The organism is Variovorax sp. GW821-FHT09B01, from assembly GCF_059418345.1.
This window is the reverse complement of the sequence record NZ_JBWKPQ010000002.1, coordinates 548,364-663,706: the sequence shown is the minus strand read 5'-3', so window position 1 is coordinate 663,706 and position 115,343 is coordinate 548,364. Positions and strand designations below refer to the sequence as shown.

The 115,343-nt window shown below is 71.7% G+C and carries 86 protein-coding genes (2 of these 86 cut by a window edge); 67 read left to right on the top strand and 19 right to left on the bottom strand.

Going from position 1 to position 115,343, the window contains the following annotated elements; all coding sequences use genetic code 11:
- A protein-coding gene (locus AC07RV_RS10090; RefSeq protein ID WP_296787911.1) for a DUF2726 domain-containing protein crosses the window boundary here: on the bottom strand, nt 1-118 show its 5' end (the start). 500 nt of this gene lie to the left of the window's left edge; the window shows 118 of its 618 coding nt (coding positions 1-118); it begins with the start codon at nt 116-118; its stop codon lies beyond the left edge, outside the window.
- A gap of 187 nt (nt 119-305) precedes the next feature.
- Here AC07RV_RS10090 and AC07RV_RS10085 point away from each other — a divergent pair, with 187 nt between their 5' ends.
- Nucleotides 306-788, top strand: coding sequence for a RidA family protein (locus AC07RV_RS10085; protein ID WP_093341840.1), 483 nt, complete (start codon nt 306-308; stop codon nt 786-788).
- Nucleotide 789: 1 nt separating this feature from the next.
- Here the strand turns inward: AC07RV_RS10085 and AC07RV_RS10080 are convergent, their stop codons facing one another.
- Nucleotides 790-1,851, bottom strand: a complete 1,062-nt coding sequence (locus AC07RV_RS10080) for a DUF72 domain-containing protein (RefSeq protein WP_296787914.1) — start codon at nt 1,849-1,851, stop codon at nt 790-792.
- Nucleotides 1,852-1,917: 66 nt separating this feature from the next.
- Between AC07RV_RS10080 and AC07RV_RS10075 the strand changes: the two genes are divergently transcribed.
- From AC07RV_RS10075 to AC07RV_RS10040, 8 genes are all read left to right on the top strand, one after another.
- Complete coding sequence (locus AC07RV_RS10075; RefSeq protein WP_296787916.1) at nt 1,918-3,405, top strand: sensor histidine kinase; 1,488 nt, start codon at nt 1,918-1,920, stop codon at nt 3,403-3,405.
- Entirely contained in the window at nt 3,402-4,031 is a 630-nt protein-coding gene (locus AC07RV_RS10070; RefSeq protein ID WP_296787918.1) for a response regulator transcription factor, read from the top strand. Before AC07RV_RS10075 ends, AC07RV_RS10070 begins: the two co-directional genes overlap by 4 nt.
- Nucleotides 4,032-4,139: 108 nt before the next feature.
- Entirely contained in the window at nt 4,140-4,658 is a 519-nt protein-coding gene (locus AC07RV_RS10065) for a GlcG/HbpS family heme-binding protein (RefSeq protein WP_296787920.1), read from the top strand.
- Entirely contained in the window at nt 4,655-5,359 is a 705-nt protein-coding gene (locus AC07RV_RS10060) for an ankyrin repeat domain-containing protein (RefSeq protein WP_296787922.1), read from the top strand. The genes AC07RV_RS10065 and AC07RV_RS10060 overlap by 4 nt, the downstream gene beginning before the upstream one ends.
- 70 nt (nt 5,360-5,429) lie before the next feature.
- Nucleotides 5,430-6,083, top strand: a complete 654-nt coding sequence (locus AC07RV_RS10055) for an FMN-binding negative transcriptional regulator (protein WP_296787924.1) — start codon at nt 5,430-5,432, stop codon at nt 6,081-6,083.
- Between the two features lies 1 nt (nt 6,084).
- Nucleotides 6,085-6,309 carry a hypothetical protein gene (locus AC07RV_RS10050; RefSeq protein ID WP_208509095.1) on the top strand — a complete coding sequence of 75 codons (225 nt, stop codon included), beginning with the start codon at nt 6,085-6,087 and terminating at the stop codon, nt 6,307-6,309.
- Nucleotides 6,299-7,405 carry a tRNA adenosine(34) deaminase TadA gene (gene tadA, locus AC07RV_RS10045; protein ID WP_296787926.1) on the top strand — a complete coding sequence of 369 codons (1,107 nt, stop codon included), beginning with the start codon at nt 6,299-6,301 and terminating at the stop codon, nt 7,403-7,405. The genes AC07RV_RS10050 and tadA overlap by 11 nt, the downstream gene beginning before the upstream one ends.
- Nucleotides 7,402-8,415, top strand: coding sequence for an LD-carboxypeptidase (locus tag AC07RV_RS10040; RefSeq protein ID WP_296787928.1), 1,014 nt, complete (start codon nt 7,402-7,404; stop codon nt 8,413-8,415). The genes tadA and AC07RV_RS10040 overlap by 4 nt, the downstream gene beginning before the upstream one ends.
- 87 nt (nt 8,416-8,502) lie before the next feature.
- Here the strand turns inward: AC07RV_RS10040 and AC07RV_RS10035 are convergent, their stop codons facing one another.
- A complete protein-coding gene (locus tag AC07RV_RS10035) occupies nt 8,503-8,838 on the bottom strand; it encodes a hypothetical protein (protein WP_093341860.1) in 336 nt (111 codons plus the stop codon).
- Between the two features lie 346 nt (nt 8,839-9,184).
- Between AC07RV_RS10035 and AC07RV_RS10030 the strand changes: the two genes are divergently transcribed.
- From AC07RV_RS10030 to AC07RV_RS09990, 9 genes are all read left to right on the top strand, one after another.
- Entirely contained in the window at nt 9,185-10,129 is a 945-nt protein-coding gene (locus tag AC07RV_RS10030) for an adenylate/guanylate cyclase domain-containing protein (RefSeq protein WP_296787931.1), read from the top strand.
- A gap of 134 nt (nt 10,130-10,263) precedes the next feature.
- Nucleotides 10,264-10,611 (top strand): hypothetical protein, encoded by a 348-nt coding sequence (locus AC07RV_RS10025; protein ID WP_296787933.1) that lies wholly within the window; start codon nt 10,264-10,266, stop codon nt 10,609-10,611.
- A gap of 210 nt (nt 10,612-10,821) precedes the next feature.
- Nucleotides 10,822-12,663: a DUF1800 domain-containing protein gene (locus AC07RV_RS10020; RefSeq protein WP_296787935.1), complete on the top strand. Its 1,842-nt coding sequence runs from the start codon at nt 10,822-10,824 to the stop codon at nt 12,661-12,663.
- Between the two features lie 43 nt (nt 12,664-12,706).
- Nucleotides 12,707-14,179, top strand: a complete 1,473-nt coding sequence (locus tag AC07RV_RS10015; RefSeq protein WP_296787937.1) for a DUF1501 domain-containing protein — start codon at nt 12,707-12,709, stop codon at nt 14,177-14,179.
- A 5-nt stretch (nt 14,180-14,184) separates the two neighbouring features.
- Nucleotides 14,185-14,553 (top strand): hypothetical protein, encoded by a 369-nt coding sequence (locus tag AC07RV_RS10010; protein ID WP_296787939.1) that lies wholly within the window; start codon nt 14,185-14,187, stop codon nt 14,551-14,553.
- A 170-nt stretch (nt 14,554-14,723) separates the two neighbouring features.
- A complete protein-coding gene (locus tag AC07RV_RS10005; RefSeq protein WP_296787941.1) occupies nt 14,724-15,434 on the top strand; it encodes an STN domain-containing protein in 711 nt (236 codons plus the stop codon).
- On the top strand, nt 15,431-15,934 hold the full coding sequence (locus AC07RV_RS10000) for an RNA polymerase sigma factor (RefSeq protein ID WP_143129107.1): 504 nt from the start codon (nt 15,431-15,433) through the stop codon (nt 15,932-15,934). The genes AC07RV_RS10005 and AC07RV_RS10000 overlap by 4 nt, the downstream gene beginning before the upstream one ends.
- Before the next feature lie 46 nt (nt 15,935-15,980).
- Nucleotides 15,981-17,000, top strand: coding sequence for a FecR family protein (locus AC07RV_RS09995; protein WP_296787944.1), 1,020 nt, complete (start codon nt 15,981-15,983; stop codon nt 16,998-17,000).
- Between the two features lie 113 nt (nt 17,001-17,113).
- Nucleotides 17,114-29,098, top strand: coding sequence for a putative filamentous hemagglutinin family protein (locus tag AC07RV_RS09990; protein ID WP_296787947.1), 11,985 nt, complete (start codon nt 17,114-17,116; stop codon nt 29,096-29,098).
- A gap of 33 nt (nt 29,099-29,131) precedes the next feature.
- Here AC07RV_RS09990 and AC07RV_RS09985 read toward each other — a convergent pair whose 3' ends face one another.
- A complete protein-coding gene (locus AC07RV_RS09985; RefSeq protein ID WP_296787950.1) occupies nt 29,132-29,485 on the bottom strand; it encodes a hypothetical protein in 354 nt (117 codons plus the stop codon).
- 212 nt (nt 29,486-29,697) lie between these two features.
- Here AC07RV_RS09985 and AC07RV_RS09980 point away from each other — a divergent pair, with 212 nt between their 5' ends.
- The 21 genes from AC07RV_RS09980 to AC07RV_RS09880 all read left to right on the top strand — a co-directional run bounded on the left by AC07RV_RS09980 (nt 29,698) and on the right by AC07RV_RS09880 (nt 73,541).
- A complete protein-coding gene (locus tag AC07RV_RS09980; RefSeq protein WP_296787953.1) occupies nt 29,698-30,423 on the top strand; it encodes a secretin and TonB N-terminal domain-containing protein in 726 nt (241 codons plus the stop codon).
- Nucleotides 30,424-30,433: 10 nt separating this feature from the next.
- Nucleotides 30,434-30,994, top strand: coding sequence for an RNA polymerase sigma factor (locus tag AC07RV_RS09975; RefSeq protein ID WP_093341874.1), 561 nt, complete (start codon nt 30,434-30,436; stop codon nt 30,992-30,994).
- A gap of 46 nt (nt 30,995-31,040) precedes the next feature.
- A complete protein-coding gene (locus tag AC07RV_RS09970; RefSeq protein WP_296787958.1) occupies nt 31,041-32,006 on the top strand; it encodes a FecR family protein in 966 nt (321 codons plus the stop codon).
- 146 nt (nt 32,007-32,152) lie between these two features.
- Nucleotides 32,153-45,736: a filamentous hemagglutinin family protein gene (locus tag AC07RV_RS09965; protein ID WP_296787961.1), complete on the top strand. Its 13,584-nt coding sequence runs from the start codon at nt 32,153-32,155 to the stop codon at nt 45,734-45,736.
- Between the two features lie 244 nt (nt 45,737-45,980).
- Entirely contained in the window at nt 45,981-47,672 is a 1,692-nt protein-coding gene (locus AC07RV_RS09960) for a ShlB/FhaC/HecB family hemolysin secretion/activation protein (RefSeq protein WP_093341877.1), read from the top strand.
- Between the two features lie 77 nt (nt 47,673-47,749).
- A complete protein-coding gene (locus AC07RV_RS09955; protein WP_296787966.1) occupies nt 47,750-49,633 on the top strand; it encodes a DUF2341 domain-containing protein in 1,884 nt (627 codons plus the stop codon).
- A 10-nt stretch (nt 49,634-49,643) separates the two neighbouring features.
- Nucleotides 49,644-50,054 (top strand): ExbD/TolR family protein, encoded by a 411-nt coding sequence (locus AC07RV_RS09950; RefSeq protein ID WP_057590202.1) that lies wholly within the window; start codon nt 49,644-49,646, stop codon nt 50,052-50,054.
- A 10-nt stretch (nt 50,055-50,064) separates the two neighbouring features.
- Nucleotides 50,065-50,811 carry an energy transducer TonB family protein gene (locus AC07RV_RS09945; RefSeq protein ID WP_256222422.1) on the top strand — a complete coding sequence of 249 codons (747 nt, stop codon included), beginning with the start codon at nt 50,065-50,067 and terminating at the stop codon, nt 50,809-50,811.
- A gap of 50 nt (nt 50,812-50,861) precedes the next feature.
- Nucleotides 50,862-52,661 (top strand): putative porin, encoded by a 1,800-nt coding sequence (locus AC07RV_RS09940; RefSeq protein WP_093342445.1) that lies wholly within the window; start codon nt 50,862-50,864, stop codon nt 52,659-52,661.
- Between the two features lie 10 nt (nt 52,662-52,671).
- On the top strand, nt 52,672-53,442 hold the full coding sequence (locus tag AC07RV_RS09935) for a hypothetical protein (RefSeq protein WP_296787973.1): 771 nt from the start codon (nt 52,672-52,674) through the stop codon (nt 53,440-53,442).
- A gap of 22 nt (nt 53,443-53,464) precedes the next feature.
- Nucleotides 53,465-54,406, top strand: coding sequence for a peptidylprolyl isomerase (locus AC07RV_RS09930; RefSeq protein WP_296787976.1), 942 nt, complete (start codon nt 53,465-53,467; stop codon nt 54,404-54,406).
- A gap of 46 nt (nt 54,407-54,452) precedes the next feature.
- A complete protein-coding gene (locus tag AC07RV_RS09925) occupies nt 54,453-54,995 on the top strand; it encodes a YbjN domain-containing protein (RefSeq protein WP_093341880.1) in 543 nt (180 codons plus the stop codon).
- Between the two features lie 26 nt (nt 54,996-55,021).
- On the top strand, nt 55,022-55,255 hold the full coding sequence (locus tag AC07RV_RS09920) for a hypothetical protein (protein ID WP_093341882.1): 234 nt from the start codon (nt 55,022-55,024) through the stop codon (nt 55,253-55,255).
- A 231-nt stretch (nt 55,256-55,486) separates the two neighbouring features.
- On the top strand, nt 55,487-56,083 hold the full coding sequence (locus tag AC07RV_RS09915; protein WP_296787981.1) for a secretin and TonB N-terminal domain-containing protein: 597 nt from the start codon (nt 55,487-55,489) through the stop codon (nt 56,081-56,083).
- Entirely contained in the window at nt 56,080-56,598 is a 519-nt protein-coding gene (locus tag AC07RV_RS09910) for an RNA polymerase sigma factor (RefSeq protein ID WP_218159363.1), read from the top strand. The genes AC07RV_RS09915 and AC07RV_RS09910 overlap by 4 nt, the downstream gene beginning before the upstream one ends.
- Nucleotides 56,599-56,710: 112 nt before the next feature.
- Nucleotides 56,711-57,721, top strand: coding sequence for a FecR family protein (locus tag AC07RV_RS09905; RefSeq protein ID WP_296787984.1), 1,011 nt, complete (start codon nt 56,711-56,713; stop codon nt 57,719-57,721).
- Nucleotides 57,722-57,843: 122 nt separating this feature from the next.
- Nucleotides 57,844-70,392 carry a filamentous hemagglutinin family protein gene (locus AC07RV_RS09900; RefSeq protein WP_492713617.1) on the top strand — a complete coding sequence of 4,183 codons (12,549 nt, stop codon included), beginning with the start codon at nt 57,844-57,846 and terminating at the stop codon, nt 70,390-70,392.
- Nucleotides 70,393-70,490: 98 nt separating this feature from the next.
- Entirely contained in the window at nt 70,491-71,225 is a 735-nt protein-coding gene (locus AC07RV_RS09895) for a S1 family peptidase (protein WP_093341888.1), read from the top strand.
- 38 nt (nt 71,226-71,263) lie between these two features.
- A complete protein-coding gene (locus tag AC07RV_RS09890; RefSeq protein ID WP_093341889.1) occupies nt 71,264-71,746 on the top strand; it encodes an energy transducer TonB in 483 nt (160 codons plus the stop codon).
- Between the two features lie 88 nt (nt 71,747-71,834).
- Nucleotides 71,835-73,190, top strand: a complete 1,356-nt coding sequence (locus tag AC07RV_RS09885; protein ID WP_296782538.1) for a SidA/IucD/PvdA family monooxygenase — start codon at nt 71,835-71,837, stop codon at nt 73,188-73,190.
- Nucleotides 73,191-73,286: 96 nt separating this feature from the next.
- Entirely contained in the window at nt 73,287-73,541 is a 255-nt protein-coding gene (locus AC07RV_RS09880; RefSeq protein ID WP_296782540.1) for a hypothetical protein, read from the top strand.
- Nucleotide 73,542: 1 nt separating this feature from the next.
- Here AC07RV_RS09880 and AC07RV_RS09875 read toward each other — a convergent pair whose 3' ends face one another.
- The 7 genes from AC07RV_RS09875 to AC07RV_RS09845 form a co-directional block, all read right to left on the bottom strand.
- The gene (locus AC07RV_RS09875; RefSeq protein ID WP_296782542.1) at nt 73,543-74,610 is read right to left on the bottom strand and encodes a S41 family peptidase; all 1,068 of its coding nucleotides are present in this window, start codon (nt 74,608-74,610) and stop codon (nt 73,543-73,545) included.
- 31 nt (nt 74,611-74,641) lie between these two features.
- Nucleotides 74,642-75,010: a response regulator gene (locus AC07RV_RS09870; protein ID WP_177239277.1), complete on the bottom strand. Its 369-nt coding sequence runs from the start codon at nt 75,008-75,010 to the stop codon at nt 74,642-74,644.
- A gap of 101 nt (nt 75,011-75,111) precedes the next feature.
- Nucleotides 75,112-76,335 carry a hybrid sensor histidine kinase/response regulator gene (locus AC07RV_RS09865; protein ID WP_296782544.1) on the bottom strand — a complete coding sequence of 408 codons (1,224 nt, stop codon included), beginning with the start codon at nt 76,333-76,335 and terminating at the stop codon, nt 75,112-75,114.
- Complete coding sequence (locus AC07RV_RS09860) at nt 76,325-76,930, bottom strand: chemotaxis protein CheB (protein ID WP_208511741.1); 606 nt, start codon at nt 76,928-76,930, stop codon at nt 76,325-76,327. The genes AC07RV_RS09865 and AC07RV_RS09860 overlap by 11 nt, the downstream gene beginning before the upstream one ends.
- Nucleotides 76,927-77,793: a CheR family methyltransferase gene (locus tag AC07RV_RS09855; RefSeq protein WP_281078289.1), complete on the bottom strand. Its 867-nt coding sequence runs from the start codon at nt 77,791-77,793 to the stop codon at nt 76,927-76,929. Before AC07RV_RS09855 ends, AC07RV_RS09860 begins: the two co-directional genes overlap by 4 nt.
- Nucleotides 77,794-77,846: 53 nt before the next feature.
- Nucleotides 77,847-81,350, bottom strand: a complete 3,504-nt coding sequence (locus AC07RV_RS09850) for a response regulator (protein ID WP_296782545.1) — start codon at nt 81,348-81,350, stop codon at nt 77,847-77,849.
- Nucleotides 81,351-81,492: 142 nt separating this feature from the next.
- Nucleotides 81,493-82,185: a DUF899 family protein gene (locus tag AC07RV_RS09845; protein ID WP_296782546.1), complete on the bottom strand. Its 693-nt coding sequence runs from the start codon at nt 82,183-82,185 to the stop codon at nt 81,493-81,495.
- Nucleotides 82,186-82,389: 204 nt separating this feature from the next.
- Here AC07RV_RS09845 and AC07RV_RS09840 point away from each other — a divergent pair, with 204 nt between their 5' ends.
- The 10 genes from AC07RV_RS09840 (at nt 82,390) to AC07RV_RS09795 (ending at nt 91,905) form a co-directional block, all read left to right on the top strand.
- The gene (locus tag AC07RV_RS09840) at nt 82,390-84,744 is read left to right on the top strand and encodes an ATP-dependent DNA helicase (RefSeq protein ID WP_296782547.1); all 2,355 of its coding nucleotides are present in this window, start codon (nt 82,390-82,392) and stop codon (nt 84,742-84,744) included.
- Nucleotides 84,731-85,387, top strand: coding sequence for an alpha-ketoglutarate-dependent dioxygenase AlkB (locus tag AC07RV_RS09835; RefSeq protein WP_296782549.1), 657 nt, complete (start codon nt 84,731-84,733; stop codon nt 85,385-85,387). Before AC07RV_RS09840 ends, AC07RV_RS09835 begins: the two co-directional genes overlap by 14 nt.
- Before the next feature lie 46 nt (nt 85,388-85,433).
- On the top strand, nt 85,434-86,786 hold the full coding sequence (locus AC07RV_RS09830) for an MATE family efflux transporter (protein ID WP_296782551.1): 1,353 nt from the start codon (nt 85,434-85,436) through the stop codon (nt 86,784-86,786).
- A 68-nt stretch (nt 86,787-86,854) separates the two neighbouring features.
- On the top strand, nt 86,855-87,724 hold the full coding sequence (locus tag AC07RV_RS09825) for an AraC family transcriptional regulator (protein WP_296782553.1): 870 nt from the start codon (nt 86,855-86,857) through the stop codon (nt 87,722-87,724).
- Between the two features lie 37 nt (nt 87,725-87,761).
- Nucleotides 87,762-88,376: a DUF938 domain-containing protein gene (locus AC07RV_RS09820; protein WP_296782555.1), complete on the top strand. Its 615-nt coding sequence runs from the start codon at nt 87,762-87,764 to the stop codon at nt 88,374-88,376.
- 284 nt (nt 88,377-88,660) lie between these two features.
- The gene (locus tag AC07RV_RS09815; protein ID WP_444813822.1) at nt 88,661-89,680 is read left to right on the top strand and encodes a patatin-like phospholipase family protein; all 1,020 of its coding nucleotides are present in this window, start codon (nt 88,661-88,663) and stop codon (nt 89,678-89,680) included.
- 37 nt (nt 89,681-89,717) lie between these two features.
- Nucleotides 89,718-90,245: an RICIN domain-containing protein gene (locus AC07RV_RS09810; protein WP_143129113.1), complete on the top strand. Its 528-nt coding sequence runs from the start codon at nt 89,718-89,720 to the stop codon at nt 90,243-90,245.
- A 126-nt stretch (nt 90,246-90,371) separates the two neighbouring features.
- Entirely contained in the window at nt 90,372-90,776 is a 405-nt protein-coding gene (locus tag AC07RV_RS09805; protein WP_296782558.1) for a nuclear transport factor 2 family protein, read from the top strand.
- Nucleotides 90,773-91,354: a TetR/AcrR family transcriptional regulator gene (locus AC07RV_RS09800; RefSeq protein ID WP_296782561.1), complete on the top strand. Its 582-nt coding sequence runs from the start codon at nt 90,773-90,775 to the stop codon at nt 91,352-91,354. The genes AC07RV_RS09805 and AC07RV_RS09800 overlap by 4 nt, the downstream gene beginning before the upstream one ends.
- 80 nt (nt 91,355-91,434) lie before the next feature.
- Nucleotides 91,435-91,905 (top strand): Rid family hydrolase, encoded by a 471-nt coding sequence (locus AC07RV_RS09795; protein WP_296782563.1) that lies wholly within the window; start codon nt 91,435-91,437, stop codon nt 91,903-91,905.
- Here the strand turns inward: AC07RV_RS09795 and AC07RV_RS09790 are convergent.
- Nucleotides 91,871-92,416 (bottom strand): hypothetical protein, encoded by a 546-nt coding sequence (locus AC07RV_RS09790; RefSeq protein ID WP_296782565.1) that lies wholly within the window; start codon nt 92,414-92,416, stop codon nt 91,871-91,873. The two genes, AC07RV_RS09795 and AC07RV_RS09790, sit on opposite strands and share 35 nt — an antisense overlap.
- A gap of 88 nt (nt 92,417-92,504) precedes the next feature.
- On the opposite strand from AC07RV_RS09790, the gene AC07RV_RS09785 reads away from it, so the two are divergent.
- From AC07RV_RS09785 to AC07RV_RS09755, 7 genes are all read left to right on the top strand, one after another.
- Complete coding sequence (locus AC07RV_RS09785; protein ID WP_296782567.1) at nt 92,505-93,098, top strand: DUF4304 domain-containing protein; 594 nt, start codon at nt 92,505-92,507, stop codon at nt 93,096-93,098.
- 139 nt (nt 93,099-93,237) lie between these two features.
- Nucleotides 93,238-94,251, top strand: a complete 1,014-nt coding sequence (locus AC07RV_RS09780; RefSeq protein ID WP_296782569.1) for an acyl-CoA dehydrogenase family protein — start codon at nt 93,238-93,240, stop codon at nt 94,249-94,251.
- On the top strand, nt 94,239-95,021 hold the full coding sequence (locus AC07RV_RS09775; protein ID WP_296782571.1) for a PIG-L deacetylase family protein: 783 nt from the start codon (nt 94,239-94,241) through the stop codon (nt 95,019-95,021). The genes AC07RV_RS09780 and AC07RV_RS09775 overlap by 13 nt, the downstream gene beginning before the upstream one ends.
- Nucleotides 95,018-95,638: a class I SAM-dependent methyltransferase gene (locus AC07RV_RS09770; RefSeq protein ID WP_296782572.1), complete on the top strand. Its 621-nt coding sequence runs from the start codon at nt 95,018-95,020 to the stop codon at nt 95,636-95,638. The genes AC07RV_RS09775 and AC07RV_RS09770 overlap by 4 nt, the downstream gene beginning before the upstream one ends.
- Before the next feature lie 183 nt (nt 95,639-95,821).
- The gene (locus AC07RV_RS09765; protein WP_296782573.1) at nt 95,822-96,130 is read left to right on the top strand and encodes a plasmid stabilization protein; all 309 of its coding nucleotides are present in this window, start codon (nt 95,822-95,824) and stop codon (nt 96,128-96,130) included.
- Between the two features lie 26 nt (nt 96,131-96,156).
- On the top strand, nt 96,157-97,020 hold the full coding sequence (locus AC07RV_RS09760) for an NmrA family NAD(P)-binding protein (RefSeq protein WP_296782574.1): 864 nt from the start codon (nt 96,157-96,159) through the stop codon (nt 97,018-97,020).
- A gap of 95 nt (nt 97,021-97,115) precedes the next feature.
- Nucleotides 97,116-98,339: an esterase-like activity of phytase family protein gene (locus tag AC07RV_RS09755; protein ID WP_296782575.1), complete on the top strand. Its 1,224-nt coding sequence runs from the start codon at nt 97,116-97,118 to the stop codon at nt 98,337-98,339.
- Nucleotides 98,340-98,373: 34 nt separating this feature from the next.
- Here AC07RV_RS09755 and AC07RV_RS09750 read toward each other — a convergent pair whose 3' ends face one another.
- Complete coding sequence (locus AC07RV_RS09750; RefSeq protein ID WP_296782576.1) at nt 98,374-99,435, bottom strand: aldo/keto reductase; 1,062 nt, start codon at nt 99,433-99,435, stop codon at nt 98,374-98,376.
- Between the two features lie 194 nt (nt 99,436-99,629).
- On the opposite strand from AC07RV_RS09750, the gene AC07RV_RS09745 reads away from it, so the two are divergent.
- The 5 genes from AC07RV_RS09745 (at nt 99,630) to AC07RV_RS09725 (ending at nt 104,317) form a co-directional block, all read left to right on the top strand.
- Nucleotides 99,630-100,622 (top strand): AraC family transcriptional regulator, encoded by a 993-nt coding sequence (locus tag AC07RV_RS09745; RefSeq protein WP_093341925.1) that lies wholly within the window; start codon nt 99,630-99,632, stop codon nt 100,620-100,622.
- Between the two features lie 116 nt (nt 100,623-100,738).
- Nucleotides 100,739-100,918 (top strand): DUF3606 domain-containing protein, encoded by a 180-nt coding sequence (locus AC07RV_RS09740; RefSeq protein WP_093341927.1) that lies wholly within the window; start codon nt 100,739-100,741, stop codon nt 100,916-100,918.
- Between the two features lie 29 nt (nt 100,919-100,947).
- Nucleotides 100,948-101,871: a cation diffusion facilitator family transporter gene (locus tag AC07RV_RS09735; RefSeq protein WP_296782579.1), complete on the top strand. Its 924-nt coding sequence runs from the start codon at nt 100,948-100,950 to the stop codon at nt 101,869-101,871.
- Nucleotides 101,872-102,101: 230 nt separating this feature from the next.
- Nucleotides 102,102-102,467, top strand: a complete 366-nt coding sequence (locus AC07RV_RS09730; RefSeq protein ID WP_296782581.1) for a hypothetical protein — start codon at nt 102,102-102,104, stop codon at nt 102,465-102,467.
- Nucleotides 102,468-103,081: 614 nt separating this feature from the next.
- Nucleotides 103,082-104,317, top strand: a complete 1,236-nt coding sequence (locus AC07RV_RS09725) for a class I SAM-dependent methyltransferase (protein WP_296782583.1) — start codon at nt 103,082-103,084, stop codon at nt 104,315-104,317.
- A gap of 10 nt (nt 104,318-104,327) precedes the next feature.
- Here AC07RV_RS09725 and AC07RV_RS09720 read toward each other — a convergent pair whose 3' ends face one another.
- Nucleotides 104,328-104,729 (bottom strand): VOC family protein, encoded by a 402-nt coding sequence (locus AC07RV_RS09720; protein ID WP_296782585.1) that lies wholly within the window; start codon nt 104,727-104,729, stop codon nt 104,328-104,330.
- 234 nt (nt 104,730-104,963) lie between these two features.
- Between AC07RV_RS09720 and AC07RV_RS09715 the strand changes: the two genes are divergently transcribed.
- Together AC07RV_RS09715 and AC07RV_RS09710 are read left to right on the top strand one after the other, a co-directional pair.
- Nucleotides 104,964-105,428 (top strand): (2Fe-2S)-binding protein, encoded by a 465-nt coding sequence (locus AC07RV_RS09715; protein ID WP_093342451.1) that lies wholly within the window; start codon nt 104,964-104,966, stop codon nt 105,426-105,428.
- 7 nt (nt 105,429-105,435) lie between these two features.
- The gene (locus tag AC07RV_RS09710; protein ID WP_444813826.1) at nt 105,436-107,619 is read left to right on the top strand and encodes a xanthine dehydrogenase family protein molybdopterin-binding subunit; all 2,184 of its coding nucleotides are present in this window, start codon (nt 105,436-105,438) and stop codon (nt 107,617-107,619) included.
- A gap of 9 nt (nt 107,620-107,628) precedes the next feature.
- On the opposite strand, the gene AC07RV_RS09705 is transcribed toward AC07RV_RS09710, so the two are convergent.
- Together AC07RV_RS09705 and AC07RV_RS09700 are read right to left on the bottom strand one after the other, a co-directional pair.
- A complete protein-coding gene (locus tag AC07RV_RS09705; RefSeq protein ID WP_296782590.1) occupies nt 107,629-108,444 on the bottom strand; it encodes a thioesterase family protein in 816 nt (271 codons plus the stop codon).
- Complete coding sequence (locus AC07RV_RS09700) at nt 108,437-109,432, bottom strand: Rieske 2Fe-2S domain-containing protein (RefSeq protein ID WP_296782592.1); 996 nt, start codon at nt 109,430-109,432, stop codon at nt 108,437-108,439. Before AC07RV_RS09700 ends, AC07RV_RS09705 begins: the two co-directional genes overlap by 8 nt.
- A gap of 172 nt (nt 109,433-109,604) precedes the next feature.
- On the opposite strand from AC07RV_RS09700, the gene AC07RV_RS09695 reads away from it, so the two are divergent.
- The 3 genes from AC07RV_RS09695 to mgrA all read left to right on the top strand — a co-directional run bounded on the left by AC07RV_RS09695 (nt 109,605) and on the right by mgrA (nt 113,055).
- Nucleotides 109,605-110,252 carry a TetR/AcrR family transcriptional regulator gene (locus AC07RV_RS09695; RefSeq protein WP_296782594.1) on the top strand — a complete coding sequence of 216 codons (648 nt, stop codon included), beginning with the start codon at nt 109,605-109,607 and terminating at the stop codon, nt 110,250-110,252.
- Nucleotides 110,249-111,904 carry an acyl-CoA dehydrogenase family protein gene (locus AC07RV_RS09690; protein ID WP_296782595.1) on the top strand — a complete coding sequence of 552 codons (1,656 nt, stop codon included), beginning with the start codon at nt 110,249-110,251 and terminating at the stop codon, nt 111,902-111,904. Before AC07RV_RS09695 ends, AC07RV_RS09690 begins: the two co-directional genes overlap by 4 nt.
- A gap of 110 nt (nt 111,905-112,014) precedes the next feature.
- Nucleotides 112,015-113,055: an L-glyceraldehyde 3-phosphate reductase gene (gene mgrA / locus AC07RV_RS09685; protein WP_296782596.1), complete on the top strand. Its 1,041-nt coding sequence runs from the start codon at nt 112,015-112,017 to the stop codon at nt 113,053-113,055.
- A gap of 18 nt (nt 113,056-113,073) precedes the next feature.
- On the opposite strand, the gene AC07RV_RS09680 is transcribed toward mgrA, so the two are convergent.
- A complete protein-coding gene (locus AC07RV_RS09680; protein WP_093341942.1) occupies nt 113,074-113,280 on the bottom strand; it encodes a dodecin in 207 nt (68 codons plus the stop codon).
- A gap of 171 nt (nt 113,281-113,451) precedes the next feature.
- On the opposite strand from AC07RV_RS09680, the gene AC07RV_RS09675 reads away from it, so the two are divergent.
- On the top strand, nt 113,452-113,652 hold the full coding sequence (locus tag AC07RV_RS09675; protein ID WP_296782597.1) for a hypothetical protein: 201 nt from the start codon (nt 113,452-113,454) through the stop codon (nt 113,650-113,652).
- 17 nt (nt 113,653-113,669) lie between these two features.
- Here AC07RV_RS09675 and AC07RV_RS09670 read toward each other — a convergent pair whose 3' ends face one another.
- Both AC07RV_RS09670 and AC07RV_RS09665 read right to left on the bottom strand, forming a co-directional pair.
- Complete coding sequence (locus AC07RV_RS09670) at nt 113,670-114,845, bottom strand: c-type cytochrome (protein WP_296782598.1); 1,176 nt, start codon at nt 114,843-114,845, stop codon at nt 113,670-113,672.
- 25 nt (nt 114,846-114,870) lie between these two features.
- Nucleotides 114,871-115,343, bottom strand: partial view of an ABC transporter ATP-binding protein gene (locus AC07RV_RS09665; protein WP_296782599.1) — the 3' portion only. The gene runs 334 nt beyond the window's last position; only the last 473 of its 807 coding nucleotides appear in the window; the start codon falls outside the window, past its right edge — the gene reads right to left on this strand; it ends in the stop codon at nt 114,871-114,873.

Sequence of the window (115,343 nt, the reverse complement as noted above, 5' to 3'; positions counted from 1 at the left end):
CGCGCGGACGCGGGCGTTCGACGAAACCGCCGCGGCTGTCGTTGCGCTTCTGGGCGATCAGCACGAACAGGAGCAGGGCGAGGGTCGCCAGAACGACCACGAATAGAAATGTATTCATCTGTAACTCTCCTTCAGCGGCGAGTCTCGCACGAGTGAAAGCGAGGGCCTTGGCAAGCCCCTCGAAGCCTCGGACCAGGGCTTGCGCGCGGCCTCTGTTGCGGCTGCATTTCGCGGGCGCTGTATCTGTTCGCGGCGCGCCGGTGCGGCGAAGATGGCGCCTTTTCTTTCAGCTGGAAATTCCGCCCATGACCGCCTCCGCCCATCGCCAACAGACCGCCGACCGCATCGCCGCCGCGCTCGGCCACAGCTTCGAGGGCGAGATCCGCGTCGGCGGCCACTATGCGTCGGCCGTGCGCGACGGCCAGACCGTCTACATCAGCGGCCAGGTGCCGCGCGTGGGCACCACGGTGATGGTCACGGGCCGCGCGGGCGATACCGTGTCGCTCGAGCAGGCACGCGAGGGCGCGCAGATCTGCGCGCTGCGCGCCCTCGCGATCCTGCGCCGCGAGCTCGGCTCGCTCGACGCGGTGCGCCAGGTGCTGCGCGTGGGCGTGTTCGTGCAATGCAGCGCCGACTTCACGCAGCACAGCGAGGTGGCCGACGCGGCCTCGGACCTGCTGCACGAGGTGTTCGGCGACGCGGGCGTGCATGTGCGCACGGCGGTCGGCGTCTATGCGCTGCCGAAGAACGCGACGGTCGAGGTCGAGATGACCGTCGCGGTCGACTGATTCAGCGCAGCAGCAGGTCCGCCACTTCCTGCGCCAGGGTCGCCACGGTGCGCGGCGCGCAGCCCTCGGCGTTGTTGCTCACGGTGACGAAGGCGTTCTGCCCGGCCTTCACGGTGCCCGCGATCACGCGCGCCAGCGCCTGGCGCGTCTCGGGATCGGGGTCGACGATCTTGTCGAACGGGCCGTAGAGCTTCTCGGCGTCCTCGTAGCCGTAGCGGCCGTGGCGCCGGTGCAGGTTCCAGCGGCACACCAGCGGGCGCGGCCACAGCGCGCGCAGCATCGGCAACTGGTCCTCGATCGGCGGCATCTTCGCGTGCAGGCCCAGGCACCAGGTGGCGCCCACGCTGCGCAGCATGGCGGCGAACTCGGGCGTCATGAGTTGCGGGTCGCGCACCTCGACCGCGACCACCGCGTCGGGCGCGGTCGGCGTCAGCGCCGGCAGCGCGGCGATCATCGCGGCGAGGCGCTCGAGCAGCAGCGGCACATCGGCCAGCACGGGCCGCGGCAGCGGGCTCAGCTGGAACACCAGCGCGCCGATGCGGTGGCCCAGGCCCTGCAGCGCGGGCTCGGCGAACTCGCGCACCGCGAGGTCGGCACTGAGGAAGGCCGGATTGATCTGCGTGCCGCGGCCGCTCTCGTCGCGCACCGTGGCATCGGTCACCACGCTCGGCGCCTTCACCACGAAGCGGAAGTCGTCGGGCACCATCGCCGCGTAGCGCGCGTACTGGCTCGCGGTGAGCGCGCGGTAGAAGTTGCGGTCCAGGCTCACGGTGCGGAACAGCGGATGCTGGCCATAGGCCGCGAGCCCGTTCTTCGACAGCACGGCCTCGGCGTACTCGCCGTCCCACACGAGGCCGGCCCAGCCCGGGTAGTTCCATGACGAGCCGCCGAAGCGCAACTGCGGCGGCAGCTGCAGCGCGAGGTCGACCAGCGCGGGATCGGCCGGCGCCGGCTGCACGGTGCCGCCGCGCGATTTCTTCGGGGCCGGGGCGTCGTCCGTGGGAGGGGCGGGCGTCGCCGAAGGGGGAGATCCGGGGAGGTCGGGGAAAAGATGGTCCTGCATTGCACTGATGCCTCGGGCGCGCATTCTCGCCCGGCCGGCGCCTGCCTGCCGGGCACAATCCGCGCCATGAAACAGTGGTTGCGCACCCGCGGCGGATGGTGGCTGGCCTGGCTGGCGCTGTCGGCCATCGGCGCGGTCTGGCTCGCGCGCGCGGAGATCGAGCGACTGCACCAGGCCTTCGACACCGACGCGCGCATCGCGCACCGCCTGATGAGCCAGCAGGTGGTGCAGTACGACGCGGTGCTGGCCACGCTCGCGTTGCTCGAGCCCGCGAGCGGCGGCGGCGCGGCCGACCGTCCCGAACAGCGGCTGCCCGCCGTGTACGCGTCGATCCTCGGCGTGCAGCGGCGCGCGCGCGACGAGGCCTGGCCGCCGGGTCCGCAGGCCGAGGCGCTGGCGCGGGCCGAGGCGCGCTCGCGTGAACTGCACCGCGCCGAATACGCGGCGCTCGACCTGCCGCACGGGCGCTACCTGCTGGCGATCGGCGCCGACCCGGTCAGCTACGCGCTGGCCATCGACCTCGCGGGCACCGTGCCCTGGCGCGACTGGCCGATGAACCCGCAGCAAAGCCCGGTGCGATTGAGCCTGCAGCGCGATGGCCAGCAGCTGGTGCTGCAGCCGGGCCGCATCGGCGAGGGCGGCTGGCGCTTCGACTTCACCAAGGTGCTGGCCTCGCCGAGCCAGCCCTTCGACCTCTTCGCGCAGCGCCAGGTGGGCTGGTCCGAACTGCCCTGGCGCGCGATCGCGCTGTGGACGCTGGCGATGGCGCTGCTGGTCGCGGGCCTGTGGACCGCGCAGCGCCAGCGCGTGGCGCGCCGCCGCGCGGAAGAGCTGCTGCGGCTCGGCCAGGTCGCGCGGCTCAACGCGCTCGGCGAGCTGTCGGCCGGCCTCGCGCACGAACTCAACCAGCCGCTGACGGCCGTGCTCGCGAATGCGCAGGCCGCGCGCCGGCTGCTCGACGAGGAGCCGCCCGACATCGCCACCGCGCGCGGTGCCATGGGCCAGGCGGTCGAACAGGCGCGGCGCGCGGCCGGCGTGGTGGGGCGGCTGCGGCGCGTGATCGAGCGGCCCGAGGCCGGTGGCGAGCTGCGCCCGCTGGCGCTGCATGAGGTGGTGCGCGATGCGATGCACCTGCTGGCGCCCGAGTTCGAGCAGCGCGGTGTCGCGGTGCGCTTCGATGCCGCGGCCCAGCCGCCGCTGCGCGTGCTCGGCGAGCCGGTGGCGCTCGAGCAGATCGTGCACAACCTGCTGATGAACGCGCTGCAGGCGCTCGAGGGCGTGCCCGCGGGCGAGCGGCGCATCGAGGTCGAGCTCGCGCGCCAGGGCCAGGAAGGCACGCTGGCCATCGTCGACAGCGGCCGCGGCATCGCGCCCGAGGCCCTGCCGCGGCTGTTCGAACCCTTCTTCAGCACGCGCGAAGGCGGCCTGGGACTGGGCCTGAGCCTCAGCGAGACGCTGGCCAGCGGCATGGGCGGCAGCCTCGAGGCCGCCCATGCGCTGCCGCGCGGCGCGCGCTTCACCCTGCGGCTGCGGCTGGAAGAAAGCGCCCGATGAACGTCCAGCCCCAATCCCCGCTGGTGCACCTGATCGACGACGACCAGGCCGTGCGCGACAGCCTCGCGCTGCTGATCGGCACCGTGGGCCTGCGCGTGCAGGCCTGGGCCGATCCGCAGGCCTTTCTCGCGGGCTTCGACCGCAGCGGCATCGGCGCCATCGTGCTCGACGTGCGCATGCCCGGCATCGGCGGGCTGACCGTGCTCGACCGGCTGGTGGCGCAGGGCGTGGACCAGCCCGTGATCATGCTGACCGGCCACGGCACGGTCGAGATGTGCCGCCGTGCCTTCAAGGCCGGCGCGGCCGAGTTCCTCGAGAAGCCAGTGGACGACGAGCAACTGCTCGAAGCGCTGCAGCAGGCGGTGCGCCAGCACGTGCGCTCGCGCGAGCGTTCGCAGGCCGACCAGGCGGCGCGCGAGCGGGTGGCGCAGCTGTCGGAGCGCGAGCGCGAGGTGCTGGCCTTCATCGTCGCCGGCCTCACCAACAAGGAGATCGCGCGCGAGCTCGCGCTGTCGCCGCGCACGGTGGAGACGCACCGCGCGAACCTGTTCGCCAAGCTCGAGAGCGATTCGCTGGCGCAGCTGATCCGGCGCTACGCGCTGCTGGTTGATAGCAGCGCTCCGTAGAACTACGGAGCGCGGCCCGCAGCCGTACGAATGGCCGCGCCGGCGCGCCTTTCCTACAGTGGCACAGCCGCCGGCAACGGGCCGGCGCCACTCACTGGAGACCCTTTCATGCATTCGTCGCTTCGCCTCGCCACCCTCGCTGCCGCCGTCGTCGGCCTGGCCGCTTCCACCCTGGCCCAGGCCCAGACCAGCGCGCCCGCCGCGGTGCGCACCGAGCGCAACATCTCGCTCGCACTGGCCAACCAGATCGCCGCCGAGGCCGTCGCCGCCTGCGCCGCCAACGGCTACAACGTGGCCGCCACCGTGGTCGACCGCGCCGGCACCGTGCGCGCCGTGCAGCGCGCCGACAACGCCGGCCCGCACACGCTGGCCTCGAGCGAGCGCAAGGCCTGGACCTCGGCCTCGGCCAAGAGCCCCACGCAGGCCATGATGGAGAACGCGCAGAAGAACCCCGGCGCCGCGAACCTGGTCTACCTGCCGGGCTTCCTGCTGCTGGGCGGCGGCGTGCCCGTGAAGTCGGGCAACGAGGTGATCGGCGCCGTGGGCGTGGGCGGCGCGCCCGGCGGCCATCTCGACGACCAGTGCGCGAACGCCGCGCTCGAGAAGGTCAAGGGCCTGCTGGGATGAAGACGCCGCGCGCGCTTCGGCTCGCCGCCGGCCTGGCGCTCGCGCTCGGCGCGGGCGTGCCGGGCGCAGCCATGGCCCAGGTCGCGCCCAGCGTGGCCGAGGCCAAGGCCTACGAGGGCCTGCACCGCGCGGCCTGGCAGGGCGACCTGCCGCGGCTGCGCGCGCTGGTCGCGGGCGGCGCGTCGCTCGATGCGCGCGACGCCCGTGGCCGCACGGCGCTGCAGGTGGCCACGCATGCGCGCCAGCGCGAGGCGATCCGCCTGCTGGCGCAGGCCGGCGCCTCGCTCGACCTGCTCGAGGACGACCGCTACGACGCCGTGACCATCGCTGCGGTGGCCGACGATCCGGCCACGCTGGCGCTGCTGCTGTCGCTGGGCGCGAGCGCGAAGCAGGTCACGAGCCGCTACGACGGCACCGCGCTGATCGCGGCCGCGCACCTGGGCCACGACGAGGTGGTGCGCCAGCTGATCGCAGCCGGCGCGCCGCTCGACCATGTCAACAACCTGCACTGGACCGCCACCATCGAGGCCGTGGTGCTGGGCGACGGCGGCGCGCGGCACCAGCGCACGCTGGCGGCCTTGATCGGCGCCGGCGCCAGGCTCTCGCTGGCCGACCGGCAAGGGCGCACGCCGCTGCAGCTCGCGGTGGCGCGCGGCTACACGGCGATGGCCGACCAGTTGCGGGCCGCCGGCGCGCCTTGAGCAGAACGCGGGGCGCGGGCGCCGGGCGGCTCGGGGACAATCGGGCCTCGCCGTCCCAAGGATTCGTCCCATGTACATGCCCCCGCAGTTCAACGCCAAGGATCCCGCCGTCGCGCTCGAGCTGATGCGCGCCCATCCGTTCGCGAGCCTGATCTCGACCGACGACGACGGCCTGCCGTACGTGACGCACCTGCCCCTGGTGGCCGAGCAGAGGACGGGCGAGGGCGGCGGGCTGGTGCTGTGGGGCCACTGCGCCAAGCCCAATCCGCACTGGCGCTACCTGCAGGCGCGGCCGCGCGCGGTCGCCACCTTTCTCGGGCCGCATGCCTACCTGTCGCCGCAGGTCTATCCCGACCTCGCGCGCGTGCCGACCTGGAACTACCTCGCGGTGCACTGCACGGTCGAGGCCCGGCTGGTCGAGGACGCACCGGCCAAGGACGCGCTGCTCAAGCGCCTGATCGGCGAGCACGAGCCGGCCTATGCGCAGCAGTGGCGCGACCTCGGCGAGGAATTCCAGCTCAAGATGCTGGCCGGCATCGTGGGCTTCGAGCTGCGCGTGACCGCGCTGCAATGCAAGATCAAGCTCAACCAGCACCGGCGCGAATCGCATGCGGCGATGCACGAGCGCTATGCGGCCGGGTCGGGCGACGAGCGCGCGCTGTCGGTGTGGATGGAGCGGCTCGGGCTGACCGGCGCCGAGGCGCCCGCGAAGGGCGCGGCCTGAGATGCGCGGACTCGGACTGATCGGCCTCGTGGTCGCGCTCGCGATCGTCGCGCTGGTGGCGAAGAAGCAGTTTGCGGGCGCGGCCGCGCCGGTGGTGTCGACCGGCGGCGATGCCACGACGCCCGCCACGGTGCGCGACCAGGCGCGCCAGGTGCAGGACCAGTACAAGCAGGCCCTCGACGCCGCGATGCAGCAGTCGCAGCGCAAGATGCCCGATGACGAGTGAGCCCTTGAACGACGACGGCTTCATGGCGCTCGCGCTGGCCGAGGCGCGGCGCGCGGCCGAGGCCGGCGAGGTGCCCGTGGGCGCGGTGCTGGTGAAGGACGGCCGCGTGATCGCCACCGGCCGCAACACGCCCGTGGGCGGCCACGATCCGAGCGGCCATGCCGAGATCAATGCGCTGCGCGCCGGTGCCGAGGCGCTGCGCAACTACCGGCTCGAGGGCTGCGAGCTGTTCGTCACGCTCGAGCCCTGCGCGATGTGCGCGGGCGCGATGCTGCATGCGCGGCTCGCGCGCGTGGTCTATGGCGCCGCCGATCCCAAGACCGGCGCGGCCGGTTCGGTGCTCGACCTGTTCGCGCTGCCCCAGCTCAATCACCAGACGCAGGTGCAAGGCGGCGTGCTGGCGTCCGACTGCGCGGCGCTGCTGCAGGACTTCTTCCAGCGCCGGCGCACGGCCGCGCGCGAGCAGGCGCAGCCGCTGCGCGACGATGCGCTGCGCACGCCGCCCGAGCGCTTCGAGGCGCTGGCGGACTACGCCTTCGCGCCGCACCACGTGCAGGACCTGCCGTCGCAGCGCGGCTGGCGCCTGCACTACGTCGAGGAAGGGCCGGCCGATGGCGGTGCCGTCGAGGCGACCTGCCTGTGCCTGCATGGCCCGGGCGAATGGGGCTATGCCTTCCGCCATCTCGTGGGCCTGCCCGGGCTGCGCGTGCGGGTGCCCGACCTGATCGGCTTCGGCAAGAGCGACAAGCCCAAGCGCGAGGCCGCGCACAGCCTCGAGTGGCATCGCGACCTGCTGCTCGAATGGCTGGCCCGGCTGCCGCCCGCGCCGATGGTGCTGCTGCACTCGCAGGCCGGCGCGGACCTGGCGGCCGCGCTCCACGCGGCCGCGCCCGCGGGCCGCTTCGCGGCGCTGCTGGCCGCACCCGAGGGCGGCGAGCGCGTGCGCGATGCCTGGCGCGCGCCGTTCCCCGACCGCGGCTTCGAGGCCGCGCTGCGCGCGCTCGGCCCGCTGGCCCGGTCCTCGGGGCCGGATCGCGCGCAGGCACTGGCACTGGCCGGGGCCGCGCGCGCCGCGATGGGATACTCGACGCCGTGAGCAACAAGCACATCTACATCTATTCCCCCTCCAGCGCGGTGCGCGACAAGGCCGCGTTCCGGCGCGGCGTGGCGCGGCTGAAGGCACTGGGCCACGAGGTCGAGGTCGACGAGGCCGCGCTGTCCTTCCACCAGCGCTTCGCCGGCGACGACGCGACCCGCCTCGCGGCCATCGGCCGCGCGGCCGCGAGCGGGGCCGACATCGCGTTGATCGCGCGCGGCGGCTACGGCCTCACGCGCATCCTCGACGGCGTGCCGTTCAAGAAGGTGGCCAAGGCCATCGAGCGCGGCACCGAGTTCGTCGGCCTCAGCGACTTCACCGCGCTGCAGAACGCGCTGCTCGCGAAGACCGGCGCCGTGACCTGGGCCGGCCCCGCGGTGGGCGAGGATTTCGGCGCCGAGGCCGGGCCCGACGACATCATGGAAGCCTGCTTCGACGATCTCGCGAGCGGGCAGGGCGAGGGCACCGGTTGGCGCATGCCGGTGCGCGATGCCGGCATCAAGCTCAAGCCCGTGCACGACGCCGTGCTGTGGGGCGGCAACCTCTGCGTGCTGACCAGCCTGCTCGGCACGCCGTACTTCCCGGCGGTCGACCAGGGCGTGCTGTTCATCGAGGACACCAATGAGCACCCGTACCGCATCGAGCGCATGCTCGAGCAGCTGCGCATGGCCGGCGTGCTCGGGCGCCAGCGCGCCATCGTCTTCGGCCAGTTCACCGGCATGCGCAAGGTGCCGGGCTACGACCGCGGCTTCGGCCTCGACACCGTGATCGACCGGCTGCGCGCGCAATTGCGCAAGGTGCAGGTGATCGCGGGCCTGCCGTTCGGCCACGTGCCGACCAAGGTGCTGCTGCCGGTGGGCGCGAAGGTCGAGCTCGCGGCCGACGGGCGCGACGTGTTCATGGTCTGGGGCCATCACCCGCACGGCAGCGCGAGGCCGCACGGGCATGCGCATGGCCACGATCACGGCCACGCGCACGGCGACCACGCCGACCACGGCCACGCGCACTGAGGCGCCAAGCGCGCCAAAAAAAAGGCGGCCCGGAGGCCGCCTCGAAGCGAACGACAGGCAGCTCGCGACCGCCTGCCGTCCGTTACATCAGTGGTGGGGAATGCGCTGGTGCGTGCGCGGTCCCATCGAGCCCGGCAACCCGCCTTCGAACATGCTGTTGATGCCCTTCATCTTGCGGCGCGCGGCGGTTTCGCCGTCGACCGCGCTCAGCGCGGTCATCACGTCCTGGCGCAGATACCAGAGGGTTTCGACATCGGCGGCAAAGCGCACGCGCTGACTCACGCGTTGCACCGAGTGGCCGCCGTGCGATGGCAGCAGCGACAGCATCGCGCTGCGGATGCGGCCGAGCTGCAGATCCTTGGTGCGCGCACTGGCACCACCCGAAAGGTGCAGCAGACGAAGCAGACGACGGATGATCGACATGGCGAGTTACGTAACACCAGGAGCAAAGGTGACGGTTACCTTAATCGGGCGATGATCAAGACACAAGTTGTGGAACATTGTTTCTTGTTTGAAAACAACACACTTTACGTAGCAGTTCGAGCAAAAAGTGAGGAGTGTTTTCTAAAGTATTAAGGCAAATGCAGGACTTTTCCTACATGGCCCACAGTATTTATCCGACAGCTCACTCTTCCTCTTCAGAATAGTGCGACTTGGTGAAGGATTTGACGGTACAAACCCGTCCAGGGATGACCGGATTTCGGCGTTCTCCGTGTCCGGTCGGAGATAAGAAAACTCAAAACAACGGCGGTGAGGCCGAATTCAGAACATGGTTGTCAACTCCACTGTGGTGTTTGCGGACCTGACCGGGAGCACCCGGGTCTTCGAGGCGATGGGCAATGCCCGGGCCACCGAGACGGTGACGCGCCTGACGCAATGGATCGGGGCGGTGTGCGAAAAGCATGGCGGCCGGGTGGTGAAGTCGCTGGGCGATGGCGTGTTCGCGCTCTTCGCCGAAGGCGCGGGCGCGATCCAGTCGGTGATCGAATTGCAGCGCCAGCACCAGAAGCGCCTGCTGGCCTGGCCCGCGCCGCTGCGCATGGAACTGCAGATCGGCGTGGCCAGCGGCGAGGTGCTCGAGGTCGACGGCGACTGCTTCGGCGACGCGGTCAACCTGGCCTCGCGGCTCAGCGATCTCGCGGGGCCGAGCCAGATCTGGGCCACCGAATCGGTGATCGCCCAACTGCCCGAGGGCTCGGTCCATCACCGTGACCTCGGCCCGATCAACATCCGCGGCCGCAGCGAGCTCTCGGTGGTGCATCGCATCGACTGGCAGGAGGACGTGACCGCCTCGCTGACGGTGCCGGCCGCGCTGATGGCGATCCGCCATGCCGATTCGAACTTCGGCCAGATCGAACTGAGCTGGCTCGACGTGCGCTCGATGTTCCGTACCGAGCAGTTGCCGATCCACCTGGGCCGCGTCGACGACGCCGAGTTCGTGGTCAACGATCCGCGCGTGTCGCGCCTGCATGCGCGCATCGAGTTGCGCCAGGGCAGTTGCGTGCTGACCGACATCAGCACCTACGGCACCTGGGTGCGCTTCCACGGCAATGCCGGGCCCAGCAGCGAGATCGCGCTGCGGCGCGAGGAATGCGTGCTGCACGGCAGCGGCGAGATCGGGCTCGGCGCGCCGCTCAGCGATTTCAGCGCGCCGACCATCGCCTTCAACACCATGGGCGGCGACGTGCTGCTGTCGCGCCGCTCGGTCGGCTGAAGGGCGGCCGCCTCGTCACGTTTGGCTACCAGAAGCGGTGGCCGGGCGTGCACGGGGCGCGGGGGCCGGGCGTTGCTCGTGCATCGGACCGCCGTTCGCGGTCGTTTCCAGCCAGCCTGGACCGGGAGCCCTCAGTGAACCTCAAGCCTTCTTCTTCCTCGTCCCGCGGCCTGCACCTGGCCGCGCTCGCCGCCGTGGCGCTCGCCTCGCTGTTCGCGGCCGGTGCCGCCAACGCGCGCGGCCACTGGTCGATCGAGATCGGCACGCCCGGCGTGGGCTATCCGCCCCCGTACTACGCGCCGCCACCCGTCTACTACGAGCCCGCGCCGATCTACTACGCGCCGCCCCCGCCGGTGTACTACCGCCCGCCGCCGCCCGTGTACTACCGGCCGGCACCGCTGATCGCGCCGCCGCCGGGCCGGCTCTACTACGGCCCCGGCTACCCGTACCGCGCGCCCAACGACGACGGGGACGACGACTGACCCGCCCAGTGTCCGCCTGAGCGCTTGCTGAAGACAATCCGCGACAGGAATTGTCAAATTGTGTTTCTTGAACGACGAAAAAGTCACACAAGTTCACATTCCTAAGCCGAAAGTCCGCCGGTTCCGGCCCCTCGATCCACGGAAACCGGTAGGGCATGACCCTTGCCTCCTGAGCCCCATCGGCGCGCGGGCGCCGCAGGAGCGAGGGTCATGTTCGACACGGAAGAAGCCGGCCAGCAGGCAGCGGCTCATGAGACGGGGGATGCGCCGCTGGCGCGGGACGGGGACGGCCACGGCACGCCCGCCCACGAGGGATCGGCCAAGGCGCTGAAGGGCCTGGCGCTGTTCGCCATGCCGGCGCTGATCGCGGGCTGTGGCGGCGGAGGAGGCGGCGGTGGCGCGGGCGGCGGCATCTTCCCGGGCGCGGGCGGCGGCGCCAACCCGCAGCCCGATCCGGCCACGCCGGCCGACACCGGCCCCTACCACTACCTGCAGGCCAAGAGCGACGCCGAAGCCGCGCGCTTCCTGCTGCAGGCGCAGTTCTCGGCCTCCGAGCCGGAGATCGCCGCGGTGCGCAGCCTCGGCTATCTGCCCTGGCTCGAACAGCAGTTCAGCGCGCCGCGTACCCAGACCGCCTGGGAATGGGTCGAGAGCCAGCCCTACAACGCCACCGACATCGACGCCACCGTCTGGCGCCAGCTCATGCTGTCGGGCGACGCGGTGCGCAAGCGCATGGCGCTCGCGCTCAGCGAGATCTTCGTGGTCTCGGCCAACGACATCGGCTCGAGCTGGCCGACGTACATGATGGCCCAGTACTGGGACATGCTGGCCGCCGGCAGCAGCGGCAACTTCCGCCAGCTGCTCGAGGCCGTGACGCTCAATCCCGCGATGGGCTTCTACCTCAACACGCGCGGCAACCAGAAGGAGAACAACCGCGGCCGCCAGCCCGACGAGAACTATGCGCGCGAGGTCATGCAGCTCATGAGCATCGGCCTGCAGCAGCTCGAGGCCGACGGCACGCCGAAGACCGGCGCCGACGGCCAGCCGCTCGACAGCTACACGCAGAACGACGTGACCCAGCTCGCGCGCGTCTTCACCGGCTACGACCTCGACATCAAGCCCGGCGAGGAGAACGGCTTCCGTCCGCCGGGTGCCAGCTACACCGTCGAGACGAAGGACTGGACCACGCGGCCGATGGTGCTCGTCGCGAGCCGCCACTCGATGCTCGAGGCCAAGTTCCTCGGCACCACCGTGCCCGCCAACACGCCCGGCGCCGCCGCGCTCAAGATCGCGCTCGACACGCTGTTCAACCACCCGAACGTCGGCCCCTTCATCGGCCGGCAGCTGATCCAGCGGCTGGTCACGAGCAACCCGAGCCCGGCCTACGTGAAGCGCGTGGCCGCGGCCTTCGCCGACAACGGCGCGGGCGTGCGCGGCGACATGAAGGCGGTGTTCGCCGCCGTGCTGATCGACGACGAGGCGCGCGCGCCGGCCGGCCTGGCCAGCCCCGACTTCGGCCGCCTGCGCGAGCCGATGCTGCGGCTGGCGCAGTGGGGCCGCAGCTTCGGCGCGAGCTCCACCAAGGGCACCTGGCGCATCGGCGACCAGAGCAATGCCAGCTACGGCCTGGGCCAGAGCCCGCTGCGTTCGCCCTCGGTCTTCAACTACTTCCGGCCCGGCTACGTGCCGCCGGCCACCGCCATCGCCGAGCGCAAGCTGGTGGCGCCCGAGTTCCAGATCGTCAACGAGTCCAGCGTGGGCGGCTACCTCAACTTCCTGCAGAACGCGCTGCCCTACGGCATCGACAACGGCGACGTGCGCGCCGCCTACACGGCCGAGAAGGCGCTGGCGCTCGACCCCGCGGCACTCGTGAAGCGGCTCAACCTGCTCTTGACCGGCAACCAGCTCTCGAGCGCCACGGTGAGCCTGATCGTCAACGCGCTCGCCACGCCCGCGCTCAACGCCAGCAGCAGCGAGGGCGCACGGCTCAACCGCGTCTACGCCGCCGTGATGCTGGTGATGGGCGCGCCCGAATACCTGGTGCAGAAATGAACCCCATGACCCCGACGAACACGGCCAGCCAGGAGCGGCGCCCATGCATCTGATCGATCCCGCGCGCCACACCCGGCGCGCCTTCCTGCGCCGCTCGGGCCAGCTCGCGATGGCCGGCACCGCGCTGCCGTTCGCGCTCAACCTCGCGACCATGGGCGAGGCCGCGGCCCAGGCCGCGCCCGGCGACGATTACAAGGCGCTGGTCTGCGTCTTCCTCTACGGCGGCAACGACTACGCCAACACGGTGGTCACCTACGACACCGACAGCTACGGCAAGTACAGCCAGATCCGCGGCGGCAACGGCGATGCCGGCGGCGGCATCGCGATCGCGCGCGCCCAGCTGCTGCCCACCTTGCTCGCGCCCACGCAGGCATTGCCGGGCGGCCGCCAGTACGCGCTGCATCCGTCGATGACCGCGCTGGCCGACCTGTTCCACAACGAGGGCAAGGTGGCGGTGCAGCTCAACGTCGGCCCGCTGATCGCGCCGATCACGCGCGCCCAGTACGACAGCGGCAACCGCAAGTCCTGGCCGGTGCCGCCCAAGCTGTTCTCGCACAACGACCAGCAGTCGGTCTGGCAGTCGTCCTCGCCCGAGGGCTCGACCGTGGGCTGGGGCGGCAACATCGGCGACCTCGTGCTGTCGGGCAACACCGGCGCGCTGTTCACCTGCATGTCGGTGTCGGGCAATGCCGTCTTCCTCTCGGGCGACCAGGCGCTGCAGTACCAGGTCGGCACCGGCGGCGCGGTGCGCATCTACAGCGTGGGCACCAACACCGGCAACCTGTTCGGTTCCGACACCGTCAAGGCCGCGATGCAGCAGCTCGCGCAGCAATCGCGCGGCCACACGCTCGAGGAGGAATACAGCAAGGTGGTCCGGCGCGCGGTCAAGGCCGAGGGCCAGGTCACGGCGGCGATCCAGAGCGACTTTCCCGCCGGCGCCTTCCCGGCCAACAACGGCCTCGCGAGCCAGCTCAAGATGGTCGCGCGCCTGATCCGCGGCCGCGCCTCGCTGGGCGTGAAGCGCCAGGTCTTCTTCGTCTCGATGGGCGGCTTCGACCTGCACGACAGCCTGATCGCCAACCAGCCCGGCCTGATGCAGCGACTGTCCGACGCGATGGCCGCGTTCCATCGCCAGATGGCGACGCTGGGACTCGCCGACCAGGTCACGGCCTTCACGGCCTCGGACTTCGGCCGCACGCTCTCGTACAACAGCGACGGCTCCGACCACGGCTGGGGCGGCCATCACTTCGTGGTCGGCGGCGCGGTGAAGGGCAGGGCGATCTACGGCACGCCGCCGCCGGTGAGCATCGGCAATACCGCGGCCGATGCCGACCAGTGGCACGTGGGTCAGGGCCGCCTGCTGCCCACCACCTCGGTCGACCAGTACGCCGCCACGCTCGCGCGCTGGTTCGGCGTGCCCGACAGCCAGCTCGACGGGATCCTGCCGAACCTGAAGAACTTCGGGCGCACGGCCAACGGCATCGCGTATCCGCGCGACATCGGGTTCATGGGATGAACATCATGGGCCACGTGACACTGATGGGCAGCCTCGACAGCGTCGAGGGCGGCATCAGCGTGGACTTCGGTCCGAAGCCGCGCCGCGAGGCACCGCCCGCGACGCCCGGCCTCGGCCTCGCGCGGCGCCGGCCCTTCGCCAGCGTCGCGGCCGCGATCGCGGCCATCGAGGCGCTGGACCGCGAGCTGCGCAAGTTCGAGCTCGCGGTCGACGACGTGCTGCAGGACTACCTCGGCGTGCAGATGGCGCAGATCACCGACTGCGCGCTGACGCGCGGCTGGGAGCCCGTGGGTTTCGTGCAGGACGAGGGCTTTCGCGTCTACCGCTACGAGCGCGTGCGCGGCCGCTCGAGGCAGGCCGGCGCGGGCCGCTGAGGCGCCGGGCGGCCAGCGCGGCGCCGCCTGTCATCGCACCGACACGAATCCGTCACGCAGCGCAGTCACCATCCGGCTCGCCCCGGCTGCGATGGTCCCGACGTCCACGGCCCGGCTCCTCCGAACACGCCGCGCATGCACCTTTCCTGCACCTCCTTCCTCGATCCGGCATGCCCGCAGCGGGTTCACAGCTCGCGGCGGGACTGATGGCGGTGGCGGTGCTCCTGGGCGGCATGCCGGCCGCGCGCGCCGACGCGCCACGGACCGCCGTGGCCGATCCCGCGGCGCCGATGCACTTCGACATTCCGCGCCTGCCGCTGGCCGCGGCACTGAGCCGCTTCCATGCGCAGACCGGCCAGTCGCTGCTCTACGACGACGCGATCGCCGACGGCCGCATGGCCGGCCCGCTGCAGGGCGAGCACACGCCCGAGGCCGCGCTGCGCGAGCTGCTCGCGGGCAGCGGCATCGTGGTGCGCTACACCTCGCAGGCGGCCTTCATGCTGATGCGGCCCGAGGCGCCCGCCGCCGGGACGTCGCCGGTTGCCGCGACGGCCGACACGCGAACCGCCATCGCGGCGAGCGCCGCGCGCCGCGCCTACTACGCGCAGCTGCAGGCCCGCGTGACCGCCGCGCTGTGCGGCGATCCCGTCACCATGCCCGGCAGCTACCGGCTGGCGCTCAACCTCTGGATCGATGCCGAGGCCCCGGTGGTCGAGCGCGTGGTGCTGCATGCCACCGGCAACGAACGGCGCGATGCGCGCATCGCCGCGCGGCTCACGGGCCTGGCGCTGGAATCGGCGCCGCCCGAGGGCCTGGCGCAGCCGATCGCGCTGCTGATCCTGCCGCGCCAGCCGGCGCAGACCGGCGACTGCCGCCCATGAGCGCCGGCCTGCTGAACTTCCTGGTCGAGCGCTACGACGTGCTGCGCCGCAAGCTCTCGCACCGGCTCGGCTCGGTCGAGCTGGCCGAGGACGTGCTGCACGACACCTACGTCAAGCTCTCGGTGCGCGCGCCGGCCGGCCCGGTGCACAGCCCGCAGAGCTTCCTCTTGCGCACCGCGGTCAACATCGCGATCGACCGCATCCGCGCCGACCGGCTCGAGCTCTCGGGCGAGGAGGTCGACGAGCTGCTGATGACCGACGAGAAGGCCATCGACCCGGCGGTCGCGGTCGAGGCGCGCATCGACCTCGAGGCGGTGGCACGCGCGATGGAGCTGCTGCCGCCGCTGCGCCGGCAACTGCTGTTCGCCTCGCGCGTCGAGGGCATCCCGCAGAAGGAGCTGGCGCAGCGCTACGCGATCTCGCTGCGCCGCGTCGAGCGCGAGATCCACCTGGCGCACGAGTTCTGCGTCGAACAGATGCGAGGGCCGCGCAAGGATTGAATTGGCGGTCGGCCCCGGCGCCGAACGTCCAGTCAGCAGCACACCGATGATCTCGAACATGGCCGACGACGATTCCGAAGTCCTTGCCTCCCGTCTCGACGAGGAGGCGCGCGCCTGGGTGCGCCGGCTGCGCTCGGGTGCGGCCACGCGCAAGGACGCGCGCCAGCTCGCGCAATGGCGCGCGCGCGGCCCCGGCCATGCGCAGGCCTTCGAGCGCGCCAAGCGCGAGTGGCAGGCGATCGGCGGCGTGGCGCAGGCACACCAGCGGCTCTTCCCCGAGGCCGCCGCCGCGCCGGGCCGCGCGGCCGTGCAGGCCGCGGTGGCGGTCGACACGCGCCGGCGCTGGCTGCTCGGCGCGGGCTTCGCGAGCGCGGGCGCCGCGGCCATCGCGGCGGTGGTGCATCCGCCGCTGGCGCTGTGGCCCTCGTGGTCCGAGCTGGTGGCCGACTACCGCACCGGCACCGGCCAGCAGGCCACGGTGACGCTGGCGGCCGACGTGGAGCTGATGCTCAACACCCAGACCAGCCTCGCCGTGCAGCCCGGCGCCGCGGCCGGCGGCGGCGAGCGCATCCGGCTGATCGCGGGCGAGGCCACGCTGCGGCGCGGCCCCGGCGCGCCCTTCGTCGAGCTGGTCGCGGGCGAGCTGCGCATCGTGCCCGGCGTGGGCAATGTCGCCGTGTGGCGCCAGGACGAGCGCTACCGCGTGAGCTGCATCGAGGGCCGCGTCGAGGTGATGCATCCCACGCGCACCGTCGCGCTGCGCGAGGGCGAGCAGATCTGGTGCGGCGCGACCGGCGTGTCGCCGGTGGCGCAGGTGGACATGGCGCAGACCCAGGCCTGGCGCCGTGGCGAGCTGGTGTTCCGCGCCACGCCCCTGAGCGAGGCGGTGGACGAGATCAACCGCTACCGCAACGGCCGGGTCGTGCTGGCGAGCGATTCGCTTGCGCGCCACCGGCTCAGCGGGCATTTCCGGATCAACGCGCTCGACGAGGCGATCGAGCAGATCGAGGTGCTGTTCGGCGCGCGCGCGACACGCTGGCCGGGCGGGATCGTGATGCTGGGCTGAGCGCGGCCGCGGGTCCGCAAAAAAAGTCGGATTTCCTTGGCGGGTCTTCGCTGCGCCAACGTCTAGGTCAGGACTTCAACGACCGACCCCGACGCCTACACGGACCCGCCACCATGTCTTCGACCCCGCGACGCGCCACCGACCGAACCCCGCCGCACCATCCACCCCGCGCCCAGGGCGCCATCCCGCGCCAGGCGCAGCCGCTGCATCCGGTCGCCTGGGCCATCGCCGGCCTCGCGATGGCGCTGGCCACAGGCGGCGCGCAGGCGCAGCGCGCCTTCAGCGCCGGCTGGATGGCGCAGAAGAACATGGCGCAGGCCACGGCCGCCGCCACCGGCCGGCTGCCCAACGGCCAGCCCGCCGCGCTGCTGACCCACCCGCAGGCGCAGCAGCAGCGCGCCAACGCCGAGCTGCAGCGCTCGCTCGACAACCTGCAGCTGGCCGCGCGCGGCATCGCGGCCCAGCAGGCGGCCCAGGCCGCGGCGCGGCTGGCCGCGCAGGGCGAGGCCTCGGTGCCCGACGGCCTGGCCGAGGGCGGCCTGCGCGTGGACGGCAACAGCCTCAGCGCCGGCTGGCTCAACGCGCAGGCACCGCAGCAGACGCAGGCCAACGGCCGCACCACGGTCGCGATCCGCCAGACCGGCGACCGCGCCATCCTCAACTGGGAGAGCTTCAACGTCGGGCACCACACCACGGTGGAGTTCCAGCAGCAGCCCGACTGGGCGGTGCTCAACCGCGTCAACGATCCGCAGGCGCGGCCCAGCCGCATCCAGGGCCAGATCAAGGCAGACGGCACGGTGCTGATCGCCAACCGCAACGGCGTGGTGTTCAGCGGCAGCAGCCAGGTCGACACGCGCAACCTGGTGGCGGCCGCGGCGCGCATCGGCGACGAGCAGTTCCGGAACAACGGCCTCTACAGCGCCCAGGTCAACGGCCAGCCGCAGCCGGTGTTCACCGACGCGCTGGGCAAGGTCGAGGTGCAGGCCGGCGCGCGCATCGCGACCCGGCAGCCCGTGTCGGTCACGCAGGGCGGCGGCTACGTGCTGCTGCTCGGGCACGAGGTCGAGAACGCCGGCAGCATCGCCACGCCGCGCGGCCAGGCGCAGCTCGCGGCCGGCGACAGCTTCGCGATCCGCAAGGGCGTGGGCACCGACGCCAACACCTTCTCGACCACGCGCGGCAACGAGATCGCGCCCCGGTTCGTGCCCGACAGCACGGCCGGGCTGGTGCGCAACAGCGGCCTGATCGTCGCGAGCGAGGGCGACATCACGCTGGCCGGCCGCACGGTGCGCCAGGACGGCGTGGCGCTCGCCACCACCACCGTCAACGCGCGCGGCACGGTGCACCTGCTGAACTCGGCGGCCGATGCCAAGGGGCGCGTGGCCACGGGCCGCGAGGCGGTCACGGCGGTGTTGATCGATGCGGACGACCGCTTCAGCGCGCTGGACAGCCAGCGCGACGTGCTGATGGCCGACTCGGCCCGCCTCGACCGGCTGCGCACCCAGGCCACGCCCGGCGTGTTCGACAACCTCTCGCGCCAGCAGGACCGCCGCGACCTGTCGCGCGTGGAGATCGTGTCGGGCGGCGACGTGCAGTTCGAGGGCGGCTCGCTGGTGCTGGCGACCGGCGGCCAGGTCGCGGCGAGCGCGGCGCGGCGCGTGCTGGTGGCGAACGAGGCACGGCTCGACGTGGCGGGCGCCGTCGGCGTGAGCGTGGCGATGGCATCGAACAACGTCCAGGTCAACATCCAGGGCAACGAGCAGCGCGACGCGCCGCTGAATCGCGACACCGGCAAGCTCAACAACGCCAACGTCTGGATCGATCGCCGGCGCCTGAGCTACGTGCCGGCCAAGCCGGGCGTGTACGACAGCGATCGCTACTACACCGCCGGCGGCCTGCTCGAGGTCGGCGGCTACCTGGGCAACCAGCCGCACGGCATCGGCGAATGGCTGGCGCAGGGCGGTACCGTCTCGCTGGGCGCGGCCGAGGTCGTGACGCAGCGCGGCGCCGCGATCAACCTGTCGGGCGGCTCGATCGACGTGCGCACCGGCTATCTCAACCAGAGCTGGCTCAAGGGCAGCGACGGGCGTCTGTACCGGCTCGACAAGGCGCCGGCCGACATGGTGTTCGAGGGCGTGTACCGCGGCTTCGAGGATGCGCATGCGCGCTGGGGCAGGAAGACCACCGGCTATTTCTACAACCCGCTGATCGGCCCGCAGCGCCTGCTCGAGAACGGCTACACGGTGGGGCGCGATGCCGGCCGGCTGGTGGTGAGCGCGCCCACGGCGGTGCTCGAGGGCGAGGTCGAGGCGACGGTGTTCCGCGGCCCGCGCCAGACGCAGGCGCGCAGCGCGGCGCAGGACGGCTATGCGCAGTCGCAGCTCGCGGTGGCGCGAGCCGGCACGCTGGCGCTGCGGCGCATGGGCGGCGTGGGCGTCGATGGCGCCTTCGACACCCGGGTGCGCATCGGCGAGGTCGCCGACGTGGCCGATGCGCTGGCGAGCGATCCGGCCGCCGCGCTGCCCGCCGAACGCATCGGCACCGCCTTCCTCGATGCCGCGCGGCTGTCCGGCTTCGGCCTGGGCGGGCTCGAGATCGTCGCCAACGGCGAGGTGCGCATCGAGCGCGCGCTGCGGCTGGCCGATGGCGGCCGGCTCGAGATCGTCGCGCCCACCGCGCGCATCGAGGCCGACGTGAGCGCGCGCGCCGGCAGCATCGTGGTCGGCAACATCGCGCCGGTGGCGACCACGAGCTCGCCGAGCCTCGGCACGCTGCTGGTGCGCGAGGACGGGTCGTCCAGCTTCGTGCTCGCGCAGGGCGCGCGGCTCGACCTGCGCGGCGCGTGGAGCAACCAGCAGCGCGAGGGCGGCGACGTCGACGGCGAGGCGAGCACCGCCTTCGTCGACGGCGGCAGCCTCTCGGTGCGCATGACGCACGGCAGCATCGCGCTCGAGCGCGGCAGCGTGGTGGACGTGTCCTCGGGCGCGACGCTGGCGCGCAACGGCCGGCTCGCGGGCGGGCGCGGCGGCAGCGCGAGCCTGCTGGCCGGCGCGGCCTTCGTCGAGACCAACCTCGAGGAGAACCCCGCCGGCGTGCAACTGCGGCTGGACGGCGAGCTGCGCGCCAGCGGCGTGCTGGGCGGCGGCACGCTGACGCTGCAGTCGCCTTCGAGCGTGGTGTTCGGCGAGCACGCCCTGCTCGAAAGCGGGCGACTCGCGGCCGGCACGGCGGTGCCGCTGGCGGTGGTGCTCGCGCGCGAGTTGCGCATCGGGCTCGGCGAGCGGCTGCCGATGCGCGCCTCGACCACGCTGAGCGTGACGGTGCAGGACGTCGCCCTGGCCGACTACGTCTCGGCCCAGATCACGACGCCGATCGTGACGGGCGCCGACTGGGTCGTGCCAGTGGGTGTCACGCTCGGCACCTCGCTCGGGTCCCTGGAGGCGGGCAGCCGGATGCCCGCCGGCACCCGCATCGACTACGTCCAGGGCCAGTTCGTGCCGGGCACCGTGCTGCCGTCGGCGGTCTTTCCCGCCGGCCTCCCGACCTTTCCCTACACCTTCACCCAGCAGGCCGGCGAGCGCGCCGCGATCCCGACGGTCTATGCGCCGGGACGGATCGTCGATGGCGGCACGCGCTTCGCGCAGGACGTCGACTTCGTGCCGGCGCAGCGGCTCGATCCGGCGCTGTTGCAAAGCGGCTTCTCGCGCTACCGCCTCACCAGCTTCGGCGGCGTCCTGGTGAACGAGGACCTCGCGCCGCGCGTGCCGATGCTGCGTGCCGCGGCCGATGCGCGCGAGCTGCCGAGCGGCACCGACACCGCGCGCGCGCTCGAGCGCTGGCTGCCGCCGCTGTACGCGGAGGATGCGCCGCGGCACCGCCTGACGGCGCGCACCGGCGCCGACCTGAGCCTGCACGGCGCCGAGCTGCTGCTGCCGGGCGGCGTGCAGATCGATGTCGATCCCGGCCGCCAGGCGCGGCTGGTGGCGCAGGGCCAGCTCACGGTCGAGGGCCGGGTGGTCGCGCCCGGCGGCGACATCGTGCTGACCAGCGCCGTCACGCGCGGCACGACCGCCCTGGGCCTCGCGCCGCTCGGTACGTCGATCTGGATCGGCGGCGACGCGGTGCTCGACGCCGCCGGCCGCGCGTACACCGCCTTCGACGGCGACGGCCTGCGCTACGGCATCGCGCCCGACGGCGGCTCGATCCGCATCGGCCTCGAGGACTACACCCGCGCCAGCCGCGATTTCCTCAAGACCACCGGCGCGCACGTGATCATCCGGCCCGGCGCGCGGCTCGACGCCTCGGGCGCCTACGCCGAGGTCGACGCGGCGCAGGACAACCTGCCGCCCGGCGGTGCGCGCCTCCAGCGGCTGGCCGGCGACGGCGGCCTGATCCGCATCGGCTCGTCGCGCGGCATCCTCAACGACGGCAGCCTGCGCGCCGCCGCGGGCGGCGAGGGCGCGGCCGGTGGCACGCTGAACCTGGCGCTCGAGAACCCGCCGGGCAACGCGCACCGCGTCCAGGTCATGACGCTGACGCAGGACCGCGTCGCCAGCGGCGCCGCCGCCGGCCTGCGGCCCGGCGTGGCCGACGGCTCGCTGGTCGATGCGCGTGCGCGCCTGAGCGCCGAAGAGGTGCGCGCGGGCGGCTTCGGCACGCTGGAACTGTGGAACCGCGACATCCTCGAGATCGAAGGCGACCTCGAGCTGCGGTTGCCCGAGAGCCTGATCCTGCGCCGCGGCGCCTTCGCCGCTTCCACGGCCGCGCCGCCCGCGCGGGTCGTGCTGGCCGCGCCGTACGTGCTGCTCGACGGCAAGGTCGCCATCGAGGTCCAGGCGCCGGAATTCCTGTCGGGCCTGGTGCCGCGGAGCACCTCCACCGCCAACAGCGGCCGCCTCGACATCCAGGCCGAGCTGATCGACGTGCGGGCCTCCAACCTGTTCGGCCCAACCGGCGTGAGCCAGGGCCTCGTGGCCACGCCCTTCGGCTGGCTGGTCGAGGCCCGGCCGCTGGACCTCCACGGTTTCGACGAGGTGGCGCTGACCAGCCGCGGCGACGTGCGCTTCACCAACGGCACGCTCGAGACCGGCGGCAACCTCACGGTGACCGCGGCCCAGCTCTATCCCACCACCGGCGCCACCGGCGAGCTGCGCGTGGCCCTGCGCTCCGTCATCGGCCAGACGGACAGCTACGATCCCGCGCGCCGGCTCACGATCCGCGGCACCGGCGCGCCGCCCGCGATGCCGGCCTCGGCCTTCGGCACGCTCACGCTGGCGGCGGCCACCATCGACCAGGGCGGCGTGGTGCGCGCGCCGCTGGGCTCGATCATCTTCGGCACCAAGCCCGCCTTCGGCATCGGCACGCCGCCGCTGCGCGAGCAGATGTTCGAGGTGCTGCTGCGCGACGGCAGCCTCACCTCGACCAGCGCCGCCGGCATGGTGATGCCCTACGGCGGCACCGTGGACAACATCCGCTACGCCTACAACGGCCAGACGGTCGAGTACCTGCCGCTGGGTTCGGTGGCCGGCCGGCCGGAGCTGTATGCCGAGCAGTTCGTGCGCCCCGGCGTGGCCTTCGGCCAGTCGCGGATCACGGCCGAGGCGGGCGCGGTGCTCGACGTGTCGGGCGGCGGCCGGCTCACCGGCGCCGGCTTCTTCACGGGGCGCGGCGGCTCGGTCGACGTGCTGCGCACGCCGCTGGTCGACGCCAATCCCTTCTACGGCTTCAGCAGCGCGGGCGCCGGCGTCTATGCGCTGGTGCCGGGCTTCGCGGGCGGCTACGCGCCGGTGGCCCCGGATGCGGGCGCCGGCGCGCCGCGCATCGGCCAGCAGATCCGCTTCGATGCGCCCGTGGGCGGCCTGCCCGCGGGCACCTACACGCTGATGCCCTCGACCTACGCGCTGCTGCCCGGCGCCTGGCGCATCGAGCTCGGCGGCGGCTCGGGCCAGGCCTTCGAGTCGCTGCGCGCCAGTGGATCGGTGCGCGCCAGCGGCTACCTCGGCATCGCCAACACCGCCGTGCGCGACGCGCTGCCCACCGCCGTCACGCTGACGCCGGGCAGCGCGGTGCGCAGCCTCTCGCAGTACAACGAGACCAGCTACGCCGACTTCGCGCTCGCGCGCGCCGCCACCTTCGGCGAGGTGCGCGCGCGCCTCGAGCGCGACGGCCAGAGCGTGCACATCGACACCGGCAGCGCGACCGGCCGGGCACTGTCCTTCGAGGGCGTGGCGCGGCTGCGCGGCGAGGCGGGGGCGGGTTCGGGCAGCGCGGCCGCGCTCGACGGCAACCTGTTCCTCACCGGCCGGCGCGCGGCGGAGGTGGTGGCGCCGGGCGCGGCGGCCACGCCGGGCTTCGTCTCGTTCGACGCGGCGCAGCTCTCGGCCTTCGACGCGGGCACGCTGATCGTGGGCGGCGTGTACGGCCTGCGCGACGTGTTCGTGGTGGTCGGCTCGGGCCAGGTGCCGGTCGGTCCGCACGTGGTGATCACGGGCGCCGAGCAGGCGGCCGTGGTCGTGCGCGACGGCGCGCGGCTCGCGGCGGGCCAGGTCTTCCTGACCGGGCACGAGGTGCGCGTGGAGCGCGGCGCGCTGGTCGACACCTCGCGCAGCGGCACCGCCGGCTTCGATTCCAGCTACGGCTACGTCTACCTCGATTCGGCGAGCCAGGGCGCCAACGCGATCCTCGCGGTGGGCAACGGCGTCTACGACTTCGCGCCGCCGCAGGGCGATCCGTCGGCGACGCGGGGGTCGATCACCATCGCGGACGGCGCGATGCTGCGCACCCGCGGCACCGTGAGCTTCCTGAGCAGCGGCCCGGTGACGCTCGGCGAGGCCGAGATCAACGCGCGCTACCTGGCCATGGCCGCGCCCGCGATCAACGTCGGCACGCGCGAATCCTTCGCGGCCGCCGAGGCGCAGGGCGCGATCGCTCCCGGCGTGCGCCTGAGCCAGGAGATGCTCGAGCGGCTGCTGCGGCCCACGGTGCCGGGCCAGACGCCGATCGAGCAGCTCACGCTGACCGCGGGCAACGCGCTCAACTTCTTCGGCAGCGTCGACCTCGACCTGCGCGCGGCGCACGGCGCGGGCATCGCGCCCGCGGTGCTGCAGCTGAACACGCCCGCCGTCTACGGCTGGGGTTCGGCGGGGGACAGGGCGCGGATCGCGACCGACACGCTGATCTGGAACGGCCTGTCCACCGGGGCGGGCACGCCCGAAGCGCCGTTCGCGAGCCGCGCGCCCGGCGCGGTGGCGCCCGGCGGCCCGGGCACCGGCGCCGGCAGCCTCGTGGTCGATGCGCGCCGCATCGAGTTCGGCTACGGCCCGCTGCAGCGGGCGCAGGACCAGGTCGCGCTCGACCGGCTGATCCTGGGGTTCTCGCGCGTCGGTCTCGACGCCACCGAGCGCATCACGGCCAACCGGCGCGCGACGCTGTCGGTGTACCGCGAGGGCGCCGATGCGGCCAGCCGCCGTGGCGGCGAGCTGCTGCTGAACACGCCGCTGCTGACCGGCGAGGCGGGCTCGTTCATGGCCTACCGCGCGGGCGACGCGGTGCGCGTGACGGCGCCGCAGGGCGCGGGCCGCGGCGGCGCGGGCGTCGCGGGTGCCGAAGCACTGGGCGCCGAAGTGCGTCTGGCCGGGCGCTCGATCGAGCTCGACACCGCCGTGGCGCTGCCCAGCGGCCGGCTGGTGCTGGAGGCCGAGCGCGACGTGCGGCTCGGCGGTGGCGCGGCCATCGACCTCGCGGGGCGTGCGCTGGGCTTCTTCGACCTCACGCGCTTCAGCAGCGGCGGCGACCTGCTGATCGAATCCGCCCATGGCGCGGTCGAGCAGGCCGCCGGCTCGCGCATCGACGTCTCGGCGGCGGGCAAGCCGGCGGGCTCGGTCCGCGTCACCGCCACGGGCGCCGACGGCCGCGTGCAGCTCGCGGGCGCCATCCTCGGCGCCTCGCCGGCGGCGCGCGAGTCCGGCAGCATCGACATCCGCGCCCGCTCGCTCGACGACTTCGCGGGACTCAACCGGCGCCTGAACGAGGGCGGCGTCTTCGGCGGCCGCGGCTTCGTCGTGAAGACCGGCGACCTCGCGATCGGCGACGAACTGCGCGCCAACCGCATCGAGGTCTCGGCCGACGGTGGCTCGCTCACCGTCAACGGCCGCATCGACGCCAGCGGCGAGGACGTGGGCAGCATCCGGCTGGCCGCGCGCGACCGGCTGCTGCTGGCGCCGGGCGCGGTGCTCGATGCGCATGGCACGCGCCTGGCGCTCGACGGCCGCGGACAGGTCATCGAGGCCTCGAACCGCGCGCAGGTCGAGCTCGCATCCGCGGCCGGCACGGTGCGGCTCGACGCCGCCGCCACCATCGACCTGCGTTCGGCCGACGCGGTGGCGCGCGGGCGCCTCGAGATCAACGCAGCGCGCCTCGGCGCCGACGGCGTGGCGGTGGACGCGGCCGCGGGCCTCACGGTGCGCGGCGCCGAGAGCATCGCGGTCAATGCCTTCGCGCGCCACGCGCCGGCCGATGGCGTGGTCGACAGCGCCTACCTCGAGACGCTGCACGCCGACAGCCGCGCCTTCATCGACGCGGCGAATGCCAGCGGCGCCACCCGCGCGCGGCTCGCGGGGCTGCGCGCCTTCGGCGATGCCTTCCACCTGCGCCCCGGCCTGGAGCTGCGCAGCGAAGGCGACCTCACGGTGCGCGGCGAGCTCGATTTCTCGGGCTGGCGCTATGGGCCGGGCGCCGATGCATCGCGGCGCGGTTCCGGCGAACCCGGCGTGGTCGTGCTGCGCGCGGGCGGCAACCTGGTGATCAACGGCAGCATCTCCGACGGCTTCGCGCCGCCACCCGACACGCCCGACGACTTCGGCTGGAGCCGGCGCCCCGACGGGCAGGGCCGCATGATGGTCGTGGCCGACATGCTCGCGCCGGGCATGCGCTCGTGGTCGATGCGGCTGGTGGGCGGTGCCGACCTCGCGTCGGCCGACACCCGCGGCGTGACCGCGGCATCGCTGCTCGGCGCGCGCGGCGACGTGCTGCTGGACGATCCGCACCTCTCGTCGACGCAGTCGGGACCCGAGGACGCGATCTCGGTGGTGCGCACCGGCACCGGCTACCTCGACGTACTGGCCGGGCGCGACTACCGGCAGTCCTCGCGTTTCGGCGTCTACACCGCCGGCACCCAGATCGCCGGCAGCGAAGCGTGGGACGCCCCACGCGCGCGCACCTGGGACGGCTCGGTGCTCGGCTACCCCGACTACGAGGCCACGCTCAACGCGCGCCGCATGTTCTTCACCGAGGGCGGCGGCGACCTGCTGCTGTCGGCGCAGGGCGACGTGCGCGGCTTCGCGATCGGCGACACCAGCAACCTCAAGTCGAGCAACGGCATCGGCTACTGGCTCTGGCGCCAGGGCGGTGCCGAGTTCGGGCAGCGCGCGGCCTGGGGCATCAACTTCGGCCAGTACACCGTGTCGCCGCTCTCCGGCGGCATCGAGCTGGCGGGCTTCGGCGGCATCGGAACGCTGGGCGGCGGGCACCTGAGCGTGCGCGCCGGCGGCGATGCCGGATCGACCTCGAACCTCGGCCTGGCCGACGTCGGCGGCACGACTTCGGCGCTCGACCTGGTCGTGGCTTCCAGCGGCCGCGTGGGCGCCGACGGCACCGTGCTCGCATCGGGCGGCGGACGCCTGAGCGTGGACGTCGGCGGCCGCATCAACGCCGGCCGCGATATCGGCGAGATACCGACCACCGGCGGCCAGCTCGTCAACCTGCGCGGCGACAGCCGCGTCAGGGCGGGCGCGGTGGGCATGACGCTGGAATCGGGCTACGGCCTGAAGTCCGATCTCGACCCGCGCGCGGTCGACGCGCAGGCGCCGCGCGACCGGCTCGGCTACGGCTGGCTCGGCCTGGTGGTCGGCGACGGCACCATGGCCGTCGATGCGCGCGGCGACCTGATGGCGCTCACCTCGCGCGACGCCGGGCGTGTCGTGCTGCTCGGCGGCGCGACGCAGGCCTCGTTCGACGGGCAGGAGAATCCGGCGCTGACCTCGTTCACGCTGTGGACCGAGCGCAGCGGGCTCGAGCTCTTCTCGGCCGGCGGCGACATCCAGCAGCGCAAGTCGATCACGAACAACGGGGAGTGGATCCGCTACGACCCGGGCCGCCTGTCGGCGATCGCGGCCAACGGTTCGATCGCCACCAACATCACGCTCGCGCCCTCGCGCCAGGGACGGCTCGAACTGCTGGCGCGCGACCGGGTGTCCGGCACCTCCGCGATGTCGAGCGGACCGTTGTCCGCGCTGGCGACGCCCGAGCGCCCGCTGTGGCTGATGGGTTCCCCCGGCGCGTGGGTGGCCAGCAACTTCTACGGCCCGCTCGATGTGCCGTCGCCGGAAGCGGACCTCTACGACCTGCTGATCGAGGGCAGCGTGCTGTTCGGCCACGGCGTCGACCGCGCGACCCTGCTGCACGCACCGGGCAGCGAGCCGATCCGCCTGTATGCCGTGCGCGGCGACATCCTGGCCAACACCGGCCGTTATGTCGCGCGCTACGAGGGTGGCGCCGCGGTGGAGAACTTCTACATCGCCGGCAAGCCGGTGCAGATGCGCGCCGGCCGCGACATCATCGCGACCGGCTACATCGCGCACAGCGGCGCGCTCGACGTCTCCCTGCTGGATGCGGGGCGCGACGTGCTGAACGCCACGCTCGACGTGGCGGGGCCCGGCCTGCTGGACGTCTCGGCCGGGCGCAACATCCTGCAGGGGCAGCCGCTCTTGGGCAACCAGGTGAGCGCATCCACGCTGCGCAGCATCGGTCCGGTCGCCGAGGGCGACACCCGTCCCGGCGCCTCGATCGTGCTGTCGGCCGGCGTGGGCGCGGGCGGGCCCGACTACGCCGGCTTCGCCGCGCGCTATTTCGATCGCACCAGGCTCGCCGATGCCGCCAGTCCGCTGGCCGACCAGGCCGGCAAGGTCGCGAAGACCTACGAGGACCGGTTGCTGGCCTGGCTGCGCGAGCGCTTCGGCTATGCGGGCGGTGCCGAGGGCGCGCTCGCGGCCTTCCTCGCGCTGCCGGCCGAGCAGCAGGGCGTGCTGGTGCGCGAGGTGTTCTACGAGGAATTGCGCCAGGGTGGCCGCGAATACAACGACCCCGAGAGCCGGCGCGCGGGCAGCTACCTGCGCGGGCGCGAGGCGATCGGCGCCTTGCTGCCGCCAGCCGATGCCCAGGGGCAGCCGGTCGAGCGGCGCGGCAGCATCGTGTTCCAGGGCGCGGCGGGCACGCACACGCTGTTCGGTGGCGGCATCCAGGTGCTCGCGCCCGGCGGCGGGCTCACGCTCGGCGCCAACGGCGTGCTGCCGCCACCGAGCACCGGCCTGCTCACGCAGGGCGAGGGCGCGGTCGAGATCTACACGCGCGACAGCGTGCTGCTGGGCCTCTCGCGCATCATGACCACCTTCGGCGGCGGCATCCTCGCCTGGTCGGCCGAGGGCGACATCAATGCCGGGCGCGGCAGCAAGACCACGCTGGTCTACACCCCGCCCAAGCGCAGCTACGACGCGCTCGGCAACATCCGGCTGTCGTCGAACGTGCCGAGCACCGGCGCCGGCATCGCCACGCTGGCACCGATCGCCGAGGTGCCGCCGGGCGACGTCGACCTGATCGCGCCACTGGGCACCATCGACGCGGGCGAGGCCGGCATCCGCGTCTCGGGCAACGTCAACCTCGCGGCCTTGCAGGTGGTCAACGCGGCCAACATCCAGGTCAAGGGGGAATCGAGCGGCCTGCCCGTGGTGGCCTCGGTCAACGTGGGCGCGCTCACCAGCGCCAGCGCCGCCGCCTCGCAGGCCGCGATGGCCGCGCAGGACTCGGTACAGCGCGAACGCACGGCCGCGCGGCAGGCGCTGCCCTCGGTGTTCACGGTGCGCGTGCTGGGCTTCGGCAACGAGCCCGTGCCCGGCACACCCGCCGCGCCGGCCGGCAACGATGCCGCGCCGCAGCGCACCGGCTATCGCAGCGGCAGCGCGGTGCAGGTGCTCGGCGATTCGGCCATGGGGCCGGCCGAGCGCAACCAGCTCACGCCGGCGGAGCGGCGAACGCTGGGGTATTGAAACGAGGCGAGGCCGCGGCGCGGCCTCGTTCCCTCAACGCCCCGGCATCAACGGCGACACCGGCGCCACCGTCGGCGGCCGCTGCGGATACACCGAGGTGCCGAAGGTATTGCCCATGCGGGTGCTGGTGGCCGCGCGGTTGAACAGGCCGAGCTGGTTCGAGGGCCGGTTGGCGATCGCTTCCGAGGCCAGCTGGGGCGTGCCGTCGGTGTCGCGCGGCGCCGACGCGGGCGGGCGCATCTTCTGCGTCAGGCAGTCGTAGGAGGGGGCGCGCTCGCCGTTCACCGTCACTTCCATGCAGGGATTGGCCGGGGCGGCTTCCTGCGCCATGGCGCCCAGGCTGCCGAGGGCGGCCAGCATCGCGATCCATCCACAGGCTGCGCGCATCGAAGTCTCCGATCCCTGGAAGAAAAAAACGCGCCAGTGTAGGCCGGAAACAAGTCGCGGCGGTGTCGCGAACTCGGGAGTCCGGCACCTGTCATGGGTCGGTCATGTCAGCCGAATAGCCTCAGGCCGCGAACATCTAGCCAGGCCGCGAGGCGGACGGTCGCGCCCCCACTTTCTCCCCGCAGCACTTCCTTGCCTCTCTCCTCCGCCTCATGACACGTGCTTCCGCCTCGGGCAGTGCCCTGTCGCTGTCCTGGTGCCTCGTCGTGCTGCTGATGATGGGCGCGCGCTTCGCCCACGCGCAACTGCCCGGTCCGCGCGAGGGGGCCGGCGCGCTGAACTTCGACATGCAGGCGCAGCCGCTGCAGGATGCGCTGGCCGAATTCGCGCGCATCACCGGCCATTCGGTGCTGGTCAGCAGCAGCCTGGCGGAGGGCCGCACGGCCTCGTCGGTGCAGGGCCGGCTCGCGCCGCGCGATGCGCTGCGGCAGTTGCTGGTGGGATCCGGCCTGGTGGCGCGCTATGTCGGCGAACAGTCGTTCACGCTGGTGCCCGAATCGGTGGCCGAGGCGAGCGCTCCCGTGGCCTCGCGCGACGAGGGCAGCGGCCGCAGCGACGAAGCCGCCGCCGACCTGCGCGACTACGCGGCCGCCTTGCAATCCTCGATCACGCGCGTGCTGTGCATCGCGCAGCCCGATGCCTTCGGCCGCTACCGGCTCGGCGTGCAGCTGTGGATCGACGCCGACGGGGCGGTGCGCGACATCCGGGTGCTCGAAGGCAGCGGCCAGCGCGAGCGCGATGCGCGCGTGCTGCGCAGCCTGCGCGACCTGGCCCTGGACGCGCCGCCGCCCGCGCTGCCGCAGCCGCTCACGATCCTGCTGACCCCGCGCACCGACCCGGCGCGCGATTGCCGGCCCCATCGGTCGCGCGCGGGCTGAGGGAGCGGCGATGCCCGACCGCTTCAAGGCCGCACTGCGGACGCTGTTCCTCGCGCGCTACGCCCAGTTCAGGAAGCACCTGCACATGCGGCTGGGCTCGGAGGACCTGGCCAACGACGCGCTGCAGGAAGCCTACCTGCGGGTGGAGAACAGCACGGTGCGCAGCGAGGTGCGCTATCCCTCGGCCTACCTGTTCCGTATCGCGCTCAACGTGGCCGAGGACCAGCGCAAGAGCAACGCGCGCCTGCTGAGCGTGGGCGAGGTCGAGGCGCTCTACGACATGGCCGACGAGATGGCCGACCCGGCGCGCGGCGCCGAGGCGCGCGACCAGCTCGCGGCGCTCGAACGCGCGCTGGCCGAGCTGCCGCGCCGGCGCAAGGCGATCGTGCTGGCCGCGCGCGTGGACGAGATGCCGCACAAGGACATCGCGACGCGCTACGGCGTCTCGGTGCGCACGGTCGAGAAGGAATTGCGCGCCGGCCTCGAGCATTGCTGCGAGCGATTGGGCCGGGATTTCATCCAGCGCTTCGGTCCTGGCGCCGGAAAACAGTCGAAGCAAGATGAAGGCTGAAAACGATGAAGCCGCGCCCTTCGACGAACCCGGAGATCCCGACGCGATGAAGACCCTGCAACGCGAAGCCCAGGCCTGGGCGGTGCGTCTGGCCTCCGGCCAGGCGAACGAGGACGACGCGCGCGCCTTCAAGGCCTGGTGCGCGCGCAGCCGCGCGCATGCGCAGGCCTTCGCGCAGGCGCGCGAGGTCTGGCGCGCGATGGCGCCGGCCGGCCTGCAGCTGCGCCGGCAGGAAGAACGCGCGGCGCGCCACCGGCTGCCGCCGATGCCGGGCCGCCGCGCCTGGCTCGGCGGCGCGGTGGCGGCCTCGGTCGCCTACCTCGCGGTGTCGCCGCCGCTTGGGCTCTGGTCGCCGGTGACCGACTGGAACGCCGACTACAGCACCGCGACCGGCGAGCAGCGCGAGGTGCACGTGGCCGGCGGCGTGGTGCTGCAGCTCAACACGCGCACGCGCGTGAACCTGCGCCGCGCGGCGGGCGATGGCGGCGGGGGCGACAGCGTCGAACTCGTGGCCGGCGAGGCCGAGTTCGCCAACGAGGCCTCGGGCTCGGCGCGCTTCACGGTCACGGCCGCGGGCGGCACGGTGTCGGCGCAGCGCGCGCGCTTCAATATCCGCAACCTCGACGGCGAGGTCTGCCTGACCTGCCTGTCGGGCCAGGTCGAGGTGGCGCGCGGCACGCAGCGCGTGCGGCTCGACGAGGGGCGGCAGCTGCGCTGGAGCGCGGCCGGCCTGGGCGCGGTCGCGGCGGTCGATACCGGCGCGGTCAGCGCCTGGCGCCGGCGCCAGCTGGTGTTCGACCGGGTGCCGCTGTCGGAGGTGGTGGCCGAGGTCAACCGCTACCGCCATGGCCGGCTGGTGATCACCAACGCGGCGCTGGGGCGCACCAGGGTGCAGGCCAGCTTCTCGATCGACCGGCTCGACGACGTGGCCTTCCTGGTGCGCGACGTCTATGGCGCCGAGCTCACGCAACTGCCGGGCGGCATCGTGCTGCTGGGCCTGGCCAGCGCCTGAACGCCGGGGTGGCGCGGGCCGTTCGTGAAGTTTTCGTGACATGGTGCAGTCGCGCCGTGGCTTCGCTGTCATAGCTCGGTAGACCACGAGGCCGCGGGCCTCGCGGCATCGATCGAGCAACGCAACACGAACCCATGGAAGTCCGCATGCAACGCAGCAGCAGCACGGTGTCCCGGCGCAACGAGAGCAGCCCCTTTTCCTTCACTCCCCAGATCCGGCTGCGGCCGCTGGTGCATGCCATCGCGCTGATGCTGGCCGCGGGCGCCACGGTGCCCGCCGCGCATGCGCAGCGCGCCTTCAGCGCCGGCTGGATGGCGCAGAAGAACATGGCACAGAGCACCGCGCTGGCCACCGGCCGGCTGCCCAACGGCATGCCGGCCTCGGCGCTGGTGAGCCCGCAGGCCCAGCAGGAGCGCGCGGGCGAGCAGCTGCAGCGCTCGATCGGCAACCTGAACCTCGCGGCGCGCGGCATCGCGGCGCAACAGGCCGCGCAGGAAGCGGCGCGGCGTACGGCCATCGCCAGCGGCCAGGGCGTGCCCGACGGCCTGGCCGAGGGCGGCCTGCGCGTGGACACGGCCAGCCTCACGGCAGGCTGGGCCAATGCCAACGCGCCGGTGGAATCGCACAACGGCGGCCAGACGCAGGTGACGATCGCGCAGACCGCGCCGCAGGCGATCCTCAACTGGGAGACCTTCAACGTGGGGCGCAACACCACGCTGAAGTTCGAGCAGCAGCCGAGCTGGGCCGTGCTCAACCGGGTCAACGATCCGCAGGCGCGGCCCTCGCAGATCCAGGGCCGGATCCAGGCCGACGGCACGGTGATGGTGGTCAACCGCAACGGCATCGTGTTCAGCGGCAGCAGCCAGGTCGACACGCGCAACCTGGTGGCCTCGGCCGTCGGCATGAGCGATGCGCAGTTCAAGAAGGGGCTCTACAGCGAGGGCCAGGGCACGAAGTTCATCCCGAGCCTGGCCAACGACCTGCAGACCACGGCCAACAGCTTCAGCCATGGCGCGGCCACGGGCGACGTGGTGGTCGAGGCCGGCGCGCGCATCGCGACGCGCCGCCCCGAGACGGTGACCGAGGCCGGCGGCTACGTGCTGCTGGCCGGCCGCGAGGCGCACAACCACGGCCAGATCAGCACGCCCAACGGCCAGGTCATGCTGGCCGCGGGCGATGCCTTCGTGATCCGCAAGGGCCTGGGCACCGACGAGAACCAGGCCTCGACCACGCGCGGCAACACCATCACGCCGCTGCGCCTCGAGGGCAGCGCCGCCGGGCTGGTGCGCAACACCGGGCTGCTGCAGGCGGAGCAGGGCGACATCACGCTCACGGGCCGCGACGTGCGCCAGCAGGGCGTGGCGGTGTCGACCACCTCGGTCCACACGCGCGGCACGGTGCACCTGCTCAACGACACGGCCGATGCCGCGGGCAAGGTGACGCTCGAGACCGGCAGCGTGACGGCGATCCTGCTCGACGAGAGCGCGACCACCGCGCTCGACGTGCAGCGCAACGCGATGATCAAGGACTCGGACAAGGCCGGCGACGGCGTGGCGCACCGGCGCGACCAGTCGCTGGTGCGCATCGCCAGCGGCGGCGAGGTCGAGTTCCTCGGCGACTCGCTCACACTGGCCACCGGCGGCCAGGTGCTGGTCGATGCCAAGCGCAGCAGCGTGCGCGAGGGCGCGCGCATCGACGTGGCGGGCGCGGTCGGCGTGCGCGTGGCGATGGAGGCCAACAACGTCGAGATCAACGTGCAGGGCAACGAGCAGCGCGATGCGCCGCGCAACCGCGACGGCCGCGCGCTGTTCAACAACAACATCTGGCTCGACCGGCGCTACCTGGTGCGCGTGCCCGCGGGCACCAACGGCTACGAGACCGACCGCTGGTACACGGCCGGCGGCCTGCTCGAGGTCGGTGGCTACCTCGGCATCGCGGGCCACGGCATCGGCGAATGGTCGGCGCAGGGCGGCACGGTGCAGTTCGGCGGCGGCGAGCTGCGCACGGACAAGGGCTCGAGCATCAACCTCGCGGGCGGCACGCTCGACGTGCAGACCGGCAAGATCCGCCAGACCTGGCTCAAGGGCTCGGACGGCCGGCTCTACGAAGCCTCGCGCGCGCCCGGCGACCTGCTCTACACCGGCCTCTACAAGGGCTTCGAATCGGAGCACAAGCGCTGGGGCGTGACCGACGCCTTCTACAACCCGCTGATCGGCGCCAAGGAACGGCTCGAGAACGGCTACACGGTGGGCCGCGACGCGGGCCGCCTCGTGGTGGGCACGGCCAAGGCGACGCTCGAGGGCGACATCGACACCAGCGCCTTCCAGGGCCAGGGCCAGACGCAGGCGCGCGACAAGTCCTTCGACGGCTACCGCCAGGCCCAGACCGCGGTGGCGCTGCGCGGACAGCTGATCGTCGGCAAGCAGACGCCGATCTACGACAAGGCGACCGAGGGCCTGCGCTACATGGAGGACGCGGTGGCGCAGCGCATCGCCATCGGCGGCGCGGCCGAGGAGGGGCTGGACCTCCACCTCGACGCCGGCTGGCTCGACGCGCTCGAGCTCGGCGCGCTGCGCCTGCATGCCACCGACAGCATCGCGGTGCGCGAGGCGGTGCGGGTGGCGCCTGGCGGCGACATCGCGCTGCATGCCACGCAGGTGCAGGTCGACGCGGGACTCGAAGCGCGCGGCGGCAGCATCGCGCTGGGCAACGTGTTCCAGAAGTGGAGCGCCAGCCTCGGCTGGGTCGACCGCCTCGCGGCGCCGCTCAAGCCCGAGCTCGCGGCCGGCGTGAAGATCGCCGACAACGTGCTGCTCGATGCGCGCGGCCTGTGGTCCAACCTCGCGCTCGACCGCGCGGGCACGGCGGGCGTGCCTTTCGTGGCGGGCGGCAGCATCCGCGTGCAGTCCAGCGGCGACGTGGTGCTGTCGCAGGGCGCGGTGCTCGACACCTCGGCCGGCGCCATCTACCGCGCCGACCACAGCGTGCAGGGCGGCCGCGGCGGCGACATCGCGCTGGCCGCCAATGCCTACCAGGCCGGCACCGCGGGCCAGCCGGTCGGCGAACTGGTGCTCGGCGGCGCGCTGCGCAGCCAGGGCATGAAGGGCGGCGGCACGCTGCGGCTGCAGTCGGGCGGCGCGGTGGTGATCGGCGGCGAGATCGCGGGCGGCCGCGGCGTGCTGGCCGCGGGCGAGGTCGCGCCGATCGACCTGATCGCGAGCGAGGGCTTCGTGGTGAAGGCCGGCGCCACGCTGCCGGCCGACTTCAGCTACATGCGCACGCGCGCCCAGCCCGGCGAGGCACTGGGCGCGGCGCCGCGGGTGGACCGCGCGCGGCCCGAGACCCACCTGACGCTGGCCGCGAGCTGGACCCCGCCGAAGCCCATCGGCAACAACGACAGCTACGTGCTGCAGACAGCGGCCGGCCAGTCCTACTCGATCTATTCGTGGAGCCAGGTGCCGACGCTGCCGGCCGGCACGGTGATCATCGGCCTCGCGAACCAGTCCGGCAGCGGCTTCCCGAGCCGCTACGTGGTGTCGCCCGAGGTGTTCCCGCAGGGCATGGGCATCCAGCCGACCGCGGCCATGCTCCCGGCCGGCACCGCGGCGCCGCGCGACCTCGAGTTCGCGGCCGGCACGCGCATCGCCGTGGGCGCGCGCTTCGACCGCGACGTGGCGGTCGGCCGCGTGCTGCATCTCGATGGCGAACTGCTGCGCACGGGCTTCTCGCGCTACGAGCTCATCGGCCACCAGGGCCTCGCGGTCGCACCGGGCGCCGCGCTGCGCGTGGAGATGCCGGTGCAGCGCGCCGACACCACCGCCGCGCGCAGCCTGCCCACGGGCGCCGACACCGCCGGCGTGTTCCAGACCTGGCTGCCGCCCGAGTACACCGAGAACGCGGCCAAGGGCCTGCTGACGCAGCGCCAGGGCGCCGACCTGCAGCTCACGGCCGGCTGGGGCTACGGCTCGCTGGCCCCGCTGGACGTGGGCCGCGACGCGCGGGTGCAGGTCGATGCCGGCCGCGCCATCACGCTCGTCGGCAACGGGCAGCTCACCATCGACGGCACGCTGCGCGCGGCGGGCGGGCGCATCGAGCTGCAGACCTTCGGCTATGGCTCCGACGGCGCCTCGTCCAAGGGCCATGACCGCTCGATCTGGCTCGACGACCACGCGGTGCTCGACGTGTCGGGCGAGGCCCGCATCGCGACCGACCTGCGCGGCCGGCGCTACGGCCTGGTCGGCGACGGCGGCAGCATCCAGATCGGCGGGCGCTACAACGCCAGCGCCACCAGCACGGTGGGCGCCGACAACTTCATCGTGGTGCGCCCCGGCGCGCGGCTCGAGGCCTCGGGCACCAGCGCGACGCTGGACCTGCCGCTGGCCGGCGCCACGGCGGTCGCCTCCGACGGCGGCCTGATCTACCTGAGCAGCTTCAACGGCCTGTTCATCGACGGCACGCTGCACGCCGCGGCGGGTGGCGCGGGCGCGGCCGGCGGCACGCTGGGGCTGACGCTGGAGGCGCCGGCCTATCCCGAGGCCAACGCGCCCGACGCGCGCGTGCGTTCGCTGCGCGAGATCAAGGTGGGTGCGCAGCAGGGCCCCGACTCGCTGCGCGCCGACCTGCGCCCGGGCCAGGCCGATGCCGCGCTCGCCTACGGCCGTGCGCGCATCGGCGTCGACCGCATCGAGGCCGGCGGCTTCGACAGCCTCTCGCTGCTGGTCAACGGCGTGATCAGCTTCGAGGACGGCGTGAACCTGCGGCTCGGCCAGGCCCTGCGCATGACCTCGGGCAGCTTCAGCCTCGCGCAGGGCTCGGGCGACGGCTCGCAGGTGCTGCTGGCGGCGCCCTACGTGCGCCTCGGGGGCAACACCGGCCTGGGCCGCGACAGGTACATCCTGCCGATCCCGGTCAATCCGCGCGTGCCGCGGCTGGCCGCCGGCTCGGGCCTGCGCATCGAGTCCTCGGTGCTCGACGTGATCGAGACCGTGGCCTTCGGCACCGCGGGCGCCCAGCCCGAGCTCGAGGGCAACGTGCAGGTCGAGCGCGACGGCTTCGAGCGCCTCGAACTGCGCAGCCAGGGCGACCTGCGGCTGCAGGCCTCGCTGGTGCGCGACCGCACCTCGCTCGAGACCGCGGGCGACCTGGTGCTCGCGGCCAGCCAGATCTATCCGGCCACCGGCGCGCGCGCCGAGATCCGTGCCGGCAAGAGGGGCGAGTTCGATACCTGGGGCAACTACAAGAACCTCTACGACCCGACGCGCAGCCTGCGCGTGGAGCGCATCGGCGAGGGCGAACCCGCCGTGCCGTACTCGGCCTTCGGCTCCCTGCTGCTGATGTCGGCCAACGTCGACCAGGGCGGCGTGGTGCGCGCGCCGCTGGGCAGCGTGACGCTGGGCCGTCCCGAGGGCCAGGCCGAGGACCTCGCCTCCACGGTGCTGCTGCGCGCCGGCAGCATCACCTCGACCAGCGGCGCCGGCCTGGCCATGCCCTACGGCGGCACCAAGGACGGCCTGACCTATGTCCACAACGGCCTCGACGCCGGCTACGTGGGCATCGGCGGCTCGGCGTCGGCCTTCGGCGGCGTCACGCTGCTCGGCGAGCGCATCGACGTGCAGGGCGGGGCGCTCATCGACCTGTCGGGCGGCGGCACGCTGACCGGCGCGGCCTTCCTCTCGGGCCGCGGCGGCTCCACCGACGCGCGGCTCAACCCGCTGGTGCAGAGCGGCACCGGCCGCGCGGCCTTCGTGCTGCCGGGCCTCGCGACCAACCCGGTCTACGCCATCGTGCCGGGCGCGCAGCCCGGTGCCGCGCCGATCGCGCCCGAGAAGGGCGCGGGCGACCCGATGGTCGGGCGCCAGGTCACCATCGGCGCGGGCGTGCCGGGCCTGCCGCCGGGCACCTACACGCTGCTGCCCTCGACCTACGCGCTGCTGCCGGGCGCCTTCCGCGTCGAGCTCAACGGACTGGCGAGCGGCCAGGCGGCCTTCGGCGCCACGCAGGCGATGCGCAACGGCTCCTTCAGCACCGCGGGCCGGGTCAGTGTCGCCAACACCGGCATCCTCGACGCGCTGACCACGCAGCTGGTGGTGACGCCGGCCGACCTGCTGCGCACCTACTCCCAGTACAACGAGACCAGCTATGCCCAGTTCGGCCTCGACTGGGCCGCGCGCGACGGCGTGCCGCGCCCGCGCCTGGAACGCGACGCGGGCCGGCTGACGCTGACCCCGGGCATCAAGCCGATGGAGGACCGCGGCATCCGCATCGCCGAAGGCACGGTGCGGCACGCGGCCGCGCCGGGCGGCTTCGGCAGCGAGCTGGTGGTGAGCGGCAGCACGCGCATGTTCGAGATCGTGGCCGCGGGCAAGGGGCCCACCGAGGGCTTCACCGGCGTCACGCTCGACGCCGGCATGCTCAACGGCATCGGCGCGGGCACCATGGCGATCGGCGGTGCGCCGCAGTCGCGCTTCGAGTCGGAGCGCAACACCCAGTCCTCGTACCTTGCGGGCTTCGGCACGGCCTACCAGGCCGCCAGCGGCATCGTGCTGCGCGAAGGCGCCGTGCTGTCGGCGCCGCAGGTGTTCCTGGTCGCGGGCCAGCGCGACGGCGGCATCGTGCTCGAGCAGGGCGCGGCCATCGACACGCTGCGCCGCGGCCCGGTCTCCTGGGACTCGAAGGCCGGCTACGTCTTCAAGCCCGGCGATGTGTCGGTGCTCGCGGTCTCCAACGGCTGGCTCGACATGCTGGCCCCGAGCCTGAGCACCGACACCCGCTACGGCCAGGGGCCGATCCGCATCGGCGTGTGCGGCGGCAGCGTGCGCTGCGGCGGCACCACCACCCTCTATGCCGAGGGCACGATCACGGCCGCGACCGACCGCGCCTTCGAGCTCGGCGACTCGGTGCGCTACGGCGCGCGCAATCTGGTGCTGGCCGTGGGCGGCATCAACGTCGGCAGCGCCGAGGCGCTGGAGCGCGCCCGCGCGGGCGGTGCGCTGCCGGCGGGCATGACGCTCAACCAGCAGGTGCTCGACCGCCTGCTGCGCGGCGACACCAGCACCGGCGCGCCGGCGCTCGAGAACCTGGTGCTGACCGCGCGCGACTCGGTCAACTTCTACGAATCGGTGCGGCTGTCGACGCTGTCGTCCGCCAACGGCCAGCCCTCGCTGGCGCAACTGGTGCTGACCACGCCGGCCATCTACGGCCATGGCGGCGCCGGCGACGTGGCGCGCATCGAGACCGACACGCTGGTGTGGAACGGCTCGGCCTCGCCGGCCGGCGGCGTGATGAGCGGCGGCGCCGGCACCGGCAGCGGCCGGCTCGAGGTGGATGCGCGCGAGATCGTGTTCGGCTACGCGGCCCAGACCCAGCCCAAGTCGGTGATCTCGCACGACCGCCTGACCTTGGGCTTCGGCACGGTGGCGCTGAACGCCAGCGAACGCATCACGGCCAACCACCGCGGCAGCCTCGGCGTCTACCAGTCGCAGGGTGCCTGGAACGACAGCACCAAGGCCTTCGACCGCAGCGGCGGCGAGCTGCTGATCAGCACGCCGCTGATGACCGGCAAGGCCGGCTCGGTCAACGACATCCGCGCGGGCGGCCGCATCGCGGTGACGGCGCCCGAGGGCGCGCTGGCACCGGCGGTCGGCGCGGTGGCGCCCGAGGCGCTGGGCGCCGAGCTGCGGCTCGACGCGGGCGGGCAGCTGCGTTTCGACACCGCGGTGCTGCTGCCCAGCGGCAAGCTGAGCCTGGTCGCGCAGGGCGACCTGCTGCTGGGCGAGCGTTCGATGCTCGACCTCGCGGGCCGGCGCGTCGATTTCTTCGACGTCAGCAAGTACGGCTGGGGCGGCGACCTGGTGCTCGAAAGCCGCGGCGGCAACATCGCGCAGGCGGCGGGCGCGCGCATCGACCTGTCGGCGCGCAACAACCGCGCGGGCCGCCTCGATGCCTTGGCGCTCGATGCCGGCGCGGGCACGATCGACCTGCGCGGTGCCATCGCGGCCGGCAGCAGCGGCGCCTACGACGCGGGCGGCACGCTGGTGCCTTACGCGGCCGGCGACATCGAGCTGCGCGCGCAGACCATCGCCGACTTCCAGGGCCTCAACGCGCGCCTCAACGAGGGCGGCGCCTTCGGCGTGCGCAGCTTCCAGCTCAAGCGCGGCGACCTCGTGGTCGGCGACGAGCTCAAGGCGCGCGAGATCAACCTCTCGGTCGACGGCGGCCGGCTCACGGTCGCGGGCCGCATCGACGCCAGCGGCGAGCAGGCCGGCAGCATCCGGCTGGCCGCGCGCGACGGCGTGTCGCTCGCGGGCACGGCGGTGCTCGATGCCAGCGCCAGCGTGCTGCGGCGCGACAGCTACGGCCAGGCGATCGACGCGCCCAACCGCGCGGTCATCGAGCTCGATGCCGGCAGCGGCACGCTCTCGATCGCCAGCGGCGCGCGCATGGACCTGCGCGTGGCCGGCGCCGCGAAGGACTACGGCACGGTGGCGCTCAACGCACCGCGCCGCGGCGCCGACGACGTGGCCATCGAGGCCGCGGGCAGCATCGTGATCCAGGGCGCGAAGTCGGTCGCGGTCAATGCCTTCGTCACCGACAAGAGCGCCGCGAAGGGCACGGACACCAGCGTCGACGGCCGTACCTACCAGGTCATCGACCAGGCCTACCTCGACCGCCTGCACGGCCAGAGCGAGACCTTCATCGAGGCCGCGCTGCGCAACGGCGCGCTGATGAACGGCCGCCTCGCGGGCCTGCGCGCGCAGGGCGAGCGCTTCCACCTGCGCCCCGGCGTGCAGATCGTGACCGACGCCGCGATCAACCCCGACGGCGACCTGCACGTGGACGGCGACATCGACCTCTCGGGCCACCGCTACGCGAGCGTGAACCCGCGCACGCAGAAGACCCTGGCCTACGGCTCGGGCGAACCGGGCGCGCTGGTGATCCGCGCCCCGGGCAACCTCGAGGTCTTCGGCAGCATCAACGACGGCTTCGACGGCTCGCGCCTGGTGCGCGGCGCCACGCCCGACGACAAGGGCTGGATCCTGCCGAGCGGCCGGATCCCCTTCGGCGGCGACCTCGTGATCCCGCACGGCGGCCTGGTCACGCTCGACACCGGCACCGGCTTCGAGCAGGGCCGCACGCTCAACTTCGATCTGCCGGCCGCCGCCGTGACGCTGCCCTCGGGCACGCAACTGCCGGGGGCGATGGTGCTCGACCAGCCGCTGACCGTGCCCGCGGGCCTGGTGCTCGGCGCGGACGTGCGCGACGCCGCGGGCAAGCTGCTGCACGCGGCCGGCTCGGTGCTGGGCGAGCCCGTGACGCTGCCGGCCGGCACGCGCCTGGCCGCGGGCTTCCGCCTGCCGGCCGCGGTGCGCATGGCCGCGGGCATCTGGCCCGCGGGCGTGCCGCTGCCGGTGGGCATGTCGCTGTCGCGCCCGCTCGCGCTGGCCAAGGGCGCGGTGGTGCCCTCGGAAACCCAGGTCAAGCTGCCGGGCGGCGTCGAGATGATCAACCTGCGGCCCGCCGATGCCGACGGCAACCAGGGCCGTACCTGGGCGCTGGCGCCGATGCTGCCCGCGGGCTCGCTGTCGTGGGACCTGCGCCTCGTGGCCGGCGCCGACCTCGGCGCGGCCGACACGCGCCTCGCGCAGCCGCACGCCACGGGCCGGCTGCAGCTGGCCGACACCCATTTCGGCCTCGGCGCGAAGGTCAGCGACGTGCCGGGCACGGGCTCGCCGGCCACCTACTTCTGGGGACCGGACGCGGGCGAGAAGCTGGTGATCGACTTCTTCGGCGAGTACGTGCTGAGCTTCCAGATCGTTCCGGGCACGCCCATCACGCCCGAGCAGGTCGAGGAGCTCCAGATGATCGGCCTGGTCAGCAGCGACCCCGGCGAGATGAACGACTTCGGCTACGGCCAATACGCCACCGTCGACAAGCCGGCCGTGCCGCCGGACCGCGTCGCGGCCTACCACCCGGCGCGCGAGCAGCTGTTCAGCGTGCTGCGCACCGGCACCGGCGACCTCGACCTGGTCTCGGGCGGCGACCTCACGCTGCGCTCGCCCTACGGCGTCTACACGGCCGGCACCGCCACCGCGCCCGGCGTGGGCGGCGCGGCCGACCGGCTCTACGACCAGGCCCGCGGCCTGCTCAAGGACGGCTCGATCCTGTTCCCCATCGAAGGCAAGCCCTACGAGCACCTGATCGACGGCGGTGCGCGCAGCCTCTACGCGGCCTGGTATCCGGAGCAGGGCGGCAACCTGCTGCTGCGCGCCGGCGGCGACCTGCGCGGCGACCTGGTCGGCAGCGGCGGCAGCCCGCGCCAGGGCTTCGAGCTGTCCGAGATGCGCGGCCAGATCGGCTCGACCGCCACCGGCACCTGGCTCTGGCGCCAGGGCAGCGGCAGCGTCGCGACCGGCGCCGACGCGCGGCCCGCGGCCTGGTGGATCAACTTCGGCACCTACGTGGTGGGCGCGAACGGCGAGTACTACCCGTACGGGGGCAACAGCTACACCAACGACCCCTACCTCGTGGGCTTCACCGGCTTCGGCACGCTGGGCGGTGGCAACCTGGTGGTGGAGGCCGGGCGCGACGCCGGCATGATCGGTCCGCGCGGCGAGGTCTACTTCAACGACGGTCCGCTGCGCAGCTACACCACCCGGGTGCCGCGCAGCGAAGGCCTGCACCTGGCCGTGGCCAGCACCGGCCGCATGACGCCCGGCGGCGAGCTCGTGCTCACGGGCGGCGGCGACCTCGACCTGCGCATCGGCGGCACCCTGAACCCGAACGCGACGCTGCGCAGGAACGAGCACGACCTCAACAGCACGCTGGTCAACCTGCGCGGCGCGCTGCGCGTGCAGGCCGGCGCCATCGGCGGCATCGACGTGGGCGTGGGCACGCGCGACCAGCTCGACTCGCGCGGCGGCGATCCCTACAGCGCCGGCCGCGCCGGGGCCAGCGGCGGACCGGTGCTGGTGCTCGGCGACTCGGCGGCGCGGCTGGACGCGCGCGGCGACCTGGTGCTCGGCGGCGTGGCCGACGCGGGCCGCACCAAGCTGCTCAACGCCACGCCGTTCGGCTACCAGGGCAAGGAATACACGGGCCAGGGCTACAGCTGGTTCTCGCTGTGGACCCCGGCCACCGGCGTGGACCTGTTCAGCGCCGGCGGCAACCTCACGCCGACCACCGCCTGGGGCGAGGGCGCCGTGGCCGAGGACGTGGTGAACGCGCGCCGCGACACCAACGTCGGCGCGACCTACCAGGGCCATTTCTATCCGTCGATCCTGCGCGCGGTCGCGGCCAGCGGCAGCCTCTACTACGGCGTGGGCACCGCGAACCTGCTGGCCAACAACGGCGCGGCCTTCACGCGCACCGAGTTCGGCCTCACGCTCTCGCCGGCGCCGCAGGGCGAGCAGTACACCAACGTCACCGGCAAGGGCGTGCTCGAACTGCTGGCGCGCGACTCGATCCAGGCCAGCGGCTATGCGATCACCGCGTCGACCGCCGACCCGGCGGCGCTCACCAGCCCGTTCCGTCCGGGCTTCATGGGACTGATCGCCTACACCGGCGGCGGCCCCTACGGCCTGAGTCCGACGCTGGTGCACAACCTGCATCCGTCGGTGGTCAACGAGCGGACCGACTGGCTCGCGAATTCCAGCGGCCGCTATGCGAACGCACCGCTGTTCACCTTCGCGAGCCAGGCCACCTCGGCCTATGCCGCGACAGGCCAGGAGCCGGCGCGCTACTACGCGGTGGAAGGCGACATCGTCGGCCTGCGCTTCGGCCAGATGGCGAGCCTGGGCCACCTGGGCCGCGAAGGCACGCGCTACGACGGCTCGATCCCGGTGGCGGTGCGCGCGGGCCGCGACATCACCGACTCGGGCACGCGCCTGGGCCAGAAGGACACCATCGGCGAGGGCCGCGGCAACCTGATCTCGCACGGCCTGGCCGACGACATCTCGGTGGTCGAGGCTGGCCGCGACATCCGCCACAGCAGCTTCTACGTCACCGGCCCGGGCCTGCTCGAGGTGACGGCCGGGCGCGATCTGTACTTCGCCGACCGCGGCGAGGTCAAGACACTGGGCGCCGTGGTCGACGTGAAGCCCGGCGACCGCAGCAGCGGCGCCAGCGTGGCGGTGTCGGCCGGCATGGGCGCGGGCGCCGACTGGCAGGCCTTCGCGAAGCGCTACCTCGATCCGGCCAACCTGGCCGATCCGGGCCAGCCGCTGGCCGACCAGCCGGGCAAGGCCGTGGCGGTCTACAACGGCGCGCTGTCGCTCGCGCAGTGGCTCGTGCGCGAATTCGGCTACGACGGCGACGAGGCCGGCGCCCCGGCCTTCCTGGCGCGCAAGCAGGTGGAGCTCGACCGCGAGCGCCAGCAGGCGCTCTCGCGCGGCGACAGCGCGGCCAACCGCTCGCTGGCGCGCGAGTACAAGGTCGAGAGCCGGCTGCACCTGGTCAACTGGCTCACGGAGCGCTTCGGCGGGGCCAACCGCCTCGGCCTGCATTTCGACGCCGCCACCATGGATGCGCGCGCCTTCTTCGCGGCGCTGCCGGCCGAACAGCAGCGCGCCTTCCTGCGCAACGTCTACTACGCCGAGCTCAAGGCCTCGGGCCGCGAATACAACGAGGAGGGCGGCAAGCGCCGCGGCAGCTACCTGCGCGGCCGCGAGGCCATCGCCACCCTGCTGCCCGACACCGATGCCGAAGGCCGCCCGCGCAGCTACGAGGGCGACCTCACGCTGTTCAGCAGCGCGATCTACATCGACGGCTACGTGGTCAGCAACGGCGTCGGCAAGGACCGTCCGACACCGGGCAGGACCTACATCACCAAGGCCGAGTGGGAGGCGCTGGGCAGCCCGGGCTACGACGTGAACTTCTACGACGTGCTCGACGCCGGCATCCACACCCAGTTCGGCGGCGACGTGCACGTGATGACGCCGGGCGGACGCACGCTGGTGGGCGTGGACGGCGGCTTCGTGCCGGGGCCGGGCTCGGGCGTGATGACGCAGGGGGAGGGCGACGTCAACATCTACGCCCACGGCAGCATCCTGATGGGCCAGAGCCGCATCTTCACCACCTTCGGCGGCAACATCCTGGGCTGGTCGGCCGAGGGCGACATCAACGCCGGGCGCGGTGCCAAGACCACGGTGGTCTACACGCCGCAGCGGCGCGTCTACGACGGCGTGGGCAACGTCACGCTGTCGCCCAACGCGCCGACCACCGGCGCGGGCATCGCCACCCTGAACCCGATCGCCGAGATCCCGCCGGGCGACATCGACCTGATCGCGCCGCTGGGCACCATCGACGCGGGCGAGGCCGGCATCCGCGTCTCGGGCAACGTCAACCTCGCGGCGCTGCACGTGGTGAATGCCGAGAACATCCAGGTGCAGGGCAAGTCCACCGGCATCCCCGTGGTGGCGGCGGTCAACGTCGGCGCGCTCTCGAACGCCAGCGCGGCGGCCGCGCAGGCCGGCATCGCGGCGCAGGACTCGCTGCAGCGCGAGCGCGCCGAGGCGAGGAAGGCCTTGCCCTCGGTGTTCACGGTGCGGGTGCTGGGCTTCGGCAACGAGGCGCCCGAAGGCGCGCCGGCCGGCAACGGCGGCGCGCGCGAGCGCGGCACCACCGGCGCCGCCTACGACCCCAAGGGCGTGGTGCAGGTGCTCGGCGCCGGCGCGCTGAGCACCGCGCAGATGCAGTCGCTGACGCCGGGCGAGCGCCGCAATCTGAAGCAGTAGCACGAAGGACCACGCGGCATCCGCCGCGTCATTCCAGGAAGGGCCTCCCGCGTGGAGGCCCTTCTTCTTATGTGCGGCGACGGCCCCGTGCAGGACCCGTCCGACTTTTCTTGATGAAGTTTTCGTGACAAACGACAGTCGCCGCGCTTGCCGGGCGTCTAGGAAACGTACGCAGCGGCGACATGAAGGCTCTCCACCATGGGCCGCTGCCGAGCGAGCTTCATCCTTGAGAACCGAGCTGGAAATGCATGACTTGAAGAAGAACGCCCCACCGATGTGCTGGAGAGCGGTGTGGCTGGCAGTGCTGGCGCTGAGTGCGCACGGGGTCGCGTCGGCGCAAGCCGCGGACACCGCGCCGGCGGCCGCCGCACCCGCCGACACCCAGGCCCCGAACCAGAACCCGCCCCCCGCGGCCGCGGCAGCTGCCGCGCCGGCCGCACCCGAACGAAAGGTCGACGTCACCGAATACATCGTGCGCGGCAACACCGCGCTGGACGCCCGCGCGATCGAGAAGGCGGTCACGCCCTTCCTCGGTCCCGAGCGCACCCTCAAGGACATCGAGGGCGCGCGCGACGCGCTGCTCGCCGCCTACCAGGCCGCCGGCTACCAGTCGGTCTACGTGGACCTGCCCGAACAGCAGGTCGCGCAGGGCGTGGTGTTCCTGCAGGTCAGCGAGACCCGCGTGGGCCGCGTGCGCGTGGTCGGCGCCGAGTACAACTCGCCGCTGGACGTGCGCGACCAGGTGCCCGCGCTGCAGGAGGGCACCGTGCCCGACTTCAACAAGGCCCAGTCGCAGCTCGCCGCGCTCAACCGCGGTCCGAAGCGGCAGGTGATGCCCCTGGTGCGCCAGGGCGCGATGCCCGGCACCATGGACGTGGACCTCAAGGTCGAGGACCAGAGCCCGTGGCGCGCCAGCGTCGGCCTGAACAACGACTACAGCGCCGACACGCGCAAGCTGCGCGCCTCGGCCTCGATCGGCCACGACAACCTGTGGCAGCTCGGGCACAGCGCCTCGATCAGCTTCTTCGGCGCGCCGCAGGACCTGAAGCAGACGCAGGTGGTGTCGGCCTCGTATCTGGCGCCGCTGCCCAACAGCAACTGGTCGCTCGAGGGCTCGGCCTTCTGGTCCGACAGCAACGTGGCCACCGTGGGCGGCACCGACGTGCTCGGCAAGGGCCACTCGCTCGGCATCAAGGCCACCTACACGGTGCCCAACGCCGGCAACTGGTGGCACTCGTTCAGCGCCGGCGTCGACCTCAAGAACAACCGCGAGGCGCTCACGCTCAAGAACAGCAGCGACGAGGTGCCGCTCAAGTACGCGCCGATCACGCTGTCGTACTCGGGCCTGCGCCAGACCGAGAAGAGCCAGTACGGCGTGGGCGTGTCGCTGGTGGTGGGCACGCGCAGCTTCTTCAGCTACGGCAGCGACCAGGCGCAGTTCGACTACAAGCGCTACAAGTCCTCGCCGAGCTTCATGGTGCTGAAGACCGACCTCAACGGCAGCTACACCTTCGAGGGCGGCTCGCAGCTCGCCTTCCGCGTCAACGGCCAGATGACCGACTCGCCGCTGGTGTCGAGCGAACAGATCGCCGGCGGCGGCATGAACTCGGTGCGCGGCTATCTCTCGGCCGAGGCCACCGGCGACTACGGCGTGGTCGGCTCGGTCGAATGGCGCACGCCGCCGCTGACCTGGCTCAACCCCTGGGTCGAGGGCTGGCGCGCCTATGCCTTCTTCGACGGCGCGCGTCTGCGCCTGAAGAACCCGCTGCCCGAACAGGCCGACCGCTTCGCGCTCGCCTCGGTGGGCCTGGGCACCACCTTCAAGGTCGGCCAGTACTTCTCGGGCCGCATCGATGTCGGTCGTCCGCTGAAGGACGGCCCGCGCACGAAGAAGGGCGACACGCAGGTCAATTTCAGCATCAACGCCAGCTACTGATCACCGAACCCGAATCCGAACGCGGCAACGCCACTTTCAAGAATTTTTTTCCACGAGCTTTCCGGAGAACCCCTGTCATGCGACGCTTTCTTTTCCTCGCGCTCACGCTGTTGAGCACGCTCCTGCCGGGCCTGGCCCATGCATGGTGGCAGCCCGAATGGGCCTATCGCAAGCCGATCACCGTGGACGGCGGCCCGCAGGCCGGCGCCATCGGCAGCGACGCCGGCCGCGTGCCGGTGCTGGTGCGCCTGCACACGGGCAACTTCAAGTTCGAAGGCGTGAGCGAGACCGGTGCCGACCTGCGCTTCGTGGCCGGCGACGACAAGACCGTGCTCAACCACCAGATCGAGCAGTTCGATCCGCTGCTGGGCATCGCGCTGGTCTGGGTCGACGTGCCCAACGTCTCGGCCGGCACGCCGCAGAAGCTCTGGATGTACTACGGCAACCCCAAGGCCCCGGCCTCGGGCAATGGCCAGCGCAGCTTCGATCCCGACTACACGCTGGTCTACCACTTCGCCGAAGGCGCGGTGCCGCCGCGCGACACGACCGCCTACGGCAACAACGGCCAGACCCCGACCGTGCCGGCCGAAGGCACGGTGATCGGCAAGGGCGCGCAGTTCGCCGGTGCGCCGCTGATGCTGCCCGCCACGCCCTCGCTGGCACTGGCCGCCGGTTCCAGCTTCACCTTCTCCGCCTGGGTGCGGCCCGACCAGCTCGGCGCGCGCCAGGTGATCTATGCGCGCCGCGACGGCGCGGGCGAACTGCTGGTCGGCATCGACCAGGGCGTGCCCTTCGTGCAGGTCAACGGCCAGCGCAGCACCCCGGCGCAGCCGGTGCAGGCCGGCCAGTGGTCGCACATCGCGGTCAAGGCCGAGGGCGACAGCGTCGCGCTGTACGTCGGCGGCCGCCCCGCGGTGTCGCTGGCCGCGCGCCTGCCGGCGCTCAACACGGCCGCCGCGCTCGGCGCCGACGTGGCCGCCACGCCGGTCGCACCGGCCGCCGGCCAGAACGCTCCCGCACCCGCCGCCTGGGCGCCGTTCACCGGCGCGATCGACGAAGTGCGCCTGTCGAAGGTCGCTCGCGGCGATGCGCTGCTGCTGGCCGACGCCGTCTCGCAAGGCGCCGAATCGCGCCTCACGGCCTTCGGTGCCGACGAGCAGCAGGCCGGCAAGAGCCACTTCGGCTTCATCCTGGCCGCGATGCCGCTGGACGCCTGGATCGTCGTCGGCCTGCTGGGCCTGATGATGGTGCTGTCGTGGGCCATCATGATCGGCAAGGGCCGCAGCTACGGCGCCACCTCGCGCGCCAATGCCCGCTTCATCGAGCACTTCCGCGAAGCCGCCGGCGCCCCGCTGGACCGCCTCGCGATCAGCAACACCGTGTCGCAGGAAGTCCGCGACGACTCCTCGCTGTGGCGCCTGTACCAGGTGGCGATCGAAGAGATGCGCCGTCGCCACGAACGCGGCTATGACCTGAGCGCCGTGTCGAGCGCGACCATCGGCGCCATCCGCGCCGCCATGGATGGCGTGATGGTGCGCGAGACCGAGCGCATGTCCAAGCGCATGAACTGGCTGTCGACCACCATCGAAGGCGCGCCCTACGTCGGCCTGTTCGGCACCGTGATCGGCATCATGCTGGTGTTCGTGGTGGCGGCGATGGCCGGTGCCGTGGACATCAACTCGGTGGCACCGGGCATGGCGGCCGCGCTGCTGTGTACCGCCGCCGGCCTGGGCGTCGCGATCCCCGCGCTGTTCGGCTACAACTGGCTGGCCTCGCGCTCGGACGCCATCGGCGCCGACATGGCGGTGTTCGTCGACGAGTTCGTGACGCGCCTGGCCGAAGAGCAGGGCGAGGGCAGGTCGGTGCCCGCGGCCGTCGCGGCCCAGGGCGGCGCGCGCCGCACGGCCGACGACAACGCGGCACGTGGCGGCTGGACCTCGCCGGCACAGGTTCCGGCCTGAGGCGACGCACATGCCCAACGCAGCCAAGTTCGCCGTGCGCAAGCGCACCGGCGGCATCAACATCACGCCGTTCGTGGACGTGCTGCTGGTCGTGCTGGTGATCTTCATCCTCACCAGCAACGCCAGCATCCCGGGCATCAAGGTCGACCTGCCGAAGGCCAGTTCCTCGGTGGCGCTGGAGAAGCCCAAGACCAAGGCCATCACGATCGACAACGCGGGCAACGTGTTCCTCGACGCCTACCCGGTCTCGCTGCCGGAGCTCGAGGAGCGCCTGCGCACCGAGAAGGCCCTGTCGCCCGACTTCCCCGTCATCGTGCGCGGCGATTCGAGCGTGCAGTACGCCAAGGTGGTCGACGTGCTGGACCTGCTGCGCCGCATCGAGCTGAACCAGATCGGCCTCGTGACCGGCAAGCAGAAGTGAGGACCGGCGCGTGAAACCTCGCGATCCGACTTTCGCCTTCGAGGGCCGCGCCGCGGCCGGCGGCGGCGCGCCTGCCGACGCGCACGCGCTGTGGCGCCGCTGGGGCGGCTGGGCCATCGGCACGGTGCTGCTGGCGCTGCTGGCGGCGCTCGTGTGGTATCTGCTGGCCGACACCGCGAGCCAGAAGCGCGTGGTGGCCGACGCTCCCACGCTGATGCTGCCGCCGCCACCGCCCCCGCCGCCCGAACCCGAGAAGCTGCCCGAGCCCGAGCCGGAAAAGATCAAGCCGGTGACCGAGCCCGAGCCCAAGCCGATCGAGCCGCTGGAGCCGCCGAAGGACGACACCCCGCCCAGTCCCAACAAGGACCTCGGCGACCCCGTGACCATGGACAGCGCCGCGCAGGCGGGCAGCGATGCCTTCGGCATCCAGGCCGGCAGCGGCGGCGGCATGAGCGGCACCGGTGCCGGCGGCGGCCTGGGCAGCGGCTCGTTCTCGCGCTATGCCGCGAGCGTGCTGCAGCAGGCGCTGCTGCGCGACCCGCGCACCCGCAACCTGGGCTTCGACGACATCCAGATCGACATCTGGCTCGACGCCGAGGGCCGGACCACGCGGGCGCAACTGGTGCGCGGCACCGGCACCACCGACATCGACGAAGCGGTGCTGGCGATGGTGCGCGGCCTCGAGCGCTTCGACGAGAAGCCACCGGCCTCGCTGCGCTTCCCGATGCGCGTGTCCATGAAGGGGCGCCGGCAGTGACGCACGCCGAAGCCCCGCCCATCCCCCCATTCAATCCTGTGAACGAAGCGATGAACCCCTCCAAATATTCCCCAGCCCGACGCCTCGCGCCGGCCCTGCGCCAGGGCGCGCTGGCCGCCGCGGTGGCCGCGGCCTTCGCGCTGGCCGCGGGCGGCGCGGCCGCCCAGTCGGCCCCGGCCGGACCGGCCGGCGAGACCGCCATGGTCAAGCTGATCCGCGGCCTGATCCAGAGCGGCACGCTCGCCAAGGACGTGGGCGAGGCGCTGCTGGCGCAGGCCCAGGCCGAAGCCATGGCCTCGCAGCAGGCCCAGCAGCGGCTGGCCGCCGTGTCGGCCGGTGCCGTGGCCGGCGCCAGCGCCGGTGGCCTGCGGCTCGAGCCGGGCGACGTGCGCGTGCCCTACATCTCGCAGACCGTGCGCGACCAGATCCGCGACGAGGTCAAGGCCCAGGTCATGGCGCAGGCCAAGGACGAAGGCTGGGCCGCGCCCAACGAAACGCCCGAGTGGAGCAAGCGCATCCGCTTCGAAGGCGACGTGCGCGTGCGCAACGAGTCGCGCAGCTATGCGGGCAACAACAGCAACATCGAGATCAACTGGCCCGACCTCAACAAGAGCAGCGGCTACGACGTCAACCCCAACACCAACCTCGCGCTGCCCTCGCTGCTCAACACGCGCCAGGACCGGCGCAACCTGTTCCGCGCCCGGGCCCGCGTGGGCATCTTCGCGGACCTCAGCGAGAACACCAAGGCCGGCGTGCGCCTGGCCTCGGGCAGCGACGACAACCCGGTCTCGACCACCCAGACCCTGGGCGGCGGCCTGAGCAAGAAGAGCGTCTGGCTCGACCAGATGTGGATCTCGCACAAGCCGGTCGACTGGCTCACCGTCACGGGCGGCCGCTTCGGCAACCCCTTCATGTCGACCGACACGCTGTTCTCGAGCGACCTCAACTTCGACGGCATCGCGTTCCAGTTCGACAAGGCGCTGGCCAGCAACAAGGACCTGTCGCTGTTCGGCACGGTGGGCCTGATCCCGCTCGAGTACTCCTCGGACAACGCGCCCAGCCGCAGCCAGGACAAGGCCAAGAGCGAGAACAAGTGGCTGTTCGGCGCGCAGGTCGGCGCCGACTGGAAGATCGACGACGACAACCGCCTGCGCGGCGCGCTCGCGTACTACAACTTCCGCAACATCAGCGGCAAGGTCTCCGAGCCCTGCGCGCTGTACGCGGGCGCCGACGGCTGCAGCACCGACTGGTCGCGCCCGGCCTTCATGCAGAAGGGCAACACGCTCATGCTGCTGCGCGACATCTCGCTCGACCCGCTCAACCCGGCCGGCACGCCACAGCCGCAGTACGTGGGTCTGGCCTCGAAGTTCCGCCTGGTCGACCTGAACATGCGCTGGGACACCAAGGTCGCGGGCAACAACCTGCGCCTGGACGCCAACTTCATCCGCAACACCGCCTACGACGCCAACGACATCTGGCGCCGCGCGGGCATCCGCGGCGCCATCGTCAACAACTTCGGCAACACCGGCGGCACCACCCAGGCCGACTACAAGAGCGGCGGCAACGCCTTCATGCTGCAGGCCACCTACGGCCGCCCGGCACCGGCCGCGCGCGGCGACTGGAACGTGCTCGCGGGCTACAAGCGCATCGAACCCGATGCGCTGCCGGACGGCTACAACGACTCGACCTTCCATGGCGGCGGCACCAATGCACGCGGCTACTTCCTCGGCGGTTCGTACGCGTTCGACAAGAACCTCTGGTTCACCGGCCGCTGGATCTCGACCAAGGAGGTCTATGGTCCGCCGCTGTCGATCGACACGCTGCAGCTCGAACTCAATGCGCGCTTCTGAGGACGTCGCCGTGGCCCGATCCCATTTCAAGACCCCAGCGCTCGTCCTGGCGCTCGCCTTCGCCGGTCTGGCCGGCCTGGCCGGCGGCGCGCACGCCCAGGGCGCGCCGGCCGCGGCCGGTGCGCAGAGCATGGAAGAGCGGCTGCGTGCGCAGCTGCGCATCACCACCTCGCAGCTGCAGCAGGCGCAGAACGAGCTGGCCGCGCTCAAGGCCGGCAAGCCCGTCGCCGCGGCACCGGGCGCAGCCGCGCCCGCACCGGCGGCCGAAGTCGAGGCGCTGCGCAAGGACCTCGCGCGCGCCCAGTCCCAGCTCGCCGGCGAACGCCAGGCGCGCGAGCAGGCCAGTGCCGGCGTCGAGCAGATCCGCCAGCAGGCGCAGGCCGCGGCCGAGAAGTCCGGCGGCCAGATCGCGCAGTTCCGCAGCGCCTACGAGGAGTTGCTGCGCACCGCGCGCGCTTCCGAAGCCGAGCGCCAGCGCCTCGTGGCCGAGACCGGCACGCAGCGCACCGCGCTGACCCAGTGCGAGGCGAAGAACACCCAGCTCTATGCCGTGGGCCAGGAGGTGCTGCGCGCCTACGAGACCATGGACATGGGCAGCGTGTTCGCCGCGCGCCAGCCGTTCGCAGCCCAGAGCCGCGTGAAGTTCGAGCAGATCGCGCAGCAGTACGGCGACAAGCTGTACGAAGGCCGCTTCGACGCGCGCGCCGTGAACGCACCCAAGCCGGCCGAGGCCGCGGCCACGCCGCCGGCTGCCGCCGCATCGGCACCCGCCGCGAAGTGAGCGGCCAGAAGGAACCCAGCCCATGAACCCGAAGAAACCCCTTGCTCCCGCGCGCCTGCGCACGCTGGCCGCGCTGCTGCTGGCCTCGTCGGCCTGCCTCGGCGCCGCGGCGCAGCAGATCGCCGCGCCCACGGGCGCACCGGTGGTCGCCCGCCTGGGTGACCTCACCGTGCGCCAGGACGAGGTCGAGAAGCTGCTGCAGGCCTTGCCCGATGCCGAGCGCGCGGCCGTCAAGGACAACCGCGCCAGCGTCGAGGGCTGGCTGCGCCAGCGGCTGCTCGGCGAAGCGCTGCTGAAGGAGGCACGCGACAAGGGCTTCACCGACAAGCCCGAGGTCAAGGCCAAGATCGACGCCGCGGTGCGCGAGCTCACGGCCCGCATCGTGACCACCGGCTACCTCGAGTCGGTGAGCCAGGTGCCGGCGGGCTATCCGTCGGATGCCGAACTCACCGCCGCCTACGAGCAGGGCAAGGCCGGCTTCAACCTGCCGGCCACCTACCGCGTGGCACAGATCTTCCTCGCCACCCCCGACACCGCGCCCGCGGCCGTCGCCAAGGTGCGCGAGGAAGCCCAGAAGCTGGCGCGCGAGGCGCGCGGCACCGACTTCGCCGCGCTCGCGCGTGCGAAGTCGCAGGACAAGAGCAGCGCCGAGCGCGGCGGCGAGGTCGGCAACCTGCCGCTCGCGCGCATGCTGCCCGAGGTGCGCGATGCCGTCGGCAAGCTCAAGACCGGCCAGGTCGGCGACCCGGTGCAATCGGCCGCCGGCTTCCACGTCGTGAAGCTGCTCGAGAGCCAGCCCGCGCGCACCGCCACGCTCGACGAGATGCGCCCGCAGCTGCAGGCCGCGCTGCGCCAGCAGCGCCAGCAGCAGCTGATCCAGGCCCACCTGGCGCAGCTCGCGCCGGCCACGCAGCTGAGCATCGATGCCGCCGCGCTCGACGCCGCGCTGCGCAAGACCAACTGAACCGCCTTCCACAACCAACAACCACCATCCACAGACAGGGAACCTCATGACCAACACCCCGACCGACACCACCACCGCCGCCGCCACGCCCGCCGAGGCCCTCGACCTGCTCGACGCGGTCACGCCCGAACAGGTCTCCGACGCCATCAAGGCCGCCGGCGCCGCCGTCTCCACCATCGAGCAGGACGGCGTGGTCCGCCTGCACAGCGCCAGCCACGGCATCGGCTTCCAGGTGCTGTGGGGCAATCCCGTCACCACCACCCAGTACACCGACTTCACCTTCAGCTGCCCGCTGCACGTGCAGGGCGGCACGCTGCCCGAGGCCGTGCTGGCCGCCTGGCACCGCAGCAAGCGCTTCGCGCGCGTCGCGCAGCACGGCGACTTCGTGGTGCTCGAGATGGACGTGGTGGTCGCTGGCGGCGTGACGCCCGCGCACCTCGCGTTCAGCGCCCGCCTGTGGATGCAGATGATGGGCGAGTTCTTCCTGCACCTGCGCAACTACGGCCCGGCCGCCGCCACGCGCGGCGATGCCGCCAACGGCGCAGCGCCGGCCGCTGGTGCCGCCGACCGGGTCGAAGCCGCCGCCTGAGCGCGCGCCGAACGCATCCCAGCGCGATGCCCGACAGCCTTCGTTCCGGGGAGTCCTTCGACGGCCACGACTCGCCGACGCTGCGCGCGATCCACGCCACCGCGCGCCAGGTGCAGCGCGCGCGGCGCGCGGAGACCGTGCGGCTGCGGCAGCGCGAGGCGCTGCTCGACATGCTCGCGCGCGTCATGGCCGACCTGCACATCACCAACGCCGAGCTCAACGCGGCGCGGCGCGCGCTCGCGCCGACGCGGCCGAAGTGAAACGCGCGGCGCGCGTCACGCCGCCGTCAAACTTTCTGCCTAGCATCGCCGCCGAACAACGGCCGCGCCGCGGTGCCGCCGCTTCGCTCCCTTCCTCCGAAATGGCATGAGCATGTCCCGCGTATGGCAACCACGGTCCCGTCGGCCGGTGCGCTCGCACTGGCGGGGTGCATGGCGTTCCTGAACCCGATCGCCGCCGCAGAACCTGCGTTGCCATCCGCTCCCTCGACGATGCCGTCCGCCGGACTGCTGCGCTTCGACCTGCGCGTGCAGCCGCTGCAGGGCGCGCTCGATGCCTATGGCGCGCTCACCGGGCGCTCGGGCTTCTACACGGCCGAGTCGATCGCGGGACGCAGCAGCGCGGCGGTGCAGGGCCGCTACACGCCCGAGGTGGCGCTGCAGCGGCTGCTCGAGGGCACCGGCCTCGCGATCCACTACACGGCGCCCGATGCCTTCGTGCTCGAACCCGGCGCGCCGGCAACCGCTGAAGCACCGGCCGAAGCGGCGCGCGCACCGGGGCCCGACGACGGACTGGTGCAGGCGCGTGTCAACGAGGCCTTCTGCGGCGACCCGCGACTGGCCGCGGGCGATTTCCGCGCGGCGCTGCGCTTCGGCCTCGATGCGCAGGGCCGCGTGGTGCGCCCGCTGTTGCTCGGTTCCACCGGCGATGCCGCGCGCGACCGCGCCGTGCTCGCGGCGCTGGCCGATGTGCAGCTGGGCCGGCCGCCGCTGGCCGGCGCCGAGCAGCCGCCCTACGTGATGCTGATCGCGCCGCGCGCGGAAGGCGGCGGCTGGCACTGCGATGCGCGCATGGGGGCGGCACGGTGAGCGGTTCCAGCTTCGGCATGCTGCGCGACTACCTGGTGGGGCGCTACGACGACCTCAAGCGCCGGCTCACGCTGCAGCTCGGCAGTGCCGACCTCGCGGGCGATGCGCTGCAGGACACCTGGCTGCGGCTGCAGGCCGGCGCCACCGAGGCGCAGGACCCGCGCGAGCCCGTGCAGTACCCACTGAGCTACCTGATGCGCATGGCCACCAACGTGGCGCTCGACCGCATCCGGGCCGAGGCGCGCTTCATGAACGGCGAGGAGGTCGAGCAGGTGTTCGCCGAGCTCAGCGATCCCGCGCCCGGCCCGGCGCAGGAGGCGCTGGGGCGCTCGGAGCTCGCGCAGCTGGCCGCGATCATCGAGGAGATGCCGCCGCGCCGGCGCCACGTGCTGATCCTGGTGCGCGTCGACGAGATGCCGCGCCAGGAGGTGGCCGACCGGCTCGGCGTGTCGCTGAGCCTGGTCGACCGCGAACTGCGGCGCGCGCACGAGTACATCGTGGAGCGCACGCGATGAAAATCCTCATCGCCGCCGTGCAGTTCCGGGCCGCGACAAACGTCTGGAAGAAGAGGGCGCCGCGCGCAGGCGCGCCGCGGCCCGGTGTTGGTTCCTTGCGAGGCCGTTGAACGTGTCCGATTCGTCCCCCATGCCGCCGCGCGATGCCGAGGCCCTCGAGCGCCAGGCCCATGCCTGGGTGCAGCGCCTGGCCTCGGGCAGCGCGCGGGCCCGCGATGCGCGCGCGCTCAAGCGCTGGTGCGCGCTCAGCGAAGCCCATGCCCAGGCCTTCGGCCGCGCCCACCGGCTGTGGCGCGACATGGCCGGCGCGGCCGCGCTGGCCGGTGCCGACGATCCCGCGCTCGCGGCCTTGCGCGCCGCGCCGCGGCCGGTGGCGCAGGCCGTGCGCACGCTGCCGCGCCGCGCCTTCCTGGGTGCCGGCATCGCCACCGCGGCGGTCGCGGCCGGCGTGGTCGTCATGCATCCGCCGCTGGGCCTGTGGCCCGCGCCCGAGAGCTGGCAGGCCGACTACCGCACCGGCACCGGCGAGCAGCGCAGCCTCGCGCTCGCGCCCGACCTCACGGTCGAGATGAACACGCGCAGCAGCATCGCGCTGCAGGCCGCGCAGGGCGAGACCGCCGGCATCGAGCTGATCGGCGGCGAGGTCGCGGTCGATGCCACGCGGCGTGGCCGGCCCTTCACCGTGAGCGCGGCGCTCGGGCGCATCGAGGCCGTCGACGCGCGCTTCGAGGTGCGCCACACCGATGCGCACAGCGTCTGCGTGCGCTGCCTCGAAGGCCAGGTGCGCGTGACGCTCGGCGCCGAGTCGCTCGCGCTGCGCGCCGCGCAGGAACTGGTGTACGAGGGCCGCCAGCCGCAGCCGGTGCGCAGCATCGAGGCCGGTGAGCGTTCCGATTGGCGCGAGGGCGTGCTGCGCTTCCAGCGCACCGCGCTCGCGCAGGTGGTCGACGAGATCAATCGCTACCGGCCGGGCCGCGTGATGCTGCTGGGCAGCGGGCTCGCGGGCAAGCCCGTCAGCGGGCGCTTTCACATCCATGACCTCGACAAGGCGCTGGCGCAGATCCAGCGGCTGTTCCGGCTCGAGCTCACCGCGCTGCCTGGCGGCATCGTGATCCTGCACTGAGGCGGCGTTCTTCGCTGCCGATGCGCGGCGAGGTGTACAGCTTTCGTCGTCGGCATTCGTCTATGGGCAAAGCCATCGCATGGCTTCCTGTCCATTCGAAACGCCACTGAAAGATTCCTGTCATGCCGCCCCTCCATCCTGCCCCGGTGAAGCCCGCGTTCCCCGCACGCCCTGGCCGCCGCACCGGACCGCGACGCCTCGCACCCCTGGCCCATGCCGTCGCCGTCGTCATCGCGGTCGGCGCGGCGGGCGCGGCGCATGCGCAGCAACGCGCATTCAGTGCCGCCTGGATGGCGCAGAAGAACATCGCGCAGGGTCAGGCGATCGCCACCGGGCGCTTGCCCAATGGCTTGCCCGTGTCGTCGCTCAACACGCCGAGCGCGCAACAGCAGCAGGCGCGCGAGCAGTTGCAGCGTTCGCTCAGCAATCTGAACCTTGCGGCGCAGAGCATCGCGGCGCAGCAGGCCGCGCAAGCCGCTGCACGGCAGGCGGCGCTGGATGATCCTTCGTCGGTGCCCGATGGCCTCGCAGACGGTGGTCTTCGCGTCGACACCAATTCGCTGAGCGCAGGCTGGCTCAATGCGCAGGCACCCGTGCAATCGCAAGGCACCGATGGCCGCACGACTATCACGATCCAACAGACCGGCGATCGCGCGATCCTCAACTGGGAGACCTTCAACGTCGGCAAGCGCACCACGGTCGATTTCAAGCAGCAGGCCGATTGGGCGGTGCTCAACCGCGTCAACGATCCGCAGGCGCGGCCCTCGCAGATCCAGGGGCAGATCAAGGCCGATGGCACGGTGCTGATCGCGAACCGCAACGGCATCGTGTTCAGCGGCTCGAGCCAGACCGATACGCGCAACCTCGTGGCGGCCGCCGCCAAGATCAGCGACGAGCAGTTCAAGGCGCGCGGCATCTACAGCGCGCAGGAGAGCGGGGCCTACACACCGAGCTTCACCGATGCCAACGGCAAGGTCGAGGTGCAGGCCGGTGCGCGCATCAACACCACGGTGCCGACGACCGTCACGCAAGGCGGTGGCTATGCGCTGCTGCTGGGCAAAGAGGTCGTCAACGCCGGCACCATCACCACGCCACGCGGCCAGGTGCAGATGGCCGCCGGCGACTTCTTCATCGTGCGGCCCGGCCAGAGCACCACGGGCAACCAGTACGCGACCACGCGTGGCAACGAGGTCGCGCCGCAGTTCAATGCCGACAGCTCGGCGGGCGCGGTCACCAACACCGGCCTGCTGCAGGCGCCCGAAGGCGATATCACGCTCGCGGGCCGCAAGGTGGTGCAGGACGGCGTGGCCGTTTCCACGACGACGGTCGACACGCGCGGCACGATTCACCTGCTGAACTCGGCGAGCGACAAGCTCGGCAGCGTCACCGTCACCTCGCGCGGTCTCAATGCGATCCTGCTCGACGACCAGAACGGCCGCACCGCACTCGACAGCCAGCGCGACGCGCTGATCGCCGACTCCGCCGTGCAGGACCTGGCGCGCCGCACCGCGGCCTCGGGCGGCTTCGACAACCTCGCGCGGCTCGACGACCGCCGCGACCAGTCGCGCATCGAGATCGTCTCGGGCGGCGGTGTGGTGTTCGAGGGCGGTTCGACCACGCTGGCCACCGGCGGCCAGATCGCGGTGGCCGCGAGCAATGGCCGCAGCACGGTGGCCAATGGCGCGCGCCTCGATGTCTCGGGCGCGGTCGGCGTACAGGTCGCGATGTCCTCGAACAACGTCGAGATCAACATCCAGGGCAACGAGCAGCGCGACGCACCGCTGAACCGCGACACCACGATGCTCAACAACAGCAACGTGTGGATCGACCGGCGCAAGCTGCTGCGCGTGGCGGCCGGCGTGGGCGGCTATGACAAGGAACGCTGGTACACGCCGGGCGGCCTGCTCGAGGTCGGCGGCTACCTGGGCCTGCAGGGCCACACGGTGGGCGAGTGGGGCGCGCAGGGCGGCAGCGTGGTGTTCGCGGGCAACGAGCTGGTCGCGCAGGCGGGCTCGAACATCAACCTTTCGGGCGGCACGCTGGACGTGCAGACCGGGATGATCAAGCAGAGCTGGCTCAAGGGGGCCGACGGCCGGCTCTATGAAGTCTCGAGCGCACCCGCCGATGTGCAGTACACGGGCCTCTACAAGGGCTACGAGGACGCGCACAAGCGCTGGGGCGACAAGACCACGGGCTTCTTCTACAACCCGCTGATCGGGCCGCAGCAGCGGCTCGAGAACGGCTACACGGTGGGCCGCGATGCGGGCCAGTTGATCGTCTCGACCAGTGCCGCCGTGCTCGAGGGCGACCTGACGACGACGGTCTACCGCGGCCCGCGCCAGACGATCCAGCGCGATGGTGGCATCGACGGCTATGCGCAGTCGCACGATGCCGCGGCGCTTGCCGCGCAACTGATCCTCGGCAACTACACGACCGTATTCAACGCCGACAAGACCAACGGACCGCAGGGCGTGTTCCACAACTTCACGCCGAGCTTCGGCCAGGTCGTGTTCGGCACCGCGCAGCCGGCGCTGGGCGACGGCATCGCGCCCGATGGGCCGCTGCCGCAGGCGCTCGAGGACGTGCTGCATGTCGACAGCGACCGCGTCAACGGCTGGAAGCTCGGGCAACTGATGGCCGGCGGCACGCGCAGCCTGACGGTGGAGGCGGCGCTCGCGGTGGTGCCGGGCGGCAGCATCGCGCTGTATGCGCCGCAGGTGGAGATCAACGCCGATCTCGTGGCGCGCGGCGGCCAGATCGCGCTGGGCAACGTGCTGCCCTCGGTCGCCGGCCAGGGCACCACGATCAGCATCGCGCTGCCGCCCGCGGCGGGCCAGCGTGCGCGGACCACCGTGGCCGCGGGCGCCACGCTCGACGCGAGCGGCCTGTGGACCAACCTGCTGGCCGATCCGCGCGACGACGCGGGCCTGCCCTACGTGGACGGCGGCAGCGTGTCGATCCGCGGCACCGGCGACGTGACCCTGGCGCAGGGCGCGGCGATCGACGTGTCCTCGGGCGCGGCGCTGCTGCGCAACGGCGCCCTGCGCGGCGGCCAGGGCGGCGACGTGACGCTGGCGGCCGGCTACGTGACCGACGCCAACTCGACCGCGACCGACCCCACCGCGCTGCTCACGCTGGCCGGCGAGCTGCGCGCCTTCGGCGTCAACGGCGGCGGCACGCTCGACGTGCGCTCGGGCACCGCCGTCGGCATCGGTGGCCAGGCGCTCGACACCGACGGCCTGCTCGCGGCCGGGCAGGCCGCGCCGGTCAACCTGCGGCTGCTGCAGGACTACCAGCTGGTCGCGGGCGACATCGCGCCGATCGATCTCACGGTGACGCTGACCCGCCGGCCGGCCGGCTACACCGTGACGGGCCAGCAGGTCGAGATCCGGATCCCGGGCAATGCGCCGCTGGTGCTGGAGGCGGACTGGGTGGTGCCGTTCAACCTCTTCGATTCGAATGGCGTTCTCCATCGCATCGGCAGCACCGTGCCCGCGGGCACCACGGTGACCCAGGGCTTCTTCCTGCCGGTCGGCGTCACCATTCCCGCCGACGTGTTCCCGGACGGGCTGCCGATCGTGCCGACGCTGGTGCGCTACAACGCCGGCAGCGTGCTCGACATGCCGTTCACGCTGGCGGCCGGCAGCTCGCTCGCCGCCGGCGCGGTGCTGGCGCGGTCGGTCGCCGTGGCACCCACGGGCACGCTGTCGCCCACGCTGTTCCAGACCGGCTTCTCGCACTACGTGGTGACGGCGAGCGACGGCCTCGTGGTGGTGCCGGGCACGCGCATCGAGGTCGCCATGCCGGTGCTGCGCACCGACGTCGACGGCTTGCAGGCGTTGCCCGGCGGCAGCCGGCTCGCCACCGCGCTGCCGGTGTGGACGCCGCCGCTCTACCAGGAGGATGCGCAGCACGCCCGGCTCGCGCAGCGCGGCGGCGCGAGCATCGAGTTCGACGCGGGCTCGAGGATCGCCGGCCCGGGCCTGCTCGCGCCGCTGACGGTGGGCACCGATGCGCACATCGCGGTCGATCCGGGCCAGGCCATCACGCTGTGGAGCAACGGCGGCCAGTTGACGGTGGACGGCCGGCTCGACGCCTGGGGCGGCGCCATCTCGATCGCCTCGCAGCCGACCTCCCAGTTCAGCTACCAGGCCTCGACCACGCGCTCGGTCTGGATCGGCGACAACGCGGTGCTCGACGCGGCCGCGCGCGCCTACGTGGCGCGCGATGCGCAGGGCCGCGCCTATGGCGTCGCGCCCGACGGCGGCTCGATCGAGCTGGGCCTGTCCGATTCCTTCCTCGTGATCCGGCCGGGTGCCGTGCTCGACGCCTCGGGTGCCTATGCCGAGATCGATGGTTCGGCCGGCGGCGCCGCCGGCGTGCCCGCGCGGCCGCTCGCGCTGGCCGGTGCGGGCGGCAGCATCGGGCTGCATTCGTACGTCGGCATGGTCATCGACGGCACGCTGGTCGCGCGCGCGGGCGGCGCCGGCGCGGCCGGCGGCTCGCTGACCTTGGAGATGGCCAACCGGCGCTACCTCGCGGGTGTGGAGAACCTCTCCGACGCCGTGCAGACGATGCACGACATCACGCTGACGCAGCACTACCGTCCCGGCGGTCTGGCCGACGGCCTCGCGCCGGGCCAGGCCGACGCGGGCCTGAAGTACGGCGCGGCGGTGCTGTCGGCGGACCGGGTGAGCGCGGGCGGCTTCGATGCGCTGACGCTCTCGGCGCACGACCTGCTGCTGTTCGACGGCGACATCGACCTCCAGCTCGGCCGCAGCCTCAACCTGCGCAACGGCTTCCTGACGGTGGCCGACGCCACGCCCGATGCGAAGGTGCGACTGGCCGCGCCCTACATCCGGCTCGATGGCGGCAGCTGGGACGGCGCCTCGGGCTATTTCAGCCCCGGCATCATCATCGGCGGCCGCGCCGTGGGCCGCCCGGCGCACGGCGACAGCGCGCTGACGCTCGATGCGGGCCTGATCGACATCTATGGCCGCATGCAGTCGGGCGTCGTCGCCGGCTATGGCGACGGTTCCGTGACGCCGAGCGGCCCGAGCGCCAGCCGCACCGTCGAGGCCGACGGCTTCGCGGCCGTCACGCTGCGCAGCGAGGGCGACATCCGGCTCGGCAATGCCGCCTTCATCGTCATCGGCGACCTGCTGATCGAGGCGGCGCAGCTCTATCCAGTGAGCGGGCAGCGCGGCGTGGTGATCGCGGGCCAGGCCAGCCTGCCGAATTCCTCCAATGTCTGGGACCAGGCGCGCAGCCTGGTGATCCGCTCGAACGGTCGCGCTGCGCCGGTGCCCGATTCGGTGTTCGGCCAGCTGGTGCTGATGGGCCCGACGCTGGACCAGGGCGGCGTGGTGCGCGCGCCGCTGGGCACGATCGGGCTCAACGACATCGGCGGCTCGCTCTATGGCCCGGCCTGGATGAACAGCGTCATCGCCAATCCCGAGGCGCTGCCCTGGATGAAGCTGGTGCTGCGCGACGGCAGCCTGAGCTCGGTGAGCGCCGCGGGCCTGACCATGCCTTACGGCGGCACGCAGGACGGCCTGACCTACCGCGGTACCGACGGCACGCTGTTCAGCCTCGGCGGCAATTTCACGCAGCGGCTCAATTCCAATTCGCCGAGCGATTCCTACGTGCTGGCGCAGGGCATCTCGCTCGGCGGCGGCTCGGTGGTGGCCGAGCCGGGCTCGGTGCTCGATCTCTCGGGCGGCGGCGACCTGCGCGGCGCGGGCTTCATCACCGGCCGCGGCGGCTCGGTGGACGTGCTGACGACGGCGCTGGCGAATGCCAATCCCGCGGCCTATGCGCCCGCGGCGAAGGGCAGCGCGGTCTATGCGATCGTGCCCGGCTACGCCTCGGCCTATGCGCCGGTGGTGCGCGACAAGGGCGCCGGCGATCCCGCCGTGGGCCGGCAGATCACGGTCGGCGCGGGCGTGCCGGGCCTGCCCGCCGGCACCTACACGCTGCTGCCCGCCAGCTATGCGCTGATGCCGGGTGCCTTCCGCGTGGAGGTGGGTGCGCGCATGGGGGCCCTGTCGGGCAGCGCGGCCGCCACCGGCGCGCTGGCGGATGGCAGCGGCTCGTGGGCCACCACCGGCACGCTGGGCATCGCCGGCACCGGCATCCGCGACAGCCTGCCGAGCCAGGTGCTGGTGACGCCGGGCCAGACGGTGCGCCGCTTCTCGCAATACAACGAGACCAGCTATGCCGACTTCGCGAAGGCGCAGGCGGCGCTGTTCGGCAACGTGCGGCCGCTGTTGCCGGTCGACGGCAAGGTGCTGCGCTTCAGCTTCGCCCAGAACGACGCGGTGGCACCGCTGCAGTTCGAGGGCCGGGCGCTGCTGGATGCCGCCCCGGGCGGCCTGCGCGGCCAGGTCAACCTGCTGGGCGACAAGCCCATCGACATCGTCGGCGGCACCGCGCAGCCCAAGGCCGGCGCCATCGAGGTGTCGGCCGACATGCTCAATGCCTTCCGCGCCGACACGCTGGCGATCGGCGGCATCTACACCTTCTTCAACGGCCAGGATTCGTCGGGCGACAGCGCGCGCGTGTACTTCTCGAACGGCCTGGGCGTGGGCCTGGTGAACGTGCGCAGCGGCGCGACCTTGCGCGCGGGCCAGATCTTCCTGATCGGCAACCAGGTCGAGGTCGAGGGCGGCGCGGTGCTCGACACGCGCGGCATGGGCCGGCCCGGCGTCGATTCCGATCTGGGCTTCCTCTATGCCAATGCACCCGGTGTGTCGAGCGCCCCGTACTCGCCGGCGGTGTTCGCAGTCAGCAACGGCTGGCTGGATTTCCTGCCGGCGCTCGGCACGGGCCGGATCACGGTGCGCGACGGCGCCACGGTGCTCAGCGAAGGCACCATCGCCTTCGCCGCGCCCGGCGGGCTGGCGCTGGGCGACGTGAACCTGGGCGCGCGCTATCTCACGGTGGCGCAGGACCAGATCAACATCGGCACCGCCGCGAGCCTCGCGGCCGCGCAGGCCGCCGGTGCCATGCAGCCGGGCTGGCAACTGACCCAGGGCACGCTCGACCGCCTGCTGCGCCCCTCGGCCAGCACCGGCGTGCCGGCGCTCGAGCGGCTGAGCCTCACGGCCGGCGGCGCCTTCAACTTCTACGGCGCGCTGACGCTGGACACCGGCGACTCGCCGGTGCAGCTGGTGTTCAACACGCCGGCCTTCTACGGCCTGGGCGGCGACGCCGACACGGTGCGCATCGCCACGCGCGACTTCGTCTGGAACGGCATCGCCACGGGTAACGGCACCACCACGCCGTACGCGGGCGCGGCCCCGGTGGCGGTGCAGCCGGGCGGTCCGGGCACGGGCAGCGGCACGCTGGTGATCGATGCGCGCACGGTGCAGTTCGGCTACGACGCACTGAGCCAGCCGCAGCGCCAGGCCGAACTCGAGCGCCTGGCGCTGGGCTTCGGCGCGGTCAAGATCCAGGCGAGCGACCGCGTCACGGCCAACAACAAGGCCGCGCTGCTGGTGGGGCGCTCGCGCGACGCGGACGGCACGCTGCAGGGCGGCTCGCTGTCGATCGTGACGCCGCTGCTCACGGGGCAGGCCGGCTCGGCGATGCGCTATGTGGCGGGCGGCGACATCGAGGTGTCGGCCCCCGTGGGCGCGGCCGCTGTCGACACCGCCGCCATCGCCGAACTCGGCGCCTCGCTGAGCCTGCAGGGCCGGCGCGTGTCGCTGGCCACCACGGTGGCGCTGCCCAGCGGCGTGCTCGAGCTGCTGGCCGATGGCGACATCGCGCTGGGCGAGGGCGCGCGCATCGACCTGTCGGGCCGCGCCGTGCAGTTCTACGACATCACCAAGTACAGCTGGGGTGGTGCCGCGACGCTCACGAGCAAGAACGGCAGCATCGCGCAGGCCGCGGGCTCGCGCATCGACGTGTCGGCCGCGCACGAGGACGCGGGTTCGCTGACGCTCGACGCCAGGGCTGGCACGGTGACGCTGGCCGGCGCGCTGTTCGGCGCGGGCGGCGGCGCCGGCTTCGACGACGGCAAGTTCGACCTCACGACGCGCGCCATCTCCGACGCCGACTTCGCGGCGCTCAATGCGCACCTCAACGATGCCGCCTTCTTCGGCGCGCGCGGCTTCGTCGTGAAGCAGGGCGACCTGAACGTGGGCGACGGCGTGCGCGCGCGGCAGGTGAGCATCGCCACCGACGCGGGCCGCCTCACGGTCAACGGCACCATCGACGCCTCGGGCGCCACGCCCGGCAGCATCCGCCTGAACGCCAGCGGCGACCTCACGCTGGCGGCCGGCGCGGTGCTCGACACCCATGCCACCACGCTGGTCAGCGACAGCTACGGCGTGCCCGTCGATGCGTCGAACCGCGCGAAGATCGCGCTGGGCAGCACCGGCGGCACGGTGCGCCTCGAGCCGGGCGCGACGCTGGACCTGCGCTCGCCCGACGGCATCGCGCGCGGCCATCTCGACATCGATGCGCCGCGCCTGGGCAGCACCGGCCCCAGCGCCACCGGTCCCGATGCGCCGGCCAACGCCACCGGCGGCGACATCGCGATCGCGGCCGCGGGCCCGCTGAACATCAAGGGCGCACAGGCCATCGCGCTGAATGGCGTGGCGCGCTACACCAATGCGCGTCCCGACCCCGACGACGCCAACGGCCAGATCGTCGACCAGGACTACCTGGACCGCATCGACAGCGACAGCCGTGCCTTCGACACCGCCGCGCGCGGCAACGCCGACCTGCGCGCGCGCATGGCCGGGCTCACGGCCTATGGCGATGCCTTCCACCTGCGCCCCGGCGTGGAGATCGCCAGCAGCACGCCCACGGGCAACCTCACGGTCAAGGGCGACCTCGACCTGTCGGGCTACCGCTACGGCCCCGCGGCCGACCGCGACCCGGCCTCTGCGCGCTACGGCGCGGGCGAGCCGATGTCGCTGGCACTGCGCGCGGGCGGCGACCTCAACATCCACGGCAGCATCAACGACGGCTTCGCGCCGCCGCCGGCCACGCCCGACGACAACGGCTGGCAGACCCGCCTGCAGGTGCTGTTCACCAACCAGCCGGCGCCGAAGGACGTCACGGTCAGCGTGCCCTTCAACGCCACCTGGGGCGATTTCTGGTACGTGTTCCCCGGCATCTTCTCGGGCGACTACCCGGTCGTGGTGTCGGGCTCGATCAGCGACGACTACGGCACTTACGGACCGGGCGACACGATCTACAACGGCTTCCTGGCCGGCACCATCACGGTCGCGGCCGGCACGGTGCTGACCACGGTCGCGCCGGGCGGCGCCGACATCCTGCTCAGCGGCCCGCGCGCCGAGCCCGGCCGCCTGTGGGCCGCGTCGCAGATGCTGGCCGCGGGCAGCCTGTCGGCCTCGATCCGGCTGGTGAGCGGGGCCGACCTCGGCGCCGCCGACACGCGCCGGCTGCAGGGCGCCGCGCAGCTGGCCGGCCGCGGCAACCTGGTGCTCGACGACCTGCACCTGGCCGGCACGACCACGCAGTTCACCGTGCAGGCGCCGAGCGTGGTGCGCACCGGCACCGGCGACCTCGAGCTCTACGCCGGCGGCAGCTACCGGCAGGAGTCGCTGTTCGGCGTGTACACCGCGGGCACCTCGGTGGCCGGCACCGGCAACGACTCGGGCTACAACGCGCCACGCGCCAGGCTGCCCGACGGCAGCGTGCTCGGCGCGGGCAACGCGGACTACGAGCGCACGCTGCCCGCGCAGCGCCTGTGGTTCACCGAGAACGGCGGCGACTTCACGCTCTCGGCGCAGGGCGACATCCTCGGCTACCTGCAGCCCGAGACCCTGTCGACCGGCGAGTGGCTGTGGCGCCAGGGCGGCGCCGAGATCGGCGAGCGCACGGCCTGGGGCCTGAACTTCGGCAGCTATGCCATCGACGGCTGGCCGACCCTCGCGCAGCCGCGGCTGGGCTTCGGCGGCTTCGCCGGCATGGGCACGCTCGGCGGCGGCAATGCCAGCGTGCACGCGGGCGGCAACATCGGCACCACGGGCTCCTTCACGCGCGGCCTGCTGGTCGCGGTGGGCAGCACCGGCCGTGTCGCGGACGGCGGCGTGCTGGCGCAGACCGGCGGCGGCAATCTCGACGTCTCGGCCGGCGGGCAGATCCGCACCGGCCTGTATGCCAACTTGCGCGGCGACACGCGCATGGCGGCCGCCGACGTGGGCAGCGTGGTGCTCAAGAACTTCGCCACGCCCAACAGCCAGGACCCGCGCGCGGTCGATCCGCACACGCCCTACAGCGGGCAGCGCGACGGCGTCGTGAACTTCGCGCCGGGCGACGGCGTGCTGCGCATCGAGACGCTGGGCGACCTCGCGATCGGCGCGGTGGTGGATGCGGGCCGCGCGGGCGAGCGCGTCGAGACGCAGGCCAGCAACGGCAGCTTGAGCGGCCCGACCGCCAGCTGGTTCACGCTGTGGACCGACCGCACGGCGCTCGACCTGTTCTCCGCGGGCGGCAACGTCTCGCCCTTCGGCATGCCGAACATGGATCCCGTGACCAACATCCAGGACGTGAGCAGCAGCACGAACATCATGCCGGCCACGCTGAGCGCGGTGGCGGCCGGCGGCAGCATCTACTACGCGACCGAGAGCCCCGGTGCCGGCCAGATGATGCCGTCGCCCGTCGGCCACCTGGACCTGCTGGCGCGCGACCTCGTGAGCGGCGACGCGACCAATTCCGTCACCTTCGGGCACAACGCGATCGGGCCGCTGGGCACGGCGCTGTCGAGCATGGTCACGCCGCTGCGCCCGGGCTGGCGCATGCTGCGCGACGTCCCCAGCAACCCGCTGGCCGCCACCAATTACTGGAACGCCAGCAAGCTGCAGCAGTACGAGTGGGACGCGATGTACCAGAACAGCTTCGCCGACTACATCCCCGCGCACACCGGCACGGGGGGCACGCTGTTCAACTTCGGGCTCAACACCGTGAGCGACGCCAGCATGGCCGGCACCGGCGTGGCCTCGCACATCTATGCGGTCGACGGCGACGTGCTGGCGGTGCAGATCGGCAGCCTGCAGAACGTGAGCCTGGGCAACGGCGAGGCGCCGATCCCGACCTACCTGGCCTCCAAGCCGCTGCGCATCCTGGCCGGCGGCGACATCGTCAACAGCAGCGGCCTGATCGTGCAGAGCGACCCGGCCGAGATCTCGATGATCGCGGCCGGCGGCGACATCCTCTACACCAACTTCAGCATCGCCGGCCCCGGCACGCTCGAGGTGTCGGCGGGCGGGCAGGTCTACCAGGGCAACCGCGCCAGCCTGACCAGCCTGGGCGCCATCGCGCTCGGCGACCGGCGCCCCGGGGCCGACATCGTGGTGCAGGCGGGGCTGGGCGCCGGCCCGCGCGGGCAGGGCGCGAGCGACTTCGCGGGCTTCGCGGCGCAGTACCTGGACCCGGCCCGCGCGATCGACCCCTCGGCGGCGCTGGCCGACCAGCCCGGCAAGGTGGTGAAGACCTATGACGCCGAGCTCGCGCAATGGCTGCGCGAACGCTTCGGCTACGCGGCTTCGTCGCCGACCGATGCGCTGGCGCACTTCCAGGCGCTGCCGCCCGAGCAGCAGCGCGTGTTCGTGCGCGCGGTGTTCTATGCCGAGCTCACGGCCGGCGGGCGCGAGTACAACGACCCCGACAGCAAGCGCTACGGCAGCTACCTGCGCGGGCGCAACGCGATCGCGGCGCTGTTCCCCGAGCGCGACGCGAACGGGCAGCCGATCGCGCGCGCGGGCGGCCTCACGCTCTACCAGGGCAGCACCGGCAACGCCGGCATCCGCACCGTGGTGGGGGGCGACATCCAGACCCTGACGCCCGGCGGCAGCACCATCGTCGGCGTGGAGGGCGTGACCCCGGCGAGCGTGGGAAGCGTGAGCCCCGCCGGCCTCATCACCCAGGGCGAGGGCAGCATCGACATCTACAGCGAGGGCAGCATCCTGCTGGGCCTGTCGCGCATCATGACTACCTTCGGCGGCGACATCCTCGGCTGGTCGGCCACGGGCGACATCAATGCCGGGCGCGGTTCGAAGACCACGCTGGTCTACACGCCGCCCAAGCGCGAGTACGACGCGCTGGGCAACGTGAAGCTGTCGCCGAACGTGCCGAGCACCGGGGCCGGCATCGCGACGCTCGATCCGATTCCCGAGGTGCCGCCGGGCGACGTGGACCTGATCGCGCCTCTCGGGACCATCGACGCGGGCGAGGCGGGGATTCGCGTCTCGGGCAACGTGAACCTCGCAGCCTTGCAGGTGGTCAACGCCGCCAACATCCAGGTCAAGGGCGAGTCGGCCGGACTGCCGGTGGTGGCCTCGGTCAACGTCGGCGCGCTCACGAATGCCAGTGCCGCCGCCGCGCAGGCCACGATGGCGGCGCAGGACGTGATGCAGCGCGAACGCGCGAGCGCACGCCAGGCCTTGCCCTCGGTGTTCACCGTGCGCGTGCTGGGCTTCGGCGACGAGGCACCGGCGCCCGCGCCGGCACCGTCCGGCGGTGCCACGGGCGCGCCGGCGGCACCCGCGCAGCGCAGCGTGCGCTACGACCCGGCCAGTCCGTTCCAGATGCTGGGGCAGGGCGCGCTCGACGCGGCCCAGCTCGCGAAGCTCACGCCGGCCGAGCGCGCGCGGCTGGCCGAACTCGGCGGCGCCGGCGCGCGCGGCCGCTAGGCGCGGGAAGAGTTTCGTGAAACTTGCGTGACAAAGCGCATTCGGCGGCCCGCTCATCCGTCTCTATGGCGATGACTTCCCTACGCTTTGCACGCCGCATGGCGGCTGTCGCCTGCGCGGCCGCTGCCGTGCTGGCGTGGCCGGCCGCCCAAGCGGCCGATGAACAGCCCGCGCGCGGGCTCGAAGGCAACGCCAGCGGCGTGTTCCTCAACGAAGCCGGCGACGTGCTGACCGCGCGCCATGCCGTGACCGGCTGCCGCTCGCTGTTCGTGCTCAAGGACGGGCGCGTGGCCGAAGCCACGGTGCGCGTGACGAGCCCGCTGGCCGACCTCGACATCGCCGTGCTGCACAGCGACATCAAGCCCTACCTGGGCGCGACCTTCCCGCGCAGCGAGGTGCTGCCGGCCGCGACGATCTCGGTGTTTTCCGAAGCCCACGGCCCGCTGCAGCGCATGGCCGATCGCTCGGCCGTGCTCGGCAACGCGCTGACCGTGCCGGGCGCCGAGGGCCTGCAACTGTTGTCGGGCGCCAAGCCCGGCGCCAGCGGCAGCGCGGTGCTCGACGCCGGCGGCCTGCTGCTGGGCGTGGTGGTGGAGCGCATCGCGGCCGCGCCCGGCGCCAGCGGCGGCACGCTGAGCCGGCTGCCCAGCCTGTCGGGCAGCGGCGCGGCCGCGGGCTCCACGCGCGTGCGCGCCGAGACGGCCGCGCGCATCAAGCATTTCCTGCGCGACAACGGCGTGGCCTACAGCGAGAGCGATACCCCGCAGCTCGGCCCCCAGCAGTCGCCGGCCGCGCGCGCCGCCACGCTGTCGGTCGGCGTGCTGTGCGGCTGAGCCGACACCGATTTTCAGAACTTTCCCCGAAAGAACGCATGTTCCCCTCGCACCGTCATTCCGCCGCCGCGCCGCGGCCCTGGGCCAGCCTGTTCCGCGCGCTCGGCCTCGCCGGCCTCGGCCTGGCCGCCGTGCACATGCCCGTGCAGGCCCAGCCCGCGCCCTCGGCGCGCGCACCGGTGCCGCAGCACTGGATCAGCTATGCCGAGCTGGCCGGCAACCAGTTCCAGGGCCGCCTCAGCGACCCGGCCGACGAGACCGTACAGCGCCTGCATGCCTGGATGCAGCAGCGCCTGCTGGAAGAGGGCCGCACCCTGCCGCCGCCGCCGCTGATCGTGCGCGTGTGGGTCGCACCCGACGGCCGGCCCGAGCGCGTGGCCTTCGATTCGCTGGGCAATGCGCAGGCCGATGCCGACCTGCGCCAGCTGCTGACCGCGCAGCCGCTGTCGGAGCCGCCGCCGCGGGACATGCGGCAGCCGATGGTGTTGCAGCTGACGTTGAAGGTGCTGACGGCGAGTTGAGGCGCGGAAGGCTGGGTATGCTGGGCGCCTGACGAGCCGGAGGGAGTGGGGCCGGCCTTGTCGCATGCAAGGAGGAGGGCACTCGGACATGGCGGTCATCCCGGCACACGAGAAAAGAAATGCCAGCGACCCGATCGAACTCGCGGTCATCGGGGGCGGGCCGAAGGCGGCCGCGCTGACGGCGAAGGCCAAGGTGCTTCGCGAGACGGGGCGGTTGGACGTCCGGATCACGATCTTCGAGCCCGATGGCATCGGGGCGCATTGGCGGGGCCGTGCCGGCTACACGGATGGCGAGCAGCGCCTGTGCACGCTGGCCGAGCGCGACGTCGGCTACCCGTACTCGTCGCTGTTCGGCAAGGACGTCGACCTGCGGATGGCGGCCGACTACTCCTGGGGGCGCTTCCTGCACGAACGGCCGAGCGGCTATGAGCATGGCTTCCGCACCTGGCTCGATGCGGGACGCAAGCCGCCGTATCACGCCAGCTACGCCGACTATCTGTCGTGGGTGGTGGCGTCTTCCAGTTCCAGGCCCACGGTCGAGGCACAGGTCGTCGAACTGGCGAAGGACGACGACCTTTGGCGGATTCGCAGTCGGCAAGGCACCGATCGCCCGATGCTGGAGAAGACGCGGTTCCATGGCGTGGTCGTCACGGGACCCGGTCCGGCGCGTCAGATCGGCATCGTGAAGAAGCGCGGTCTCACCACCCCTTCGATGAACCTCTTCAACGGACGGGACTTCTGGCAACGTGCCGAGGAGGTCAGGCGCTGCCTGAAGGCGATGGGAAAGCGCGGCGACGACGACGCGGAGATCGTCATCGTCGGGGCGGGAGGCACGGCGGCCGCGGTTCTGTCCTGGCTGATCGGAGAAGGTGCCAGGGACCGGCGGATCGTGATCGTCGCGAGCCAGGCCTCGCTGTACACGCGTGTCGACAGCGTCTTCGAGAACAGGCTCTTCAGCGACGAGACCGTCTGGGAAACCCTGTCGAAGGAGAGCCGGCGAGCCTTCTTCGATCGGCTCAACCGGGGTGTGGTCTGGGCGACGGTCATGGACCGGGTTGCCACCGCCTCGGGCTTGACCATGCTCGATGGGCGGGCCGAAAGCATCCAGGCGGACTCGGCGGAACAATGGTCCTTGTCGGTGGAACGCGGCGACAAGACCAGGGTCCAGCTGCGTCCCTCTCTCTTGATCGACGCCACGGGGTTCGACCCGTGGTGGTTCCTGTCGATGATCAAGGGATGGCCGCAGGCGGCGGCGAAGCCCGCCAAGCCGCAGCGGGAAAGGTGGGAGCGCGCGATGTCGAAGAACCTCTCGCTGACCGGCGGCCCCTGGAAAGGCTATCCGCCGCTGCACGCGCCGATGGTCTCGAGCCATATCGGACCCGGCTACGGGAGCCTGATGGTCCTGGGGGCGATGGCAGACCGGATCCTCGGTGCCTACATCTGAACATCCATACACCACCATGTACGTACACCTGTACATGTCGCCTAAAATGAGGAGCGGGCTACGTGGCCCGATCTCTTCAGCCACTAGGAGCTTGTCATGACGTCCAAAAACCTGGTCCTTCGGACGGTCTACATCGATCCGGAAGTGGACGACCTGCTGCGCAACGAGGCGTTCGCCGGGCGCACCAGCAAGAACGATCTTTTCCGGAAGTACCTGAGCCTTGGCATGGAGGCCGCGCGCAAAGCCGCCAAGCCGGCAGCGCCAGATTCGGCTAAGGCAGATGCCGCCGCCGTCAGGAAGGCCGCACCGAAGACGAAGCCAGCCGCCGGCGCGGCAGCCAAGGCCCGATAGCTCAGCGTTTCGCCGCGGCCTCCGCCGCCTCGATCGCCGCGCTCACATCGCCCACGGTCGCGGGATCGCTGTCCTTGCCGACCAGCTCCTTGAGCGCCGCCAGGTGCGCCACGCCCAGCGCCTCGTCCGCGCCGGCTGGCAGGTCGGGCACGACGCCCGTGCCTTCCCAGTTGGTGCGCGTGATCGGGTTGATCGAGCGCGCGAAGGGGATCGTGACCTCGAAGTGATCGTTCAGCCGATGGTTCCTGGAGGGATGGGCGCCGCCCTTGGTGCGTTCGCCGACGATGCGGGCGCGCTTCAGCGCCTGCAGGTTGTACGCGAACTCCTCGCCACCCGAGAAGGTCTGGCTGCTGGTCAGCACATAGACCGGCCGGTTCAGGTAGCGCGGGCCGCGCAGCCTGGCGCGGGTCCAGTGCGACTCCACGCGGTGGCCTTCGCGATGCAGCACGTCGTTGAGGTGCACCTTGCCTTCGAGCAGATGGCTGCTGACCTGGGCCACGCCCGCGGGCCAGCCGCCGCCGTTCTGGCGCAGGTCGACGATCAGGGCATCGGTGTGGGCGAGGAAACCGAAGACGCTCGCGGCGGTCGCCGCCAGCGCCTCGGGCTTGTCGAAACAGCGCAGGTCGATGTAGCCGACGTTGCCGGCCATGCGCTCGGCCTTGTAGAAGCAGTGGTTGTGGCGCACATACTGCCGCGCCAGCTGCGCTTGCGATGCCGCGGCGGCCTTCGGATCGGCCGGCTTCGGCAGCGGCTCGCGGCTGAAGCCCACGAGCAGGTGCTTGTCCTGGTTCACCGATTGCAGATCCTGCTCGAGCTGCGCGCGCAGCGCGTCGGCCGTCTCGATGCCCGCATAGGCCCCGTCGCGCAGCCGCGCGCGCAGGTGGGCCGCGATGGCATCGGCCTGCGTTGGCAACACGTAATGGGCCTGCACCAGCTCGGCGGTGCGGGCCACGAGGCGGTCGCGCTCGGCGGGCGCGATGGGAACGGTGTCGGGGGACTGCGCGGCGGCCGATGCGGCCAGCGCGCTCAGCGCAAGGGCGAGGAGGGCGGAGGGAAGAAAGCGGCGCATGGCCGCGATGCTAAGGCCGCGGAAAAAGGCCTCAGCCCGCGGCCGCGAGGATGTCCTCGAGCGCGCCGATGTCGATCGGCTTCTGCAGATGGTGGTCGAAGAGCTTGCGACCGTCGGGGCCGCCCGCGGCGCCGGCATCGGCGGCCGAGAAGCCCGAGATCGCGATCAGCAGCTTCGGCGCGCCCTGGGCCTCGGTCTCGCGCAGCCGGCGCGCGACCTGGGTGCCGGGGATGTCGGGCAGGGTGAGGTCGATCAGCGCGGCATCGAAGCGTTCGGCGGCGGCGGCGTCCAGCGCCTGCTGGCCGGTGTAGGTGCAGCGGGCGGTGTGGTCCTGCAGGGTCAGCAGTTCCTGCAGCAGGTCGGCTGCGGCTTCGTTGTCGTCGACGATCAGCACGTTCACGGCGGTCGGTCCTTGGTGGCCTTTGCGGCCTTTGGTTTTCTGAAAATGTCCGGAATGGAACATTGTCCCGGCACCGCGCCGCGCGTGGGGTAGGAGCAAGCCTACGGTTGTGCCGATCCTCGCGGCGCGGCCAGCGGCAGCTCGACGCTGAAGGTCGATCCCTCGCCCGGCGCGCTCTCGACGCCGATGCGCCCGCCGTGCAGGTCGACGATCTGGCGCGTGATGTACAGGCCCAGGCCGAGCCCGGCCGCATGCTTGCGGCTGTGCTCGGTGCGCTCGAACTGCTCGAAGATGCGCGCCTGGTCCTCGGCCGCGATGCCAATGCCGCGGTCGCGCACGCTGACGCGCGCGAAGCCGTCCTCGCCGGCGCCGACCTGCGCCACCACCATCTCGACCGGCCGGCCGCCGCCGTAGCGCAGCGCATTGGTCAGCAGGTTGGTCAGCACCTGCTCGATGCGGAACTCGTCCCACACGCCCGGCAGCTCGGCCGGTGCCTGCAGCGAGATCTCGGAGCCGGCGGCCTCGGCCTGCTGGCGCAGGTTCTCGACCACGGCGCGCGCGAGCTGCGCGAGGTCGGTCGGCTTGGGCTGGATCGAGAGCGCGTCCTTGCGCATGCGCGTGACGTCGAGCATGTCGTCGATCAGCCGCACCATGTTGCGGATCTGCCGCTGGTCGCGCTCGATCATCGCGGGCAGGCGGTCGGCCGTGAAGGCCGCGAGATTGCCCTTGGACACGTGCAGCTGGCGCAGCTGGGCCTCGAGGTAGAGGGTGTTGAGCGGGGTGCGCAGCTCGTGCGAGACCATCGACATGAAGTCGTCGCGCATGCGCACCGCGCGCTCGAGCTCGCGCTGCGTGACCTGCAGCTGCACCACCAGCTCCTCCTGCTTGCGGTGCGCGTGGGCCAGCAGCTCCATCTCGTGGCGCAGCGCCTTGCGGTGACGGTGCAGGTCGACGAACACGTTGACCTTGCTGATCACGGCATGCGGATCGAGCGGCTTGTGCAGGAAGTCGACGGCACCGCTCTCGTAGCCCTGGAAGGCGTAGTTGCGCTCGCGCCCGGCGGCGCTCACGAAGATCAGCGGGATGTGCCGCGTGCGCTCGGTGCCGCGCATCATCTCGGCCAGCTCGAAGCCATTCATGCCGGGCATCTGCACGTCGACGATGGCGAGCGCGAACTCGTGCTCGAGCAGCAGCGTCAGCGCCTCCTCGGCCGACTGGGCACGGAACACGGGCCGCCCGGGCGCGCGGATCAGCGCCTCGAGCGCCACCAGGTTCTCGGGCAGGTCGTCGACGATCAGCAGCTTGCTTTCGACGTCAATTTCCATGAGCGGTCTCCAGGTGCATCAGCAGGGTGTGGAGATCGCGCAGCGGCAGCACGAAGTCGGGCGAATGGCGCGCTATGGCGGCGTTGGGCATGACGGAAACCAGGGCTTCTTGGGGATCCTGCACGGCGGTCAGCCCGCCGGCACGGTGAATGCGGTCCATGCCCTCGGCGCCATCGTCGTTGGCACCGGTGAGCAACACGCCGGCGAGGCCGGCGCCGTAGACGTCGGCCGCGGAGGCCATCAGCACGTCGATCGAGGGGCGCGAGAACAGCACGGGCGGCTCGCAGCTCAGCGAGAAACAGCGATCGCGCTCGATCGACAGGTGGTAGCCGGGCGGCGCGAAATAGAGCGTGCCGGGAACCAGCGGCATCTTGTCGGCCGCCTCGCGCACCGGCATGGCGACGCGCTCGCCGAACACCTCGGCCAGCCGGCTGTCGTGCCCCTCGGGCAGGTGCAGCACCACCACCTTGGGGATGCGGCTGACCAGGGGCAGGCCGATCAGCAGGGCGAGCAGCGCGTCGATGCCGCCCGCGGAGGCGCCGATGACCACCGCCTCGACGCGGCGGCGCAGGTGGGAGGGCAGCGCCTGTCTCACGTGGCCTTCCTGTAGATGCGCTCGGGGCGCGCCAGCGGCTCGAAGCGCTCGGCGTAGGCCGAGAAATCGATGCTCTCCTTGGCGCCCAGGCCGAGGAAGCCGCGGTGGCTCAGCGACTCGTGGAACAGGCCGAGCGCGCGGTCCTGCAGCTCGCGGTTGAAGTAGATCAGCACGTTGCGGCAGGACACGAGCTGGGTCTCGGCGAACACGCTGTCGGTGGCCAGGCTGTGGTCGGCAAAGATGGTGTCGGCGCACAGCGAGGGGTCGAAGCGCGCGGCGTCGTAGGCCGCGGTGTAGTAGTCGGAGAACGCGCGCAGCCCGCCCGCGCGCTGGTAGTTGGCGGTGTAGCCGCGGATCGCCTCGAGCGGAAAGATGCCCTGGCGCGCCTTCTCGAGCGAGGCCGGGTTGATGTCGGTGGCATAGATCTGCGTGCGCTCGAGCAGGCCTTCCTCGCGCAGCAGGATGGCGAGCGAGAACACCTCCTCGCCGGTGCTGCAGCCCGCCACCCAGACCTTGACCGACGAATAGGTGTGCAGCAGCGGCACCACGTGCCGGCGCAGGCCCAGGAAGTAGGCCGGGTCGCGGAACATCTCGCTGACCGGGACGGTGAGGAACTGCAGCAGGCGCCCGAACAGCGCGGCGTCGCGCAGCACCCGGTCCTGCAGCGCCGAGATCGAGGGCAGGCCGAGCTGCGTGAGCGCGTGCAGCACGCGGCGCTTCTGCGAGGCCAGCGTGTAGTCGCGGAAGTCGTAGCTGTACTTGAGGTAGATCGCCTCCATCAGCAGGCGCAGCTCGATCTCGGTGTCGCTCAGCGGCTGCGGCGGCGCGGCGATCGCGCCCGGCACGGCGGGCGAGGCGGGCAGGACCGGGCGGCCGGTCGACGGCCGTTCTGGCGGCGAGGGCGGCGGCGATCCGGTCACAGGCGCTCCATCTTCGGCATCCACACGCGCAGCAGCGAGAACAGGCGATCGAGGTCCACCGGCTTGGCGAGGTAGTCGCTGGCGCCCGCGGCCAGGCATTGCTCGCGGTCGTCCTTCATGGCCTTGGCGGTGATGGCGATCACCGGCAGCTTGGCGAAGCGCGGATCGGCGCGCAGGTGGCGCGTGGCCTCCAGGCCATCCATCTCCGGCATCATGACGTCCATCAGCACGAGGTCGATCTCCTTCACGCGGTCGAGCTGCTCGAGGGCCTCGCGGCCGTTGCGGCCGATCTCGACCTTCGCGCCGCGCTGCTCGAGCGCACTCGTGAGCGCGAAGATGTTGCGCACGTCGTCGTCCACCAGCAGCACCGTGCGGCCCTCGAAGATCCGGTCGCGTCCGCGCGCGGCCTTGAGCATGCCCTGGCGCTCGCTCGACAGTTCGGCCTCGACCTTGTGCAGGAACAGGGTCACCTCGTCGAGCAGCCGCTCGGGCGAGCGCGCGCCCTTGATGATGATCGAGCGCGAGTAGCGGTGCAACTCGGCCTCCTCCTCGCGCGTGAGGTTGCGCCCGGTGTAGACGATCACGGGCGGGAACGAGACGATGTCCTCCGAGGCCATGCGCTTGAGCAGCTCGCTGCCCTGCATGTCGGGCAGCTTCAGGTCGGTGATCATGCAGTCGAAGATGCGGCTGCGCAGCAGCTCTAGCGCCTCCTCGCCCGAGGCCACGTCGACGATCTCGATGTCGTCGTCGCCGATCAGCTGGATCACGCTGCGGCGCTGCAGGTCGTCGTCCTCCACCAGCAGCACCGTCTTGACCTTCTGCGTGAGCTTCTCCTCCAGCCGCGCGAACACGCGCGTGAGCTCGTCGCGCGTGGCGGGCTTGCGCGCATAGCCGATCGCGCCCATGTGCAGCGCGGCCTCGGCGTTGTCGGCGGCCGAGACCACGTGGATCGGGATGTGGCGCGTGAGCGGCGAGTCCTTCAGGCGCTGCAGCACGTCCAGGCCGGTGCTGTCGGGCAGCCGCATGTCGAGCAGGATTGCGTCGGGCACGAACTCGCTGGCCAGCGCGAAGCCGTCGGCCGCGCCGTGCGCGACCAGGCAGCGGTAGCCGAGCTCGTGCGCCAGGTCGTAGAGGATGTGGGCGAACTGCGGCTCGTCCTCGATCACGAGCACGCGCCGCACCTGCAGGTCGCGCGGCAGCGCGCGGTCGTCGGCGAACTGCGGCGCGGGCACCACGGGGGCCGGCGCGGCCGGGGCCGGGGGCACGGCGGGCACCGGCGCGCGCGGGGGCAGGCGGGCCGGCGCGGAACCCACGGCGCGCGATGGCGCGGCGGCCGGCTCCTGCTGCGCGGGCGCCTGCGGTGCCTGCGCCGGCAGGTGCAGGGTGAAGGTGCTGCCCTGGCCCGGTTCGCTCTGCACGCTGAGCGTGCCGCCCAGCAGCTGCGTGAGGTCGCGCGAGATCGACAGGCCCAGGCCGGTGCCGCCGTAGCGGCGGCTGGTGGTGCCGTCGGCCTGGCGGAAGGCCTCGAAGATCACCTCCTGCTGGTGCGGCGCGATGCCGATGCCCGAGTCGGAGACGGCGAACGAGGCGCCGCCGTCGGCCGTGCCCGAGATCACCAGCGAGACCTCGCCCTGCTCGGTGAACTTGAGCGCGTTCGACAGCAGGTTCTTGAGGATCTGCTCCACGCGCTGGCGGTCGGTGACCAGCGAGGCCGGCGCGGCCGGATGCAGCTCGAGGCGGAAGCTCAGCCGCTTCTCGTCGGCCAGCGGGCGGAAGGTGCTCTCCAGGCCCTGCGCCAGGCGGTCCAGGCGCGTGTCCTCGGGCACCAGGTCGAGCTTGCCGGCCTCGACCTTGGCGATGTCGAGGATGTCGTTGATCAGCACCAGCAGGTCGTTGCCCGAGGCATAGATCGACTCGGCGAACTTCACCTGCTCGGTGCTCAGGTTGCCCTGCGGGTTGTCGCCCAGCAGCTTGGCCAGGATCAGCGCGCTGTTGAGCGGCGTGCGCAGCTCGTGCGACATGTTGGCGAGGAATTCCGACTTGTAGCGGCTCGCGCGCTGCAGCTCGTCGGCGCGTTCCTCGAGGTCGCGCTGGGCATGGCGCAGCGCCATGTTGCGCTGGTCGAGCGCCTCGGTGCGTTCGGACAGCTGGCTGTTGGTCTGCTCGAGCTCGGCCTGCTGGTTCTCGAGCATGGCCTGCGAGGCGCGCAGCGCGCGCGACTGCTCCTCGAGCTCCTCGTTGGCGGTGCGCAGCTCTTCCTGCTGCACCTGCAGTTCCTCGTTGAGCTGCTGGGTCTCGGCCAGCACGTCCTGCAGCTGCTCGCGGTAGCGCGCCGCGGCCAGCGAGGTGCCGATGTCCTCGGCCACCACCTCGAACAGGTCTCGCGCGCGCTGGTCGGGCGTGCCGGGCAGGCCGAGCTCGACCACGCCGTTGGACACGCCGTCGTTGGCCACCGGCAGCAGCACCACGGCGCGCGGGCGCATCTCGCCCAGGCCCGAGTTGACCTTGAGGTAGTCGGCCTCGACCGGATCGATCAGCATCAGCCGCTTCTCGGCGGCGGCCTGGCCCACCAGGCTCTCGGTGGGCGAGAACACCTGCTGCGCGTTCTCGGCCTCGACCGAGAAGCCGTAGCTGGCCGCGCGGCGCAGCGGGCCATGGCGCTCGCGCACGTAGAGCGCGCCCACGGTGCTGCCCAGGTGGCGCGAGAAGAAGGCCAGTATCTTGCGGCCCATGTCGGCCGCGCTGAGCTCGCCCACCAGCTCGCCGACCAGCTCGGTCTGGGCCGTGCGCAGCCAGGCCTGCTCGGTCAGGCGCTCGGTGTGCGCCTCCTGCTCCTGCAGCACCGCGTCGTAGCTCTCGGACAGGCGCACCAGCTGCCGGCGGCCGAAGTAGGCGACCAGGCCGCTCAAGGTGAGCGTGAACAGCAGGAACAGGCCCACCACCATCCAGCTGGTGCGCTTGACCTCGGCGTTGCGCTGGAAGCGCAGCGACTGCTCGGTGTTGATGAAGTTGTCGAACTCGTTGCGGATGTCGTCGGTCAGGCGCTTGCCGCGGCCCAGCTTGACGGCGGCCTCGAAGTCGCCGCCGCTGCGGCGCGCGGCGATCATGTCGGCCGCGAACTCGTTCCAGGCGCCCTGCAGCGAGCCGATGCGGTCGACGCGCTCGATCTGCTGCGGGTTGTCGCCCACCAGCTGGCGCAGCGCCGCGGTGTCGGTCTTCACGCGCGCCAGCGCGGCGTCGTAGGGCTCGAGGAAGCGGTCCTGCCCGCTGATCAGGAAGCCGCGCATGCCGGTTTCCATGTCGATGGAACGGCGCTGCAGCTCGCTGGCGCTGCGCACCACCTGGTCGGTGTGCTCGACCCAGGCGATGGTGGACAGCAGGTACAGGATCAGGGCGACGAAGACGACGGCACCGAACAGCCCCCCGAGCAGCGGCAGCTTGATATTGCGGCTCAGCAGGCGCTCGAAGTCGGCGGTGTCGATCGCGGCAGCAGTTTTCATTTCGAACGTAGTTGTGAACGAACAATTGACATTGTCTTCGACCGGACGGGACGGGCGGCGCGCGGCCGCCCGCCCGGCCCCGGAACGGCGGCAAGGCGCGAGGGAAGAGGAGGGGAGGAGAGGCCGCGGGCCTCCCCGGGGCTTAGTACTCTAGCCGCGGATACCAGTCGCTGCCGCGGCCGGCCGGCGTCAGGTCGAGGATGTTCCACAGCGGCGTGGGATCGACCGCGAGCCGCGGATCCTGGCCCGGGTCGGCGGTTTCGGCCAGCTCCGGCGCCCAGAAGTGATGCACCCGGCCCTCGCGCCGGACCCAGACGTCGAGCGCCGGCCATTCGCTGCCGTCGGGCGCGAGGCCGCGGTAGTCGCGCGCGAAGTCGTCGCCGACCGTTTCGTAGAACCGCAGGTTGCGCCAGCCGCGCTCGCGCGCGAAGGCCAGCTGGCGCGCCACCGGCGAGCGGCCGAGCACCGCGAACGCCACCTTCTGCGCGATGTCGCGCACCGGCACGTCGAGCGCGCCGAGGAAGGCGGTGCACATCGGGCAGGGCCGTTCGCGCTGCGGGCCGTACATCCAGAAGTAGGTGACCAGGGTGTCGTGGTCGCCGAACAGGTGGTCGAGCCCGACCGTGCGGCCGTTCTCGTCGCGGAAGCGGTAGGGCGGCGGCTCGCCGCCCAGCGGCAGTTCGCGGCGCTGGGCGGCCACGCGCTCGACGTGGCGGCGCAGCTCGATCTCCTCGGCGAGCAGGGCGGTGCGGGCCTGGCGGTAGGCCGCGCTGTCGTTGGGGTAGGGGCGGTTCGCGGCGGCGGCGAGTTCGGTGGCGGGTTTCAGGGTGGTCATCGGTGTCTCCTTTCGGAAGTCGGACAGGCGGGGCGAAGTCGGTGGCACATCGGACCTTTCCCGACAGGCCGCCGCTGCCGGTTCGGCCCGGAAACGCCCGTGCGTTCCAGCCTACGCGCCGGCAGGATACTGTGAATTCCACCAGCACACTGGATGAATATCCATATACTGGCGGCCGCCGCATCCTGTCGAAGCTCCACGCCGATGTCCCGCGAAGCCCTCTGCGCCACCGTTGCGCCTGTCTCCGTCAAGGCGCTTTGCGCCTTCGGCGCGAAGGCCGGCGACCTCGACCTGCGCTTCGTGCCCGCGCCCAGCGCGCAGGAGGGCATGGCGGGCCACGCGCTGGTGCAGGGGCGGCGCGGCGAGAACTACCAGAGCGAGGTCGCGCTGCAGTCCGAATGCGGGGCCCTGCTGGTGCGCGGCCGCGCCGACGGCTACGAGCTGCAGTCGGGCAGCGCCCGCGTCGAGGAGATCAAGACCTTCCGCGGCGACTTCGACGCCATCCGCGGCAACCACCGCGCGCTGCACTGGGCGCAGGCGCGCTGCTACGGCTGGATGCTCTGCGAGGCCGACGGCCATGCGGCGATCACCGTGGCGCTGGTCTACCTCGACCTCGCGAGCGGCGAGGAAACCGTGCTCGAGGAACTGCACACGCGCGAGGAACTGCAGGCCCACTTCGAGGACCTCTGCGGCCGCTACATCGCCTGGGCCGAGCGCGAGGGCCGGCATCACGCGGCGCTGGCGGACCTGCTGGGCGCGCTGGCCTTTCCGCATGGCGCCTTCCGCACCGGCCAGCGCGAGCTCGCCGAGGCGGTCTACCGCGCGGCCTCGAAGGGCCACTGCCTGATGGCGCAGGCGCCCACCGGCATCGGCAAGACGCTGGCCACGCTGTTCCCGCTGCTCAAGGCGCGCGCGGCCGGCCGCGTCGACAAGGTGTTCTTTCTCACGGCCAAGACCTCGGGCCGCGCGATCGCGCTCGAGGCGCTGCGGCTGCTCGAACGCCAGGCCGCCGCGGGCGGCAAGGCGCCGGCCGATCCGCTGCGCGTGCTCGAGCTGACCGCGCGCGAAAAGGTCTGCGAGCACCCGGGCCGGGCCTGCCATGGCGATGCCTGCCCGCTCGCCAAGGGCTTCTACGACCGGCTGCCGGCAGCGCGCGCCGAGGCCGCGCGCGCCGCCTGGCTCGACCGCCCGGCGCTGCGCCGCATCGCGCTCGCGCACGAGGTCTGCCCCTATTTCCTCGGGCAGGAAATGGCCCACTGGAGCGACGTGGTGGTCGGCGACTACAACTACTACTTCGACGGCAGCGCCTTCCTCTGGGCCACCATGAAGGAGCGCGAATGGCGTGCCGCGCTGCTGGTCGACGAGGCCCACAACCTGCTCGAGCGCGCACGCGGCATGTACACCGCGCCGCTCGACGACGGCGCGCTCGAGGAGGCGCATCGCGCCGCGCCGGCCGCCGTGCGCGGCCCGCTCGCGCGGCTGCACCGCGAATGGGGCGCGCTGCAGGAGGCGCAGCAGGCCAACGCGGTCGACTACGAGACCGCCGACGAGATCCCCGAGCGCTTCGCGCGCAGCCTGCAGGCCGCCAACACCGCCATGGCCGAGCACTTCGCGGCCACGCCCGATGCGGCGCAAGGCCCGCTGCAGCGCTTCTTCTTCGATGCGCTGCATTTCGCGCGGCTGGCCGAGAGCTTCGGCGACCACTCGGTGTTCGAGCGCACGCTGGGGCCGAACGGCTCGCGCGGGCTGGCCATCCGCAACCTCGTGCCCGCGCCCTTTCTCGAAGGCCGCTTCGCCGATGCCGCCTCGGCCGTCTGCTTCTCGGGCACGCTCTCGCCGTTTCCGTTCTACCGCGATGCGCTGGGCCTGCCCGAGGACGTGGCCGTGCTCGACGTAGCCTCGCCGTTCAGCGGCCGCCAGCTCCATGTCGAGGTGGCGATGGACGTTTCCACGCGCTGGCGCGACCGCGCGCACTCGCTGCGCAGCGTGGCCGGGATCATCGGCAGCCAGTACGCGCGCCGGCCCGGCAACTACCTGGCCTTCTTCAGCAGCTTCGACTACCTCGAGCAGGCCTGCGCCGCCTTCGTCGCGCGGCATCCCGAGGTGCCCGTGTGGAGCCAGACCCGCGGCATGCCCGAGGCCGACCGCCAGGCCTTCGTGGAGCGCTTCGCCGTCGGCGGCCGCGGCATCGGCTTCGCGGTGCTCGGCGGCGCCTTCGGCGAGGGCATCGACCTGCCGGGCACGCGCCTCGTGGGCGCCTTCGTCGCGAGCCTCGGGCTGCCGCAGTACAACGCGCTCAACGAGATCACGCGCGAGCGCATGGACGCGCGCTTCGGCAAGGGCTACGAATACACCTACCTCTACCCGGGCCTGCAGAAGGTGGTGCAGGCCGCGGGCCGCGTGATCCGCACCGAGCAGGACGAGGGCGTGCTGCACCTGCTCGACGACCGCTTCTCGCGCGCCGAGATCCGCGAGCTGCTGCCGCGCTGGTGGGAGGTGCGCCTTGGCGGGCAGGGTGGCCAAGGTGGGCCGGGGAGGGGCGACGATGCGCGCCGCTAGACGCATCGAGCACGACGCGCAGCCCGACCTGTTCGGCGCCGCGCCGGTCGCCGCCATCGACGGGCTGCGCTATGCGCCGGAGTTCCTGAGCCGCGCCGAGGAGGCCGAGCTGCTGGCCATCGTCGGCGGCTTCACGCTGCGCGAGATGCGCTACAAGGCCTACACTGCGCGCCGCCGCGGCATCGGCTTCGGCGGCCGCTACGACTTCGATGCCAACCGGCTGCTGCCCGGCGCGCCGCTGCCCGAATCGCTGCATCCGCTGCGGCGCCGCGCCGCGGCCTGGGCCGGCATCGACGAGGCCGAGCTCACCCATGCGCTGATCGCCGAGTACCAGCCCGGCACGCCGCTGGGCTGGCACCGCGACGTGCCCGACTTCGAGCACATCGTCGGCATCTCGCTGCGCGGCGACGCCGTGATGCAGCTGCGGCCCTACCGGCGCGACGGCCACTACGCGGCCAACGATCCCATGGTGCAGCTGGGGGTCGAGCCGCGCTCGATCTACCTGCTGCGCGGCGCCGCGCGCTGGGAGTGGCAGCACGCGATCGCGCCGACGCCGACGCTGCGCTACTCGATCACCTTGCGCACGCGCTCGCGGCGCAGGGTGGGCACGCCCGGCCCGGCGTGGCACGACGACGACCGCTGAGCCACGCCGGAGGCCGGGGCAGGGCGCGCGCTACGATCCGCCCCCCATGGAGTCCACTTCCACCCGCCCCCTCTGGCAACGCTTCCTGGTCTTCCTCGGCCCTCTGGTCCTGACCAACGTGCTGCAGGCGCTCGGCGGCACGGCCATCACCATCTACCTGGGCCGGCTGCTCGGCACGCGCTCGCTGGCCGCCGCGGTCAGCTTCTTTCCGCTCTTCATGTGCTGCATGGCCTTCGCGATCGGGCTGGGCACGGGCGCCTCGGTGCTCGTGGGCCAGGCCTGGGGTGCGCGCGACACGGACAAGGTGCGGCGCATCGCGGGCTCGGTGCTGCTGGGAACCTTGCTGCTGTCGTGCGTCATCGCGGGCATCGGCGCGGCGGGGATCGGCCCGGTGCTGCAGGCGCTGGGCACGCCGGGCGACGTGCTCGCCGATGCCGTGGGCTATGCGCGCGTGCTGTTCGCCGCGATGCCCGTGCTGTTCGTGCACCTGATGCTGGCGGCGCTGCTGCGCGGCCTGGGCGACACGGTGACGCCGCTCAAGGCGCTCGCCGTGGCGTCCTCGGTCTGGGTGCTGCTGACGCCGGCCTTCATCCTCGGCTGGCTCGGGCTGCCGCGGCTCGGCACCCAGAGCGCGGCCTGGGCCAGCATGACGGGCAACGCGCTGGCCGTGCTGTGGCTGGCCTGGCATCTGCATCGCAAAGACAGCTTGCTCGCACCCGCGAAGCTGCGTGAGCACCTGCGCTGGAACGCACCCGTGCTCGCGACGGTGGCGCGGCTCGGCGTGCCCACCGGGCTCTTCTTCATCACGAGTTCGCTGGCCGACGCGATGCTGCTGTCGCTGGTGAACCGCCATGGCCCCGGCGCGACGGCCGCCTGGGGCACGGTGGGCCAGGTGATGGCCTATGTGCAGTTCCCGGCGATGTCGATCGCCATCGCCGCCTCGGTGTTCGCGGCGCAGGCCATCGGTGCCGGCCGCCTGGACGAGATCGACCATGTGAAGCGCGTGGGCCTGTGGATGAACCTCGCGCTCACGGCCGGGCTGGCCGCGCTGGTGTCGCTGGCGGCGCCGCTCGCGGTGAGCCTGTTCAGCAACGACCCCGCCGTGATCGAGCTCGCGGCCTCGGTGCTGCGCATCACGGTCTGGGGCAGCGTGGCCTTCGGCATGGCGAGCGTGTTCACGAGCGTGATGCGGGCGGCCGGCACCGTGCGCGTGCCCACGGCGATCTCGCTGGGCTGCCTGGCCGTGCTGCTGTTCCCGCTGGCCTGGGTACTGCAGCAGGCGCTCGGCCTGCGCGGCATCTGGGTCGCCTATCCGCTGACCTACCTGGTGGCGCTGGGGCTGCAGGCGCTGTACTTCCACGGCGTGTGGAAGCGCAGGCCGATCCAGCGGCTGATCTAGCGAACGCGAAGGGCTGGACAGCAAGTTCGGTCAGGACGCGCCGCGCCCGCGTGGCCGATGATCGCGGCATGGACCGACCCACCCCCGACCTGATCGCCGAGCTCATCGCCTGGATCGAGGCGCGGCTCGACGACACGCTCACGCTCGATCGCATCGCGCAGCAGGCGGGACTGTCGCCGTATCACTTCTCGCGGCTCTTCACCGCACGCATGGGCCGCAGCGTGATGGCCTATGTGCGCGGCCGCCGGCTGGTGCGCGGCGCGCGCCGGCTCTGCGACGAGCCGGCGCTCAAGCTCGTCGAGCTCGCGCTCGATTGCGGCTTCGAGTCGCAGGAAGCATTCACCCGCGCGTTCAAGCGCATCTTCGGCGTGTCGCCCGGCCGCTTTCGCGCCGGCTTCGCGCTCACACCCATCGAAGGCCAATATCCCATGAACCTGCCCACCAGCACCTCCACCGCCGTGACCCGGCTGCCCGACCTCGTGCGCCTCGAGGCCTTCAGCATCGCCGGCCCGGCCCGGCGCTTCGACCAGGAGAGCCGCGCCGAGATTCCGCAACTGTGGTCCGCACTCATCGGCGCCTTGCCATTCAAGGGCCAGGAACCGAGCTGGGCCACCTATGGCGCGGTCTGGAGCGTCGACCGGGAGGAGGGCAGCTTCGACTACATGGCGGGCGTGGGCATTGCGCCCGGCAGCACCTTGCCCGCGGGCTTCAGCGAGAAGCGCATACCGGCCGCGACCTATGCGGTGTTCCGCATCACGCTCGACGGATCGGCGCTGCACCCGCAGGTGAAGAACGCGATGGCGACCATCTGGGGCCAGCTGATCCCGGCCTCGGGCCTCAAGCTGGCCGACAGTCCGGACTTCGAGCTCTACGACGGCAAGTTCGAACCCACGCGGCCCGGCGCGGTGATCGATTTCCACGTGCCGGTCGAGGGCTGATAGCCTCCGGCTCCCGCCCATTGCCACCGAGCACCGCATGTCCGATCTTTCCTTCAGCCCCGCCGCCGACCGCAACAAGCAACCGATCCTCGAGCGGCTGCGCGACCTCCTCGGCAACGGGGGCGCGGCGCTCGAGATCGCCTCGGGCACCGGCCAGCATGCCGAGTGGTTCGCGACGGCCTTGCCCGGATGGACCTGGCAGACCAGCGATGCCGATGCGCGTTCGCTGCCCGCGCTCGCGCGCCGCGTCGAGCAGGCCGGACTGCCCGGGCTGAAGTCGCCCGTGCTGCTCGACGTGCTGGATGCACCCTGGCCCTCGCAGGGCACGGCCTTCGCGCAGGCTTTCGATGCGATCTACTGCGCGAACATGCTGCATATCTCGCCATGGGCCACCTGTGCCGCGCTGATGCAGGGCGCGGCGCGGCATCTGCGGCCCGGGGGCGTGCTGGTCACCTACGGGCCTTACTTCGAGGAAGGCACGGTGCCGGCGCCGAGCAACCTCGCGTTCGACCAGAGTCTGCGCGAGCGCGACCCGGCCTGGGGCATCCGCCCGTTGAAGGACGTGGAAGCGCAGGCGCGCGATGCGGGGCTGCGCCTGCACGCGCGGCACGAGATGCCCGCGAACAATCTGCTGCTGGTGTTCGGGCATTGACGGTCACGATGCCGTCACATCGATCTGCCAATCAAAAGCTGCAATCTCAATTCCGGCGAATGCATTGCAATGCGATCATTCGCCATGTCGAATAGACCATCCAATTGATGCGGAATTATTTATTCCGCCATTGAACTTTCTTCTCGCAACGGATTGCCGTGGGTGCTAATCCATTGGGTTGTACAACATTCCAACTCAGCGGGAATCCACTCGTAGACGACGATTGACGGCGAAGAAGAGACTCCGCGTCCCATCTCGGGATATGTCCTAAAGGAGTCTTTCCAGTGGCAAAGAAATTCACCATCCTGGCTTTCGTGGGCGGCGGAATTCGCGGACTCATGTCGGTCACGATTCTCAAGCGACTGAAGGAATACAGGCCCGACCTGATTCGCGATGTCGACCTGATCGCAGGTTGCTCGACCGGCTCGATCATCACGAGCGAATTGCTGGCGGGCAAGACGCCCGAGGAGATCATCCATCTCTTCACGCACGGCGAGCTGAACTTCTACGACAACATGAACACCGATCCGACGGCGCCGGCCTATCCGATCAAGTCGGTGTACGAAACGCAGGACCTGCTGCACGGCGCCAAGAAGGTCGGCGACGAGACCCGGAAGAAGGTGCTGTTCGTGACCTTCAACGTGGGCGGTCTCGAACTGGTCGACGGCATCGTGGTCCCCAAGCCGTGGTCGCCCTGGATGGTCACCAACATGCTGACCGAGGCCGACCTGAAGGACGGCTTCGACGGCCATGTGAACTACCCCATCGCCAAGGCCGCGACCTCGAGCGGCTCGATGCCGGGCCAGCTCAACTCCTTCGAAGGCAATGTCGACGGCGCCTTCTTCAACCACGATCCCACGATGGCCGCGATCGCGCTGGCCGTGCACAGCGGCCACAAGCTCGAGGACATCTCGGCCATCACCATCGGCACCGGATTGATGCCCGACTGGGTCGCGCCCAACACCTACGAATGGGGCGCGCGCCAATGGATGGACGGCGTGCCGAATCCGTTCGAGAACACGACACCGTTCCTGATGAACCAGGAGCGGTCCTCGCCGATGCTCGACATGTGCCTCAACGGCACCTCGGACAACCTCATGCCGACCCTGGCCAAGCTGATGCTCGGGGACCGCTTCACCAACCTCAATCCGCGGCTGCCGTGCTTCATCCCCGAGAACTCCACGAGCCCGCAGGCCATCTCGCTGCTGGAAGACCACGGCAACAAGCTGGATCTCGAGACGGCCTACCAGCTCATCGACAAGTACTGGCCGGGCGGTTCGAGCGATCAGCCGCTCGAGCCCTGAACGCCGCCATTCCCACCCATTGCGAACAGGAGAAATGATGCCGATCACCGACCCGGGATTCATTGCACCCGATGCCTACTTCATCACGCCGGAACAGCCCTTCGTCATCGGCCAGTTCGGCAAGCCGAGCCTGGTCCTCGACGTCTACGGGAACAACCCCGCCCCGAACCGGCAGGTCATCGCCTATCCGCCGAACGATGGACCCAACCAGGCATGGCGCTTCATCCCCGCGGGCGCACCCGGCTGGTGGTACCTGCAGACGACCATGACCACCGGCTTCGTGCTCACCCTGGCCACCGAGCAGAACGTGGTGGTGGCGCCGATCTCCAAGGACGAGGACCAGCGCAAGAACCAACTCTGGTGCCTGATGCCCAGCGAAGTCCTCGGCTACTGGTTCATCCAGAGCAAGTCCGTGGTGAGCAACGAGCTCAATGCCAAGGTCATCGGTACCAGCAATGCGGCGGCGCCGACGATCCCCGACCCGATCGCCGTCGTGGTCGACGTGGACTATGCGAACTACACGCCGCTGGTCTGGTCGTTCAGGCCCATCCCCGTGACGGGCTGACGCGCCGCCCCTCGCGTGAGCGGGGGCATCGGCCGTCGATATTTGATCGATCGTTACAGTAAGCCCTAGAATCGATTCGAGGGGCCGGTGCGGGACCGGCCCCTTCTTTTTTGGGGGAACGCAGAGATGACCGACACCGCCGTGCGCGAAACCGTGGACACGCTGTTTCGCAGGATCCGCGAAGGCGCGGACGCGACCGAGATCGCGCGCCTGTTCAGCGAGGACATCGACTGGTTCATCGCGGGCGACACGGCAACCGTGCCATGGATCGGCCGCAAGAGCGGCCGGCATGGCGTGGCCGAGTTCTTCCGCCAGTTGCGCGAACACGTGGCGCCCGAGCGCTTCGCGATCGACGCCATCCTCGTGGGGCAGGGGCGTGCCGTGGTGCTCGGCGACCTGGCCACGCGCGTGAAGCGCACCGGCCGGCTGATCGAGACCGCCTTCGCCTTCGACATCGGCGTGCGCGACGGCCTGATCGTGCGCTATCACATGCTCGAGGACAGCTGGGCCGTGGCCGAGGCCACGCGATGAGCGGCCGGCCGCGCGGCTTCGACGACACCGCCGTGGTCGAGGCGGCGATGGACGTGTTCTGGTCGAACGGCTACGACGGCAGCTCGGCCGAGGCGCTGTGCCAGCAGACCGGCCTGGGCCGCGGCAGCCTCTACAACGCCTTCGGCAGCAAGCAGCAGCTCTACGAGCAGGCGCTGCTGCGCTACCAGGAGCTTGGCATCGAGGCGCAGACGCGCATCCTCAACGGACCCGGCAGCGCGAAGGAGCGGCTGCGCGGCCTGATGCTGTGGGGCATCGAGGGCGACCTCGATCCGCGGCAGCGGCGCGGCTGCATGGCGCTGCTCGCGGCGCTGGACCGGGCAGGCAAGGACCCGGCGGTGGCCGAGATCAGCCGCGTCTACGTGGTGCGGCTCGAACAGCTGCTGTGCCACCTGTTCGCGGTGGGGCAGCGCAACGGCGAGTTCGGCGGCGAGCGGCAGCCGCTGGAGATGGCGCGCGCCTTTCTCGCGAGCTACTACGGCCTGCGCATCCTCGGCCAGTCGATGCCCGATCGCGCCTTTCTCGAGGACGCGATGGAGGGGACGCTCGCGAGGCTTTGATGCCGGCTTGCGTTCATGACGGCGGGCCTTCGCGGTCCGCTTTTTTCGCCAAATTCTTGAACAATCATTCCATTGAAACGATGAACCCGATTTCCATCGACGGCATGCGCGAGATTCCCACGCGCACCGGCAAGGTCGTGATCCCCGACGCGCTCGCGGCGGATGTCGCGCAGTTCCACTACGCACCCGCGCGGCGCGCCGGCGATGTCGTCCATCTCTCGGGCATCGTGGCCTGCCAGCGCGGCCCCGGGGCGATGGACGAGGCCGGCTTCGAGGACGAGCTGCGCAGCGTCTTCCGCCAGATCGAGCGCCTGCTGCTCGCCTGCGACGCGCGGCTCGACGACGTGGTCGAGCTGCAGATGTTCCATGTCTTCGGCGGCGCGAAGCTGCGCCTGGACAAGGCCGGCCAGCTCGCGGCCATGGCGCGCGTGCGCGACGAGTTCTTCGCGGCGCCTTATCCCGCGGCGGTGGAACTGGCCGTCGCCGAGCTGAACCCCGAAGGGGGACTGGTCGAGATCAAGGCGACGGCCTTCGCGCCGCTCGGGCGCTGAGACCGGGGTCGGCCGCTTCGCGGTCGATCTCCGCGACCAGGGCGTGCAGCCAGCTGCGATGCGCCGCGAAGCTCGTCAGACCATCCTCGGCGGCTTCGCGCGACGCCAGGTAGCGATCGAGGAAGCGGAAGCCCACGGAGTCGGCGGCCTGTTGCAACGTCTCGATGGCGAGGTCGCATTCGTAGAGGAAGTCGAAGCGACTGGCCCAGAAGCCTTGCTCGGTGCGGGCCAGCACTTCGAAGGCGCCGGGGTCCTCGATGCTGAACTCGATGAACGCCAGGCCGTCGTGCTGGCGCCAGACGGCCGCGACGCGGCTGTCGCGGTCCCACAGCGGCACCAGCGCCGGGCCCTCGGGCACCGCGGCGCCGCGATAGGCATAAAAGGGCGGTCCGACGCAGCAGCCCCTGAAGGCCTCGTGCAGGCATTCGCCCGATACGAGCCGCTGCATGGCCTCGGACACGCCGAGCTCGCGCAAGGCCGCCATCCGTTGATCCTGTGCCACCACTGCCATCCGTCGTTCTCCTGAAACGCGGGGCGAGCATAGCGAACCCGATGGCGCGGTCAGAATGCGCCTTCCATCCACTCCGACCCCGAAGCCGATGACCACCCGTGCCGCCTTCCTCAAGCTGCTGACCCGCCAGCTCTATCCCGTGCTCCAGGCCGAAGGCTTCGAGGGCACGGGCCAGACCTTGCGACGCATCGAGGGCCCGGTGATCCACGTGTTCAACGTGCAGGGCGCGAGCGGCGGCAAGCAGTGCTACCTGAACCTCGGCGCGCACCTCGATTTCCTGCCGACCGAAGGCGGTGGCCAGGTCGCGCCGACGGAGATCGAGGAATCGCATTGCGTGTTCCGCGACCGCATGGACCCGCCGCCCGGACCGGCCTTCGGCTGGGCCTATGGCAGCTCGATGGCGGAAACCGAGGAGACGGTCGCGTTCATCGTGAGCGAATGGTCCGGGCCCGGACGCGCCTTCTTCGCGCGGCACGGCAGCTATCCGCAGGGCTTCGTGCAGATGCTGCGCGAGACCGATCCGACCGCGATCCACGCGCGCACGGCGCTGCACCTCGCGCGGATCGCGGTGCACCTGGGCGAGCGGTCGATCGCCCAGGCGCTGGTCGACACGGGCCTGGCGAAGGCGCCCGAGCGCGCCACCAGCCTGAAGGCGGATCTCGAGAAGGTGCTCGGGGACTGACTGATTGCGCCCGGTGGAGGGCGCGTCACCGCTGCTCCTACAAGGCCGGAGGCTGCCTGCCGACGGGACGGGGGACAGGCGCTGTCTATGGTCGCGTGAGTTCAACAGGCCCACACAGACACAGAGACGCCCACGATCCATGACGGAGGACCTCAGCAGCGACACCCTCGAGCGGCTTCGGCTTCCCGCCGATCCCGCGGCCGCACTGACCCGCCTCGTCGAAGCCGGCGCCGACCGCGTGCCCTGGCCCGCCCAGGGCCGCACGCTGATACGCTGGCGTGCGTTGGCCGAGGTCGCGGCACACGATCTCTCGCTGGCCAAGCTCTACGAAGGCCACACCGATGCGCTCGCGATCCTGGCCGAGCTGCATGGCCCGGCCGTGCCGCCCGGCTCGCGCTGGGGCACCTGGTGCGCCGAGCCGCCCGATGCGCGCGTCGCCATGCGGCCCGAGGAGGGCTGTCCCGGCGCCATGCGGCTCGACGGGCGCAAGGCCTGGTGCTCGGGTGCCGCGGGTCTCACGCATGCGATCGTCAGCGTTCACGACGAGGAGGGCCGTGCCTGCCTCGCGGCCGTGTCGCTCCGGCAGCCGGGCGTGCGCGTCTCGGACGAAGGCTGGGAGGCCGTCGGCATGGCGGCGAGCGCGAGCGTCGACGTGCATTTCGACCATGCGCTCGCGGTGCCGGTCGGCAGGCCGGGCGACTACGTGAGCCGGCCGGGCTTCTGGCAGGGCGGCGCGGGCATCGCGGCCTGCTGGTGGGGCGGCGCGCTCGGCATCTCGCGCCAGGTGCTCGCGCTCGCGGCACAAGGTGCCAAGCCCGACGCGCATCGGCTCGCGCACCTCGGTGCCATCGATGCCGCACTGGCCGGCGGCGCCGCGGTGCTGCAGCAGGCCGCGCACTGGATCGACACCCATCCGGCCGACGACGCCCGCCGCGTGGCCCTGAATGCGCGCCTCGTGGTGGAGCAGTCGGCCGAAACGGTGCTGCGCCACGCGGGCCGCGCGCTCGGCGCCGCGCCGCTGTGCCGCGATGCGCGCTTCGCGCGCGCGATGGCCGACCTGCCGGTGTACTTGCGCCAAAGCCATGCCGAGCGCGACCTGGCCGCGCTGGGGCAGATCGTTTTCGACCAAAGGAGTGCCGCATGGGCGCTGTGACGGACAAGGCACTCGACGACCCGGCCCGCCGTGCGATCCGCGGCGACGGCACCACCGAGGACGAATGGAACGACTGGCCCGGGCTGGCCCGGCTGCCCGCCATCGACGCGGAACAACTGGTGCCCGCGGGCGCCCGCGTCGTGGTCGTGGCGCCGCATCCCGACGACGAAGTGCTCGCGGTCGGCGGCCTGCTGGCGCAGCTCGCGCAGCAGGGCCGCGAGGTGGTGGTGATCGCCGTGACCGACGGCACCGCCAGCCATCGCGGATCGGCCGTGTGGCCGCCCGAGCGGCTGGCGCGCAACCGCCCGCGCGAAAGCCTGCGCGCGCTCGAGCGGCTGGGCCTGTCGATCGAGCCGGTGCGGCTCGAACTGCCCGACGGCGGGCTGCAGGCGATGCAGGCGATGCTGGCGGCGCAATTGGTGTCGCTGCTGCGGCCGCGCGACGTGGTCTTCACGACCTGGCGCCGCGATGGCCATCCCGACCACGAGGCCACGGGCCAGGCCTGCGCGCTGGCGGCCGCGAGCGCGGGCGCGCGGCTGGTCGAGGTGCCGGTCTGGGGCTGGCACTGGGCGCGTCCCGCGGATGCGCGCATGCCGTGGCGGCATGCACGGCGCCTGCTGCTCGACCCCGAGGCGCTGCGGCGCAAGCGCGACGCGGTGCGCGCCTTCACGAGCCAATTGCGGCGCGATCCATCGACCGGCGCGCCGCCGGTGCTGCGCGCCACCACGCTGGCGCGCGCGCAGCGGCCGTACGAAGTGGTCTTCCTGTGAGCAGCGACACGCACCGTCCGTACTTCGAAGCGCTCTACGCGGCCAGCGAGGATCCGTACGCGCTGCGCGCGCGCTGGTACGAGGCGCGCAAACGCGCGGTGCTGCTCGCCGCATTGCCGCGGCCGCGCTACCGGGACGCGTTCGAGCCCGGCTGCGGCATCGGCGAACTCACGCTGGAACTGGCACCGCGCTGCGACCGGCTGCTCGCGAGCGATTTCTCGCCGCAGGCGGTGGCGACCGCGCGGCGGCGCACGGCCGGGCTCGGCCACGTGGAGGTGCGGCAGCAGACGTTGCCCGAGGACTGGCCGCTCGAGCCGCAGCCGGGCCCCGGCCGTTTCGACCTGATCGTGCTCAGCGAGATCGGCTACTTTCTGGACCGCGAGGCCATGGACCGCGTGGCCGCCTGCTGCGAACGCACGCTGGACGCCGACGGCACGCTGGTGGCCTGCGACTGGCGCCCCGACTTCGCGCAGCGCAGCCTCTCGACCGCCGACGTGCACGGCGCACTGGCCGCGCTCGGCCTGGCGCGCCTGGTGCTGCACGAGGAGGACGACTTCGTGTTGCAGGTATGGGCACGCGACGCGCGCTCGGTCGCCCAGCGCGAAGGCATCCGCTGATTGCACCGCCTTCGCGCGCGGACGGGCGCCTGAACCACCGCCTTCTGCCACACACCTCGATGCATCCCTGTGGCGTCGCCGACGACGGACAGCACTGACGCAGGCCGCTTGGCTTTTCTTACCCGGGGTGCACGCGGCGCGCGCAGCATGGTTTTCATCTTCATCCACACAGGAGCGATGACCATGCCAAGAGGCGACAAGTCGTCCTACACGGACAAGCAGAAACGCAAGGCCGAACACATCGAAGACGGCTACGAGAAAAGCGGTGTCGGCAAGGGCGAGGCCGAGCGCCGTGCCTGGGCCACCGTCAATGCCGAGACCGGCGGCGGCAAGAAGAGCGGCTCGGGCCGCGGCAAGGCCGAGAACCATGCGCCGTCGCGCAAGGGTGGCCACAAGGGCGGTGCCGCGGCGGCGAGCCGGCCCGCGGCCGCGCGGTCGGCTTCGGCGCGCAAGGCCGCGGCCACGCGCAAGCGCAACGAACAGCGCGGTTGAGCGCAAGCACACTCACGGAGACACCCATGCACATCATCCTCGGAGCCACCGGCCACGTGGGCTCGGCCCTGGCCGAAGCCCTGCTGGCCAAGGGCCAGCCCGTCACCGTCATCACGCGCCAGGCCGCGAAGACCGAGGCGCTGCGCAAGAAGGGCGCCAAGGTCGCGGTGGTCGACGTGTTCGACGTCGCCGCGTTCCAGCGCGTGCTGGCCGGCGGCAAGCGCCTGTTCCTGCTGAACCCGCCCGCGGCACCCTCGACCGACACCGCGGCCGAGGAACGGCGCAGCCTGCGCAGCATCCTGCGCGCGGTGGAGGGCGCCAACCTCGAGAAGATCGTGGCCGAATCGGCCTATGGCGCGCAGCCCGGCGAGCGCATCGGCGACCTCGGCGTGCTCTACGAGATGGAGCAGGCGCTCGCGGCCCAGCCGGTTCCCACCGCCGTGATCCGCGCGGCCTACTACATGAGCAACTGGGACCTGTCGCTGCAGACGGCGCAGCAGCAGGGCGTGGTCCACACCATGTACCCGGTCGACTTCGCGCTGCCGATGGTGGCGCCGCGCGACCTGGGCCAGTTCGCGGCCCGGCTGATGGAAGGGCCGGCCAAGGATTCGGGCCCGCACCACGTGGAAGGGCCCGAGGCCTATACCAGCGCGGACGTGGCCGAGGCCTTCGCGCTGGCGCTGAACAAGACGGTGCGCGCGGTCCAGACGCCGCGCAGCCAGTGGGAGCATGCGTTCAAGGCGATGGGTTTCTCGGACGCGGGCGCGGCCTCGTATGCGGCGATGACGCGCGTCACGCTCGAGAAGAAGTACGAGGTCGAGAACCCCGATCGCGGGCGCGTCTCGCTGCGCGAATACATCGCGGCGCTGGTGCGCCGGAACACGGGCTGAGCGGGGCGCTCCTGTTGTCGCGGGCGGCGCGGCTTCACCGAACCGTCATCTGCCGTCCCTAGCATCCGGCGCTTCGCCCACTCGCGCAGCGCCCGATGCCTTCCTTCGCACCTCCCTTCAAGCCCGCCGCTCTTCGTCTTCTGGCAGCGGCGCTCTGCGCGGCCACGGTCCTGACCGCCTGCGGCGGGGGTGGCGACGGCGCCGTGTTCCTCCCGGTGGCACCGGCGCCCGCGCCCGCGGCGCCACCACCCGCGCCGGCGCCCGCACCCGAGCGCAGCGTGCAGAGCGTGCGGCTGATCGGCGAACAGGTGCTGGCCAACGACCTGAAGATCGACGGCGTGCAGGTCGGCGGGCTCTCGGCGGTCGATTACGACCCGGCCACCAGGCTCTGGTACTTTCTCAGCGACGACCGCACCTCGTCGCGCTTCCACACGGCTGAACTCGACTACGACGGCCAGCGCTTTTCCTCGGTGCGCTTCCGCTCGACGATCGCGCTCAAGGACATGAACGGCAAGGTCTACCCCAGCCCCGATCCGGCGCCGGGTGGCACCGCGGCCGATCCCGAATCGTTCCGCATCGATCCGCAAGGTGGCGGCCTCTGGTGGGGGAGCGAGGGCGATCGCGCCAAGGGCCTCGATCCCTTCGTCGCGCGCATGGCCATCGATGGCGTGGCCAACCTGATCCTGCCGGCGCCCGCGATGTTCAGGATGTCGCCGACGCAGGAGAAGGGCTCGCGCAACAACGCGACCTACGAGGCGCTGAGCTTCTCGGCCGACGGCAAGAGCCTGTGGGTCGGCATGGAAGCGCCGATCTACGAGGACGGCCCCTTGCCCACGCCCACGAGCGGCGCGGTCTCGCGCTTCACGCAGTTCGATCGCGCGGGCGCGGTGCTGCGCCAGGTGGCCTATCCGATCGATGCGATCCCCAAGGCGCCCACCGGCCCGAACGCCGACAACGGCGTGTCGGAGATGCTCGCGATCAACGACCACCAGTTCCTCGTGATCGAGCGCGCGGGCGTTCAAGCGGCCGACGGCAACTACAGCAACTACATCCGCCTCTACGAGATCGAGACCGAGGGCGCCACCGACGTGCGCGGCCTCGCCAGCCTCGTGGGCGCCGACTACAAGCCGGTGCGCAAGCGCCTGGTGCTCGACCTCAACACGCTGGGGCTGGCCAAGCTCGACAACATCGAGGGCATCGCCTGGGGACCGAAACTGCCCAACGGCAACGACACGCTGGTGCTGGTGTCGGACAACAACTTCAACACCGCGAGCCAGATCACGCAGCTGCTGGCCTTCGAGGTGCAGCCGAAGAAGTAGGGCAGGGCCGCCGCTCGGCGGCCCTTTCGTCGGCTCAGCCGCGCGACAGCGAATCCGCCACGCGCTGGCGCCGCACGCCGCCCTGGCGCTCGAGCATCCAGCCCGGGTACTCGGCCGGCAGCGCGCTGACCTTGTCGAGCCGCGCGAGCTCGTCGGCATCGAGCTGGATGGCGGTGGCGGCGATGTTGTCGTCGAGCTGGTCGACGCGCTTGGCGCCGATGATCACGCTGGTCACCGCCGGCTGGTGCAGCAGCCAGGCCAGCGCGATCTGCGCCACCGAGACCTTGCGCGCCTCGGCCAGTTCGCGCATGACGTCGATGCAGTCGAAGGCGCGTTCCTTGTCGACCGGCGGGAAGTCGAACGCGATGCGGCGGCTGCCCTGTTCGGCCTGCTGCGCCTCGCCCGCGCGGCTGTACTTGCCGCTGAGGAAGCCGCCGGCCAGCGGGCTCCAGACCATCAGGCCGACCTCCTCGCTGCGCAGCATCGGCACCAGTTCGCGCTCGAGGTCGCGGCCCGCGATGGTGTAGTAGGCCTGCAGCGATTCGAAGCGCGCCAGGCCCTTGCGCTCGGCGATGCCCAGCGCCTTGACGATCTGCCAGGCGGCCCAGTTCGACACGCCGACGTAGCGCACGTGGCCGTGGCGCACCAGGGTGTCGAGCGCCTCCACGGTTTCCTCGATCCGCGTGGCGGGGTCGAAGCCGTGGATCTGGTAGAGGTCGATGTGGTCGAGCTGCAGCCGCTGCAGGCTGGCCTTCACGCCGTCCATGATGTGGTAACGCGAGGCGCCGGCCGAGTTGACGCCCTTGCTGCCAGTTTCGCCGAGCACCTTGGTCGCCACCACCACCTTGTCGCGCGGCACCTTGAGGTTCTTGAGCGCCTGGCCCGTGATGACTTCCGACTGGCCTTCGGAATAGACGTCGGCGGTGTCGATGAAGTTGATGCCGGCGTCGAGCGCGCGGCCGACCAGCGCCTCGGCGTCGGATTGCTGGAGATCGCCGATCTGGCCCCAGATGCCCGAGGACCCGCCGAAGGTCATGGTGCCGAGGCAGAGTTCGGAGACGAAGAGGCCGGTGCGGCCGAATTTGCGGTATTGCATCGAAAGAATTCCTTTGCGTTGGGAAGCCCGGAGGGCTGCGAAAAGTATCCGGCCAGGCACCTGCCCGGGGCCAGCGCGTTCCTGCAAAGGTCTTGCCTAATTCTCCAGACCGGTGGCCGCGGGCGCGCGCTGGCGCCAGGGCAGGTTTAAGCTTCGAGCCGCTTGTTTCTCCACCGTGACAAGGACCCCGCCACATGTCCGACGAAACCCCCGACATCCTTTCCGCCATCGGCACGCCGCTGCCGCTCGAACCCGAACTCGACGAAGCCCGCAAGGAGCTGGTGCGCCTGATCAACCTGGTGACCGGCGGCCGCGACGGCTCCGTCGACACCGCGGTGCCCGGCCTGTTCGTCTACTGCGTCAGCAAGCCCGACGGTCCCAAGCACGCGATGCAGACGCCGGCGCTGGGCCTGATCGCGCAGGGTTCCAAGCGGATCATGGTGGGCGACGACATCTACGTGTACGACCCGATGCACTACCTGGTGACCTCGGTCGACCTGCCGGTGTGCGGCCAGGTGCGCGTGACCAGCGAGCAGGAGCCCTACCTGGGCCTGCGGCTCGAGCTCGCGGTCGACGAGATCGGCGAGCTGATCCGCAACGAGCAGCTGCCGGCCAAGGCCAATGCGCCGGCCTCGCGCGGCATGTACGTCAACCGCATCGCGATGCCGGTGCTCGAGCCGGTGCTGCGGCTGCTGCGCCTGCTGGAAACGCCGGAGGACGTGCCGATCATGGCGCCGCTGATCAAGCGCGAGATCATGTACCGGCTGCTGGTGAACGGCGAGGGCGCGCGGCTGCGGCAGATCGCGCTGCAGGACAGCCACACCCAGCGCGTGGCCAAGGCGATCAGCGCGCTGCGCGTGAACTTCGCGCAGTCGCTGAAGGTGGAGGACATGGCGCGCGCCGTGCACATGAGCGTGTCCTCGTTCCACCATCACTTCAAGGCCGTGACCGCGATGAGCCCGCTGCAGTACCAGAAGCAGCTGCGCCTGCAGGAGGCCCGGCGGCTGATGCTGCTGACCGGCGCCGACGTGGCGACGGCCGCGCACGACGTGGGCTACGAGAGCCCCTCGCAGTTCGCGCGCGAGTACGGCCGCATGTTCGGCGCGCCGCCGCTGCGCGACAAGCGGCGCTGGCTCGGGGAAGCGGGCAACGACGCGCTCGGGGCGGCTTCGCGCGAGGCCGCCTGAGCTTCTTGCGTGCGCCGCGCGCATGGATGCCGTCCTGCACGCGCTGTCGTCCGCGTCCGGCCTGGTGGCGCCGCGCGCTCGCGACACTGCGTGGCTTCAACGCAGGAGAACGCCCGATGTCCGAAGACCTTCAGATCCGCATCCCCAGGGACGATGACCGGATCGACGTGACCGATCTCAAGGAAGTCGACTACTGGACCGAATGGTTCGGCGTGTCGGAAGAACGGCTTCGCACCGCCGTCGCCTCGGCCGGCACCCAGCGGGACGACCTGCGCATCTATCTCGGCCTGCCCTGATCCGCCCGGCGTACGGCCACGCCCAGCCCATGGCCGAATCCCGCATCGCCATCTACGGCGCGATCGGCGCCAACATCGCCATCGCGATCACGAAGTTCGTCGTGGCCGGCATCACCGGCAGTTCGGCGATGCTGTCCGAGGGCATCCATTCGTCGGTCGACACCTTCAACGGCGTATTGCTGCTGGTCGGCCTGCGCCTGAGCAAGCGCCCGGCGAGCGTGGAGCACCCGTTCGGCCACGGCAAGGAGCTCTACTTCTGGAGCCTGATCGTCGCGGTGCTGATCTTCGGGCTCGGCGGTGGCGTGTCCTTCTATGAAGGCATCGAGCACATCCGCCATCCCGAGCCGCTGCGCGATCCGACCTGGAACTACGTGGTGCTCGCGGCCGCGGCGGTGTTCGAGGGCACGAGCTTCCTGATCGCGCTGCGGCAGTTCCGCGCCCAGGCCGGCGGCACGCCGTTCTGGCAGGCGCTCGACCGCAGCAAGGACCCGACCACCTACACCGTGCTGGCCGAGGATTCGGCCGCGCTGGCCGGCCTCGCGGTCGCGGCGCTGGGCATCTACCTCGGGCACCGCTTCGACATGCCGGTGTTCGATGGCGCGGCCTCGATGGTGATCGGCCTGCTGCTCGCGGGCGTGGCGCTGCTGCTGATCGCCCAGTCGCGCGGCCTGCTGATCGGGGAGGGCGTGCGGCCCGAGACGGCACGCGCGATCCGCGAGCTGGCGATGGCCCAGCCCAGCGTAGAGGAGGTGGGCCGGGTGCTGTCGATGTACATCGGACCCGACCAGGTGCTCGCCATCGTCGACGTCAATTTCAAGGACGACACCGACACCGGCGAAGCCGCCGCGGCCATCGCCGCGATCGAGCGGCAGGTGCGCGCGCGCTTTCCGATGATCAAGCGGCTGTTCATCGAGGCCAGCGACGCGCCGCCCGAGCCGGCGCTGCATTCCTGATCGCGGACGCCACCGCCGCGCGGAACACGCTGGCGCGACAGCGTGGTGACAGCCCCGTACAGGGTCCCGGATCGACTGGCAACCCCTCGCAATGACGGAAACAATTGCTTGCATTCACTTGTAAAGAATGGTTTCATTCTGTTCAGAAATAAGGGAGCCAACTGAGCAGCGAGAAGGGAGTCAACGTGAACCATCACGGGTCGACGCTTCGAAACCTGGCACCTCGGGCAATGCTTGCCCTGTGCCTTCTGCCGCTGGCGGCCACGGCCGCCGACGGGACCATCCACTTCACCGGAGCGATCGTCGGCGCACCTTACGAGATGCGCGTCGACGCGAGACCGGGCGCGCTCGTTCACCGCGTGACGAGCCACGCCACGGAGATCCGTTTCCTGCGCCAGGAGATCGATCCGCCCAGCGCCAGCGTGCGGGTCGATACGCTCGGCGAACAGCCGCTGGCCATCGCGTTCATCGACGCGCGGGGGCGCACGACACCGCTCGCGCCAAGCAGCGAGCGGTCGATCGGGCAGGACGGTGGGGTGTTGTCGATGGCGGCGCAGGCGGCCGCCGTCGCGCTCGTGACCGTGCGCTACGACTGAGCTTCTCTCGGCGGTCGAGAGAGTTTCGAACGATCCCCGGCGCGAGGGCCGGGTGAAGAAGTGCGCGCCCCGCGGGCGCGCCTGTTCAGGCGATGGTCAGGGCCGACCGATTACCGTCGCTCGACGGCTTCGCGGCTCGCGCGCGCAGCCACGGCGGAGTTCACCGAGTTTTCAGAGGCCATGCGCCTGCCGCCGCACAGCGTGCACTGGTAGTGGCGCAGCCACGGGAGCCAGCGCATCCAGGCGCGACGCGGTATGCGTTCGAGATGGGCGAGCCCGCAGGAACACTTGGAAGACGAAATAGCCATCTGCATTGGGATTGGAGGTTGGTTTGCATCCGAGCTTTTTCCCTAGCCGAGGCTCTGTGGCCTGTGCGCAGCTTCGTTACGATTCCCGCAATTATTCTTTGTAAATAGTGCATTTGTATTACAGATTGTCAGATTTCTGAATACTGTAGTTTTCCCGCACGTTGCCGCCGGACCCACGGCTTCCCGTCAGATTCCAACGCTAAGTCGTGTCGCCATCAGGTCGAGCACGGCATGTCCCTGCACATCCGAAGGAATCTCGCTATCGTGCTTTCCCGAATCGCAAGCAACACCAACACGGAGAAATGCATGCTTTGGGAAAAGAAGGTCGAACAGTGGAGCGCGGCCGTCCGCGCACGTGCCAATCTGCCCGCGCGGCTGACCTTGTGGGACGGCAAGTCGTACGACTTCGGAGACTTCAGCGGCCCCGCCGTCACCCTGCACGTGAAGTCGCCCTCGGCGCTGTCGCTGATGCTCGAGCCGACGCTGGCCAACCTCGGCGAGGCCTACGTGCAGAGCAAGATCGACATCGAGGGCAAGCTCAGCGACATCATCGACATCGCCTACGCGCTCGCGAAGAGCTCGCTCGACAGCGGCACCGGCGCCGGTGCCAGCGCGCTCAAGAGCATGGCGCGCTACTTCACGCACACCAAGGCGTCGGACCGCAAGTCGATCCAATACCACTACGACGTCTCGAACGCCTTCTACCAACTCTGGCTCGACCCGAACATGGTCTATTCGTGCGCCTACTTCGAGAACGGCGACGAGGACCTCGAGACCGCGCAGCTCAAGAAGATCGATCACATCCTCACCAAGATCCAGCTGCAGCCGGGCCAGACCCTGCTCGACATCGGCTGCGGCTGGGGCGCGCTCGTGATCCGCGCGGCGCAGAAGTTCGGCGCGCGCTGCGTGGGCGTGACCCTGTCGCAGAACCAGTTCGACCTCGCGACCGAGCGCGTGAAGGCCGCGGGCCTGGCCGACCGCATCGAGATCCGGCTGCAGGACTACCGCGACGTGGGCGGGCAGTTCGACCGGATCACCAGCGTCGGCATGTTCGAGCACGTGGGCCGCAAGAACCTGCCCGAGTACTTCCAGCGCGTGCGCGAGCTGCTGGCCGATGACGGCGTGGTGATGAACCACGGCATCACCTCGTCCGACCCCGAGGGCGGCGGCGTCTCGTACGGCGGCGGCGACTTCATCGACCGCTACGTGTTCCCGAACGGCGAGTTGCCGCACATCGGCCTGGCGCTGCAAGCCATGCAGCAGGGCGGCCTCGAGGCCTTCGACATCGAGAACCTGCGCCGCCACTACGCGCGCACGCTGCGGCTGTGGAGCGACGCCTACGAGGCGCACACCGAGCAGGTGCGCGCCATGGTCGACGAGGAGAAATTCCGCATCTGGCGCGTGTACCTCGCGGGCTGCGCCTATGCGTTCGAGAACGACGACGTGGCGATCTACCAGATCGTGGGCCGCAAGGCCGGCCGCGCCGCGAAGACGCTGCCCTGGTCGCGGCGCTACATGTACGCCGGCGCGGTCGCGGCCTGAGCCGGCCGCATCAGCCCGCGCCGCGGCAGCCGGCCTCGACGTTGTTGCCGTCGGGGTCGAGCACGTAGGCGCCGTAGTAGTGCATCTCGGCCGGCCCGCGCGGGCCGGGGAAACCGTTGTCGATGCCGCCGGCCTGCAGCGCCGCGCGGTGGAAGGCATCGACCTCCTGCGGCGTCTTCGCCGAGAGCGCGAGATGGATCGGGCTGGCCGACACCTGATGCGCGTCGGTCCAGAAGGCCGGCTGGTCGGTGCCGATCCAGACGAAGGGCACCGTCTGCTCGGTGCTGCGCACGAGCAGGAACGAATGGGCGCTGTTGTCGAGGGTCTGCAGGCCGAGCGCGCCCGCGACCGCGTCGTAGAAGCGGCGCGCGGCGCGCAGGTCGCGCACCCTGAAGCCGATGTGGTCGAACATGGTGATCCTTTCCTGGCGGTCTGTGGATGGTCGACGCCCGATCGGCGCCCGGGAACGGCCGCGCCGCGCATCGTGCGGCCGGACATCGCCTACGCACGATGTCTCGAAAGGAGGCTTGCGCGTCCTGCAGGAATTCGCGCGGCGTGACATCCTCCGGTCGGCCTGCCTGCGTGCCGCACCGCCGGGTGCGTTGCGAGGGCAGCGAACCACTCCCACGACAAGGACACGAACAACATGAAAGTCAATGGAATCGAACGCCCGCTCGACGTCGACGGTGACACGCCGGTGCTCTGGGCCTTGCGCGACGTGCTCGGAATGACCGGTACCAAGTTCGGCTGCGGCATGGGCCTGTGCGGCGCCTGCACCATCCATGTCGACGGCGCGCCCACGCGGGCCTGCCTCACGACCGTGGAATCGGTGGGCAAGGCGAACGTGAGCACCATCGAGTCGCTCGCCGCCACGCGCGTGGGCCGCGCGCTGCAGAAGGCCTGGCTCGACCTCGACGTGGTCCAGTGCGGCTACTGCCAATCGGGCCAGCTGATGTCGGCCACCGCGCTGCTGAGCAAGAACACGGCGCCGAGCGACGAGGAGATCGATGCCGCGATGAGCGGCAACGTCTGTCGATGCGGCACCTATGTGCGCATCCGCACGGGCATCAAGGAAGCGGCACGCGCGCTCTCCGGAAAGGCGGTGGCCTGAGATGCTGATCGATCGACTGACGGAACACGCGCCGGTGGCTTCGCCCGCGCTGTCGCGCCGCGGCTTCCTGAGCATCGGCGCCGCGCTCGGCGGCGGCCTGCTGATCGGCGTGGGCCTGGGCGCCGTGCCCGAGGCGGCAGAGGCCGCCTCGGCCGGCACGCCGTCCTGGACACCCAATGCCTTCGTGAAGATCGCACCCGATGGCCGCGTGACCGTGACCATGGGCTACATCGAGATGGGGCAGGGCACCTACACCAGCGTGCCGATGCTGATCGCCGAGGAGCTGGAGGTCGACCTGGCCGCGGTGCGCGTCGAGCATGCGCCGCCCGACGACAAGCTCTATGGCAATCCCCTGCTGGGCTTCCAGGTGACCGGTGGCTCGACCACCATCCGCGCCGCCTACGAGCCGCTGCGGCGTGCCGGCGCCACCGCGCGCACGGTGCTCGTGCAGGCCGCGGCGCAACGCTGGAAGGTCGCGCCCGACAGCTGCAAGGCGGCCCGCGGCGAGGTCGTGCATGCGGCCAGTGGCCGGCGCCTGAAGTACGGCGCGCTGGTCGCCGATGCCGCGAAGCTGCCGCTGCCCGAGAAGGTGGCGCTCAAGGCGCCGGCCGATTTCCGGCTGATCGGCACGCCCGCGAAGCGGCTCGACTCGCCGGCCAAGGTCGACGGCAGCGCGCTCTACGGCATCGATGCCAAGGTGCCGGGCATGAAGGTCGCCACGCTCGCGCAGTCGCCGGTGTTCGGCGGCCGCCTGCGCAGCGTGGACGACAGCAAGGCGAAGGCGGTGCGCGGCGTGCGCCAGATCGTGCGGCTCGACGACTGCGTGGCGGTGGTGGCCGACCACATGGGCGCGGCGAAGAAGGGCCTGGCGGCGCTCGCGATCGAATGGGACGGCGGCGCCAACGCGGGCATCGATTCGGCGGCGATCGTCGAATCGATGAAGCAGGCTTCGCTGCAGACCGGTGCGGTGGCGCGCAACGAGGGCGACAACGCGGCGGCGATGACCGGCGCGGCGCAGCGCCTCGAGGCCGTGTACGAGGTGCCGTTCCTGGTTCATGCGGCGATGGAACCGCTGAACTGCACGGTGCATGTGCGGTCCGACGGCTGCGAGCTGTGGGTCGGCACCCAGGTGATCACGCGCGCGCGTGCCGCGGCGGCGGCCGCATCGGGCCTGCCGGTGGAGAAGGTCACGGTGCACAACCACCTGCTGGGCGGCGGTTTCGGTCGCCGGCTCGAGGTCGACAGCATCACGCGCGCGGTGCAGATCGCCAAGCAGGTCGACGGCCCGGTCAAGGTGGTGTGGACGCGCGAGGAGGACACGCAGCACGACATGTACCGGCCGTACTTCTACGACCGCGTGAGCGCGGGCCTCGATGCGCAGGGCCGGCCGGTGGCCTGGCGCCATCGCATCACGGGCTCGTCGATCCTCAAGCGCTGGCTGCCGCCGGCCTACAACAACGGCTTCGATCCCGAGACCATCGACGGCGCCGAGAAGCCGCCCTATGCGCTGCCGAACATCCGCATCGAGTACGTGAACCACGAGCCGCCGGTGCCCACCGCGTTCTGGCGCGGCGTGGGACCGACGCACAACGTGTTCGTGGTCGAGAGCTTCATCGACGAGCTCGCGCATGCGGCCAAGGCCGATCCGGTGGACTACCGGCGCGCGCTGCTGGGCGCCAACCCGCGCGCCAAGGCCGTGCTCGAGCTCGCGGCGCAGAAGGCCGGCTGGGGCACGCCGCTGCCGCCGCAGCGCGGGCGCGGCGTGTCGCTGCAGTTCGCCTTCGGCACCTTCATGGCGCTGGTGGCCGAGGTCGAGGTGCCGAAGGATGGCGGCGAGCCGGTGGTCAGGCGCGTGGTGTGCGCGCTCGACACCGGCGTGGTCGTCAACCCCGACACGGTGCAGGCCCAGGTGCAGAGCGGCGTGATCTTCGGCATCTCGGGCGCGCTGTGGGGCGAGGCGACGGTGAAGGACGGGCGCATCGAGCAGTCGAACTTCCACGACGTGCGGCCGCTGCGCATCAACGAGACGCCGGCGATCGAGACCCACATCGTGGCCAGCGGCGAAGCGCCCGGCGGCATGGGCGAGCCCGGCACCTCGGGCATCGCGCCCGCGATCACCAATGCGATCTTCGCGGTGACCGGCAAGCGCGTGCGCAAGCTGCCGGTGTCGCGCGGGCTGACGAGCGCTTGAGCCGAAACGCTAGCGCGCGAAGACGAGCAGCGTCTGCGTCGCGAAGCCGAAGCGGCCGCGCTCGTCGTGCAGCTGGCTGAAGGTGCAGCCGCTGCCGTCGGGCGCGACCGTGGTCACGGCATCGAGGCCGATCCAGTCGCCGACCGGCTGCCGCGCGAGCTGCAGCGAGAGGTCGGCGTTGGCGAAGTTGAAGCGCTCGACCGGCAGCACCCAGCTCAGGCCATTGCCGAAGTCGGCCGCGGCGGCGGCGCGCATCGCGGGCGAATTGGCCGCGCCCGCGACCAGCGGCACGCGCAGCCGAAACCAGGCAGCCGCCGGTCCCGGTGCCGCGGCATCGCCGGCCGCCACGCGGCTTTCGGTCGCCGTGTAATAGAACGAGCGCACGTCGGGCAGGCCCGGGATGCGCAGCGGTGCCGTGCAGTCCGAGGGTGCCGGCATCGACAGGGCAGGGGCCAGCGGCCTTTGCAGCGCTTCTTCGGGCGGCACCACGGGCTGCGTGCGCACCAGCAGCGCATGCGCCTTCGCCACCGGCTTGCCCTGGGCCAGCAGCGATATCTCGACGCGCGCGGTGGTGCGGCCCGCCTCGGTCATGACGGCGGACAACAGCAGGTCGACCGGCACCGGCCGGATCAGCTCGACCGTGAGCCGCGCGAGCTGCCAGCCTTCGCCCTCGACGGCCGACTCGGCGATGAGCGCGAGCAGGCCGCAGGGCGCGCCGCCATGCTGCGCGCGCGGATCCCAGGGACCGCGCGCGAGCTCGCTGGCGCGCCAGGTGTTCGCGTCCTCGCGCACGAAGACGGCATCGGTGGCGGCGAGCTCATGCATGGGCGGCGATCTCGATGCGGCGCAGGGGCGCGGGGGTCGGGACTTCGTCCTCGGTCTCGAACTGCTCGGCCCAATGGCGGAAGCGCATGATGGGTCCGTCTCCCTCGGCGAGGCTGGGGCGCTTCCAGCGCATCTTGTGCTCCCAGATCGGCACGTCCTGGCTCACCTGGTGGATCGCCTCGTCGATCAGCGCGAGGCTCATGTCGGGCGAGGCGATGCCCTGCAGCCGCGCCATCAGGCTGAAGCTCACGGCGACGCGGCCGGCCTCGATCGGCACCACCGAATCGACGAACAGGATCTCGGCCAGGTCGGCGATGCGAAAGCGCACCGTCGCGAAGTAGGGGCCGTACAGCGAGGTCTGCAGAAAGCCCGGCAGCCGGCCGCGCGGCGTGTTGAAGTCGTGCAGGATGTTCACGTGCAGCGCCGGCCCCGCGGGCTCGAAGCGGTCGAGCCGCGCCAGCGTGGCCACGCCGTGCAGGTGGTGGAAGTGCGTGGTGTCGACGATGTTCTCCTGCACCTCCTGCCAGATCGTCGCGACCTCCCAGCGCTGGCGCCGGTAGCGCGACCACTGCGCATCGCCATGCTCGGGCATCGCCGGTACCTCGAAGGTGGGCGCGATGCCGCGCGGATGCCACCACACCATCACCAGCCCGTTGCGCTCGACCAGCGGCCAGGACTTCAGGTGCCGCATCTCGAGGCGCGGATTCGGGCTGTAGGGAATGTCGGTGCAGGCGCCGTCGCCTGCGAACTGCCAGCCGTGGAAGGGACAGCGCAGCGAGGTGCCGCAGACGCGGCCGCCATGGCCGAGATGGGTGCCGAGGTGCGGGCAGTGCGCATCCATCGCATGGGCCTGGCCCTGCATGTCGCGCCACAGCACGAACTCGCGGCCCATGGCCGTGAGGGGCCGCACGTCGCCCTTGCGAAGGTCCTCGCTGTAGGCAGCCTGGAACCAGCCATGACCGAAAGAGGAGTCGTCGAACCTGCGCATGGAGAAGCTTCCTTGGTGGTTGAACTGGACGCCGTGGCCGCGGGCGGCGTGATCGTTGCGATGCGGCCGAGGCGTCGAAGTATAGGGAGCCGGAGTGCAATTGCAATAAGAAATGAACTGTGATTCAATTCTTCGCGTGACCTACCGACGCACATCCAAAGTCGAAGAGCGCATGACGCTCACGCGCGAGCGCATCGTGCTGGCCGCGCTCGAACTCGTGGCCACCCATGGCTACGGCGGCACCACCATGCCGATGGTCGCGGCCACGGCCGAGGTCTCGACCGGCTTGCTCTACCAGTACTTCCCGTCGAAGACCGACCTGTTCGACGAGGTCTTCCGCCAGGCCTCGCAGCGCGAGATCGACGCCTGCGCCGCCGCGGCCGCCTCCGGGAGCGGTGCCGGCGAGCGATTGGCCGCGATCATCCGCACCTTCGCGCACCGCGCGCTCAAGCGGCCCAAGCTCGCGTGGGCCTTGCTGGCCGAACCGGTGGCGCCGCAGATCGACGAGGACCGGCTGCGCTTTCGCGAACCCTATCGCGCGATCTTCGTGACCGTGATCGAGGACGGCATCGACAGCCGCGAGTTCCGCGCGCAGAACGCGCACACCAGCGCCGCGGCGATCGTCGGCGCGCTGGCCGAGGCCATGATCGGCCCGCTCGCGCTCGGCGTGCTGTCCAAGCGCGCGGCGCAGCGCGTGGTCGAGGACATCGTCGCGCTGTGCCTGGCCGCGGTGCTCGACCACGCCGCGCGCGCCGCCCCCGCGAAGAAAGGGCAGGGCGCGAATGCGCCGGTTCCGCCTTCGGCAAAGGAGACACCATGACCGACTTCATCCAGCCCCATCCCGAGCTGTCGAACCGCTTCGCGAGCGACCGCACCCTGCACCACACGCTCGAACGCCTGCTGCCCGCCGAGGTCTTCGCCGACGCGAGCCCGCTGTTCCAGCGCATGGGCGAGCGGGCGATGCAGGAGATTCCCGCGCTGGCCGCGACGGCCGAGCACAACGTGCCGCGCCACGAACCCTTCGATGCCTGGGGCCGGCGCGTCGACCGTATCGAGGTCGATCCGGCCTGGCACCGCCTGGTCGACATCGGCCTCGAGGAGGGCCTGGTCGCGCTGCCCTACGAGAACCCCTATGGCGAGTTCACGCGTGTGGTGCAGGCCGGCCTCGTGAACCTGTACGACGGCGCGGGCGCGGTGGCCTCGTGTCCGCTGGTGATGACCGATGGCGCCGCGCGCCTGCTCACGCTGCACGACGAAGCGCTGGCCGCGCGCTACAAGCCGAAGCTCACGGCGCGGCAGGGCGGCTGGACCTCGGGCCAGTGGATGACCGAGAAGGAGGGCGGCTCCGATGTCGGCCAGACCTCGACCGTCGCGCGTCCGCGCGGCGACGGCACCTGGTCGCTGCACGGCACCAAGTGGTTCACCTCGGCCACCACCTCGCAGATGGCGCTCGCGCTCGCGCGGCCCGAGGACGCGGCACCGGGCAGCCGCGGGCTGTCGCTGTTCCTGGTCGAGCTGCGCCGCCCCGACGGCAGCTGGAACCACATCGCCGTGCGGCGCCTGAAGGACAAGCTCGGCACGCGCGCCCTGCCGACCGCGGAGCTCGAGCTCGAAGGCACGGTCGCGGTGCCGGTCGGCGGCATCGATCGCGGCGTGGCCAAGATCGGCGACCTGCTCAACGTCGCGCGGCTGTGGGCTTCATGGGGCGGCCCGGCGGGCGTGGGCCATCTGCTGATGCTGGCGCGCGACTACGCGACCCGCCGTCGCGTGTTCGGCCAGCTGCTCGCCGAGAAGCCGCTGCATGCGCAGTGGATCGCGCGCATCACGGCCGAGTACGAGGCGATGCTGGCGCTCAACTTCGAGACCGCGCTCGCGCTCAATCGCCACGAGCGCGGCACCGGCGCGCCGGGGCTCGCGCGTCTGCTGGCGCCGCTGACCAAGCTGGCCTGCGCGCGCCAGAGCATCTGGGCCGCGAGCGAGCTGGTCGAGAGCTTTGGCGGCGCGGGCTATGTGGAGGACACGGGCATCCCGCGCGTGCTGCGCAACCTGCATGTGCATTGCATCTGGGAGGGCACGACCTCGGTGCTCGCGCACGACGTGCTGCGTGCGCTGCGCGCGCCCGAGGCGGGCGAGGCCTTTCTCGCCGACATCGACGGGCGGCTCTCGACGCTCGCGGGCCATGACACGCGCGCACCCGATGCCATCGTGCATGCGCGACGCACGCTCGCGGAGCTGATGCCGCGCGCGCAGGAGAGCGACGGCCGGCGGCTGGCCTGGGGCATGGCGCGCACCTACCAATCGGTGCTGCTGCTCGAGGCGGCCGCCTGGCGCCAGGCGCGCAAGGCCGACGGCTCGGGATGGACCGCATTGCGGCTGTTCCTGCAGGACGCGCTGGTGCCGCCGGTGCTGCCCGCATCGGACGAGGAACTCGCGGCGCTGGCCTTCGGGCGCGACACTGCCGTGGCGTCGTAGCGCAGCGGGTCGGCGGCCTGCGCGCCGACGCGATTGCCGCTATCCTCGAACGCGAAGTACCGGCGCCGACATGGCGCCTTTCTCTTTCTCTTCGCGTCCCTCCATCGCCCATGACCTACCTCGCCGCCTCCACGCGCTACGAATCCATGCCCTACCGCAAGGTGGGCCGCAGCGGCCTCGTGCTGCCCGCCATCTCGCTCGGCCTGTGGCACAACTTCGGCGACACCACGCCGATTGCCACCCAGCGCCAGCTGCTGCGCACCGCCTTCGACCTCGGCATCAACCACTTCGACCTGGCCAACAACTACGGCCCGCCCTACGGCAGCGCCGAAACCAATTTCGGCCGCCTGCTGCGCGAGGACTTCAAGCCCTACCGCGACGAGCTGATCATCTCGAGCAAGGCCGGCTGGGACATGTGGCCCGGCCCCTACGGGCAGGGCGGCGGCTCGCGCAAATACGTGCTGGCCAGCCTCGACCAGAGCCTGCAGCGCATGGGCCTCGACTACGTCGACATCTTCTATTCGCACCGCTTCGATCCGCACACGCCGCTGGAGGAAACCGCCTCGGCGCTGGCCCAGGCCGTGCAGCAGGGCAAGGCGCTGTACATCGGCATCTCGTCGTACTCGGCCGGGAAGACGCGCGAGATGGCCGCGTTGCTGCGCGAATGGAAGGTGCCGCTGCTGATCCACCAGCCGGCCTACAACCTGTTCAACCGCTGGGTCGAGAAGGACCTGCTTGGCGCCACCGAGGAGCTCGGTGCCGGCGTGATCGCGTTCACGCCGCTGGCGCAGGGCCTGCTGACCGACAAGTACCTGCAGGGCGTGCCGGCCGATGCGCGCATCAACCGCCCGGGCGGCGGTTCGCTGAAGCCCGAGCATCTGTCGGATGCCAACATCGAGCGTGCGCGCGCGCTGAACGCGATCGCGCAACGCCGCGGCCAGTCGCTGGCCCAGCTCGCGCTGACCTGGACCCTGCGCGACCCGCGCGTGAGTTCGGCGCTGATCGGCGCGAGCCGGCCCGAGCAGATCGTCGACAACGTGGCCGCGCTCCAAGGTGCACCGCTGAGCGCGGAGGAGCTCGCCGAAATCGACCGCCATGCGGTCGAGGGCGGCGTCAACCTCTGGGAAAAACCATCGACAGACTTCGCCTGAACGAGCCGGCGCCCACGCTCACTCGAGCGTGAAGCCGATCTTCAGCGTGACCTGCCAGTGGGCCACGCGGCCCTCGGCCACATGGCCGCGCGTCTCGACGACAGTGAACCACTGGATGTTGCGCACCGTCTCGTGCGCCTTGGCGATCGCGCCCTGGATCGCGTCCTCGATGCTGGTGGTGGACGAGCCGGTGAGCTCGAGGCTCTTGTAGACGTGGTTCGACATGGTCGGTATCTCCTGATGTGCAGCGATGTGGAGGGAAGAAAGGATGCCGGTCCATCGTACGCCGCGCACCGCGCGGCAGGGCGATCACGGAATGCATCAGGTAACTCGCAATCCGTCTTTGAGTTGCCGCATGCCTTGCGCAGAATCGATGCGTTACCCATCGAGTCCCCCATGCCCTTGCGCACCTACCATTCCGTGGCCGACCAGGCCCAGCTCGTCATCTCGCGCACCGCAACCGCGTGGCGGGTTCCGCCTGCGTCGGCCCATGCGATCGCGCGCCGCGCGGCCTACGGCCATGTGCCGCGCCGTGCGCTGCGCCGCCTGCAGGCCATCGCCACGCTGCGGCCCGCGGTGCTGATGCATTCGTGGTGAACGACGGCGCCGCGCCGTCAATGCACGAAGCCACCCTTCACGAAACGCACCGGCTGCGCATCCATGCGCGTAATCAGCGCGCCGAGCCCGTCGGCCGCGGCCACCGGCGTGGCTGCCGTTCCTGAAGCAGCCTCCGCGCGGCACAACAGATCGTCGTCGCTCCATGCGCTCTTGCCGGGCTCGCCGCGCGCGCGCAGCCAGCCCGCGCGATCGACCAGCAACTGCGTGCCTTCGAGCTTCTCGGTGGCCGCGATCAGCGAGAAGGCCTCCCACGCCGCGGGCGAATCGGCCACGCAGGCGATGCTCCGGTCGTCCTGTTTCGAAGCAGCCGCGGGCTTGCGTTCGAGCAGCACCGTCACCAGGCGCGGGTCCTCGAGCAACGCACTTGCGTTATCGTCATCGGCCACGATCCGCATGCGCTGGCCGCGCCAGCTGCTGAGCATGCGCACCGGCTTGCCGTCGCAACGCACCGCCATGTCGGGCGGACTCACGGGCTGGGCCCATACGCCCGCCACGCGCAGGCTTTCGCCGGCGGCCTGGGCCTTCATGTAATCGATCAGGGCCCAAGCGTCGCTCTCGCTCAAGCGGCCTTGAAAGCCTGGCATCGTCAATGCGCCGTGGCGATCGCGCGTGCCGTGCAGCACGCGCCACAGCAAGTCGCCATCGGCACGACGCCAGAGCAGCGGACCCGTGAGATTCGGTGGCCACACGGGCTGTGCCGCCGCCAGCGGGCCCTGGCCGCGTCCGTCGCTGCCGTGGCAGGCCACGCAGTTCTGCGCATAGAGCGTGCGGCCGCGCGCGATGGCCTCGGCGCTGAAGCCCGCCGCATGCTGCTGAAAGCTCGTGGGATGGGCGGGCACCAGAACCACGTTGGCATCGGGCCAGGGGGCCAGCACCACGGGCAGCACCGCGGCGCCGAGCAGCCAGATCCGGCGCCGGCGCCACAGCAGCGCCGCGAGCAGCACGAGCAGCGACAGTCCCAGCAGCACGACGCTGATGCCGAGCCGGCGCGCTTGGCCCAGATCGATCAGCAGGTTCTCGCCCGACAGCCGCTGGTCCCAGGGCCAGGCGGGCTGCCCGTGCGCATGGGCGACCAGGCCCAGCGCATCGAGCAGCCGCAGCAGTTGCAACTGCAGGGCCTGCAGGCCCTCGATCAGGACATTGAGCCAGGCCGCATCGGGCAGCGCGTTCATCGCGCCCGCGCCTCGGAGGCCGGTCTCACCAGGTCGCGTCCAGGCCCAGGTGGCGCAGCGCCTCGTGCCGCAACTCGGCCAGGCGCGGATCGCCGCGATGGCGCGGGTAGGGCAGGTCCACCACCAGCTCGGCCGCGATGCGCGCCGGCCGGTCGCTCAGCACGATCACGCGGTTGGCCAGGAACAGCGCCTCTTCCACATCGTGCGTGACCAGCAGCGCCGAGAAGCCGTCGCGCTGCCAGAGGTTCACGAGCTCGCTCTGCATCGCGATGCGCGTGAGCGAATCGAGCTTGCCCAGCGGCTCGTCGAGCACCAGCAGCTGCGGGTCGTTGACCAGCGCGCGCGCCAATGCCACGCGCTGCGCCATACCGCCCGACAGTTGATGCGGATAGGCCTTCGCGAATTCGGTGAGACCGACGCGCTGCAGTGCCTCGTCGACCCGGCCGCGCTGCGCGTCGAGCACGCCGCGCGCCTGCAGGCCCAGCGCCACGTTGTCCC

Bases quoted from the DNA above. Each gene is read 5' to 3' on its own strand.
- AC07RV_RS10085 (WP_093341840.1), top strand. From the start codon at position 306: ATGACCGCCTCCGCCCATCGCCAACAGACCGCCGACCGCATCGCCGCC.
- AC07RV_RS10080 (WP_296787914.1), bottom strand. From the start codon at position 1,851: ATGCAGGACCATCTTTTCCCCGACCTCCCCGGATCTCCCCCTTCGGCG.
- AC07RV_RS10075 (WP_296787916.1), top strand. From the start codon at position 1,918: ATGAAACAGTGGTTGCGCACCCGCGGCGGATGGTGGCTGGCCTGGCTG.
- AC07RV_RS10070 (WP_296787918.1), top strand. From the start codon at position 3,402: ATGAACGTCCAGCCCCAATCCCCGCTGGTGCACCTGATCGACGACGAC.
- AC07RV_RS10065 (WP_296787920.1), top strand. From the start codon at position 4,140: ATGCATTCGTCGCTTCGCCTCGCCACCCTCGCTGCCGCCGTCGTCGGC.
- AC07RV_RS10060 (WP_296787922.1), top strand. From the start codon at position 4,655: ATGAAGACGCCGCGCGCGCTTCGGCTCGCCGCCGGCCTGGCGCTCGCG.
- AC07RV_RS10055 (WP_296787924.1), top strand. From the start codon at position 5,430: ATGTACATGCCCCCGCAGTTCAACGCCAAGGATCCCGCCGTCGCGCTC.
- AC07RV_RS10050 (WP_208509095.1), top strand. From the start codon at position 6,085: ATGCGCGGACTCGGACTGATCGGCCTCGTGGTCGCGCTCGCGATCGTC.
- tadA (WP_296787926.1), top strand. From the start codon at position 6,299: ATGACGAGTGAGCCCTTGAACGACGACGGCTTCATGGCGCTCGCGCTG.
- AC07RV_RS10035 (WP_093341860.1), bottom strand. From the start codon at position 8,838: ATGTCGATCATCCGTCGTCTGCTTCGTCTGCTGCACCTTTCGGGTGGT.
- AC07RV_RS10030 (WP_296787931.1), top strand. From the start codon at position 9,185: ATGGTTGTCAACTCCACTGTGGTGTTTGCGGACCTGACCGGGAGCACC.
- AC07RV_RS10020 (WP_296787935.1), top strand. From the start codon at position 10,822: ATGTTCGACACGGAAGAAGCCGGCCAGCAGGCAGCGGCTCATGAGACG.
- AC07RV_RS10015 (WP_296787937.1), top strand. From the start codon at position 12,707: ATGCATCTGATCGATCCCGCGCGCCACACCCGGCGCGCCTTCCTGCGC.
- AC07RV_RS10010 (WP_296787939.1), top strand. From the start codon at position 14,185: ATGGGCCACGTGACACTGATGGGCAGCCTCGACAGCGTCGAGGGCGGC.
- AC07RV_RS10005 (WP_296787941.1), top strand. From the start codon at position 14,724: ATGCCCGCAGCGGGTTCACAGCTCGCGGCGGGACTGATGGCGGTGGCG.
- AC07RV_RS10000 (WP_143129107.1), top strand. From the start codon at position 15,431: ATGAGCGCCGGCCTGCTGAACTTCCTGGTCGAGCGCTACGACGTGCTG.
- AC07RV_RS09995 (WP_296787944.1), top strand. From the start codon at position 15,981: ATGATCTCGAACATGGCCGACGACGATTCCGAAGTCCTTGCCTCCCGT.
- AC07RV_RS09990 (WP_296787947.1), top strand. From the start codon at position 17,114: ATGTCTTCGACCCCGCGACGCGCCACCGACCGAACCCCGCCGCACCAT.
- AC07RV_RS09985 (WP_296787950.1), bottom strand. From the start codon at position 29,485: ATGCGCGCAGCCTGTGGATGGATCGCGATGCTGGCCGCCCTCGGCAGC.
- AC07RV_RS09980 (WP_296787953.1), top strand. From the start codon at position 29,698: ATGACACGTGCTTCCGCCTCGGGCAGTGCCCTGTCGCTGTCCTGGTGC.
- AC07RV_RS09975 (WP_093341874.1), top strand. From the start codon at position 30,434: ATGCCCGACCGCTTCAAGGCCGCACTGCGGACGCTGTTCCTCGCGCGC.
- AC07RV_RS09970 (WP_296787958.1), top strand. From the start codon at position 31,041: ATGAAGACCCTGCAACGCGAAGCCCAGGCCTGGGCGGTGCGTCTGGCC.
- AC07RV_RS09965 (WP_296787961.1), top strand. From the start codon at position 32,153: ATGCAACGCAGCAGCAGCACGGTGTCCCGGCGCAACGAGAGCAGCCCC.
- AC07RV_RS09960 (WP_093341877.1), top strand. From the start codon at position 45,981: ATGCATGACTTGAAGAAGAACGCCCCACCGATGTGCTGGAGAGCGGTG.
- AC07RV_RS09955 (WP_296787966.1), top strand. From the start codon at position 47,750: ATGCGACGCTTTCTTTTCCTCGCGCTCACGCTGTTGAGCACGCTCCTG.
- AC07RV_RS09950 (WP_057590202.1), top strand. From the start codon at position 49,644: ATGCCCAACGCAGCCAAGTTCGCCGTGCGCAAGCGCACCGGCGGCATC.
- AC07RV_RS09940 (WP_093342445.1), top strand. From the start codon at position 50,862: ATGAACCCCTCCAAATATTCCCCAGCCCGACGCCTCGCGCCGGCCCTG.
- AC07RV_RS09930 (WP_296787976.1), top strand. From the start codon at position 53,465: ATGAACCCGAAGAAACCCCTTGCTCCCGCGCGCCTGCGCACGCTGGCC.
- AC07RV_RS09925 (WP_093341880.1), top strand. From the start codon at position 54,453: ATGACCAACACCCCGACCGACACCACCACCGCCGCCGCCACGCCCGCC.
- AC07RV_RS09920 (WP_093341882.1), top strand. From the start codon at position 55,022: ATGCCCGACAGCCTTCGTTCCGGGGAGTCCTTCGACGGCCACGACTCG.
- AC07RV_RS09915 (WP_296787981.1), top strand. From the start codon at position 55,487: ATGCCGTCCGCCGGACTGCTGCGCTTCGACCTGCGCGTGCAGCCGCTG.
- AC07RV_RS09900 (WP_492713617.1), top strand. From the start codon at position 57,844: ATGCCGCCCCTCCATCCTGCCCCGGTGAAGCCCGCGTTCCCCGCACGC.
- AC07RV_RS09895 (WP_093341888.1), top strand. From the start codon at position 70,491: ATGGCGGCTGTCGCCTGCGCGGCCGCTGCCGTGCTGGCGTGGCCGGCC.
- AC07RV_RS09890 (WP_093341889.1), top strand. From the start codon at position 71,264: ATGTTCCCCTCGCACCGTCATTCCGCCGCCGCGCCGCGGCCCTGGGCC.
- AC07RV_RS09885 (WP_296782538.1), top strand. From the start codon at position 71,835: ATGGCGGTCATCCCGGCACACGAGAAAAGAAATGCCAGCGACCCGATC.
- AC07RV_RS09880 (WP_296782540.1), top strand. From the start codon at position 73,287: ATGACGTCCAAAAACCTGGTCCTTCGGACGGTCTACATCGATCCGGAA.
- AC07RV_RS09875 (WP_296782542.1), bottom strand. From the start codon at position 74,610: ATGCGCCGCTTTCTTCCCTCCGCCCTCCTCGCCCTTGCGCTGAGCGCG.
- AC07RV_RS09865 (WP_296782544.1), bottom strand. From the start codon at position 76,335: ATGGAAATTGACGTCGAAAGCAAGCTGCTGATCGTCGACGACCTGCCC.
- AC07RV_RS09850 (WP_296782545.1), bottom strand. From the start codon at position 81,350: ATGAAAACTGCTGCCGCGATCGACACCGCCGACTTCGAGCGCCTGCTG.
- AC07RV_RS09845 (WP_296782546.1), bottom strand. From the start codon at position 82,185: ATGACCACCCTGAAACCCGCCACCGAACTCGCCGCCGCCGCGAACCGC.
- AC07RV_RS09840 (WP_296782547.1), top strand. From the start codon at position 82,390: ATGTCCCGCGAAGCCCTCTGCGCCACCGTTGCGCCTGTCTCCGTCAAG.
- AC07RV_RS09835 (WP_296782549.1), top strand. From the start codon at position 84,731: ATGCGCGCCGCTAGACGCATCGAGCACGACGCGCAGCCCGACCTGTTC.
- AC07RV_RS09830 (WP_296782551.1), top strand. From the start codon at position 85,434: ATGGAGTCCACTTCCACCCGCCCCCTCTGGCAACGCTTCCTGGTCTTC.
- AC07RV_RS09825 (WP_296782553.1), top strand. From the start codon at position 86,855: ATGGACCGACCCACCCCCGACCTGATCGCCGAGCTCATCGCCTGGATC.
- AC07RV_RS09820 (WP_296782555.1), top strand. From the start codon at position 87,762: ATGTCCGATCTTTCCTTCAGCCCCGCCGCCGACCGCAACAAGCAACCG.
- AC07RV_RS09810 (WP_143129113.1), top strand. From the start codon at position 89,718: ATGCCGATCACCGACCCGGGATTCATTGCACCCGATGCCTACTTCATC.
- AC07RV_RS09805 (WP_296782558.1), top strand. From the start codon at position 90,372: ATGACCGACACCGCCGTGCGCGAAACCGTGGACACGCTGTTTCGCAGG.
- AC07RV_RS09800 (WP_296782561.1), top strand. From the start codon at position 90,773: ATGAGCGGCCGGCCGCGCGGCTTCGACGACACCGCCGTGGTCGAGGCG.
- AC07RV_RS09795 (WP_296782563.1), top strand. From the start codon at position 91,435: ATGAACCCGATTTCCATCGACGGCATGCGCGAGATTCCCACGCGCACC.
- AC07RV_RS09790 (WP_296782565.1), bottom strand. From the start codon at position 92,416: ATGGCAGTGGTGGCACAGGATCAACGGATGGCGGCCTTGCGCGAGCTC.
- AC07RV_RS09785 (WP_296782567.1), top strand. From the start codon at position 92,505: ATGACCACCCGTGCCGCCTTCCTCAAGCTGCTGACCCGCCAGCTCTAT.
- AC07RV_RS09780 (WP_296782569.1), top strand. From the start codon at position 93,238: ATGACGGAGGACCTCAGCAGCGACACCCTCGAGCGGCTTCGGCTTCCC.
- AC07RV_RS09775 (WP_296782571.1), top strand. From the start codon at position 94,239: ATGGGCGCTGTGACGGACAAGGCACTCGACGACCCGGCCCGCCGTGCG.
- AC07RV_RS09765 (WP_296782573.1), top strand. From the start codon at position 95,822: ATGCCAAGAGGCGACAAGTCGTCCTACACGGACAAGCAGAAACGCAAG.
- AC07RV_RS09760 (WP_296782574.1), top strand. From the start codon at position 96,157: ATGCACATCATCCTCGGAGCCACCGGCCACGTGGGCTCGGCCCTGGCC.
- AC07RV_RS09755 (WP_296782575.1), top strand. From the start codon at position 97,116: ATGCCTTCCTTCGCACCTCCCTTCAAGCCCGCCGCTCTTCGTCTTCTG.
- AC07RV_RS09750 (WP_296782576.1), bottom strand. From the start codon at position 99,435: ATGCAATACCGCAAATTCGGCCGCACCGGCCTCTTCGTCTCCGAACTC.
- AC07RV_RS09745 (WP_093341925.1), top strand. From the start codon at position 99,630: ATGTCCGACGAAACCCCCGACATCCTTTCCGCCATCGGCACGCCGCTG.
- AC07RV_RS09740 (WP_093341927.1), top strand. From the start codon at position 100,739: ATGTCCGAAGACCTTCAGATCCGCATCCCCAGGGACGATGACCGGATC.
- AC07RV_RS09735 (WP_296782579.1), top strand. From the start codon at position 100,948: ATGGCCGAATCCCGCATCGCCATCTACGGCGCGATCGGCGCCAACATC.
- AC07RV_RS09730 (WP_296782581.1), top strand. From the start codon at position 102,102: ATGCTTGCCCTGTGCCTTCTGCCGCTGGCGGCCACGGCCGCCGACGGG.
- AC07RV_RS09725 (WP_296782583.1), top strand. From the start codon at position 103,082: ATGCTTTGGGAAAAGAAGGTCGAACAGTGGAGCGCGGCCGTCCGCGCA.
- AC07RV_RS09720 (WP_296782585.1), bottom strand. From the start codon at position 104,729: ATGTTCGACCACATCGGCTTCAGGGTGCGCGACCTGCGCGCCGCGCGC.
- AC07RV_RS09715 (WP_093342451.1), top strand. From the start codon at position 104,964: ATGAAAGTCAATGGAATCGAACGCCCGCTCGACGTCGACGGTGACACG.
- AC07RV_RS09705 (WP_296782590.1), bottom strand. From the start codon at position 108,444: ATGCATGAGCTCGCCGCCACCGATGCCGTCTTCGTGCGCGAGGACGCG.
- AC07RV_RS09700 (WP_296782592.1), bottom strand. From the start codon at position 109,432: ATGCGCAGGTTCGACGACTCCTCTTTCGGTCATGGCTGGTTCCAGGCT.
- AC07RV_RS09695 (WP_296782594.1), top strand. From the start codon at position 109,605: ATGACGCTCACGCGCGAGCGCATCGTGCTGGCCGCGCTCGAACTCGTG.
- AC07RV_RS09690 (WP_296782595.1), top strand. From the start codon at position 110,249: ATGACCGACTTCATCCAGCCCCATCCCGAGCTGTCGAACCGCTTCGCG.
- mgrA (WP_296782596.1), top strand. From the start codon at position 112,015: ATGACCTACCTCGCCGCCTCCACGCGCTACGAATCCATGCCCTACCGC.
- AC07RV_RS09680 (WP_093341942.1), bottom strand. From the start codon at position 113,280: ATGTCGAACCACGTCTACAAGAGCCTCGAGCTCACCGGCTCGTCCACC.
- AC07RV_RS09675 (WP_296782597.1), top strand. From the start codon at position 113,452: ATGCCCTTGCGCACCTACCATTCCGTGGCCGACCAGGCCCAGCTCGTC.
- AC07RV_RS09670 (WP_296782598.1), bottom strand. From the start codon at position 114,845: ATGAACGCGCTGCCCGATGCGGCCTGGCTCAATGTCCTGATCGAGGGC.